Here is a 91,499-nt window from a genome sequence, read left to right on the forward strand (position 1 = left end):
ACCAGTCGCCCACCACAAGCTCGTGCATCAGACGAACGGCTTGCCGACCTTGTATTTTTCCGGCACCAGCCGCTTCAGATAGGCCATGCCGGCCTCGGAAAGCTGGCTGACATCGGGCTTCATGAAATTGTCCGGCATATGGCGCGTCTTGCCAGCGACCGCCTTGAGCGGCACCTTCTTCAGCACGGTCTTTTTGCCATCATATTGCAGCGCCACCGAGCCGCCGCCTTCCTCGGCGACCGCAACCGCAAAAGCACCTGCATCGAAGGCTTCTTGAGCATCCACCGCGCTGATCGCGCCGACATAGCCGCGCGGCATGTAGCCCAGTGCATCGACGCGCGCCCGCTTGCCCGGCAGGCCTTCGGCGAGCGCCCGTTCGAGCGCCGCCGGCAGGTCGCTGCCCGACAATTTGACGTTGCCATGCTGGTCGCGCTCGAGCTTTTCCGGCGGCACCAGACTTTCGACCAGTGCCCTGCCGTCGGCGGTGCTGACGCCCTCCGAGACGGCGACGATGCAGCGCTTATGCCGGTCGAGCGTCTTGCGGACATCGTCGATGAAGCGCTCGGCGGAGAAGGCGCGCTCGGGCACATAGACGAGATGCGGGCCGCTGTCGGGATCGAGCTGCCAGGCGGCGGCGGCAGCGGTGAGGAAACCGGCATGCCGGCCCATGACGATGCCGACATAGATGCCGGGCAGCGCGCGGAAATCGAGATCGACGGAGAGGAAGGCGCCGGCGACGAATTCAGCGGCCGAAATGAAGCCCGGAGTGTGGTCGTTCTCCTCGAGGTCGTTGTCGATGGTCTTCGGCGCATGCACGAAGGCGATGCTGCCGCCCGCGGCATCTGTCAGGATCTGCTGCGTGCCCGAGGTGTCGTTGCCGCCGATATAGATGAAGGCGTCGGCGCCGGCCTTCTTCAGGCCGTTGAGGATGACCTCGCAATAGGCGGCGTCAGGCTTGTCGCGGGTCGAGCCGAGGGCGGCGCTCGGCGTGGCGGCGATCAGCCGCAGCCGATCCTCCGGAATGGCGGAGAGGTCGACATAATTGCCGTCGCGGATGCCGCGCACGCCATGGATCGAACCCAGCACCTTGGCGCCGGGATGCCGTTTGCGGATCTCCAGCGTGGCGCCGACGACCGTCTGGTTGATGACGGCGGTCGGGCCGCCGCCCTGCGCGATGACGAAGGTTCCGGCCATGATCTTTCTCTCCCAAGGCGAAGGTTTTCAGAGCACCTTCGCCTGTCTTGCGGTATCGCGCAACGGAAAGAAACGGGGAGGCATGGTCCCGAAAAATTGCGACCGCTTGTGCCGCTGAAGAAATCAGACCACGACGACCGGGTTTTTCTTCGAGACGCGGTTGTAGAGATCGATGATATCCTGGTTGATCAGCCGCACGCAGCCCGACGACATCGCCTGGCCGATGCTCCACCATTCGGGCGAGCCGTGAATGCGGTAACCGGTATCCTTGCCGTTCTGGTAGATGTAGAGCGCGCGGGCGCCGAGAGGATTGGTGAGGCCGCCGGGCTGGCCGCCTTGCCATTTCACCAGCTCCGGCTTGCGCTGGACCATCTCCGGCGGCGGCGTCCAGACCGGCCATTCGCGGCCATACTGGATGTTGGCGCGGCCCGACCAGCGGAAGCCGTCCTTGCCGATGCCGACGCCGTAGCGGATGGCATCGCCGCCCGGCTGGACCAGATAGAGCATGCGTTCCTGCAGATGGACGACGATGGTGCCGGGCGCCTCGCCGGTCTTGTCAACGACGATCTGGCGGCGGAACTCCGGCTTGACCTTCTGCCAGGGCACAGCGGGCACCTGGAAACCGCCATCGGTGAGCGAGGCGTACATCACGTCCGGGCCGGTGATATTCTTGTCGACGCTGATCGCCGGGCGCATCGGATGCACCGAGCCGGTGGTGGTATCGTCGAGCTGTAGCTGCGGCAGATCGAGCGTGTCGGTGGTGCTGCAGCCGGCGATGCCGAGCAGCGCCATGGCGCCTGCGCCGGCAAGCATGGCGCGGCGGGAAAGCTGAATTTCGGTTTCGATTGTATCGCCGTTCGAAGGCGGCGTCAGACTTTGCGGCAACTCGCGCATACACCAAACCCTACGCTGTCGGCGGGAAGCACGGTCCGGCCGAATGGCAGGCATTTTCATCGTTCATGGTTGATAAAGCATGAAGAGTGCAGACCCGGGCTTAACCCTAACAGCCGGTTACTTCGCTGGAGGACCCGGCAGACAGACGCCGAAGATTTTCTCCAGGCCCTCTTTACAATCGCGAAGACCCCAGGATTTATCCTTTTCTTTGCGCTCAAGGAATAGGGAAATGTCCTTCGAAAACTGGGCTGCCTTTGCCGCCGCCTCCACGATCCTTCTCGTCATTCCAGGCCCGACGATCCTCTTGGTCGTCTCCTATGCGCTGGGCCAGGGCTGGCGCACCGCTTTGCCGATGGCGGTCGGCGTCGCGCTCGGCGACTTCACCGCGATGACGCTGTCGATGCTGGGCATCGGTGCGCTGCTTGCCGCTTCGGCCACGGTGTTCACGGTGCTCAAGGTGATCGGCGCCGGCTATCTGATCTATCTCGGCATAAAGCTATTCCGCGCCGGCGGTGCTCTGAAGGCTGAGCCGCGCACCGACGCGGTGTCGGCGGCAAGGATGATGGCGCATGCCTGGCTGGTCACGGCGCTCAACCCGAAGAGCATCACCTTCTTCGTCGCCTTCCTGCCGCAGTTCCTCGACCGCCACGCCGACTTCTGGACGCAGATGCTGGTCTTCGAGGCGACCTTCCTGGGGCTCGCCTTCAGCAACGCCTTCGGCTATGCGCTGATTGCTTCCAGGGCGCGCGCCATCGTGCGCAACCCGAAGGCGATCCGCGTCTTCAACCGTACGGGCGGCACCCTGCTGGTTGGCGCCGGCATCGCCACTGTGGCGATGCGCTCGGGGAATTGAGGCGGTACCGTAGCAGGGTAGGCAAGAAGCCCGTCGTCCACGGTTGGCGGGTTGGTCGGCGATGCTCTAGGATCAGGCTCCGAACAGCCGATTTGCGAGCATCGAAGGACACTCAATGGCGCTGAAGGACGCATTCGGCCTGGCTTTTTCAGGCGCGACCCAAGCCGGCTTTTCGTCCTACGCCAGAGCCGTCCATGAGCTGCAATGCTTCATCGGCGACCCGGTCGCTGCAATCGACCGCGCGATCGCCGACGACCCCGGCTTCGTGATGGCGCATGTGTTCAAGGGCTATCTGTTCGGCCTCGCCACCGAGCGCGATGCAATGGCAGTTGCGCGATCCTGCCATACAGCGGCGCTGCCGCTTACCGGCACCACGCGCGAGCAGGCGCATGTCGCAGCTCTCGGCCATCTCGCCGAGGGCCGCTGGCACGATGCCGCCCGCGTCCTGGAGGATATCGCAATCGACAATCCGCTCGACGCGCTGGCGCTGCAGATAGGACACCAGATCGACTTCTTCACCGGCAATGCCCGCATGCTGCGCGACCGCATCGGCCGGGCGCTGCCGGCCTGGCAGAAAGGCATGCCGGGCTATCATGCCGTTCTCGGCATGCAAGCCTTCGGACTGGAGGAAATGGGCGATTATGCGCGCGCCGAAAGCTTCGGCAGGCAGGCGATCGACATCGAGCCGCGCGACGGCTGGGCACAGCACGCCGTGGCGCATGTCATGGAAATGCAAAGCCGGCAAAAGGACGGCATCGCCTGGATGCGCGCCAACCCCGATGCCTGGTCCAAGGACAGCTTCCTGAAAATCCACAATTGGTGGCATCTGGCGCTGTTCCACTACGATCTCGGCGAGATCGATGAGGTTCTGGCGCTCTATGATGGGCCGATCTACGGCGACCGCTCGACGCTGGCGCTCAACATGGTCGACGCCTCGGCAATTCTTTGGCGTCTCCATCTCGGCGGCGTCGATGTCGGCGACCGCTGGGCGGCACTGGCCGCGAACTGGGCGCCGAAGGCCGCGGCCGGCAATTATGCCTTCAACGACGTACATGCGATGATGGCCTTTCTCGGCGCCGGGCTGGCGGCGCCCGCGCAAACCTTGCTTGAGGCGCAGCGCGAGGCGATGCGGGGCGATGACGACAATGCCGCCTTCACGCGCGATGTCGGCCATCCCCTGACCTTGGCCATCAAGTCCTTCGGCGAAGGCAATTACGATGAGGCCGTGCGCCTGATCCGGCCGATCCGCTCGATCGCGCACCGCTTCGGCGGCAGCCATGCGCAGCGCGACGTGATCGACCTGACGCTGATCGAGGCGGCGCTGCGCGCCAGCGACGCGGCGCTGGCACGGGCACTTGCCGCCGAGCGCCGGCTGGCGCGGCCGGATAGTCCGCTATCGGCGCTGTTCTTGAGGCGCGCGGCCGATTTGTCGGAGAATTGACCCGAAGCGGATCTTGGCATAAGAACTGGCCCAGCCAGATTTTTTCGAGATCCGAAAAAATTAATGGCAATGGGAGGAAATCATGTATCTCGGCCTCGACCTGGGCACATCAGGCGTCAAGGCGCTGCTGATCGATGATCGCCAGAAGGTCATCGGTTCCGGCCATGGCTCGCTCGATGTCTCGCGGCCGCATCCCGGCTGGTCCGAGCAGGACCCGGCGCACTGGATCGAGACCTGCGAGGCGGCGATCGACGCGCTCAAGGCTTCCCATCCGAAGGAACTCGCGGCGGTGAGGGGCATCGGCCTTTCCGGCCAGATGCATGGCGCGACCCTGCTCGATGCCTCGGACAAGGTGCTGCGCCCGTGCATCCTGTGGAACGACACGCGCAGCCATGCCGAGGCGGCCGCGCTCGACGCCGATCCGCGCTTCCGCAGGCTCACCGGCAACATCGTCTTCCCCGGCTTCACGGCGCCGAAGCTCAGCTGGGTGAAGAACAACGAGCCGGCAATCTTCGCCAAGGTGGCCAAGGTGCTCTTGCCCAAGGATTTCTTACGGCTCTGGCTGACCGGCGAGCATATTTCGGAAATGTCGGACTCGGCCGGCACATCCTGGCTCGATGTCGGCACCCGGCGCTGGTCCTCCGAACTGCTGGCAGTGACATCGCTCGATGAAAGGCACATGCCGTTGCTGGTCGAAGGCACAGCGAAGGCCGGCGGCCTGCGTGGCGAGCTCGCGGCGAGATGGGGTGTTGGCGCCGGCATTCCGGTTGCCGGCGGCGCCGGCGACAACGCGGCCTCGGCCTGCGGCATGGGCAGCGTCCGCGCCGGCCACGCCTTCGTCTCGCTCGGCACCTCCGGTGTGCTGTTTGCCGCCAACGCCTCCTATCTGCCCAATCCGGAAAGCGCGGTGCACACCTTCTGCCATGCGCTGCCCGACACCTGGCACCAGATGGGCGTCATTCTGTCGGCCACCGATTCGCTCAACTGGCTGTCGGAGATCACCGGCAAAGGCGCCGGCGAACTGACCGGCGAGCTCGGCGACAGTCTCAACGCGCCCACGGGCGTCACCTTCCTGCCCTATCTCTCGGGCGAGCGCACGCCGCACAATGATTCCGGCATCCGCGGCTCCTTCACGGGGCTTGCGCATCAATCGAGCCGCGCCGCGCTGACGCAGGCCGTGCTCGAAGGCGTCGCCTTTGCCTTCCGCGACAGTCTCGAAGCGCTTAAGACGGCCGGCACGACGCTGTCCCGGGTGACGGCGATCGGCGGCGGCTCGCGCTCGCGCTACTGGCTGAAGGCGATCGCCACCGCTTTGCAGCTGCCGGTCGACATTCCGGCCGACGGCGATTTCGGCGCCGCTTTCGGCGCGGCGCGCCTCGGCCTGATCGCCGCGACAGGTGCCGATCCGCTTGCCGTCTGCACCGCGCCGGCGACCGATGCCACGATCGAACCCGACGCCCGCCTCGGCGGCGCCTTCGCGGACGCCTATCAGCGCTACCGCGCGCTTTATCCGGCGATCAGGGCTGCAACCGCGTGAGCGGGCGCGAGGCACCCCCCTCTGCCCTGCCGGGCATTTCCCCCTCAAGGGGGGAGATCAGCAGCGTTGATGGCTCTGCCAGTCTTGCATGGCTGGTGATTTGCGAAAGCGAAAAAGCCGGCCAATCTCCCCCCTTGAGGAGGAGATGTCCGGCAGGACAGAGGGGGGTTCCTCGCACCTCCCCTCCCCAGTTGGCCTCACTGCGCCGGCACCTTGTCGAGGAAGCCGGTGACGCTCTTCAGGCGGCCGTTCTCGATGATGCCGATATCGGTGCCTTCGATGACGGACTCTGCGCCTTCGGGTCCGAGATTCCACGAGAAGCGGATGCGATCGGCGAAACCGTCAGGCTCACCCTTCAGCGAGAAGCGGAAGCCGGAAAAGCGCTGCTGGACACCGTCGATCAATGCGGCGATGCCGTCGTGGCCGTCCCCCTGCATGACCGGGTCGCGATAACTGACATCCTTGGTGAAGGCTGCCTCGAGCAGGGCCTTGCGGCGCGTCGCATCGCTCTCGTTCCAGGCGGTGATGTAGTTGCGGGCGATGGTGTTGAGGTCGGTCATTGTCTTCATCCTTCGTTGGATCGTTTCGACATGACCCTTTTCGCCGGACGAAGGAACGAAACCAATTACGCCTGAGGTAATCGGGCGAAAGCATTCGGAGAGGAAGGAAAACATGAGCAGCGGATTTTTCGGCGACATCAAGAAGATCAAATATGAGGGACCGGATTCGACCAATCCGCTGGCCTACCGGTATTACAACCCCGACGAGGTCGTTGCCGGCAAGCGGCTGGAGGACCATCTGCGCTTCGCCGTCGCTTACTGGCATTCCTTCGCCTGGCAGGGCGGCGACCCCTTCGGCGGCCAGACCTTCGACCGGCCGTGGTTCGCCAAGCCCGGCGGCGTCGATACGATGGAACTGGCCAAGCTCAAGGCCGACGTCGCCTTCGAGATGTTCTCGCTGCTCGGCGTGCCCTATTTCTGCTTCCACGACGCCGATGTCCGCCCGGAAGGCAAGGATTTCTCCGAGAGTGCTGCGCGCCTCGACGAGATTGCCGACCATTTTGCCGACAAGATGAAGAAGACCGGCGTCAAGCTGCTCTGGGGCACGGCGAACCTCTTCTCGCACCGCCGCTTCATGGCGGGCGCGGCCACTAATCCCGATCCGGACGTGTTCGCCTATGCAGCGGCGACGGTGAAGAAGTGCATCGACGTGACCAAGAAGCTCAAGGGCGAGAACTATGTGCTGTGGGGCGGACGCGAGGGCTATGAGACGCTGCTCAACACCGACCTTGCCCGCGAGCAGGAGCAGGCCGGCCGTTTCCTCAACCTCGTCGTCGACTACAAGCATAAGATCGGCTTCAAGGGCACGATCCTGATCGAGCCGAAGCCGCAAGAGCCGACCAAGCACCAGTACGACTACGATGTCGCGACCGTCTACGGCTTCCTGAAGCGCTTCGGGCTGGAAAAGGAGGTCAAGCTCAATATCGAGCAGGGCCATGCGATCCTCGCCGGCCATTCCTTTGAGCACGAGCTGGCTTTGGCCAACGCGCTCGGCGTCTTCGGCTCGATCGACATGAACCGCAACGACTATCAGTCGGGCTGGGATACCGACCAGTTTCCCAACAACGTGCCGGAAATGGCGCTGGCCTATTACCAGATCCTGCAGGGCGGCGGCTTCAAGACCGGCGGCACCAATTTCGACGCCAAGCTTCGCCGCCAGTCGCTCGACCCGGAAGACCTGCTGATCGGCCATATCGGCGGCATGGATTCTTGCGCGCGCGGCCTGAAGGCGGCCGCCCAGATGATCGAGGACAAGGCGCTGTCCGCTCCGCTGGCCGAGCGTTATGCCGGCTGGAATACGTCCGAAGGCAAGGCGATGCTTTCCGGCAAGCGCACGCTGGAAGAGATCGCCGAGCGCGTGGTGAAGAAGAAGATCGAGCCGCAGCCGCGCTCCGGCCGGCAGGAGTTGCTGGAGAACATCGTCAACCGCTACGTCTGAAGCGTCCTGCGGCGCCCGATTCGGGCGCCGCAGAGCTGAAATTGCATTCCCCGCGGGGTGAAACTACACGACAAGGTTTTGCCCCGCGCTGCCCCTCAATCGCCCCGCTCTTGCCTTCAAACAGCCGTCACGGATCTCCTATATTGTGGACATGTGGCGGGAAGGAAAGAAGGAGGCGAAACGTATGCAGCACGAACGCGAAATCGACGCCCTGCTCTCTCCGGGCGAGGCTGGCTCGATCATTGATCGGCTGATGGCGCTGCCGCATCCGAAGGATGGCGCCCGCAAGACAAATGAATGGGACCGCGCGGTCGCCGCGCGGCTCGAAACGGCGCTGGCCAAGAGCATGCGCTCGCGCATTGTTCGCGAAGGCCGCGACGCCGCCTGATTTTTCGGGGCCCGATTCCGTGGCCCTGTTTTCCGTGGCCCTGTTTTCCGTGGCCCTGTTTTCCGTGGTTTGACGAACGGAGACTGTTTCTCCATCCTGCACCGATGATACGCGCGGTGCTGCTCGACCTTGCGGGTGTCGTCTATGATGGCGACACCCCGATAGCGGGCGCTGTGGCCGCGGTCGAGCGTTTGCGCAAGGCCGGCCTGCCGCTCCGCTTCGTTAGCAACACGACACGCTCGCCGCGCCACAGAATCATCGCACAGCTTGCCGCCCTGGGCGTCGAGGTTGCGGATGAAGAATTGCTGACGCCGGCGCGCGCCGCGGTGGAATGGCTGCGCAGGCATGTTCGCCGGCCGCATTTGCTCGTCCATCCCAACCTCGAAGCCGAGTTCTCCGGCCTGGAGGGCGGCAAGGGCCGCTCTGTCGTCGTCGGCGATGCCGGCGAAGCCTTCGACTATGCGACTCTAAACCGGGCGTTCCGCGAGTTGGTTGCCGGTGCCGATTTTCTGGCTTTAGCCACCAACCGAACCTTCAAGGATGCCGACGGTGAGCTCAGCCTCGACGCCGGCGCCTTCGTGGCGGCCCTCGAATTCGCCAGCGGCCGAAGCCCTGTCGTGCTTGGCAAGCCGTCGCCGGATTTCTTCCTCTCGGCGCTCGCCGATCTGAACTGCCCGGCTGCCGATGCGGTCATGGTCGGCGACGATGCCGAAAGCGACGTCGCCGGCGCGCTCAGCGCCGGGCTTGGCGCGGCGCTGCTGGTGCGGACTGGCAAATACCGTCCCAACGATGAGACACGATTCGATCCGCCGCCGACGGCATTGGTGGACGATCTCACCGCTGCGGCGGACTGGATCCTCAGCCGCGCCGCAGCCTGACCGGCGCTTCGCCAAAAGCTCTGGAAAACGCCCTGGAAAAGGCGGCAGCGGAGGAAAAGCCTGTGCGCCCGGCAATGTCGGCCATGGCGATGCGCGTGTCGACCACCAGGCGGCGGGCGGCGCTGAGGCGGAGCCGCAGATAATAGGCGCCAGGCGTCTCGCCGATCGACTTGCGGAAAATGCTCTCCAGCGTCCGCGCCGTCACGCCGGCGCGCTTGGCCACCGCATCGATGGTCAGCGGCTGGTCGACATGCGCTTCCATCAGCCGGATCGCCTGCGCCAAGCGCGGATCGTAGCCGTCGAGTCGGCCGAGAGAGACCAGCGGCTGCGCGTCGGTCGCGGCGCGCGCCTGGTCGTAGATGAAGACGCTCGCCACATCGAGCGCGGCCGCCATGCCGAGCCGGGTGCGGACCAGATGCAGCATCAGGTCGAAGGTCGGCGAGGCGCCGCCGGAGGTGAAGACCGGCCCGTCGATGACGTAACGGTCCGGCCGCACGTCGACGCCGGGAAAGGCGGCGGAGAAATCCTCCATGTCTTCCCAATGCGTGGTGGCGCTGCGGCCCTCGAGCAGGCCGGCCCGCGCCACCAGCCAGGTGCCGGCCTCGACGCCGCCGCAGGCGCGGGCCGCCCGCGCCGCCCTCCGCAAACCCGCAAGCAGCTGGGCGGTGGCGTAGTTCTGCGTGCCGAAGCCGGCAACGACGACCAGCATGTCGGTGGGCTCGGCGGCATCGAAGCGCCCGCTGACGGCAACCGGCAGGCCGCATGTCGTCACCGGCGCCTCCCCTGTGACCGAGACCAGCTTGAAGTCGAACAGCGTCTCGCCAGAGATGCGATTGGCGGCGCGCAGCGGGTCGACCGCCGAGGCCACGCACATGATGGACGCGCCCGAGAACACCAGGAATGTCACCTTGAGCGTTTCGCGTTCGGAGCGAAAGATGGTCGGCTTTTCGCTTTTAATCATGAGAGCTTCGTAAAACGCAAAACAGTTTCCGGCAAGTCGGTCATTCTTGATCAGCTTCGGCGCATGTCGTCATAGCATAGCCGGTTTCCGGATTTTTGCTCGACATGGATGGCTGATCGAATTTGGGAGGAAAGACGATGCCACTCGCGATGAACCGTGAGGTCTTCATTACCTGTGCCGTGACCGGTTCCGGCGGCACGCAAGACCGCAGCCCGAATGTGCCGCGCTCGCCCAAGCAGATCGCCGATTCGGCGATCGAGGCCGCCAAGGCGGGTGCCGCCATCGTCCATTGCCACGTGCGCGACCCCGAGACCGGCAAGCCGCGCCGCGACGTGCACCTCTACCGCGAGGTGACCGAGCGCATCCGCGAGGCCAATGTGGACGTGGTGCTGAACCTAACCGCCGGCATGGGCGGCGACATGGTGTTCGGCTCGCCGGAAGCGCCGCTGCCGCTCAACGAGAAAGGCACCGACATGGGCGGCGCCACCAACCGCATGGAGCACGTGCGCCAGTGCCTGCCGGAGATCTGCACACTGGATTGCGGTACGATGAACTTCGCCGAAGCCGACTACGTGATGACCAACACGCCCGGCATGCTGCGCGCCATGGGCGGCATGATGACGGCGCTGGGCGTCAAGCCGGAGATCGAGGCCTTCGACACCGGCCACCTGTGGTTCGCCAAGCAACTGGTCGAGGAAAAGGTGCTCAACCCCGACGCGCTGGTGCAGCTCTGCATGGGCGTGCCGTGGGGGGCGCCGGACGACCTCAACACCTTCATGGCGATGGTCAACAATGTGCCTTCGACCTGGAACTGGTCGGCCTTCTCGATCGGCCGCAACCAGATGGCCTATGTGGCCGCGGCAGTTCTTGCCGGCGGCAATGTCCGCGTCGGCCTGGAAGACAATCTCTGGCTCGATAAGGGCGTATTGGCGACCAATGCGCAGCTCGTCGAGCGCGCGGTGAGCATCGTGACCAATCTCGGCGCGCGCGTGCTGGGCCCGGAGGAAGTACGCAAGAAGCTCAATCTCACCAAGCGGGCACCGATCGCCCCGTGATTTGAGGGAGTCGGAGATGGCTACCGTCAAATTCACTGCGATGAAGGACGGCGACAAGGAAGACTACGAATTCCTGACCGCCCATGAGATCGACTATGCCGCCAAGACCGGCGATCGGCTGCTCACCGCCCTGGTGCAGCTCGATCAGGGTTTATCCGGCTACAAGATCACCCGGCTTGGCCATTCGCTGCAGGCGGCGACGCGTGCCTGGCGCGACGGCGCCGACACCGACTGGATCGTCTCCGCGCTGCTGCACGACATCGGCGACATCTATGCGCCCTACAATCATGACGAATATGCCGCCACGATCCTGAAGCCTTTCGTGCGCGAGCAATGCACCTGGGTGGTGGAAAAGCACGGCGACTTCCAGCGCCTCTATTACGCGCATCACCTGGGTGGCAACCGGCATGCCCGCGACCGCTTCGCCGGTCACCTCTATTTCGACGACTGCGACCGGTTCTGCGAGCGCTGGGACCAGTCGAGCTTCGATCCCGACTACGACGCGCTGCCGATCGAATTCTTCCGCCCACTCGTGCTCGAAGTGTTCGCGCGCAAGGCCTACGACCCCGCGGTGATCCGCGCCGGCGAACGTGAACCGCTTACCGATCCTGAAACAGCCAAGACAAGAACCGGAGCCTGACCATGAGCATCATCAACAAGGCGGCCGCCATCGGCGGCGGCGTCATCGGCGCCGGCTGGGTGGCGCGCCTGCTGCTCAACGGCATCGATGTCTCGATCTTCGATCCCGATCCGGAGGCTTCGCGTAAAGTGGGCGAGGTGATGAAGGGCGCGCGCCGCGCCTACAAGCTGATGCTGCCCGGCGGCCTGCCCAAGGAAGGCAAGCTGACCTTCGCCAAGACGATCGCTGAGGCGGTTGCCGATGCCGACTTCATCCAGGAAAGCGTGCCGGAGCGGCTCGACCTCAAGCACAGGGTGCTGGCCGAGATCGACCTTCATGCGCCAGCCAACGCCATCGTCGGGTCCTCGACCTCCGGCATCAAGCCGACCGACATGCAAGTGGCGATGAAGAAGCATCCAGAGCGGTTAGTCGTCGGCCATCCTTTCAATCCGGTTTACCTTCTGCCACTGGTCGAGATCGTCGGCGGCCAGCAGACCTTCCCGGAGGCGATCGAAGTCGCCAAGGAGCTTTACGCCGCGATCGGCATGAAGCCGGTGGTAGTGCGCAAGGAGATCGAGGCCTTTGTCGGCGACCGCCTCTTGGAAGCGGCCTGGCGCGAGGCGCTGTGGCTGGTCAAGGACGGCATCTGCACCGTCGAGGAACTCGACGACATCATGCGCTATTCCTTCGGCCTGCGCTGGGCGCAGATGGGTATGTTTCAGGTCTATCGCGTCGCCGGCGGCGAAGCCGGCATGCGCCACTTCATGGCGCAGTTCGGGCCGTGCCTGAAATGGCCGTGGACCAAGCTGATGGACGTGCCGGAGTTCAACGACGAGCTGGTCGACCTCATCGCCACGCAATCCGACGAGCAGGCGAACGGGCTGTCGATCCGCGAGCTGGAAAAGATCCGCGATGACAATCTGGTCGCGATCATGGAAGCGCTGTCGAAGCAGAACAAGGGCAAGGGCTGGGGCGCCGGCGCCTTGCACAAGGAGTATACGAACCGGCTCGCCAAGCTGGCAGCGAAGAAGCCGGTCCCCGTAAAGGCCAAGGCGGCCAAGCCGGCGAAGAAGGCTGCGAAGCCGGCAAAAGCTGACAAGCCCGCCAAGGCGAAGAAGAGCAAGAAGAAGGGCTGAGGCGATGCATTTCGGTCTCTCGGAAGAACAGAAGCTCATCGTCGAGACCACGCGCGCCTTCGTCGAGAACGAGCTTTACCCGCATGAACATGAGGTCGAGCGTACCGGCGTGCTGCGCCGCGAGCTGATCGAGGAGCTCAAGGCCAAGGCAATCGCGGCCGGGCTTTACGCGGCCAACATGCCGGCCGATGTCGGCGGCGCCGGCCTCGATACGGTGAGCTGGCTGCTCTACGAGAAGGAGCTAGGCCGCGCCAACTACGCGCTGCACTGGACCTGTGTGGCGCGCCCGTCCAACATCCTGCTCGCCGGCACGCCGGAGCAGCGGGAAAAGTATCTCTTCCCGTGCATCCGCGGCGAGAAGTGGGACTGCCTGGCAATGACCGAGCCCGGAGCCGGCTCGGACCTGCGCGGCATGAAGGCGACCGCCGTGCAGGACGGCTCGGACTGGGTGCTCAACGGCACCAAGCATTTCATCAGCCACGCGGATATCGCCGACTTCGCGATTTGTTTCATGGCCTCGGGCGAAGAGGATTCGCCGCGCGGCAAACGCAAGAAGATCACCGCCTTCTTCGTCGACAAGGGCACCAAAGGCTTCACGGTGCGCGACGGCTACCGCAACGTCTCACATCGCGGCTACACCAACTCGATCCTCGAATTCGACGACTGCCGGCTACCGGCGAGCCAGATCCTTGGCGAAGTGCACAAGGGCTTCGAGGTCGCGAACTCGTGGCTCGGCGCCACGCGCCTGCAGGTCGGCGCCACCTGCCTCGGCCGTGCCGAGCGCGCGCTTTCGCATGCGATCGAATATGCGGCGCAGCGTCAGCAGTTCGGCCAGCAGATCGGCAAGTTCCAGGGCGTGTCGTTCAAGCTCGCCGACATGGCAACGGAGTTGAAGGCCGCCGACCTGATGGTGTTCGAAGCCGGCTGGAAGTACGATCAGGGCACCGTCACCGACCAGGACATGGCGATGGCTAAGCTGAAGGCCACCGAGATGCTGGCTTTCGTTGCCGACGAAGCCATTCAGATCCATGGCGGTATGGGGCTGATGGACGACCTGCCGCTGGAGCGCATCTGGCGCGACGCGCGCGTCGAGCGCATCTGGGAAGGCACTTCGGAGATTCAGCGACATATTATTTCGCGGGCGCTGCTGCGTCCGTTCGGGGCTTAGCGCATGATCGCCCAAACCGGAATCCGGTTTGGGAAAGAACGTGCTCAAACGAAAAGATGACCATGCATAAGCTCGAACGTCTCCTGCGCCCGAAATCGATCGCCGTGTTCGGCGGGGCGCAGGCCGCCGCCGTCGTAGCGCAGTCGATCAAGATGGGCTTTGCCGGCGAGATCTGGCCGGTGCACCCGACAAAAGACGAAGTCGCCGGCCGCAAGGCCTACCGCTCCGTCGCCGACCTGCCGGGCGCTCCGGACGCGGCCTTTGTCGGCGTCAACCGGCACCTCACCATCGAGGTGGTCAAGGCGCTGGCCGAGCGCGGCGCCGGCGGCGCCGTTTGCTTCGCCGCCGGCTTCCTCGAGACCGAAGCCTATGACGAGGATGGCGAGCGGCTGCAGGCCGAGCTCGTCGCCGCCGCTGGCCAGATGCCGATCATCGGCCCGAACTGCTATGGCCTGATCAACTATGCCGATGGCGCGCTTCTGTGGCCCGACCAGCACGGCGGCATCCGGCTACCGGACGGCGGCAAGGGCGTCGCCATCATCACCCAGTCGTCCAACATCGCCATCAACATGACGATGCAGAAGCGCGGCCTGCCGATCGCCTTCCTGATGACGGCCGGCAACCAGGCGCAGACCGGCCTTTCCGAAATGGCACTCGGCCTGATCGAGGACGAGCGCGTCACCTCGCTCGGCCTGCATATCGAGGCCTTCGATTCCGTAGCCGGCTTCGAGCGCTTGGCGGCGAGAGCCCGCGAGCTGAAGAAGCCGATCATCGCCATGAAGGTCGGCCGCTCGGAACAGGCACGGCAGGCGACGGTGTCGCACACCGCGTCGCTGGCCGGCTCGGATGCCGCTTCCGGCGCCTTCCTGAAGCGGCTCGGCATTGCGCGCGTCGATTCCATTCCGGCCTTCATCGAAGCGCTGAAGCTCTTGCACATCACCGGGCCATTGCCCGGCTACAGGCTGTCGTCGATGAGTTGCTCGGGCGGCGAAGCCTCGGTCATGGCCGACAGCGCCGAGGGGCGCTGGGTGCATTTCCCGACGCTGACGGCCGAGCACCGCGCGCATGTCAAATCGACGCTCGGGCCGCTGGTCGCGGTCGCCAATCCGCTCGACTACCACACCTTCATCTGGAACAACGAGCCGGCGATGACGGCCACCTTCACCGCGTTGGTGTCGGGCGGCTTCGACCTCAACATGCTGGTGCTCGACTTCCCGCGTCCCGACCGCTGCTCGGACACCGACTGGTGGGCGACGCTGCGCGCCTTCGAGGCAGCGCTGAAGACCAACAGGGCGCAGGGTGCGATCGTCTCCTCGCTGCCCGAAAACCTGCCGGAGGAATACACCGCCGGGCTGATGGCGCGCGGCATGGTGCCGTTGTTTGGCATTTCCGAAGCCATGGATGCCGCCCAGGCCGCCGCCTTCATCGGCTGGGCCTGGCGCGAGCCGCAGGCACAGCCGGTCGATACGTCTGCCGCCGGTGTGACGGACGGAGATCATGTCACGCCCGACGAGGCCGAGGCCAAAGCGCGTCTGATCGAGGCCAGCCTGCCGGTGCCGAAAGGCGAGCGGGCTTCCAACGCGGTCGAGGCGGTGATCTCGTCGATGGCGCTAGGATTCCCGGTGGCGCTGAAGGCGTTGGGCGTGACGCACAAATCGGAAGTCGGCGCGGTGCGGCTTAATCTCAAGGACGCCGAATCCGTCAGCAATGCCGCGCATGACCTGCTGCCGCTCGGCACCGGGCTCTATGTCGAGCGTATGGTGCGCGACGGCGTCGCCGAGCTGATCGTCGGCTTCACCCGCGACCCGATGTTCGGCGCGGTGATGACGCTCGGCACCGGCGGCGTGCTGGTCGAGCTTTTGCGCGACAGCGTCACCCTGATGCTGCCGGCGACCCGCGACGACATCGAGGCGGCGTTGCGGGGGCTCAAGCTCTATCCCCTGCTCGAAGGTTATCGCGGCCGGCCGAAGGCCGATGTCCAGGCCGCCATCGACGCGATCGCCGGCATTGCCGACTTCGTGCAGAAGAATGAAGTCGAGATCGAAGAACTCGACATCAACCCGCTGATCGTCTGCGCCGAAGGCAAGGGCGCCTGGATCGCCGATGCACTGCTGGTGCTTGGAGAAAAGAAGAATGGCTGACGTCATCACCACCCGCCGCGAAGGCACCATCCTCGAAGTCACGCTCGACCGGCCGAAGGCCAACGCCATCGACTTGAAGACGTCGCGGCTGATGGGCGAGACGTTCAAGGCGTTCCGCGACGATCCCGGCTTGCGCGTCGCCATCGTCAAGACGGCCGGCGACAAGTTCTTCAGCGCCGGCTGGGACCTGAAGGCGGCGGCCGCGGGCGACGCGGTCGACGGCGACTATGGCGTCGGCGGCTTCGCCGGGCTGCAGGAATTGCGCGACTTGAACAAGCCGGTGATCGCCTGCGTCAACGGTATGGCGGTGGGCGGCGGCTTCGAGCTGGCGCTGTCCTGCGACCTCATCTACGCCTCGGACCATTCCTCCTTCGCGCTGCCCGAGATCCGCGCCGGCACGCTGGCCGACGCAGCCACCATCAAGCTGCCGAAGCGCATTCCCTATCATATTGCTATGGACCTCCTGTTCACCGGTCGCTGGATGGATGTTGCCGAGGCGCATCGCTGGGGCCTGGTCAACGAGGTGCTGCCCAAGGAAAAGCTCGAGGACCGCGTCTGGGAGATCGCGCGGCTCTTGGCCGGCGGCCCGCCGCTGGTCTTCGCCGCGATCAAGGAAACGGCGCGCGTGGCCGAGGCGCTGACCTTCCAGGACGCGATGAACAAGGTGACGCGCCGGCAGCTGCCGACGGTCGACATCCTCTACGGCTCGGAGGACAATATGGAAGGTTTTCGCGCGTTTGCGGAAAAGCGCGACCCGGTGTGGAAGGGCAGATAGGCCCGCAGACGATGGCGTTCCGTCACACCCCCCTCTGGCCTGCCGGCCATCTCCCCCGCAAGGGGGGAGATCGGATGTCGCCGTCGCTTTCGCCAATCGTCGACGTTGCAGGAATGGCGCTGTCGCCGAAGCTGCCAATCTCCCCCCTTGCGGGGGAGATGGCCGGCAGGCCAGAGGGGGGTGCCCGGGCTCGACCTTCAAAGTTGGTCCAAATACCATGACCGACTACGCAAAACTCATCGACGCCGAGACCTGGGCCTTCATCGAGAAGACCAACTCCTATTATCCGCCGGATACGATCGACTACACGATTGCCCGGCAGCGTGAAATCTACGACCGCATGTGCCGGGAATTCTTCGCCGGCTACCCACAAGGCGTGACGGCGGAAACGACAGCCATTGCCGCGTCGACGAACAGCATCCCAATCCGCATCTACCGCAATGCGGAACCGAACAGCGCCGCTCTGGTGCTCTATATCCATGGCGGCGGCTTCATCCTGGGCGGGCTGGACAGCCATGACGATGTCTGCGCCGAGCTTTGCGCCCGCACCGGCTATGAGGTGGTCTCGGTCGATTACCGGCTGGCGCCGGAATATCTGCATCCGGCTGCCTTCGACGATGCGCTGAAGGCCTTCGAATGGGCGTCCGAGACCTATGATAGCCCGGTCCTGCTCTGCGGCGACAGCGCCGGCGGCAATCTCTGCGCGGCTATCGCCCACGCGACGCGCGGTCACGTCAAGAAGCCGATCGGCCAGGTGCTGATCTATCCCAACCTCGGCGGCGACCGCTCGCGCGGCTCCTATGTGACGCATGCCGAGGCGCCGATGCTGACCGTGCGCGATACCAAATTCTACCTGAGCATTCGCACCGGCGGCGTCGACCGCACCGGCGACATCACGCTGTCGCCGCTCGCCGATGCCAATTTCGCCTACCTGCCGCCCACGGTGCTGATCACCGCCCAATGCGACCCGCTGTCCTCCGACGGCGAGGCCTATCGCGACCACGTCGTCGCAGCCGGTGGGCATGCCTACTGGTTCGAGGAACCGGGGCTGGTGCACGGCTATCTGAGAGCCCGGCATACAGTCGGCCGGGCGCGAGCCAGCTTCACCCGCATCGTCGAGGCGGTGTCCGTGCTCGGCAAGGGCGAATGGATCTGGTGATCTTCCCAAGCGGCAAAGACAGCTCTTCCGCCCCGGCGCCTACATCGCATTGAACCTTTCCGTCTCGGGCCGCGACTGACGGCCAGGCTGCGCAATCGTGCGAGCCCGGAAAGGAACGCTCCAATGAGCAGAAACCCCGAGGCCCGGCGGTCTCCGGGACCAACAGGAGCCCAGCGCGACCATCGCTTTCGGGAGCAGGTCTATGCGCTGGGCTTCCGGCTGATTCCGTTGACCGTGCCCAGGAGCCGGCGTATCGTGACCAAGCGGAAAACAGACAATTTTATCGGAGACGAACGAGCCGGAACGCCGCGACTTGCCTTGATCCGCGCGGCGAAAACGGGGGGTTCTTCCGACGACTTCGGGGGGAGCTCAATGTCTCGCGACCGCGGCTCGTTCGTGGCTTCTCGCGCCGGCGGTCTGCGCCGCGCCATAATGACAACCAGTGGAATTCTTGCCCTGGCGCTGTCCGCCGGCGTTTGGCTCGGCGGCGTGGCAAAAGCCCAGGAAACGCACATCATCTATCCCGGGTCGATAGCGGTGACCGGCTTTCCCGGCACTATCATCCCTGATTTCGACTCTTCCGATTCGGGAAAAGGGGGCCTGCCGCCCGGCGTCGACCCGGTCGACGAAACCTTCATCGACACCTCGCAGGCCTCGCTGCGCATTTTCAACGTTTCCCATCTCGGCGGTCAGGCCTCCGGACAGCTTGTCTTCACGCCGCCGCCCTTCGAAGTGACGGCCGGCCAGATCGGCGAGGTGTTCGGCCTCACCTATGACGACGGCATGCGCGACGGGGTGCCGTCGGGCATTCCAAACCTCTATGCGGCGGCGACCTCGCTGCACGGCATCGAGATCGTCACGCCGGACGCCGACAATGACGGACGCCCGGAGCGACAGCGTAAAGGCATCGCCGGCGCTGTCTTCATGGATGGCCAGTTCGGCACCGGGAATGGCGGCGGGCCTGGCACGATCTGGAAGATCGACGGCATCACCGGCGCTGTCTCCAAATTCGCCGACATCGAGACCAACAGCGGACCTGGCATCGGCAACCTTGCCTTCGATGCCGCCCACCGCCAGTTCTTCGCCTCCGATCTCGACACCGGCCTGATCCACCGCATCGACGTTGACGGCCACCTGATCGACACGTTCGACCACGGCGTTGCCGGCCGCCCGGCGCACGGGCTTGCCCCGGTCGCCGATGACGGCGCCGCCATGGACATCCAGGGCGCGGCCTTCGATAGCGAAAATCCTGAGACCTGGGGTTATACGCAGGACGAACGCCGTGTGTGGGCGGTCTCCTACCACGGCGGCCGGCTCTACTATTCCGTCGGCGAGAAGGCCGAAATCTGGTCGGTCGGTATTGCCAGCGACGGAAGCTTTGCCGGCGATCCGCGCTGGGAGCTGACGGTCAAGGCCGACCAGGACTACGCCGTCACCGACATCGCCTTCGACAGCAAGGGCTTCATGTATCTCGCCCAGCGCGGCCCGGTCGAGAACCGCTACGACTACAGCCGCTTCGCCGATTCCGGCAAAGGCGAGGTCATCCGCTACCAGCGCGAGGATCCGGACGATCCGGCGACGGAATCGGCCTGGGTGGAGGTGCCGCAGGAATATGCAATCGGTTTCCCGCAGGGCAATCGCCAGTCGGCAGGCGGCGTCGACCTGCAATACCGCTACGATGCCGAGGGCAATCTCGACACCTCGGTCTGCACCGACACGGTCGTCAACACGGGCGACAAATTGCGCGAAAATCCCGAGCTTGCCGAGCGGCTCGCCGCCGGCGGGCCGCTTGCCGTGCATGGCGTGCAGCTGACGCCGAGCGCGCTGGTCAAGCCGGCAAACGTGCCGCCCTTCGGCTCGTGGTTCGTCGACTTCGACGGCTATTTCGAGGACCCGGACGTGGAAGGCCATGTCGGCGACGTCAGGGTCTGGCGCCCCTGCGAGGGCCGCGCCGGCTATTATGAGGAAATCCTGGGCGGCTTCTTGCCTCCCTTCTATCCGCCGGACTTCCCACCGCCCGGCAATTTGCCTCCCTGCCTCGATGTCGAGGACGTGCAGTATTACTGCACGCCGCGCGGGCTCCAGGCCGATCTCTATCTCCATGACCATGCCGGCTTCGGCGGCGACTCGATCAAGGCTCTGTCCAAAACACCTGGCGTCGGGGTGACCTCACCCATGTCGCACGACCCGGGCAAACCTTACACGATCGACATCACTGGCCATAATCCTGGCGAGACCGTCAATGTCGGGCTCTGCTTCTACCGCAAGTCCGACCAGGACAAGGGCGGCTACTACCCTTGCTGCAAGATGACGCTGCCACTCAGGACGCCGGCCGTCGATTGCGAAGCGCCGAGGAGGGACAGATGAACAATCCCGTCTTTTCCCGCTTCGCTCCGCGAAAAACCGTCATGGAGACGATCATGAAACCCCTGTCATGTGCTAGGCGCGGCGCGCGCTGGCTGATGGCGGCCGGTATCGCGGTCGCCATGATGCCGGCGCTGCCGGCGCTTGCCCAGGACAAGGCTCCGGCCGCGGCCGGTCAGGCCGCCAATCCAGAAGCCAGTCCGCGCGGCATCAACCCTGAGCTCGGGCGGATCGTGCCCTTCTTTACCAAGAAGGGCGGCCAGAGAAGCTGCGACACCGTTGAATACGTCCTGAGCTTCGGCATCCACGGCGACCCGCAGGACTTCGACAGGCCAAGCGTGGCCGCATTGCTGAAAGCGACAAGGCTCGACTTCAAGGACCAGCTGCCGCACGGCTTGCAGATCGTCAGCGTCAATGTCGTCGGCGACGGCACGAGCGCTTCCGGCGGACCGCTGCCTGCTGCTTCGATCAGCACGTCGGCCGCCCCGAACGATACAGCCAGCGTTTCCAATTTCCGGATCAGCGCTTCCAACCTCGATGGCGTCGGCGCTGCGGACGAACGCCTGATCACCTTCCGGATCACGGCCAAGATAGACCATGCCGCCTTTCCCACACCGGCCACGGTCGACAACCAGGGCCTGATGGAAGTGGCCTTCAGAGGTGGCCCGGCAACCACGATCCCCTCGCAGGACCCGGACAAGCCCGAAGACGGCGATTTCCTCACCGGCGTGAAGACCTCGATCAAGATCGATCCGAGCAAGTGCAACCCACCGCCTCCGCCACCCGCCAAGGAATGCTTCAAGGTCGAGCGCGGCACGGTCGACTGCGTGCCCGGCGGCGGCGCCTTCATCTACCACATGCCAGTCGGCCCGGAGATGGGCGGCAAATGGGTGCAGGTGTCGACGACGACGCCCGGCATCACCATCCTTCCCGACACGCAACAGGTGCCTGCCGGCGGCGGCGTGCTGAACTGGAAGATCATCGGCGCTTCGCCCGGCGAGGCCATCCACCTCATCGTCACCGGCATCGACACCTATGCCGGGCCGAAGGAAGGCTGGGGGCTCTGCTGCACGCAGACGATCGACATCGTCATTCCACGTGACGTCCGGTGTCCGCCTGAAAAGCAGCCAGACCTCAAGGTCGAGAAGCGGGCCGACGTGCCGCGCTGCTCGATGGCCGGCGGCTGCGACTTCACCATCACGGTCACCAATGTCGGCGACGCACCCTACAACGGCAAGATCGTACTCGACGAGGTGACGCTGCCGGCGGGCTCGGTGCTGTCCTCAGGACCGAACCCGCCCTGGGTCTGTGCGCCCGGGACGACACCGATGACCTGCACGCACCCGGCGACCACGCTCAATCCCGGCGCCTCCGTCGACCTCAAGCTCGGCTTCAAGCCGGCCGGCGGCTGGCAAGGCGGCGTGCTGCGCAACTGCGCCGCCTATGACTACCAGGCGAGCGGCAAACCGCTGTTCGGCAGCCAGCAGAACGACCGCGGCTGCGCCTCGATTCCGATCTGCCGTCGCGGCGATCGCGACCCGCAGTGCCAGCCTCCGGTCGAGAAGAAAGTCGACCTGATCTTGAAGAAGCGCGCCCGCATGCCGGTCTGCACGCCGGACGGGATCTGCACATTCGTGATCGACATCATCAACAACGGCACGGACACCTATCACGGGCCACTGACGGTGATCGACAGCTATCCCGGCGGCGCGCCGACCTCGTCGACCTTCGGGCCGAGCCCGCCCTGGACTTGCGGCCCAGACGGCCCCGGCCAGTTCCGCTGCGACAATGCCGGCATCTCGCTGCCTCCAGGCGCCTCGACGCCGATCGTCGTGAAGGCCGTCATGCCGGCAAACTACCGGCCGGACAGCGTGGAGAACTGCGCCGAGGTGAAGGCCACTGCCGGCGAGGTCGATGTGGCCAACAACAAGGCCTGCGCGACCGAACGCATCCGCCATCTCAATGGCGGCCAGCCCGGCCTGCGCATCACCAAGGCGTGCGAGAGCTCGCTGGCCGGCGCGGCTTTGGTCTCCTGCCGCATCACCGTCAGCAACGCCGGCACGTCCGCCCCCACCGGCCCGGTGCGGGTCAACGATGCCGCGACGCTGGTGTCGGGCGGCGCGCCGGTGGCCATCCAGACCGTGACGCCCGACGGCGCGGACTGGAGCTGCGGGCCGGTGCCTGCCGACACGCTGTCGTGCCAGATTCCCGGCGCCGCGATGACGCCCGGAACGAGCCGACACTTCGACGTGACGGTGAGCGCCAAGGGCGCGTTTGAGAACTGCGCGCGCGGCTCCTACGGGCCGGCACCGGGAGACGACATCGTCTATCCGATCGGCCAGGCCTGCGCGAAGGGCGGCAGCACTTCCACCATCCGCGTCGAGAAGACCGGCGATGCCGAATGCCGGCCAGGCCAACCCTGCTCGTTCGAGATCACCATCGCCAATGATGGCCCGAACGCCTTCTCCGGTCCGGTTCGCATCGGCGATGCGATCGGCATCGATGGTCTCGGCAGGCTGGAAGGTGTTCAGATCACCGCGATCGAGCCGCCCTTCGGCTGCGCGCCCGAGCCGGCGACGCTGCCGGCATCCTGCATCGCCAATCTGACGCTCAGCGCCGGCGAAAGCCATACGCACCATGTCACCGTGATCCTCCCCGACGATGGGCGGCTTGCCGATCTGCAGGGCACGGTCAGCGGACAGAACTGCGTCGGCGTGCTCTCGCCGAACACGCCGGTGCAAGGCGGCGGCGACGTGCTGTCGCGCCCGACCAATGTTCAGGGCGACCGTGGCAAGGCCTATGCATGCCACCCCTTCACCATCAGGCGTGAGGTGAAGATCCAATGCTCGAACGGCATGGTGCTCAACCCGGCCGGACGCTGCGCCTGCCCGGAAGGCACGACCTTCCGCAACGGCCAGTGCAGTTCCGGCGGCACCAAGCTTCTGCCGCTCCCGGTGCCGCAAGGCTGCGTGCTGCTCAAGGGCCAGATCCGGACCGAGGACGGACGCTGCGTCTGTCCGCGCGGCACCGAACTGGAGAACGGCAGGTGCGTGGAAAGCGGGCAGCCGCAGGAGCCGCAATGCACGCTGCGTCCCGGACAGTACCGCGACCAGAACGGCAATTGCGTGTGCCGGCGCGGCGAGCTGGTGAACGGTGTCTGCCAGGTCATCCCGCCGAAATGCACGATGCGCGGCGCGGTGCCGACATCAAACGGCTGCACCTGCCCGGACGGCACGCATCTCGACCGGGTTGCCAAGGCCTGCGTGCCCGACAGGCAGCCGCCAAGCCAGTGCCGCATTCGCGGCCAGATCCGCAATGCCGACGGCGATTGCGTCTGCCCCAAGGGGACGGAGGTGAAGGGCAAGGCCTGCGCGCCGATCAAGAAGCCCCAGACGTGCTCCATCCGCGGCCAGGTCCTCAACAAGCGCGGCGCTTGTGTGTGTCCGCGCGGGACCGAAGTGATCGACGGCGCATGCCGCAGAGTTGAGGCTGAATGCGCGCCTGGCTCGCAGATGATCGATGGCATTTGCCAGCCGATCATCAGGCGGCGCTGCCCGGCCGGAACGACCGGACGGTATCCGGATTGCTTCCCGGTCCGCAGACAGCCAGGCCTGGAGATCAATCCGAACCTGCTGCTCAACCCGAATATCCTGCAGCAGTTGGTCCCGCAGCGCCAGCCGCGGCGAGTGCTGCAGGAGCCGTCGGGCGCCAACATCCAGAACTTCAAGCCGTAACCCATTCGGCTGAGAACGAAGACCCGCTGGAGCGATCCGGCGGGTCTTTCTTGTCCACCGCTTACCCTTTCCCGCATCTTCCGCTTAGTTGGCCGCATTTCTGCGACGCCAAGTGATTCCACTTGGCTGCAAAATGCTCTAAAGCGCGTCGCATCGAAACGGACTCAGGCGACGCGCTTTACGTCTCTGTTTTGATGCATGTCGTTCTCCCAAAACCGCTGCGCACTTTTGGACGACATGCATTAGGCAGTCCTGACATTCGCGTCTGGAACAAAGGGCAAGGCCGGATCATGAGCAAGAAGACCCTGATCGCGCCATCGGTGCTGGCGTCGGATTTCTCGAAGCTCGGCGACGAGGTCGAGGCGGTCGCGGCCGCCGGGGCCGACTGGATCCATCTCGACGTGATGGACGGTCACTTCGTGCCCAACATCACCTTCGGCCCGCCGGTGATCAAGGCGATCCGCAACCGGACAAAAACCTTCTTCGACTGCCATCTGATGATCGCGCCGGCCGATCCCTATCTGGCGGCCTTTGCCGAGGCCGGCTGCGACGGCATGACGGTGCATGCCGAGGCCGGCCCGCATCTCGACCGTTCGCTGCAGACCATCAAGAGCCTCGGCAAGAAGGCCGGCGTCTCGCTCAACCCGGCAACCCCGGAAACGGCGATCGAATATGTGCTCGACCGGCTGGACCTCGTCCTGATCATGACCGTCAATCCCGGCTTCGGCGGCCAGGCGTTCATTCCGGCAATCGTCGACAAGGTGAGACGGGTGAAGGCACTGATCGGCAATCGTCCGATCCGCATCGAGATAGACGGCGGCATCTCGCCGGAAACGGCGCCGCTGGTGACGGCCGCTGGCGCCGACGTGCTGGTGGCGGGCGCCGCTATCTTCAAGGGCGGCAGCGTCGAAGCCTACCGGGAAAACATCGAGGCGATCCGCTCAGCAGTCGACAAGGCCGCCAATTAAAGACGTCTACAGCTTATTCCTAACAAAGCCGCTGCGCCGCCGAACGCCTGTTCAATATACCGAGTTATGTCAAGCCACCCAACAACGTCAGATTTTTTCGAGCGATTTTTACTTTATTCGATACTGGCTCCCGCCTTGTCTTAAAGTCAAATATCGCTACCCTCCGCTTTTAGACGGCAGTGCCCGGTTGTAGGATACGCGTGCGGAGATTGCTTGGACGAGGGACCCTGGCAAAACAGGGGCAAGCAACAGGTGCTAAATTGACATACGGGAACGCCGGTCCGGGCGAAGGCAAGGGTGCCAAGAGCACGCTGGCCAGCGCTGTTTATCACCAGCTTCGCGAGGACCTGCTGCGTGGGGCTTTGGAAACCGACGGCAAGCTGCGCGTCGAATGGGTCGTTTCGCGCTATGGCGCCGGCGCCTCGCCGGTGCGCGAAGCCCTCAACCGCCTTGCCGCCGAAGGGCTGCTCGGCCGCCACGACCAGCGCGGCTTCTTCCTGATGCCTGTGAGCGCGACGGAGCTCGAAGAGTTGACCCGCACGCGCTGCTGGCTGGAGGAACGCGCATTGCGCGAATCGATTGCCCATCGCACAGCAGAATGGGAAGAACAGCTGGTGCTGGCCCTGCACCGCCTGGCGCGTGCCGAGCGGCGCCAGCCCAACGATCCCGCAATCAATAATCCGGAATGGGAGACGCTGCACCGCGCCTTCCATCGCGCGCTGATTTCGGCATGCCGCTCGCACTGGCTGATCGGCTTTTGCGACCAGCTTTCCGACCAGGCCTCCCGCTACCGGCTGATCTCGCAGCGCGGCCCGGGCCCCGAACGCGACGACCTCGGCGAGCACCGGACGATCGCCGAGCGGACGCTGGACGGCGATGCTGACGGCGCGGTCGAAGCCTTGCTCAGTCATTATCGGCTGACGGCACAGAAATGCATGGCGCGATTCAACCAAGGCTACGATCCTAGAGCCGGTTCGGCCAAGGCCTCGCGCGGCCGCAAATAGCTGCCCTAACTCTTTGTTTTTACGCAATTCCGTACGGAGCGCCGCTACGCACTTTTCCAGGAATTGCTCTGGCCGGCAAATCTGTTATTCGCTCTGGCCAGTCCGGTGAATTTGCCCATCGGCCATGAGGCCAGAGGAAGACGATGACCAATCACCTGTTCGACGCCTTTCGCGCCAGCATGCCGGCGCCTGGCCGCGTGCTGATGGAGACGGATGACGGGCGTTCGATCTCCTATGGCGAGATGCTGGCGCGGTCCGCGCAATTTGCGCACGCGCTTGTCGCAGCGGGCGTGCAGCCTGACGACCGCGTCGCCGTGCAGGTGGAGAAGACCCCGGAAGCTATGCTCCTCTATCTCGCCTGTGTGCGCGCCGGCGCTGTCTTCCTGCCGCTCAACACCGCCTATACGCTGCCCGAGCTCGACTATTTCTTCCGCGACGCGGAGCCACGACTGGTCGTCTGCGATCCGGAAAAGGCAGGCGAAGTCGAACCGCTTGCCGCATCGGCGGGGGCCGCGACGCTGACGCTTGGGCGCGACGGGCGGGGGACGCTTACCAACCGCGCCAACGCGCAGCCGAAGGATTTTGCAGACGCGGCGCGCGGACCCGACAATCTTGCCGCGATCCTCTACACCTCCGGCACGACCGGCCGCTCCAAGGGCGCCATGCTCAGCCACGAGAACCTCGCCTCCAACGCGCGCGTGCTGGTCGAGCACTGGCGCTTCGGCGCCGACGACGTGCTGATCCATGCGCTGCCGATCTTCCACACGCACGGCCTGTTCGTCGCCACCAACGTCATCCTGATGGCGGGGGCCAGGATGCTGTTCGAACAGAAGTTCGACCCGGCCCGTGTCATCTCGCTTTTCCCGCGCGCGACCGCGCTGATGGGCGTGCCGACCTTCTATGTGCGGCTGCTGCAGCAGGAGGGTCTGACCAGGGACGCGGCCAGCCACATGCGGCTCTTCGTCTCCGGCTCGGCGCCGCTGCTTGCCGAGACGCACAATGCTTGGTGCGAGCGCACCGGGCACGCCATCCTCGAACGCTACGGCATGACCGAGACCAACATGAACACCTCCAACCCCTATGACGGCGAGCGGCGCGCCGGCACGGTGGGTTTTCCCTTGCCCGGCGTCTCCTTGCGTATCACCGATCCCGAGACAGGCAAGCCGCAGGCCCAGGGCGAGATCGGCATGATCGAGGTGAAGGGGCCGAACGTCTTTGTCGGCTATTGGCGGATGCCGGAGAAGACCAAGGCCGAGTTCCGGGATGACGGCTTCTTCATCACCGGCGATCTCGGGCTGATCGATGCCGACGGTTATGTCCACATCGCCGGCCGCGGCAAGGACCTGATCATCTCGGGCGGCTACAACGTCTATCCGAAGGAGATCGAGAGCGAGATCGACGCGCTCCCAGGCGTCAGCGAAAGCGCCGTGATCGGCGTCGCCCATCCGGATTTCGGCGAAGGCGTCACCGCGGTCGTGGTGCGCAAGCCTGGATCGGCGATCAGCACCGCCGATATCGCCGGCGCCATTGCCGGGCGGCTGGCGAAATACAAGCATCCGAAGCAGGTTATCTTCGTCGACGAACTGCCGCGCAACACAATGGGCAAGGTGCAGAAGAACGTGCTGCGTGAAGCGTATAGGGATATCTATGCGACGGTTAGAGCCGGCTAATATCTAACCCCTGACCGAATTCGACAGGCCCGCTTGCGGGCAGATCGCAACCTCGGAGACTAGCCGAAATGCCCGTCGCTTCGTCATCCTATGGCGGAGCAAGGAGCGAAGCGACGCGGCGCAGACCATAGGATCCATGCCGTAACTTGGAAGCGTCTCTACGGTGCAGAATTCTGCTCTGCTGCATTCTTCGGCTGAGGTCACGGCCTGGATCCTTCGGTCTTCGCTCCGCTTCGCGTCGCTGCGCCGAGGGATGGCGACCAAGAGGCTCAGGCGGCAAACACCTTCTCACCACCGATCCAGACATTCCTGACATCCAGATCCTCCGACAGGCAGACGATGTCGGCGGCGGTGCCGTTGGCGAAACGGCCGAGGCGGTGCGCCTGGCCGATCGCCTCGGCGGGATAGAGCGAGGCCATGCGAAGGGCTTCATCGAGACCAAGCCCGACCGCGCGATGGACGAAGCGCACGGCCGAAATCATGTCGAGATCGGCGCCGGCCAGCGTGCCGTCGGCAAGCCTGAGACTCCCGTCCTTGCGATAGATGGTGCGGCCGTTGAGCGTGAAGGAGGTCATGTCGGTGCCGATCGTCGCCATGGCGTCGGTGACCAGCAGGATCTTGCCCGGCCCCTTTTTGGCGTTGAGCGCGAGCGTCATCGTGCCGGGATGGACGTGGATGCCATCGGCGATGATACCGGCGTAGAGGCTTGCCGTGTCGATGGCCGCTCCGGCCAGTCCCGGCTCGCGATTGCCGATCTGGCTCATGGCGTTGAAGAGGTGCGTGACGACGGTCGCGCCGGCTTCGGCGAAGGCCGTTGCCGTGGCGTAGTCGGTATCCGAGTGGCCGAGGCTGACGATGACGCCGGCCTTCGCCAGCGCCGCGACGCGGGCCGGCTCGACCGATTCCGGCGCGATCGTGGTGAGCAGCACCGGCAGGTCCCGGCGCGCGGCGATCAGCGCCGCCTGGTCGGCATCCGTCATCGGTCGGATGAGGGCCGGGTCATGCGCACCCTTGCGGGCGACCGACAGATGGGGGCCTTCGAGGTGCAGGCCAAGAAAGCCCGGCGCTTTCTTCCGGGCTGCCTCGGCGCCGGCGGCGATGGCCGCGGCGGTGATCGCCGGCGTGTCGGTGATCAGCGTCGGCAGCAGCGCCGTGGTGCCAAAGGGCGCGTGCGCCCGGCAGATGGTCTCGATCGAGGCGACGTCGGGATGGTCGTTGAGCATGACGCCGCCGCCGCCATTGACCTGGATGTCGACGAAGCCGGGAACCAACAGACCACCACCGGTCTCGACCTGGGACACGCCAGACGGAATGGCGCCGTCGGGCAGAATGGCCTCGACCAGGCCGTCCTTGACGACGAGGGCTGCATCTTGATGCCAGTCGGTGCCGTCGAAGATGCGGGCGCCGGTGAGGGCGAAACGGTCGCTCATACGGTTTCCGTGACCTTGCGCAGGTTGCGCGGCGCGTCCGGATCGAGGCCGCGATGGCGGGCGAAGGCTTCGACGAAGCCGTAGAAAGACACGATCAGCGGCAGCGGGTCGGTCAGCGGATGGCCGGTCGCGACATGCGGGAGCATCGTGGCGCTCTTTGCCTTGTCGGAGGTGATAAAAGCAGCCGCGCCCTTGGCCGCCACGCCATCGGCGGCCTCCGCCACCGAGGGCTCGGAGGCGTCGCGGGCGGCGAGCGCCAGGACCGGGAAGCCCGGCCCGACCAGCGCCAGCGGTCCGTGCATGACCTCGGCGGCGCTATAGGCTTCGGCATGCATGGCGCAGGTCTCCTTGAACTTCAGCGCCGCCTCGCTGGCGATCGCGAAGGACGGACCGCGGCCGAGGATGAACAGCGATTGCGGCGTCTCGAGCGCCGCGGCGAGCGCCATCCAGTCGCAAGCGATCGCCTTCTCGAAATGCTCGGGCAGGCGGGCGAGTGCCGAAAGCAGCGCCTCATCGCCGGTGCTGTGCGCCATAAGTGCCAGGGCGGCGACGGCCGAATTGACGAAGGTCTTGGTGGCAGCGACGCTTCGCTCCGGCCCGGCGAGAATGTCGATGGCATAGTCCGAGGCACGCGCCAGCGGCGAGTCGGCGGTGTTGGTGATGGCGACGGTGAGCGCGCCGCCGGCCCTTGCGGTTTCAGCCATCGTGACGATGTCGGGGCTCTTGCCGGACTGCGAGATCGCGAGGCAGGCAGAGCCGCGCAGCCTCAGCTTCGCGCCATAGATGGAAGCGATCGACGGACCGACGGAGGCGACCGCTAGCCCGGCGGTCAGTTCCACGGCATATTTCATGAAGGTGGCGGCGTGGTCCGACGAGCCGCGCGCCACGGTGACGACGAAATTCGGATCGCGCTCACGAAGGCCGCGACCGGCCTCGGCGAACACCTTGGCCGAGCCATCGAGCAGGCGGGCGGTGGCTTGCGGGATCTCATCGATCTCGCGCCGCATATGGGTGGCGGTTGCGCTCATGGCCGGATCTCCTCTCCCGGCCCGGTCAGCCGGAGTTCCGCGACGAAGTCATAGGCGTCGCCTCGATAGATCGAGCGGGTGAACTCGATCACCTTGCCGCTCGCCAGGTAGGAAATACGTTCGATGTGCAGGCCGGCAACCCCCGGCGCCACTTCCAGCAGGCGTGCGTCGGCGTCGCCGAGATTGGCGGCCGAGATGCGCTGCACCGCGCGCACCGGGCGGTTGCCGGTCAATTCCAGCGCCGCGTAGAGCGAGGAGCCGATCGCCTCCGGGTCGGGAAGGACGCTGGCCGACAGCGCGGCGCGCTCGATCGCCAACGGCGTGTCGTTGGCGATGCGCAGGCGCGCCACGCGCGCCACCAGCTCGTTCGCCGACAGGCCGAGCACCATCATCTCGTCCGGCGAGGGCGCATAGAGGCCGCGATCGAGCCAGGCCGAGCGCACGACCATGCCGCGCCGCGCCATGTCCTCGGTGAAGGAGGTGAGCCTCGACAGCGACTGTTCGACGCGCTCCATGCGCGGCGCGACGAAGGTGCCGGAGCCGTGGCGCTGGACAAGGATGCCGCCCTTGACCAGATCCTGCACCGCCTTGCGCACAGTGACGCGCGAGATGTCGGCCTTGCTGGCGATGTCGCGCTCGGACGGCAGCGCGTCGCCCGGGCCGATCAGGCCGCGATTGACCGCCTCCTCGATGCTTTTTCTCAGTTGCAAATAGAGCGGCGCGCCGCTTTGCGAGGATTCCTTCAGCATGGCGAAGATCTGGTCGGCGGCGCTCATCGGCCACCTCGCGATTTGCCGGCGAAGATGCGCACCGCCATCTGCACCGCGCCGCCAAGCGCGTCGTCAAGCGGGGCTTTCAGCAGCGTCTGATAGCGTGCGGACAGGCGCGGCGCGTAGAGCGGCGCCAGGCCGCCAAGCAGGCAGAGCGGAGCATCGTCGGCGAGATCGAGCGCGCCGAGCGAGGCCTCGACATCGGCAACCGCCTTGTCGAGGATCCAGTTGGCGACGGGATCACCCTTTTCGGCATGCTCGAACACCTTGGGCGCGAAACCGCCGAAGTCGCCTGGCTTGGCGTTGGTGGTGAACTCGACCACGTCCTCGGGATTGTTGCGGAAGACGGCAAGCATCGCGTCCGTCAGCGGCGAGCCTGGGCGGATGCCGTCATAAGCGAGCAGCGTCTGCTCGAGCAGGTCGCGGCCGATGCGGGCGCCGCTGCCCTGGTCGCCGACCTGGAAGCCCCAGCCGCCGATGGCGCGCGACTTGCCCTTTTTACGCGCCATATAGGCGGTGCCGGTGCCTAGGATGGCCATCGCGCCATCGCCAGAGCCGACCGCGCCTTCCAGCGCGATCTCGGCATCGGTCTCGACACGGCTTTTGCTAAAGGGCAGGATTGCTTCCAGCTGCTGCCTGTAGGTGCCGACATTGGCGCCGGCAAGGCCGAGGATGGCAGGGGTCTCGGGGATCAGCTCCGGATCCTGGCCGGCGGCAATGAAAGCCTGCCTGGCCGCCTCGACGATGTTGGCGCGCGCGCCGGTGAGGTCGGTGCGGATATTGGCCGCACCGCTTTTGGCACGGCCGACGACAGCGCCGTCGACGGTCGCAAGGGCCGCCCTGCAGCTGGTGCCGCCGCCATCGATGCCAAGCACGAAATTCACGCGATTTCTCCTCGGGCATGATAATACCAATAAAATACCAATAGCCAAGCGTTAATTTCGGTTCAAAAAAGATTAAGGCGTATTTGATTGAAAAAACACGGAAATTTACCGGCAAGCCAATTTCAGAGCGCGAAATCCGTTAATGGATGTGGACAAGTGGTATTTTTTTGGTATTGTTCTCCTCAGTTGGAGGAAAGCGGATGGCCGAGACGCGCACGGAAGCGCTTCATCAGAACGCCGAGGGACTGGATGTCCAGACCCCGGACGCCATCCTGACGTTCCTGGCCAACGCCCAGATCGAGGCCGCAAAGGCCGTGCACGGCGCCATTCCGGCGATCGCCGGGGCCGCCGAAATCATCGCAAGACAATTGAAGGGCGGCGGCAGGCTCGCCTACGCGGCGGCCGGCAGTTCCGGCCTGATGGCCGTTGCCGATGCGCTTGAGCTTCCCGGCACATTCGGCATCGCGCGCGACCGCATCGCCATCCTGATCGCCGGCGGCGACGAGGCGTTCCATACGCTTGCCGGCGGACCGGAAGACGATACGGAGGAAGCCGCGGCAGCGGTGGCAAAGGCCAATATTGGCAAGGGCGATTGCCTGATCGCTATTTCGGCTAGCGGCTCAACGCCCTATGCCGTCCAGGCCATCGGCGATGCGCGACGCCGGGGCGCGGCAACGATCGCGATTGCCAACAACAAGGGCGCGCCGCTGTTCAGCGAGGCGGATGTCGCCATCCTGCTCGAGACGCCGCCGGAGCTGATTGCCGGCTCGACGCGCATGGGCGCCGGCACGGCGCAGAAGATCGCGCTCAACATGCTGTCGACGCTGACCGCCATCCATCTCGGCCATGTGCATGACGGCTACATGGTCAACCTCACCGCCGACAACATCAAGCTGCGCGACCGCGCTATCCGCATGGTCGCCGCCATCAGCGGGCGCAGCCGGGAAGATGCGGCGCGCCTGCTCGAAGAGAGCGGTGGCGTGGTCAAGACTGCCATTCTGCTCGCCGCAGGCGCTGCCAACGCCGATGCGGCCGAGAAGATACTGGAAGGAGCCGGCCAGAAGCTCAGGCCGGCGCTTTCAGCGATCGAGGGGAGCAAGGGGCGCTAGGCCTCTGTTCTCAGAACCGAACCTGAAAAAGGTCAACAGGGAGACTGGAAATGACGACCAAACTACTGACGGCCCTTCTCATCGGCACGAGCATCCTCGGCACCACCGGGATGGCTCTCGCCGAGGACGTGACGCTCAACATCGAGAGCTGGCGCGGCGACGACCTGACCATCTGGAAGGACAAGCTGATCCCGGCCTTCGAGGCCAAGAATCCCGGCATCAAGGTGGTGTTCGCGCCGTCGGCGCCGACCGAGTACGACGCAGCGCTCGGCGCCAAGCTCACCGCCGGCTCGGCGGGCGACCTGATCACTTGCCGGCCGTTCGACAAGTCGCTGGAGCTGTTCAAGAAGGGCAACCTCGCCGACCTCAGCTCGCTGCCCGGCATGGACAACTTCTCGCCCGTCGCCAAGGCCGCCTGGCAGACCGATGACGGCAAGTCGAGCTTCTGCGTGCCGATGGCTTCGGTCATCCACGGCTTCATCTACAACAAGGACGCCTTCGACAAGCTCGGCCTCAAGGTGCCGACCACGGTCGACGAGTTCTACGCCGTGCTCGACAAGATCAAGGCCGACGGCACCTATATTCCGATGGCGATGGGCACGAAGGATCTCTGGGAAGCCGCGACCATGGGCTACCAGAACATCGGCCCGAACTACTGGAAGGGCGAGGAAGGCCGCCAGGCGCTGATCAAGGGCGAGCAGAAGTTGACCGACCCGCAGTGGGTTGCGCCCTACAAGGAACTGGCCAAGTGGAAGCCCTATCTCGGCGACGGCTTCGAGGCGCAGACCTATCCGGACAGCCAGAACCTGTTCACGCTCGGCCGCGCCGCCATCTACCCGGCCGGCTCGTGGGAGATCGGCCTGTTCAACACGCAGGCGCAGTTCAAGATGGGCGCCTTCCCGCCGCCGGTGCAGAAGGCTGGCGACACCTGCTACATCTCCGACCATACCGACATCGGCATGGGCCTGAATGCAGCCTCGAAGCACCCGGAAGAGGCCAAGAAGTTCCTGGCCTGGGTCGCTTCGCCGGACTTCGCCACCATCTACGCCAACGCGCTGCCGGGCTTCTTCAGCCTGAACAGCACGCCGGTGAAGATGGAAGACCCGCTGGCGCAGGAATTCGTCTCCTGGCGCGGCAAGTGCAAGTCGACGATCCGCTCGACCTACCAGATCCTGTCGCGCGGCACGCCGAACCTCGAGAACGAGACCTGGGTTGAATCGGCCAACGTGATCAACGGCACCGACACGCCGGAAGCCGCGGCCAAGAAGCTGCAGGACGGCCTCGACAGCTGGTACAAGCCGGCGAAGTAACCTTTTGCCAATCGAGCCGGCCGGGCGCCAACCCGGCCGGTATTCGGACAGTTTTAGATAGCGATTGTCGGCGCCGCCTCTCGGTCTTACCCTCACCCTTGCGGGGAAGACGAAGCCGCACTGTCGCTGGCCCTGCCCTCCCCGAGGATAATCAGGCCGCGCATCGAGGCATCAGCTAAGCATTCATCGACCTGGAACCGAGAGACGGCAGGGACCGAACTCATGGCCGCACAAACACGACCCAAGAAACCGATCCGCTGGCATATCGGCGTCTTCCTGGCGCCGGCGGTGCTCGTCTACACGGCGGTCATGATCCTGCCGCTGTTCGGCACGCTGCAGCTCTCCCTGTTCCGCAACGTCGAGCAATCCCAGGTCTTTGTCGGGCTCGGCAATTTCCGCACGCTCTTCGGCGACCCCAACTGGTCGGTGAATTTCTGGAATGCGCTGAGGGACAATGTCTGGTTCTTCATCATCCACATGCTGGTGCAGAATCCGATCGGCATCCTTCTGGCGGCGCTTCTCTCCAGCCCGAGGCTGCGCTTCGCCGCGTTCTATCGCACGGCGATCTTCGTGCCGACGATCCTGTCCTTCGTCATCGTCGGCTTCGCCTGGAAGCTTATCCTGTCGCCGATCTGGGGCGTCGCGCCGCACCTGCTCGACTTCGTCGGGCTGAAGAGCCTGTTCACGCCGTGGCTCGGCAAGGAACAGTATGCGCTGACCGCGCTCAGCCTGGTCTCGGTCTGGCAGTTCGTCGGCATCCCGATGATGCTGATCTATGCGGCGCTGCTGTCGATCCCCGACGAGGTGATCGAGGCCGCCGAATGCGACGGCATCACCGGCATGGCGCAGTTCTGGAAGATCAAGCTGCCGCTGATCCTGCCTTCCATCGGCATCATCTCGATCCTGACCTTCGTCGGCAATTTCAACGCCTTCGACCTGATCTACACGGCGCAAGGCGCACTGGCCGGTCCGAACTATTCGACCGACATCCTCGGCACCTTCCTCTACCGGGCCTTCTTCGGCTTCCAGCTGCAGGTCGGCGACCCGAACATGGGTGCTGCGATCGCCACGATGATGTTCCTGATTATCCTGGCCGGCGTCTGCGTCTACCTGTTCCTCGTCCAGACGCGCCTGCGTCGCTACCAGTTCTGAGGGCGCGCCATGAGCACCGCAACACATTCGCTTCCCCGCACCATCGGCGCCCACGCCGTCCTTTTGACCTATACGGTGATCGCACTGTTCCCAGTGATCCTGGTCATTGTGAACTCGTTCAAGTCGCGCGCCGCCATCTTTGGCGCGCCGCTGACGCCGCCGACGCCGAAGACCTTCGACCTGATCGGCTACGCAACCGTGTTCGGACAGGGCGACTTCCTGCACTATTTCCAGAACAGCCTCGTCGTCACCGTCGCCTCGTTGTTCTTCGTGCTTTTGTTCGGCGCCATGGCCGGCTTCGCGCTTTCGGAATACCGCTTCCGCGGCAACACGATGATGGGGCTCTATCTGGCGCTCGGCATCATGATCCCGATCCGGCTCGGCACCGTCGCCATCCTGCAATTGATGGTGGCGACCGGGCTGGTCAACACGCTGACGGCGCTGATCCTGGTCTACACCGCTCAAGGCCTGCCGCTCGCGATCTTCATCCTGTCGGAATTCATGAAGCAGGTCTCGGACGACCTTAAGAATGCAGGCAGGATCGACGGGCTGTCGGAATACACGATCTTCTTCCGCCTGGTGCTGCCGCTGGTGCGCCCGTCCATGGCGACCGTCGCCGTCTTCACCATGATCCCGATCTGGAACGACCTGTGGTTTCCGCTGATCCTGGCGCCGTCGGAAGAGACCAAGACGGTGACGCTCGGCGCGCAGCTCTTCCTCGGCCAGTTCGTCACCAACTGGAACGCGATCCTGGCGGCGCTGTCGCTGGCGATCCTGCCCGTGCTGATCCTCTACGTCATCTTCTCGCGGCAGCTGATCCGCGGCATCACCTCCGGAGCCGTCAAGTGAGTTCTGAAAAACCTCTTTGCGTCGTCGTCGCCGGCCTCGGCAATATGGGCCGCAGCCATGCGCTCGCCTACCACACCAATCCGGGCTTCGAGATCGCGGCCTTGGTCAATCGTTCCGATGTGCCGCTACCGGAGGGGCTCGCCGGCTATGCTATCCGCCGCTCCTTCGAGGACGCGCTGCGCGACGAGAAGCCGGACGTGGCTGCGATCGCCACCTATTCGGACAGCCACGCCGACTATGCGGTGCGGGCGTTCGAGGCGGGCTGCCATGTCTTCGTCGAGAAGCCGCTGGCGACCACGGTGGCAGACGCAAGGCGCGTCGTCGATGCCGCCAAGGCCAACGGCAGGAAACTGGTGATCGGCTATATCCTGCGCCACCATCCGTCCTGGATGCGGCTGATCGCCGAGGCACGCAAGCTCGGCGGTCCCTACGTTTTCCGTATGAACCTCAACCAGCAGTCCTCCGGCCATAGCTGGGAGACGCACAAGCAGCTGATGCAGACGACCTCGCCGATCGTCGACTGCGGCGTGCACTATCTCGACGTGATGCTGCAGATCACCGACGCCAGGCCGGTCGAGGTGCGCGGCATGGGGGTGCGGCTCTCCGATGAGGTCGCGCCGTCGATGTACAATTACGGCCACCTGCAGGTGCTGTTCGACGACGGCTCGGTCGGCTGGTACGAAGCCGGCTGGGGTCCGATGATCTCGGAGACCGCCTTCTTCGTGAAGGACGTGATGTCGCCCAGGGGCTGCGTGTCGATCGTCATGAAGGAGGGCGTGAAGTCCGACGACATCGACACCCACACCAAGACCTCGACCATCCGCCTGCACAGCGCTGCGACCGGACCGGACGGCAGGTTCGCCAGGGAGGACGAATTGCTGTCGATGGAGGGCGAACCGGGACACCAGGAGCTCTGCGACCGCGAACAGGCCTTCCTGCTCAAGGCCATCCGCGAGGACATCGACCTCACCCGCCACATGGACGACGCTGTGAAGTCGCTCGCCGTCTGCCTCGCCGCGGACGAGAGCGTGCGCACCGGCGCCCCAATCAAACTCTAGAACAAGGACGAAGCCGTGGGCTCGCTGAACATCGAGAATGTGAAGAAGGCGTTTGGGCCGGTCGAGGTGCTGAAGGGCATCGACCTCGCGGTCAATGACGGCGAGTTCGTCGTCTTCGTCGGCCCGTCCGGCTGCGGAAAGTCGACGCTGCTGCGTGTGATCGCCGGGCTGGAGGATTCGACCTCCGGCCGCGTGCTGATCGACGGCGACGACGTCTCGGTCACGCCACCGGCCAAGCGCGGCATCGCCATGGTGTTCCAGACCTATGCGCTCTATCCGCATCTGACGGTGAAGAACAATATGGGCCTCGGCCTGAAGCAGGCCGGCACGCCTTCGGCCGAGATCGACCGCCGCATCAAGATCGCTTCGGCCATGCTGTCGCTCGAGCCCTATCTGGAGCGGCGGCCGGCGGAACTGTCGGGCGGGCAGCGCCAGCGCGTCGCCATCGGCCGCGCCGTCGTGCGCGAGCCGAAGCTCTTCCTCTTCGACGAGCCGCTGTCGAACCTCGATGCGGCACTTCGCGTTAACACAAGGCTGGAGATCGCGCAGCTGCACCGGCGGCTGAAAGCGACGATGATCTATGTCACTCACGACCAGGTCGAAGCGATGACGCTGGCCGACAAGATCGTAGTGCTCAATGCGGGGCGAATCGAGCAGATCGGCAGCCCGATGGAGCTCTACAATTCGCCGGCCAACGAGTTCGTCGCCGGCTTCATCGGCTCGCCGAAGATGAACTTCATCGACGGCGCCAAGCTAGGCGAGACGGCGAAAACCGTCGGCGTACGCCCCGAGCATCTGACCGTCGACGCGAAAGCCGGTGCCTGGAAAGGCACGGTGGTGCATGCCGAGCATCTCGGCGCCGACACCAACCTCTATCTCGACTGCGAGAAGGCCGGGCTGCTCACGGTGCGCATCTTCGGCGTCTACAATGCCGAGCCGGGCGCGACGCTTTATGCGACGCCGGATCCGGCGAAGACGTATCGCTTCGGAGCGGATGGGAAGGTGCTGAAATAAGCGCCGGCGCCCCCTTCTCCCCTTGTTGGAGAAGGTGTGTCGCCGAAGGCGGCGGATGAGGGGTGTTGGAAGGATCGCCGCCTTACAATCCTTCGATATTCGACGCCTCACTCCGTCCAGCACCCCTCATCCGTCTCGGCGCTGCGCGCCGATCCACCTTCTCCCACAAGGGGAGAAGGAGAGGGCAGCGCCTTACTCGTCCGCCCTGAACGTCTGCATCTGCTGGCCCATGCCTTCGATGCCGAGCTCGACGACGTCGCCGGGCTTCAGGAACACCGGCGGCTTCATGCCCAGGCCGACGCCGGGCGGGGTGCCGGTGGAGATGATGTCACCGGGATGCAGCGACATGAACTGGCTGAGATAGGCAACCAGATATTTGACGCCGTAGATCATGGTCCTGGTCGAGCCGTTCTGCATAGTCTTGCCGTTGACGGTCAGCCACATCTTGAGGTTCTGCGGGTCGGCGATCTCGTCCTTGGTCACCAGCCACGGGCCGATCGGACCGAAGGTGTCGCAGGACTTGCCCTTGGTCCACTGGCCCTGGCGCTCGGCCTGGAAAGCACGCTCCGACACGTCGTGCGCGACGCAATAGCCGGCAACATAGTCCAGCGCATTGTCTTCGCTGACATACTTCGCGGTCTTGCCGATGACGACGCCGAGCTCGACCTCCCAGTCGGTCTTGACCGAGCCGCGCGGGATGAGCACGTCGTCGTCCGGCCCGACGATGGCCGAGCTTGCCTTCATGAAGATGATCGGCTCCGGCGGCACGGTGGCGCCGGTCTCGGCGGCATGGTCGGAATAGTTGAGGCCGATGCAGATGAATTTTCCCGTGCCGGCGACGCAGGCGCCGATGCGCGGGCTACCGGAAACCGCCGGCAGCGATTTCAGATCGAGTTTCGAGAGCATGTCCAGCGAAGCCGGATGGAGCGCCGTGCCGGCGATGTCGGCGACATAGGCCGAAAGGTCGCGGATCGTGCCATCCTGATCGAGCAGGCCGGGACGTTCGCTCCCCACCTCGCCATAGCGCAGCAACTTCATCTTTGTTCTCCTTCCTGCGGCCAAAGGCCATTCTGCAAACTCGTTCGCCGGGGCGATTGTCCGTTGCGAAGCCGGGCGGACCGTACCTATCGGCCTGATACCCGGCAAGCGCGCATGCCACTCAAAGATCCGGAGGGGGCGGGATTTTCAGACTCTCCGATCTCCTGGCAACGCTGCCCAGCTTCCTGTCGTCAGATCGACCAGCCGCCGTCGATATTGTAGGCCTGACCCGACGTATAGCTCGCTCCCGCCAGATAGACGGCGAGATCGGCGATTTCTTCCGGCGTGCCGAGCCTTCCCATCGGCTGGCGGGCGATAAAGGCGGCGCGCGCCGCCTCATAGTCGCCCTGCGCATGCATACGGTCCTGCAGCGAGGGGCTCTCGACCGTGCCGGGGCAGATGGCGTTGCAGCGGATTCCTCGAGCGACATAGTCGGCGGCGACCGCCTTGGTGAGGCCGACGACCGCCGCCTTGGTCAGGCCGTAGACGAAGCGGTTCGGCACGCCCTTCTGCGAGCTTGCCAGCGACGCCATGTTGATGATCGACCCGTCGCCGCGCTCCAGCATGCCGGGCAGCACCGCGCGGATGGTGCGGATCATGGAGCGGACGTTGAGGTTCAGCGCGAATTCGAGGTCTTCATCCTTCATTTCGAGGATGGAGCCCGAATGGACGAAGCCGGCACAGTTGAACAGCACATCAACCCGGCCGATCTCGGCGAAGGCAGCCGCGACGGCTGCGTCATCGAGCACGTCGAGCTTGCGGGTTTTGATGCCAGATGTCTTGGCGAGCTCGGCTAGCAGTGGCTCGTTAATGTCGGTGGCATGAACCGTGGCGCCTGCCTTGGCGAAAGCCAGCGCGCTCGCCCGCCCTATGCCTTGCGCCGCCGCGGTGACGACGACCACCTTGCCTGTCAGATCCGCCATTCTTCCCTCCAGGTCACGCAAGCTGTTCTTACCGGCGGCCAGACGGGACGCAATGTGCCAGCCGAACCTGCTGCCTGACCGGTTGCTTGCCGCAGGCTAATTGTTTTTTCTGGTTAAAGAACACATGACGGCGCGTCAAGCCGGGAGATCTGCGGCAAACGCGCCCGAATTTGCAAGGCGCGCCGCCTGTTTTGGAAACGCGCTTCAGTCGCCGTAAGGCACCCAGACGTTCTTGACCTCAATGCCTCGGCGCAGGAAGGCCTCGCCGGCGGCGTCGGCCGAAGCCCAGTCGAGGTTGCGGCCATTGCCGGTCCAGACGCGCTTAAGATTGCCGATGGAATCGGCTTCCGCCTTGGCGCAGGTGTCGGCATCGGCAAACACCCAGAGCCCGTCGACATCGTCATGCTTGGCCAGCACGCCGGCAAGTTCGGCGCTGCGGCCGGTGACGATATTGATGGCGCCGGCCGGAATGTCGGAATATTCGATCACCTGGTAAAGGTCGGTGGCAAGTAGAGGATGCCGCTCGGACGGCACGGCCACCACGGTGTTGCCCATGGCGAGCGCCGGCGCCACCAGCGAGATGAAGTTGAGCAGCGGCTGGTTGTCCGGCGCGACGATGCCGACCACGCCCACCGGCTCATGCAGCGCCAAAGTGACGACGCGGGCCGGCGGCTGGTGCACGCGCGCCTCGAACTTGTCGGCGAGGCCGGCATAGAGGAACAGCCGTTCGATGGAAAGGTCGACTTCCTCCCGCGCGGCCTTTGCCGTGACGCCGGTAAGCTGGACAAGGCGTGCAGCGAACTCCTCGGCGCGGCCGGAAAGGTTTTCGGCGAAATAGTAGAGCACCTGGCTGCGGTTGAAGGCCGTGGCATCCGGCCAGGCCCTGCAGGCGCGCGCGGCAGCGACAGCGTCGCGGATGTCCTTGCGGTTGCCGAGGCCAACCTCGCCGGCAAGCTCGCCCTTGGCGGTGGCAACGGCCAGCGAATAATTGCCGTCCGGCCGCACCTGCTTGCCGCCGATGAACAGCTTTGCCGTGCGGTCGATGGCCGAACCGTCGGCCTGCTCGACGGGCTGGGCCGAGCCGGCTGTGGCGGGCTTGATGACGGGGCCAATGGGCAGCTTCACTGCCAGATATTCGAACATGCCTTCGCGCCCGCCTTCGCGGCCGAAACCGCTTTCGCGGTAGCCGCCGAAGCCACAGGCGGCGTCGAACATGTTGGTGCCGTTGACCCAGACGACGCCGGCCTTCAATTGCGGCGCGACGTGCAATGCGAGGTTGACGTTCTCGCTCCATACCGAGGCGGCAAGGCCGTAGCGGGTGTTGTTGGCAAGCTCGATGGCTTCCTCGGTGTTGCGGAAGCTCATCGTCGCGAGCACCGGTCCGAACACCTCCTCCTGCGCCAAGATATTAGTCGGCGAAACAGACGTCGCCAGCGTCGGCAGATGATAGTAGCCTGTGGCCGGCAGAGCGGCGTCCGGCTGCCAGCACACGGCGCCTTGCTTCGCGCCTTCGGCGATCAGGCCCTTGACGCGGTCGAGCTGCGTGCGGTCGACCAGTGGGCCGATATCGGTGTTCTTGTCGAGCGGGCTGCCGACGCGCAGCCGGCTCATCCTCACCTTGACCTTGGCGACGAAGGCTTCGGCGATGCCTTCCTGCACCAGCAGGCGCGACCCGGCGCAGCAGACCTGGCCCTGGTTGAACCAGATGCCGTCGACCAGACCCTCGACGGCACTGTCGAGGTCAGCATCCTCGAAGACGATGAAGGCCGACTTGCCGCCAAGCTCCAGCGAAAGCTTCTTGCCCGATCCGGCCGTCGCCTTGCGGATGATCTTGCCTACTTCCGAAGAGCCGGTGAAGGCGATCTTCTGGACGCCGGGATGATTGACGATCGCAGCCCCCGCTTCGGGCCCGCCTTGAACGATGTTGACGACGCCTTTCGGCACGCCGGCGCGCTCGCAGATCTCGGCGAAAAGGATGGCGGTGAGCGGCGTGAATTCGGCCGGCTTCAGCACCACGGTGCAGCCGGCGGCAAGCGCGGGCGCGATCTTCCAGGCGAGCATCAGCAGCGGGAAATTCCATGGGATGACCTGGCCGACGACGCCAACCGCCTTGTGGTCGGGAAAATCCTTTTCCAGCGTCTGCGCCCAGCCGGCATGGTGGATGAAATGGCGGATCGCCAGCGGCACGTCGATGTCGCGGCTCTCGCGGATCGGCTTGCCGTTGTCGATCGATTCCAGCACCGCGAACAGGCGCTGGTGGCGCTGCATGGCGCGGCCGATGGCGTAAAGCACCTTGGCTCTGGCGTAGCCCGAACTGGCGCTCCACTTCGGCAGCGCCTTGGCGGCCGCCGCGACCGCGGCGTCGATGTCCGCGGCGCCCGCATCCGAGACCTTGGCGAGCAGCTTGCCGGAGGACGGCTCGCTGGTGTCGAAAGTTTTGCCACTTGCCGCCGCCTTCCAGGCGCCGTCGATGAACAGTGCCTTGGAGAAGTCGCGGCCCGCGAGCCAGGCATCGGCCTCGTTGCGGGCTTCCGGCGCCGGGCCGTATTCCATGGCGTGATAGCGTTCGAGAATATTCATGGGGCGCTCCTTTAAGAGGAGATTCTTGGCGAGGTTGGCGATCCTTCGAACTCGACGTTCAAGGTTATGGCCTGCTCACGCCATCGCGTGGCGATGGTTGGCCGAATAATGGCCGGTCAGGTGATGCTCGAGCTGGCGTTCGATGTCGGTGAGCAGGCTGGAGGCGCCGAAGCGGAACAGGTCCGGCTCGAGCCAGGGCCGGCCGAGCTCCTCCTTCATCAGGACCAGCCAGTCCAGCGAGGCTTTGGCGGTGGAAATGCCGCCGGCCGGCTTGAAGCCGATGAGGTAGCCGGTCTCCTCGAAATAGGCGCGGATGGCGCGCACCATGGCAAGGCCGACGGGAAGCGTGGCGTTGACGCTTTCCTTGCCGGTCGAGGTCTTGATGAAATCGGCGCCCGCCATCATCGCCACCATTGAGGCGAGCATGACATTGCGCAGCGTGGAGAGATCGCCGGTGCCGAGGATGACCTTCAAGTGCGCATCGCCGCAGGCGGCGCGCATGGCGACGATCTCGTTGAACAGCTCGCGCCATTTGGCGCCGTAGACCAGGCCGCGCGGAATGACGACATCGATCTCGTCGGCGCCGTCGCGCACCGAGGCCTCGATCTCCTGCAGCCTGGTCGAGAGCGGCGCAAGGCCATGCGGAAAGGCGGTGGAGACGGCGGCGACATGGATGCCGGTGCCGCGCAGCGCCTCGACCGCGGTGGCGACGAAGGGATGATAGACGCAGACCGCCGCCGGACGGATGGTTTCGCCGGCGATGCCCAGACCTTCGACGATATCCTTGCGAAGCGGATTGATCGCCTTGGCGCAGAGCCGGCGCACGCGCTCGTCGGTGTCGTTGGAATTCAGCGTCGTGAGGTCCATGCAGGCAATCGCCCGCAGCAGCCAGGCGGCCTGGTTGTCGGCCTTGATCGAGCGCCGCTTGGTCAGCGTGGCGACACGCCGCTCCAGCGCCGAGCGGTTGACGCTGCGCACGGATTCGAGGAAGCCTAGATCGAGCTTCATGCCGGGATTGCGGGCGATGCCGTGTTCCAGCGGCATCGGCGTGTTGGCGGCGGCGCGCGCAGGTAGCGGCATAACCTTGGATGCGCCGGCGCCTGCGCCGGCCTCGCGGATCGTGCTGCTCATCTCCTGCCCTTTCATCAGCGGCCTCAGCCGAAGATAGCCCGTGAAGCGATGCTTCACGAGTCCTTGAAAGCGTCATAACGGAAAAAGGCCGCGAAAGCAGCTCAATTTTGACCGCATGGTCAAAAGAGAAAATCGAAGAGAGGCGGCGCGCCGTCAGCCGACGAAGGCGCGCTCGACGACGAAGCTTGCCGGGTGGCTCAGCGAGCCTTCCTGGAAGCCGAGGCTCTCGGCGAGTTCCTTGACGTCCTTGAGCATATGCATCGAGCCGCAGATCATGATGCGGTCGGTCTCGGGGTTGAGCTTCTCGATGCCAAGGTCGGAATAGAACTTGCCCGAGCCGATCAGCGCGGTGATGCGGCCCATCCGCGGCGACTCCTCGCGGGTCGTCGAATTGTAGAGCGTGACGCGACCCTCGGTCAGCTCGCCGATCAGCGGATCGTTCTCCAGTGCCGCCACCAGCTCCTGGCCGTAGGTGAGTTCGGCCTTGTCGCGGCAGGTGTGGGTGAGGATGACCTGGTCGAACTTCTCATAGGTCTCGGGATCGCGCAGCAGGCTGGCGAAGGGCGCGATGCCGGTGCCAGTCGAGATCATGAACAGACGCTTTGCCGGGGTCAGCGCGTCGAGCACCAGCGTGCCGGTCGCCTTCTGGCGCATGATGACGGTGTCGCCGACCTCGATTTTCTGCAGCTCGGAGGTCAGCGGACCGTCCGGCACCTTGATCGAGAAGAACTCAAGCTCGTCGTCCCAGGACGGGCTGGCGACCGAATAAGCGCGGAAGATCGGCTTCTCGGCATTGGGCAGGCCGATCATGACGAACTCGCCGGAGCGGAAGCGCAGCGACTGCGGGCGGGTGATGCGGAACGAAAACAGCCGGTCCGTGTAATGCTTCACCGAAACCACCGTTTCGGCGTAGACATTGGCCGGGATCGGAAACTGAAGTGGCCTGGCGCCGGCGATGTTGACCGCGGATGTCGTGTTCATCAAACCCAACTTTCCGGCGCGGACGCGAGGCGCTGGCGCCAAACCTTATCCCTGCGCGTCCGAACGGTCGGGTTCCGACGCGCCTCTCACACACTGCCAGCAGTAGGCCCTTGTGTTGGAAACTTATTAGTATACAAACGATCTTGAGGTCAAGATCGAGGCGTAAAACACCTTTCCAAACTGGGACATATCCGTAGTCTTAGCATTTCGGGTTTCGATAATGGATGAGAAATTTTCGGCATCGGCGGGAAATGTTGTCGCAGGCATCGATGTCGGGGGAACCTTCACCGACCTGCTGCTGATCGACGGCAAGGCAGGCGGCAAGGTGCATATCGCCAAGACGCCGACCACGGTGGAAAACCAGGCGTTCGGCGTAGTCGCCGCCCTTGCCGCGACTGGCTTTCCGGTCGACGGCATCGACCTCATCGTGCATGGCACGACGACAACGACCAATGCCGTGCTGGAGCGCCGGCTGGCACGGACCGGCATGATCACCACGCGCGGCTTTCGCGACGTGATCGAGCTCGGACGGCGCACCAGGCCCCAGGCCTATGGCATGACGGGCACCTTCGTGCCGGTCATTCCGCGCGATCTGCGGCTCGAAGTGTCGGAGCGGGTCGAAGCGTCCGGCGCCGTTCGCATCCCGCTCGACGAAAACGAGATGCGCGACGCGGTGAAGCGGCTGCTGGATAGGGGCTGCGAGTCGCTCGTCATCCATTTCCTGCATTCCTACGCCAACCCCTCGCACGAGCGTCGCGCCGCCGAGATTGCCGCGGAGCTCTGGCCGAACGGCCACATCACCACCGGCCATGCGCTGCTTTCGGAAGCGCGCGAGTTCGAACGCGGCGTGACGGCCGCAGTCAACGCCTCGGTGCAGCCGATCCTGGAGCGCTATGTCGAGCGGTTGCGCAAGGAACTCGCGGCAAAAGGCTATGCGCGCGACTTCCTGATCATGAACGGCAATGGCGGCATGATCTCGGCCCGCTTCGTCACGCAGGAATCGGCCAAGACGGTGATGTCCGGCCCCGCCTCCGGCGTGATTGCCGCCGCCTACACCGGAAAGCGCGCCGGCTTCGGCAACCTCGTCACCTACGATATGGGCGGCACCTCGACCGACGTGGCGCTGATCCGCAACGCCGAACCCGCCGTGTCGAACGAGATCGAGATCGAATATGCGATGCCGATCCATGTGCCCATGGTGGCGGTGCACACCGTCGGCGCCGGGGGCGGCTCGATCGCGCGCGTCGATGCGGCCGGGCTGATCCAGATCGGCCCGGAAAGCGCCGGCGCCAATCCCGGCCCGATCTGCTACGGGCGCGGCGGCACAGAACCGACCATAACCGACGCCAATCTGGTGCTCGGTCGGCTGGCGCCGAAGAAGCTGCTGGCGGTGGACAATCCGGTCACCATCGAGCGCGTCACCGGCATATTCGAAGACAGGATCGGCAAGCACACCGGGCTCTCCGGCGTAGAGGCGGCCGGCGCGGTGCTCAGACTCGGCAACATGAAGATGGCGGGCGCCATCCGCATGGTTTCGGTGTCGCGCGGCCACGACCCGCGCGACTTCGCGCTGTTTGCCTTCGGCGGCGCCGGGCCGCTGCATGCGACGGCACTCGCCCGCGAGCTCGGCCTGCCCAGGGTACTGGTGCCGGCGCGGCCCGGCATCACCAATGCGCTCGGATGCGTCGTCGCAGATCTCAGGCACGATTTTGTCAACACAATCAACCTGCCGGTGGCTGGCCTCGATGAAAGCCTTATGCGCTCGGTGTTGAAACGGCACCGGAACGAAGGTGAGGCGCTGATCGCCAAGGAAGCGGTGAGGCCGAACGCGATCCGCGTCACCCATTCCGCCGACATGCAGTTCGTCGGCCAGACGCACATCATCAATGTGCCGTTGCCATCATCGTCGGTCACGCGGGAAACCTTGCAGCAACTGTTCGAAAAGGCCTATTTCGCACGTTTCAAGGTCGAGCTGCCGGAGATCCGCGCCAACCTCGTCAACCTCAACACGTCGGTGACCGGCGTGCGGCCGCAAATCGACCTGTCGCGACTGATCGACCCGGCCGGGCGCGCGGCGACGCTTGACGAAGCGCGGCGCGAGATCCGGCCGGTCTGGTACCACGGGACCTGGCACGACACGCCGGTCTATGCCCGCGAAAAGCTGCCGCTCGACGCAACAATCGAGGGTCCGGCGATCCTGGAACAGATGGATGCCACCACAGTGCTGGAACCCGGCGACCATGCGCGCTCGGACGCCGACGGCAACATCATCATCGACATCAGCGAGGCTTGATATGGCAAAGCTCGACACGATCACGCTCTCGGTGCTGCAGGCGGCCCTGCAGCAGGTCTGCGACGAGATGGATCTGACGTTCTCCCGCGCGGCCTTCTCGCCGGTCATCGCCGAGGCCAACGACCGCTCGGATGGCATCTATTCGGCGGTCGACGGCTCGCTGATCGCGCAAGGCAGCCAGGGCCTGCCGGTGTTCGTCGGCGTCATGCAATATTCGACGAAGACGGTGATCGAGATGATCGCCGACGGTCGCTGCCTGGCGCCGGAACCCGGCGACATCTACATCGTCAACGACCCCTATCTCGGCGGCACGCATCTGATGGATGTGCGCTTCGTCATGCCGGTCTACCGCGGCGGAAAGATCTTCTGCTGGCTCTCCAACACTGGCCATTGGCCGGACATCGGCGGTTCGGTGCCGGGCGGCTTCTCGGCCTCGGCCACCGCCGTCGAGCAGGAAGGCCTGCGCCTGCCGCCGGTGAAGCTGTTCAAGAAGGGCGCGCTCGATCCCGAGATCTACGCCATCATCTGCTCGAACATCCGCGTCGCCGACCAGCGCATCGGCGACATCCGCGCGCAGGCCGCGGCGCTGCTGATCGGCCAGGACAGGCTCAATGAAATCCTCGATCGTTACGGAGATGAAACTGTTGTCGAGGCCATCGCCGAGCTGCGGCGCCGCGCCGCCGACCAGATGCGCGCCTCGATCGCCGTCATACCGGACGGCGTCTACCGCTCGCAGGCCTTCGTCGATTCCGATGGCGTGGTGAACGAGCCGCTGACCATCAACCTCGCCGTCGAGAAGAAGGGCGACACGCTGACCTTCGATTTCGCCGGCTCGTCGAAGCCTTGCGCCGGGCCGATGAACAGCGTGCTGGCGACGACGCTATCGTCGGTCTATCTCGCCATGCGCCATATCTTCCCGGAAGTGCCAATCAGCGCCGGCGCCTTCCAGCCGCTGAATGTCAAGCGGCCGGAAGGTACTTTCCTCGACGCGAAATATCCGCGCCCGGTCTCCGGCTGCGCGGCGGAGGTTTCGCAGCGCATCGCGGAAGCCGTGTTCGCAGCCATGGTGCAGGCGCTGCCGGAGAAGGTGACGGCCGCACCCGCCGGCTCCAGCGGCAATTTCGCGCTCGGCGGCAACGACCCGGCGCGCGGGCGCGACTATGTGATGTACCAGATTTCGGGCGGCGGCTATGGCGGCAATGCCGGCCATGACGGCTTGAGCAATGGCTGCTCGACCATCGGCATTTCGAAATCGCCGCCGGTCGAGATTATGGAGCAGGCGTTCCCAGTGCTCTACCGGCATTATGCGCTGCGCGAAGGCTCGGGCGGCGCGGGCAAGCATCGCGGCGGCTTCGGGCTTGCCTATGAGGTCGAGATATTGCGGGGTGAAGCCCGCGCGTCCTTCGTCATGGATCACGGCCGCTTCGGGCCGCAGGGCGCGCTCGGCGGCAGGGACGGTGCGCCGAACAGCGTGACCGTGTTCCGGGGCGGCGAAGCGCATGTGCCGCCGCATCTTTCCAAGGAGCAGGACATCGCGCTCAAGGCCGGCGATCGCGTGCGGGTCGGCACGCCCGGCGGAGGCGGCTATGGCGACCCGCGCGAGCGCGATCCGAAGCTCGTCGCCGAGGATGTGCGGCTGGGCTACTATACGGCCGAACAGGCGCGGGAGATGTTCGGTGGGTCTTTCGGCTGACGGCTTCGCGTCGCGCCGCCCAGGCGCCCGATTATGCGCCGCCCAGGCGCCTGCGGCAGTGGCGCGCTCATCCAACACTACCCCACATATTATCATCGCCCGCGCCGTCGAAACCGCCTACACCGTCACTCAAACCGGGCGGATGTTCTGGTTGTGGTGGAAGACGTTGTCGGGGTCGTACGTGGTCTTCACGTCCACCAGCCGGTCGTAGACAGAGTCGCCGTACGCCTCGCGGACCCGGTCCGGATCTTCGTCGCCGCCGAGGAAGTTGACGTAAACGCCATCGCGGAAGTGTCCGAGGGCGGCGAAAAACCTCTTCGTCCAGGCGGTATCCCGGTCGCCATAGTCCTCGCCGGGCCGCCACACCGCATCAAGGGTGATCGCGTGCGACGCCTGGCGGTTCCCGAATGCCGTCTCACCCTCGGCCACCCGGCTCACCGCCCCCTTCAGATGGAACATCGCCACGTAGGACCGTGGCGACGAAGAGGAGAACGCATGCCCTGCGATCACGTCGATGAGGTCGTCGCGAAGCTCGGATAGGTGGGTGGACTTCCAGTAGTAGTTCCAGCCATGGACGACGGTCGAGTCGAGCGCGCTCTGGAATGCCGCGTACGGCTTAGGCCCGACAAGGTCGAGGAGGGGAGTCCGGAATGCGCGGAGCGGCCGGAGCGTCTTCTCACCGTCCTCTATCGGCCCGACGTAGCAACTACCCACGATCATCACGGGGCGCCAGTGCAGATACTCAGGGATGACGGGTAGCGGCGGGGCGGTACCGAACCTCACGACCGTGCCGAGCTCGTCGGGAGCATCGCGGACGAAGTCGCGGTAGAAGCGGAGGACGTCCGCGGCGTGGTTCGCGTCCCAGAGGATGGGCCCGGCCAGAACGGTCGGCCCGACGGCGTGGAGACGGAACTCGAACGAGGTGACCACGCCGAAATTGCCGCCGCCGCCTCTGAGCGCCCAGAACAGGTCGGGGTGCTCGTCCTCGGATGCCCGCAGCAGCTCGCCGTCGGCCGTCACGAGTTCGGCGGCGACGAGGTTGTCGACCGTGAGGCCATGCTTGCGCATCAGCCAGCCGACGCCACCGCCGAGGGTGAGTCCGGCAACTCCAGTGTGGCTAACGATTCCGCCAGTGGTGGCGAGACCCTGCGCCTGCGTCTCGTGGTCGACATCGCCCCACAGCGCGCCACCCTGTACCCAGGCCCTGCGGTTTACGGGATCGACCCGCACGCCCCGCATCGCCGAGAGGTCGACGACGATGCCGTCGTCGCAAACGGCGGTGCCCGCCACATTGTGGCCTCCACCTCGTATGGCGATCTCCAGATCGTGGCCGCGGGCGAAACGCACGGCCGTGATCACGTCGGACGTCCCGATGCATCGGGCGATCAGGCGCGGGCGCCGGTCGATGGCGCCGTTCCACACCGCGCGGGTGGTGTCGTAGTCGGCTTGGTCGGCACTGATCAGCCTGCCCCGGAAATCTCCGATCTCCGCGACGCCTGTATCCTGGCTCCGGTGGCCGACGTCTGCGATCATAGTTGTCATTATCGTGTCCTCCTCTCTCGAAGGAAGGCAGCATCGGACCACCGTGTAGCGCTGCCGTATAGTCAAGAATCTGGACTTCACAGCCGACGGCGGGCGTGGAACACTGGTGGTGTGAGAACGTACGGCCAGTACTGCCCCATCGCCCGTGGCGCCGAGATTTTCGCCGAGCGCTGGACACCGCTGATCGTCCGCAACCTGTATCTTGGCTGCGGAAGCTTCAGCGAGATCCTGGAGGGCGCGCCCGGACTCTCCCGTACGCTGCTCTCGGAGCGGCTCAAGCAGCTCGAATCGGTCGGTGTCGTCGAGTCGGCACCCAAGCCCGACGGGCGCGGGCGCCACTACGAGCTCACATTCGCCGGCCACGACCTCTTCGCGGTTTGCCAATCGCTCGGCGAATGGGGAGCGCGTTGGCTCGAAATAGCCCCCCAACATCTCGACCCCTTTGTGGCCCTGTGGTCGATGTGCAATGCGCTACGCCGGGACCGGCTGCCGGATCGACGCGTCGTCATCCGTTTCGACTTCACCGGCCGCCCACGCCGTGAGCGCTATTGGCTACTTATCGAGCTTGGAGACACCGAGATCTGCAAGACGAATCCCGGCCTCGACGAGGACCTCTACGTCACGGCGGAAGCCGAAGCCTTCGTCAAATGGCACGCCGGACAGCTTACTTGGGCCCAGGCCACCCGCGAGGACCGCATCCAACTCGACGGCGACCTGTCGCTCGCAAAAGCTTTCCCGACCTGGAACGCCCGCAGCACGTTCGCCCACATCAGGCCGGTCTCGCGCATCGTCACGAATCCTGCGGGCTGACATCCTCGTCTAGATGCCGCGTCCGCGTTGCGGCAACGCCGCCGCCAGGAGGGGGCGCGACGTATCGCCGGCACCCATTCACGCCAGCTTCGCCAGCAGCCGCAGGAAGGTGGCGGCTTCCTTGGCGGTGAGCGGCGCCAGCGTCTCCTCGGTGATGGTGCGGGCGAGCGGGATCAGCCGTTCGATCGCCTCGCGGCCTTCAGCCGTCAGATTGACCAGCAGCCGCCGCTTGTCGACTTCGTGCTTGGAAAGCTCGACCAGGCCGCGCGCCTTCAGCCGGTCGATGACGCCTTTCACGGTGGCGGCGTCCATCGCAATCAGGGCACCCAGTTGGTTCTGCGACGTCTCGCCGATGTCGTAGAGCTTGGCCAAAGCGGCGAACTGCGGCGGCGTCAGATCGGCGATGTGCGAGGCGAAGATTGCGACATGGCGCTGATGCGCCTTGCGTAGGATGAAGCCGACCTGATCCTGCAGATGGTAGCCGTTTTCGTCCGGCTCTTCGCCTTCGACCAGCCGCAGCAGATTGTCCTCGCCGCTCATCGCAGGCCGTCCCATGCCTTGATGTCCTCGGCCGCGAGGCCGCCCATGCGGTTGTGGATACGCGGGCCACAGGTCATGGCAAGGCAGAACAGGATCTCGTCGGGCCGCGGCCCGTCGCTGAGGCCGACCTCCATGGCGTCGAAATGGCTGCGCACATAGGCGGCGTTGATGTGGCCGAGCGGCACGTCGAGCCGCGCGCCGAAGGCGCCGACCTTCTTTGCCGACGGTACGATCGCCTTGGCGTCGCCCAGCCGCTCGCGCATGGCATAGCCGCCCGGCACATGCCACAGCGCGCCGTGCTCCAGCTCGCCGGCCGTGCCGACGATAGCGCCCTTGCCGTAGCCGTCGATCTTCTTCACGTCGCCGCCGAGTGCTGCGATCAGCTTGTCGGCCAGCAAAAGCCCCAGCGGCTTCAAGTCCTCCATCGCGCCCTGCAGCTCTTCGATATAGCGGCCGGCGAACGGGTTCTTGACCACGGCGAGAGCGGCCGCGCGGCGACGCGGCTCTTTCGCCACGGGGCCACCATCGTGGAAGATTTCCTCGGTCAGAACCGCGACCTTGCGGATCGGAAAGTCAGGCATGGGCAGTTTCCTTCGCTTTATGCTTGTTGGGCGCGGCCAGCGCCACGGAACCACTGATGCGGGTTTGGCCCGCCAGGAACAGCGCCGAGGCGGCAATCAGGCCACGCCGGCGAAAATCTTCGGCGACGGCAAGGCCGTTGTCCAGCGCCCGGGCCGCCTCTCCGGGTGCAAGCGCGCCGACGCCCTGCGTCACCAGCCGATCCCCGAGATCGCTGTCGGGCGCGAGATCGCGCGCGCGAATGCGACGGATCGCCGGATGTCCGGGCAGGTCGACCGCGTTGGCAATCAGCGTCGCCGCGGCATCGGCCTCGGCGCCTGTCCGCGCCAGCACGGTGACGGCATCGGAAATGCCAAGCGAAAAGGAGCGGCCGCGCCAGCCGCTGGTGGCAACGCCGCGGACACCGTCTTCGGCGCGGATGGTGATGCGGTCGGCGAGGCCGTGCCCGGTGCCGGCGATGGCCAAGGTTATCGACTGCCCCCTCCCGAGATGAAGGGCGCTATCGCCGCCATTGTTGACATAGGCGCGATCGAGTTGCCGCCCCTTGAGTAGCGCCGCCAGAATTTCGTCGGCTACCGAACCGGCGACGGCAGCCATCGGGGTGATGAAGCTTTCCGCCAATGGCGCAACGGCAGCCTCCATGCGCCGCGCCGTTGGGCCGGCGAAAGCGCGCGGCTTCAAGGATGCCGGACGGCGCAATTCGGGAAGTTCATCGACCAGCTCGTTCAAAATCGTCTGGAAGCGCGCGACCGCCTGAGCGTAGGCGGCGCGACATTCATCCGGGTCTCCGAAGGCCTCGACAATGAGGTCGATCGGTCCGTGGTTGAGATGAAGCCGCCGGCCGTCGGCGAGCCAATGCGCCTGCGGGCCGTTCATCATCCGGCTCCGTTGGCCCAGCCACGGCGCAATTGGGCCAGCGGCGGCCAGGGATTGCCGGAGGGCGCACCTGTGCCACGGCGCGGATTGAGGTACTCGCCGCCTTTGGCAAGAATGTCCTCGACGCTGCGGATCTCGCTCTCATAGCCGCCCAAACGGATATAGTCGTCGCGGCGCATGGTGAACTCGATCGGCGCCACCAGCGCCGGGGTCGGCACGTAGCCGAAGGCGCCTTCCGGCACGCGCGTGACGTCGACCATCAGCGTGATGCCGCCGCCCGGCCAGACATAGACCGGCGCGCCGCCCACCGTCACATAAGTCTTCAGGCCCTGCACCGAGCGCGTGAGGTTGACCGGGTTCTCGGTGACGCCGGCGCGCAGCGAGCCGCCGGCGCCGCCGACGAAGAGAACGGTGCAAAGCGCCGGCTCGCAATTGTCCTCGATCAGGCCGACGGATTTCTGCAGCCGATCCGGGAACGGCTTCTCGACCGGCATCAGCTGGTCGTCGAGCTCGTAATAGGCGAACTGCTCGCCGGTGGTCGATACCATGAGCAGCGACAGGCCGGGCCGCGCGCCCTTCTTGGCATTCCACTCACCGAGGATCGACAACGGATCGGAGATCGTCGTGCCGCCCCAGCCAAGGCCGGGCTCAGACACCTTGAAGTAGCGGCCCGGCGTCGAGCGGCGGCCGATGATCTTTATCCCGGTATCCTGCCAGCCCAGCACCTTGCCGGCCTGATGCTCCGAGACGACGCCGGTGATGTGGTCGTCGACCACCACCACCTCGTCGACCAGCCCGCGCCATTGCGTGGCAAACATGCCGATGGTGGCCGAGCCGCAGCCGACGCGCATGCGGTGCTCGACCTTGCCGTCGATGACCGGCGCCTTGCCGGCCTCGACGATGACCGTCGCGCCGCCGTCGATGGTGAGCTCGACGGGCTTCCTGTTGCAGAGCTTGAGCAGCGCATCGCAGGTGGCGCGTCCCTCGGCCTTCGAGCCCCCGGTCAGGTGATGGACGCCGCCGAGCGACAGCATCTGCGAGCCGTACTCGCCGGTCGTGACATGGCCGATCGCCTCGCCTTCGGACCGCACGGTCGCCGTCTCATCGCCGATATGGCGGTCGGTATCGATCTTCACCTTGACGCCGCAGTAGGAGAAGATGCCTTCGGTGACGACGGTGACGAGATCGACGCCCTCGACTTCCTGGCTGACAATGAAGGGCGCCGGCTTGTAGTCGGGATAGGTAGTGCCGGCGCCGATCGCGGTGACGAAGCGGCGCCCGGTGTTGGCCAGCTCGCCGTTCCAGGCTTCGCCCTCGGCGACGAACGGCACGACGGCGCCGCCGGTCTCGGCCGCGTGGTCGAGGATGGCCAGCGGGTCCATGCGCACGATGCGGCCGCCGACATTGCCGTAGCGGTCGCAGGCGCCGGTGCGGCCGTCGGCGATGTAGCACATGACCGGGCAGGCATCGCAGCGGATCTTCTCCGCCACCTGCTTCTCGCCGGGATCGTGGGTTTCGAAACGTTCGGCAAGCTCGCTCATCGGCGCGCCTCCTTCTCACGGATCGCCGCCAGGATGCGGCTCGGCGTTGCCGGCACCTTGGTGACCAGGACGCCTGTGGCATGGCGGATGGCATTGAGGATCGCCGGGGCGGTCGGGATCAGCACATGCTCGCCCAAACCCTTGGCGCCGAAGGGTCCTTCCGGATCCGGAACCTCGATCAGTATGTGCTCGACCGGCGGCACGTCGCCGATGGTCGGGATGAGATAGTCGTGCAGGTTCTCGGTGCGGCCGGGGATATATTCCTCCATCAGCGCCATGCCGATGCCTTGCGCGATGCCGCCCTCGATCTGACCTTCGACCAGCACAGGGTTGATCGCCTTGCCGACATCATGCGCGGCGGTGATCTTGATCAGTTTCACGGTGCCGAGCTTGAGATCGACCTCGAGCTCGGCGATCTGCGCGCCATAGCCATAGACGGCATAGGGCTTGCCCTGGCCCTTGGCGTCGAGCGGCTGCGTCGGCGGGTCGTAGGTCTCTTCCGTGACGAACACCAGCCCATCGGCATCGGCTTTCAGCGCCGTGAGATCGATGCGCCGCGTCGCGTCGCCTTCGCGGATGAAGATGCTTGGGCCATCGAGCGTGATCGTCGCGTGCTCCGAAACGTTGGCGAAGCGCAGGATTTTTTCGCGCAGCGCGCGGCCGGCCTTCTCTGCTGCCTTGCCGGTCACAAAAGTCTGGCGCGAGGCGGATGTCTTGCCGGCGTCCGGCGTGATGGCGGTGTCGGCGCTCCTCAGCTGGAATTTCTCCAGCGGCAGGCCGAGCGCGTCGGCGCAGATCTGGGCGATGACCGTGTTCGAGCCCTGGCCGATATCGACGGCGCCCTGATGCAGCATGACATCGCCGGAGGCCGAGATGCCGACCTTGATGGTCGAAGGATTGGGCAGCGAAGTGTTGCCGCAGCCATACCAGCAGGAGGCGACGCCGACGCCGCGCTTCGTTGCCACGCTGGTGGCGTTGAAAGCTTTCGCATCCGCGAGCGCGCGCGCCCAATGAGGCTTAAGCGACTCCAGACATTCGCCGATGCCGACGCCGGACTCCAGGCGCTGGCCGGTGACCGTTTCGCAGCCGTTCCGAAGGCAGTTTTTCACGCGGAAATCGAGCCGGTCCCTGCCGAGCTTGCCGGCGAGCTCGTCATAGAGCGTTTCCTGCATGATTGTGGCCTGCGGCACACCGAAGCCGCGGAAGGCGCCGGCGATCGGGCCGTTGGTGTGGATCGCGCGGCCCTCGGCGCGGTAGTTCGGCGTGGCGTAGGGACCGGAAGCATGGACCGGCACGCGGTTGGCGACCGTCGGACCCCAGCTTGCATAGGCGCCGGTGTTGAAGTCACCCTCAAAGACCATGCCGATGATGCGGCCTTCAGCATCCGCCCCGATGGTCGCCTGCATCTCGGCGGGATGGCGCTTGGTGGTCGACATCATCGATTCGTTGCGCGTGTAGACAAGCGCCGCCGGCCGCCCGGTCTTCATCGCCACAAGGCCGATGAGCGGTTGCAGCGAGACATCGAGCTTCGAGCCGAAGCCGCCGCCGGTAGCGGTCGGCACGATGCGGACCTTGTCGACGGCAAGGCCAAGCACCTTGGCCGTGTCGTCGCGGTCCATATAGGGCGCCTGCGTGCAAGCTACGACGACCAGCGTGCCGCCATCCATGTAAGCGAAACCCGCTTCCGGCTCGATATAGGCATGCTCGACGAAGGACGTCTCGATGGCGCCGGATACGGTGACCGCAGCGCTGCCTAGCGCCGCATCGGGGTCGCCGCGCTCGACAAAGCCTGACGTGAGGACATTCGCGGGCCGATGCTGGTGGATCAGCGAGGCGCCGTCGGCGCGGGCCTCGCGGGGCTGCAGAACATGCGGCAGTTCCGTCCAGGCGATCGGAAAATCGGTCAGGTCGAGATCGAGGATTGCTTCGCGCTCGCCCGCCACCAGCGCCACGGCCTCGCCGCGGAAGCGCGCGAAACCGTCGGCCAGCGCCGGCTGATCGGCAAAGGGACCGATGACGCCGAAGCAATTGTGGCCAGGAATGTCGGCGGCAGTGAAGACACCGGCGATGCCGGGATAGCCTTTTGCCCAAGCATCGAGATCGCCGACGCTGAAACGGGCATGGTAGTGCGGCGAGCGCACCACAAGCACGGCCAGTGCATCGGCCGGGAAGGAATCGCCGCCGAATTTTTCGTCGCCGGTGACCTTCGGCACGCCGTCGAGGCGGATAGGCGAGGCGCCGACGGCGTGGCCGACCTCGGGCAGGCGATGGTCGACACCATACATGTGGCGCGAGGCGTCCATCACCGCGGCGATGATCTTGCGATAGCCCGTGCAGCGGCAGAGCACACCGCCCAGCGCATCCTGCGTCTCGGCCTCGCTCGGCGTCGGGTTGCGCTCCAGCAGCGCGGTGGCCGCTACCAGCAGGCCCGGCGTGCAGATGCCGCATTGCGCGGCGCCATGATCGAGGAACGACGCCTGCAAGGCGGACAGCCGGCCATTGGCGAGGCCCTCGACCGTGGTGACGGAAGCACCGGACACGGAGGCCGCCGGCACCAGGCAGGCGCAGACGGGATTGCCGTCGACAAGCACGGTGCAGGCGCCGCAATCGCCGGCGTCGCAGCCGACCTTGGTGCCGGTCAGCCGCAACTCGTCGCGCAAAACCTGCGACAGGCGCCGAACCGGCGGCACCGAGACGCTGACGGCAGCGCCATTGAGCTCGAAGGCAATGTCGGCGCGTTCCATGCCGGGCTGGATCATGCTCATGCCGCCACCTTGGTTTCGCCCAGGCCGACGGCGGCGCACACCGCGCGGGCGACGATCTCGCGCGCGGCATCCTGCCTGTATTCGGCGCTGCCGCGCACATCGGCGATCGGCGAGAGTTCATCAATCGGCGCGGACAGCGCCACCTCGGCAAGTGCCGGTGTGACGGGTTGGCCACGCAGGGCCGCCTCGACCCCGGCAAGACGGCGGGCGACCGCCGAGCAGGCGCCGACGGCGATTGCCGCTTCGGCGATTACGCCATCCTCGACCACGAGCCGGGCCGCCGCCATGGCGATGGAGATGACGAGATAGCGCCGCGCGCCGAGCTTGACGAAGGCCGACATGCCGGCGGCAGAACGCTTCGGCACACGGATGGCGGTGACCATCTCGCCCGGCTGCAGCGCCGTGCGGCGATTGCCGAGGATGAATTCGCGAAGCGGCAGGTGGCGGGTCGCCATCGCCGACCGCAATTCGACGTCGGCATCGAGCACCAGCAGCGCCGGAACGCCATCGGCGGCGGGCGAGGCGTTGCAGAGATTGCCGGCGACGGTAGCAACGTTCTGGATCTGGATGGAACCGACTTCGCGCGCGGCCGCCTTCAACGCATCGAACGCCGACGGCAACGGATGTCGAACGACGTCGCTCCAGGTGGTGCGGGCGCCGATCCGCCAATGCTCGTCCGTCTCGGCGATGCCCCGCAGTTCAGCCAGCCCGTTGATGTCCAGGATATTGTCGCGGAAAGGCTTTGCACCCTGCGCCGGATAGAAATCCGTGCCGCCGGCAAGGACGCGCCAGCGGTCCTCGCCAAGCACAGCGAGCGCCTCGACGACTGTGGTGGGTTTCGCGTAACGGGTCACGCTTTGCCTTCCCAGAAAGGGGCCTTTCCGAGGGAACCTGCCAGCGCCACGCGTAGGCAAATTCATTCGTATGCAAATGATATCAACTTCGCCGCAATTGTCAAAGCGGAGTGGCCGGACCTGCCCGTCACAAAGGCCGGAACGGCTTTCGTCTTTTCTCGGAGGTTGACGCCGCCGGCCATCTGGTCAAGGGTCTGCCTCCGGTCGCGTCAGCGGCATTGACTGGAGCCCGCGCCGAACGAAAGGGAGCCCATGGCCGAGGAAGCGCTCATCGTCATCGACCTGCAGAACGACTTCTGCCCCGGCGGCGCGCTGGCGGTTGCCGGCGGCGACGAGATCGTGCCCCTGGTCAACGATCTGATCCGGCGGACCGAGCATGTCGTGCTGACGCAGGACTGGCATCCCGCAGGCCATTCGAGCTTCGCTTCCAGCCATCCCGGCAAGCAGCCATTCGAGACCGTCGAGATGCCTTACGGGCCGCAGACGCTGTGGCCGGATCATTGCATCCAGGGCAGCCTCGGCTCAGACTTCCATTCGGGGCTCGCCTGGACCAAGGCCGAGCTGGTGATCCGCAAAGGCTTCCGCACGGCGATCGATAGCTATTCGGCCTTTTTCGAGAACGACCATACGACGCCGACCGGTCTCGCCGGCTATCTCAAGGAACGCGGCATCGACACCGTCACCCTGGTCGGGCTCGCCACCGACTACTGTGTCGCCTATTCGGCGCTCGATGCTGTGAAGCAGGGCTTCAAGGCGACTGTGCGGCTCGACGCCTGCCGCGGCATCGATCTCAGCGGTTCGCTCGACGCGATGATCGCCCTCATGCGCGAGTCCGGTGTAACGCTCGAAGACCATTCGGCGGACTGATCGGACTGTGAGGCGTCGAGGGGGCTTCACCAGAATGGCGCGTGTCTTGGCGGCGGGCGTCGTCACCACAGCCCTCATGGCTTTTCCGCAATCGGCTTTAGCGGCCGAGGCTCACGAATTGCCCGGCGCGGCGATGTCGCTCTGGTGGGCGCTCCCCTTTGCCGGGCTGCTGCTTTCCATCGCGACCGGGCCGCTGCTTTTTTCGCATGTGTGGGAACATCACTACGGCAAGATCGCCGCCGCCTGGGCGGCACTGGTCGTGGTTCCGCTGGCGATCGCCTTCGGCATGTCGGCGGCAAGCGAAGCCGTGCTGCATACGCTGCTCACCGAATATCTCTCCTTCATCATCTTGCTGTTCGCGCTGTTCACCATTTCCGGCGGCATCCTGGTTGCCGGCAACATCCACGGCACGCCACTGGTCAATGCCGGCCTGCTGCTCATCGGCGCGATCCTTGCCTCGGTGATCGGCACGACCGGCGCCTCGATGATCCTGATCCGGCCGGTCCTGCGCGCCAACGACAACCGGCCGTTCAACGCCCATGTGGTGATCTTCTTCATCTTCCTGGTGTCCAACATCGGCGGCTCGCTGACGCCGCTCGGCGACCCGCCGCTGTTCGTCGGCTTCCTGCGCGGCGTCGACTTCTTCTGGACGACGGTGCACATCCTGCCCGACACGCTTTTCGTCGGCAGCCTGGTGCTGCTCGTCTTCCTCGTGCTCGACATCGTCCTGCATCGCCGCGAGGCCGGCATGCCGAAGATCAAGGACCCGACACCGGACACGAAGGTGCGCCTGCGCGGGCTGGCCAACCTGCCGCTGCTTGCCGGCGTGATCGGCGCAATCCTGCTTTCGGCAAGCTGGAAGCCCGGCGTGAGCTTTTCCGTCCTCGGCGTCGGCCTGGAGCTGCAGAACCTGGTGCGCGACGCGATCATCCTGGCGCTGGCTTTTCTGTCGCTTAAAGTCTCGTACAAGAGCCACCGCGAAGCGAATGGCTTCAACTGGGGGCCGATCGCCGAGGTGGCGAAACTCTTTGCCGGCATCTTCATCTGCATCGTGCCGGTGGTCGCGATCCTCAGGGCAGGGCACGACGGCGCGCTGGCGCCGCTGGTCGCGCTGGTCACCTCGGCCGACGGCCAGCCGAACAACCTCGCCTATTTCTGGCTGACCGGGGCGCTGTCGTCCTTCCTCGACAACGCGCCGACCTATCTGGTGTTCTTCGAGCTTGCCGGCGGCGACGCGAAGCACCTGATGACGGAGGCGGCATCGACACTTGCCGCGATCTCGGCGGGTGCGGTGTTCATGGGCGCCAACACCTATATCGGCAATGCACCGAACTTCATGGTCTTTGCCATCGCCAGGCATCGCGGCTTCAAGATGCCGGGCTTCTTCGGCTACATGGCCTGGTCGGGAGCGGTGCTGATCCCGACGTTTTTGATTGCGGGATTTTTGTTCTTTGGGTGATCAGCCTACACCCACGTACCGCCGCACCGCCGACGGATCGCCGCGCAAGGCCTCGACATCGACCGTCTCGCGGTTGCGGCCGTTCTCGATGAATGAGACGCGGTCGGCGACCGAAAGCACGGCCTCGACGCGCTGCTCGACCAGGATCGTCGAGACGCCGAGATCCCGCAGCTTCGCCACCGTCTCGCGGATCTTGGCGATCATCGACGGCATCAGCCCTTCGGTCGGCTCGTCGAGCAGAAGCACCTGCGGTTCGAGGCAGAGCGCGCGCGCCATGGCCAGCATCTGCTGCTCGCCGCCGGAGAGCGTGCCCGAGCGCTGCTTCAGCCGCTCCCTGAGCAGCGGGAAGAGGTCGAGAACACGTTCCCGTGTAGCTTTCCCCTTGCCGCGCGCCATCAGGCCGATCTCGATATTCTCCGCCACCGTCATGTCGGCGAACAATCGCCTGCCCTGCGGCACATAGGCGACGCCGGCCTTCGGCACGTCATGCGCGGCGAGCCCGGTCAATTCCTTGCCGTCGAGCCTGATCGAGCCGGCCGCCGCCGGCACCAGCCCCATGATCGCCTTCAGCGTCGTCGTCTTGCCGGCGCCGTTGCGCCCGAACAGGCAAAGCACCTCGCCCTTGTTCAGCACGAGATCGAGGCCGTAAAGCACCTGGACCTCGCCGTAGAAGCACTTGAGCCCGGAGATGGTGAGCGCTCGCGGTGTCTCAGCCATGGGTCGCTCCGAGATAGGCATCCTGCACCTGGACATTGGCGCGGATCTGCTCCGGCGTGCCTTCGGCGAGGATCTTTCCCGAATTGAAGACGGTGATGCGGTCGGCAAGCTGCATGACCACCGGCATGTTGTGCTCGATGAGCAGCACCGTGGCGCTCTTGGCGATCTCGCGCACCAGGGTGATGAAATTGTCGATCTCGCTATCGGCCAAGCCTTGCGTCGGCTCATCGAGGATGAGCAAGCGCGGCTTCAGCGCCAGACCCATCGCGACTTCAAGCAGGCGCTGATGGCCGTAGGAAAGGTGTGCGGCCAGCGTGCCTGCCCGGTCGGCGAGGCCGGTGCGCTCCAGCGCCGCCATGACGCCGGCCCTCACCTGCCCTTTCGAGCGGCTGTCGGTCAGCGTGCGCTGCACCGGCAGCGCGACATTGTCGAAGGCCGTGAGATTGGCGAAGACGCTGGTGATCTGGAAGGTGTAGGCGACACCGAGGCGAACCCTTCGGTAAGCCGGCATGTCGGTGATGTCGGTGCCGTCGAAGACGATCGCGCCCGCGGACGGCCGGATGCGGCCGCTGAGCAGGCTGACAAAAGTGGTCTTGCCGGCACCATTGGGACCGATGATGGCGCGAATCTCGCCCGGCATCAGCGTGAAGTCGACGCCGTCGACTGCCCGCAGGCCGCCGAAATGGCGCGACAGGCCCTTGGTGGTGAGCAGCGGCATCATGGCAGCCAGCCCAGCCAGCGCTGGCGGATGCTGCCCAGGATGCCCTTCGGGAAGAAGAGCACCAGCAGGATCAGCGCGACGCCGACGATCAGCAGATAGGCGGAGGTGAAGCCGCTGGTGATGTCGGTGACATAGTACATGAACAGCGTGCCGATCAGCGGCCCGAGCGTCGTCGCGGCGCCGCCGAGCAGCACCCAGAGCAAGGGCAGGATCGAATACTGCACCGAAGCGAAGCTCGAGCCGATATAGCCGAACAGCAGCGCATAGGCCGCACCTGAGGCAGCGCAGATGGTGCCGGAGAGAACCACTGCAGCGAGCTTGTTGGCGACCGTGTCGTAGCCCAGCATCTTGGTACGCTCCTCGTTCTCGCGGATGGCGACAAGAACGCGGCCGAAGCGGGAGCGGACGGTGGCAAGCGTGGCAATCAGCACGATCGAGAACAGCGCCAGCGCGCTCATATAGCGCACGGTTGGGTTGGTCAGGTCGAGCGAGGCGCCGCCGAGATTGAAGGTTCGCGCCGCCTGCTGGATGACCAGGCCCTGGTCGCCGCCGGTCCAGCCGGCAAAATAGAGGATAAGCAGATAGAAAACCTGCGCGAACATCATGGTGACGATCATAAACGCCACACCCGACGTGCGCAGCGCCAGCAGGCCGATGACCAGAGCAAGCAGCGCGCCACAGGCGATCCCGGCAGCGAAGGCTTCCGGCACGCCCCAGCCGAGATGGTAGACCGTCAGCCCGGCGCCGTAGAGGCCGGCCGAGAAAAACATGGCGTGGCCTAGGCTGAGCAGACCGACGTAGCCGAAGAGCAGATTGTAGCCCATGGCGAAGACCGCGAGCGCCATGATGCGGGCAAAGAGGCCTTGGTGGTAGTCCGGCAGGACGAAGTTCAGCACGAACAGCAGCGCGACGACGCCGATATGCAGCGCATAGATTTTTGCCGGCGAAGCATCCCTCATCGCGCGGTCGTCCCGAACAGCCCTTGAGGCCTGAACACCAGCACCATGGCGACGACCAGCGTAGCGATGATCTTGGCCAGTGTCGGCGAGAAGAACACCGAGATGATGCCGTCGGAGAGGCCGATCAGGATGGCGGCGACCACGGTGCCGCGCAGCGATCCCAGCCCGCCGATGATGACGACGATGAAGGAGAGCAGCAGCGGGTCCTGCCCCATCAGGTAATGCGCCTGGCTGATCGGCACGATCAGCACCGCCGCGATCGCCGCCAGCATGGCACCGATGGCGAAGACGCCGGCATAGACGCGCTCGACCGGAATGCCGAAGGCCTGCGCCGTCTCCCGGTCATACTGGGTGGCGCGCATGATCAGCCCGACCTTGGTGCGGGTCAGCACCAGCCAGGTCAGCACGAGCAGGATGGCCGACGCAGCGACCACCGACAGCTTGTAGCCGGAATAGCCGAACCACGGCAGGAGGATGCGATAGCTGAAGGGCGGCTCCACGGGGCGCGCCTCCGGACCATAGAATGTCAGCGCCAGCTGTTGGATGATGTAGAGCATGCCGATGGTGGCGACGATGGTGCTTTCGGGATTGTAGTTCAGCCGGCGCAGCACCAGCCATTCAGCAAGAAACGCGACCAGCCCGACCAGCAAGGGCGCGATCACCAGCGCCGCCACGAAGCCGATCGCCGGATGGCCGGAGATCGCCGTCGAGACCGCCCAGGCAAGAACCGCGCCCAGCATGAAGAACTCGCCATGGGCGACATTGACGATACGCATGACGCCGAACACCAGCGACAGGCCAAGCGCTGTCAGCGCCAGCACGGCGGACGTGACCAGGCCTTCGAGGGCGGCGAGGAGGAGGTGGGGTCCGAAGTGCATCGATTACACGCAGGTTGACGCCAAGCGCACCCCCCTCTGCCCTGCCGGACATCTCCCCCTCAAGGGGGGAGATTGGAAGTTGTCGCGGGTTTCGCCAATCGCCAACGTCGGTGAATAGGTGCCGTCGCAAAAGCTGCCGATCTCCTCCCTTGAGGGGGAGATGTCCGGCAGGACAGAGGGGGGTGGCTTGGCGCCCACGCTTGATTGAGCAGCTAAGCTCACAGCGCCTGCTTCGTATAATCCCCTTCCGGCTCGTAGAGGCCGTCCTCGATCTTGGTCTTGTGGACGACCTTGAGCTTGCCGCCCTCGACCTTGGAGATGTTCTGGATACCGAAACACTGGTGGATATTGCCGTTGAAGATCTTGGGGCCCTGCGGATGCTCCGGGCCCTCGGCGAATTCTTTCAGCGCCTCGGTCGCCTCGACCAGCTTGGCGCGATCCTCCGGACCTTTATAGCCGGCATCCTCCATCGCCTTCTTGACGACATAGAGCGTCTCCCAGCAGCCGAACATGTGCGAGGCGGTGGAGACGTCCTTGGGATCGCCGACGGCGGCGCCGTTGTCATCGATGCCGACGGCGGCGCGATAGGCTTTCTGCGCGGCGGAATCATCCGGCTGCGCGTAGCGCGGCGAGCCTTCCCAGAAATGGCTGCCGTCGAGGAATTCGAGACCGGGGCTGTTGATGTCGACGGCCTCGAGCGAATCCATGAAGCCGAAGAGCTGCGGCCTTTGCGAGCCGTAGAACTCGCCGAGTTCCTTGACGAAGGTCAGCACGGCCGGCCCGACCATGACGTGGTAGATGACGTCTGTCTCGGCCGGAATCTGCGGGAAGTATTTGGTGAAGGAGCTCTCGGTCGGCGGAATGGCGATCTGCGCGATGACATCAGCGCCCTGCGCCTTCAGAGCCGGCGGCAGGTAGTCGCGATGGTCGTAGCCGAAGGCGAAGTCGGGGAAGATCTGCGTCACCTTCTTGCCGGCATTGGCCGCGATCCACGGCGCCATCGACTGGATCTGGCTCTTCACGTCGGTGATGCCGGGCTGGAAGACGTAGCGGTTGAGCTTGGTCGATGCGACGTGATGGCCTTCGCTGACCACGAAATAGGGGATCTTGTTCTCGCCGGCGGCGGGCACCGAGCCGATCACCACATGCGAGAACAGCGTGCCGAAGACGATATCGGTCTTGTGCTGCGTCGCGAACTTATTGACCACCTCGGCGCCGCGCGCCGGATCGGTGCCGTCATCCTCGATTACCAGCTCGACCTTGCGGCCATTGATGCCGCCGGCGTCGTTGATCGCCTTGACAGCGGCAGCACTTGTCCTGTCATACCAGCGTCCATAGGCGGCGCCGATGCCGGTGCGGTGCAATTGGAAGCCGATCTTGATCGGCGCCGAACTCTGCGCCTGGCTGTAGCGGACGAAGCCTGGGGCCAGCGCGAGGCCTGCGCCGGCAGCGAGGCCCTTCAGCGCGGTGCGGCGAGAAAGCGTCGTCTTGGAGAGGTCGAAAAATCCGTTCTTGTCAGCCATGTCCGTTCCCCTGTTTTTTCAGTTCTGACCAGCGATAAGGCGGCTCGATCCTCCTTGCTCGGAGGATCGGAAAAATTGCATGTGTACAAACTAAATCACCAAAGCCATGACCTGGCAAGCGAGGTTCCCCAGGACACTCTCACCCAGCGGTCGGCGTAGCGAGCAGCCACAGGCCGAACATCGTGTAGGCGATCATCAAAAGCGTCAGCGGAAGCTGGCTGAGCGCCGCGCGAGAGGCTTGCGGATGCAGCCGCCAGGCGAGGCCATGCGCCACAAGCACGGCCAGCACGTGTCCGGCGATGATGACACCGGCCTGCAGGTTCCATAGCCATCGCGCCGACCCGGCGCCGGCGACGATGCCTGCCTCGACCATCCTGTCGGCGGTGCCGAACAGATTCCAGCCGAGCGCGAAGGGGTCGGAAAGGGCGACCAGCGCGTATTGGCCGTCGACAAGCAACACCGTCAGATAGTGCGCGATATGATAGGCGAGCGCGATCGGCACGATCGACCAGACCAGCAGGCCGGCGGCTTGCCTGAATGAATGCCCGCCGCCGGCAAGGCGCTGGCCGACGAAGACAGTAAGACCAAACACCGCCGCGAACAGCACGAAAGTGAGCACGAGACCGAAGCTGCCGATGCCGATCAGCGCGCTGCGGCCGGGAAATTCCAGTGGATTGACGCCGAAAAGGCCGAGCCAGAAGAACGTCTTCGACAGGCCGTCGAAGGATACGGACGACAGCGTCAGCAAGAGGAAAGCCGTTCCGCTTACCGGCAAGGGCTCTGCCGCCAGCAGCTTCGCCCCCGGCCAGCAGAGGCTGAGCCGGCCCTGCTCGCGCTGAACGGGCGCGAAGCGGGCGACCATGGAAAAGAAGACGCTCAGGAATTCGCCATGCCGGCTCCAGCCGCAGTAGCCGAAGGCAAGCATGGCGACGACGCTGACCAGCCAGTAGGCACCGGCGGCGAGGGCCAGCCGGGACGGATCATCGGGCGCCGGATCGATCAGTTCGAACCAGGCGAAGGCGGAGAACAGGATGAAGGCCGGCCAGAAGCCGAGCCATTTAGGCAGGCGCGATGGCTGCGCCTCGTTGCTGCGAAGCCGGAAGATACGCGCAGCGACGCGACACGGCCCATACCAAGGGTTGAGCCACGACCAGAGATCGCCGAACACGCCCTGCAACAGCGTGAAGCCGGCCCAGAGCAATGTCCAGATGACCAGCGGCAGCGGGTTGGAGAGCGGATCGCGGCTGCCGAAAAGGCCCGCAGCAATAAGCAGAGCAAAGCCGGCAAAGGAAAACAGGCTGACGATGGTGCGTAGGCCGTCGCCGAAGGCGAAGAGCGGCAGGCGCCGGCGCCAGAAATTATCGAGGGCGGCAGGCGGCAGAAGCGCCAGCACGAGGAAACTGACGGCAACGGCAAAAGCGCCGCCGGCGATGTAATAGCCCGTCGGCAGAAGTAGCACGTGGCCGCGGTCGGAGGCATGCGCGAAGGCGGGGGTGGGGAGGAGTGGCGTCAGCGCCAAGGCGACTGCGAGGGATCGAGGCCCGAGGGGATTATCTGCAGCGTCGCGATCCTTCGCACCCCCCTCTGTCCTGCCGGACATCTCCCCCGCAAGGGGGGAGATTGGCCGTCGTCGCCGCTTTCGCCAATCGCCAGCGTCGCAGGAGAAGCGCCCCCCGGATGAACTGCCGATCTCCCCCCTTGCTGGGGAGATGTCCGACAGGACAGAGGGGGGTTGGCGGGAACTCAAGTTATCCGATTATCCGAAATTCCATTTGAGCAACCCTCACACCTTGACCAGCTGCTTCACCCGCCCCTTCTCGCCAAAAATCCTCAAATACCGCTTGATCTCCTTCTCGTCCCCCGTCGACTTGGCGGGATTGTCGGAGAGCTTCACCGCCGGGCGGCCGTTGGCTTCGCTGACCTTGCAGACCAGCGAGATGGCGTCGAGGCTTCTGGTTTCGGTCGGCGCGCAGCCCTCGAAATCGTTGGTGAGGTTGGTGCCCCAGCCGAAGGACATGCGCACCTTGCCCTTGAAGTGACGATAGGTCTCCTCGATGGTCTCGACCTCGAGCCCGTCGGAGAAGATGAGCAGCTTCTGCTTCGGATCCTTGCCCTTCTCGCGCCACCAGGAGAGGATCTTCTCGCCGCCTTCGATCGGCGGTGCGCTGTCGGGGCGGAAGCCGGTCCAGTCGGCGATCCAGTCCGGCGCATCGCGCAGGAAGGCGGCTGTGCCGAAGGTGTCGGGCAGCACGATCAGGAGGTTGCCGCCATAGTAGCGCTGCCAGTCCTGCAGCACCTTGTAGGGCGCCTGCCGCAACTCCTGCTCCGAATTGGCAAGTGCCGCGAACACCATCGGCAATTCATGCGCGTTGGTGCCGAGCGCCTCGAGGTCGTTATCCATGGCCAAAAGCACGTTGGAGGTGCCGGTGAAGGCATCGCCGATGCCTTCCTTCAGCGCCTCGACACACCAGCGCTGCCACAGGAACGAGTGGCGGCGGCGCGTGCCGAAATCGGAAATACGGATGCCGGGCAGGGCCTTCAGCCGCTCGGTCTTGTCCCACATCTTGGCCTTGGCGCGGGCGTAGAGCACGTCGAGCGCGAACGGGCCGAAGGAGCGCAAGGCGGCGCGCGAGCGCAATTCGTTGATGATGGCGAGCGCCGGGATTTCCCACAGCGTCGTGTACATCCAGGGACCGGCAAAGGAGAGCTCGAACTGGCCGTCGCGCCTGGAAAGCTCGTATTCGGGCAGCTGGAAATCCTCCAGCCAGGCCAAGAATTCGGGCTCGAATATCTGCTTGCGGCCGTAGAAGGTGTTGCCGCCCAGCCAGATCATCTCCTTCTTCGAGAAGCGAAGCGTGCGCGCGTGATCGAGCTGTTCGCGCAGCTCGCCTTCGTCGATCTCGTCGGCAAGGCGCACCGGCGTGGTGCGGTTGATCAAGGTGAAGGTGGCGTCGACCTTGGGATACATGCCCCAGATCATCTGCAGCATCAGAAGCTTGTAGAAATCGGTGTCCAGAAGGCTGCGGACGATCGGGTCGAGCTTCCAGGTGTGGTTGTAGACGCGCCGCGCTATATCGGTCTTTGCCATGCTTGCTGCCGCCTTCGCTGCTTGCTCCGAAAAAGCGGCGCCGAAACCGATTCAGGCGACATTCTTCCGGCCTTTGTTTTAAGCCGACTGCCTCATAGCATTGAATTTTTGCAAGCGCTGCCCGCTTTGCAAGCTGGCCCGACAAAAAGAAGCCGCCTGCGGCAAGTGCCGGAGCCCGAACGCGATTGATTTTTCGCATGGGCTACCGGAAACTCCGGCGGACGATAGACAGGAGAATCCGCACATGGGCTACGATCGCGGCAAGCTGGAAGCGTTGCGCCGCAAATATGGCGAGAGCCATGGCGGCGAGATGTTTGACCCCAAATTCCGCAAGGTCGCCGACAAGATCTTTTCGAAGAGCGGCACGCGCCTCGCCCCCTATTCCGGCGTCCCGACCTTCCTTGCCGCGCCCTACCGGCAAGTCGCCGCCGACAATCCCGATTTCGGCGACCTGCAGGTGGCGATGATCGGCGTGCCGATGGACCTCGGCGTCACCAACCGGCCGGGCGCGCGCTTCGGGCCGCGAGCGCTGCGCGCCATCGAGCGCATCGGCCCCTACAACCATGTGCTGGAATGCGCGCCGACGCATGAACTGCGGGTTGCCGATATCGGCGACACGCCGTTCCGCAGCCGCTATCGGCTGGAAATCAGCCATGAAGACATCGAGCGCCGCACCAACCAGATCGTCGACGCCGGAGTGCTGCCGCTCTCGGTTGGCGGCGACCATTCGATCAGCCATCCGATCCTGAAGGCTGTCGGCAAGAAGGCCCCGGTGGGCATGATCCATATCGACGCCCACTGCGACACCAGTGGGCTTTTCGACATGACCAAGTTCCACCACGGCGGACCGTTCCGCAACGCGGTGCTGGACGGCGTGCTCGATCCGACCCGCACGATCCAGATCGGCATTCGCGGCTCGGCGGAGTATCTGTGGGAATTCACCTATGAGTCCGGCATGACCGTGGTCCATGCCGAAGAGGTGACCGGCCTCGGCATCCCCGCCATCATCGAGAAGGCGCGCAAAATCGTCGGCGACGGGGAGACCTACATCTCCTTCGACGTCGACAGCATCGATCCGGCCTTCGCGCCCGGCACCGGCACGCCGGAGGTCGGCGGGCTGACGACGCGCGAGGTGCTGGAATTGCTGCGCGGCCTGAAAGGCCTCAACATCGTCGGCGGCGACGTCGTGGAAGTCGCGCCGCAATATGACGCGACCACCAACACCGCCCATGTCGGCGCGCAGGTGCTGTTCGAGATCCTCAGCCTGATGGTGTTCAGCCCTGCGCTCAAGAAGGGCTGACGCGGCTAATACGGCCGCAGGGGCACCCGGCGGCCGTATTCTCAGTGACTGAACGACAGCGCCGGCGCGATGCGGTCGCGCCTGAGCCAGCGCACGAGCAGCAGCCCCGCCACCACGGCCAGCCCCGACGCCAGGCCGATCCAGATGCCGACGCCGTTGAAGCCGAAATGGAAGGCGAGCAGCACGCCGAGCGGCAGGCCGACGCCCCAATAGCCGATCGCGGCATAGATCATCGGCACCTTGGTGTCGTGCAGGCCGCGCAGCATGCCGGCGGCCACCGCCTGCGCGCCATCGAAGATCTGGAACAGCGCGGCAAAGGCCAGGAACGACACGGCGAGCCCGATCACTCGGGCATTGGCAGGATCGGCGAGATCGATGAAGGCGCTGATCAGGAGATGCGGCCAGAGGATCATCACCAGCCCCATCAGCGCCATGAAGGACACGCCGATGACATAGGCCGTCCAGCCGGCGCGCGACACACCTTCGGGATTGCCGGCGCCGTGGGCAAGGCCGACACGCACGGTGGCCGCCTGGTTGAGGCCGAGCGGCACCATGAAGGTGATCGAGGCGATCTGGATGGCGATCGCGTGAGCTGCCAGCGAATCCGCGTCGATCAGGCCCATCAGCAGTGCCGCCGCATTGAAGATCGTCACCTCGAAGGCGAGGATGCCGGCGATCGGCAGGCCGAGCCTCAGCAGGCCGCGAAAGCGCGGCCAGTCGGAGCGCCAGAAGCGCCCGAACAGGCGGTAGCGGCGGAACTTCTTCTCCAGCATCACCACCGCTATCAGGCCGGCGAACATCAGCGTGCTGGAAAGCGACGTGGCAAGGCCCGAGCCGGCGATGCCCATGGCCGACACGCCGAGATTGCCAAACATGAACACCCAGTTGAAGAAGGCGTTGCAGGCCACGGCGACGAAGACGATGACCAGCGCCCAGCCCGGCCGCTCCAGCGCCGAGATGAAGGAGCGCAGCACGATATAGCCGTAAAAGGGCAGCACCGCCCATTGCAGCCAGTGCAGGTAGATGCCGGCCTGGTGCGCGAGCTCCGGCTTCTGCCCCATGGCCGAGAGCACCTCTTCGCCGTGCCAGAGGAAGAGCCAGATCGGGATCGAGACGAGCACCGCCAGCCACAGGCCCTGGCGCACGGTGCGGCGCAGGTCGCGCACCGAATGGCGGCGGCGGCCGAGCTCGGTCGCCATCATCGGCGAGGTTGCCAGCATCAGGCCGAGGCCGAAGATCAGCGGCATGAAATAGAGGTTGGAGCCGAGCGCGCCGGCGGCGAGCGTGTCGGGCCCCAGCCTTCCCATCATCATGACGTCGGTCGCGGTCATGGCGGTCTGGCCGAGATTGGTGAGCACCATCGGCCAGGCAAGCGCCAAAGTCGCCCTGATTTCCTGACGCCAAAGACTTTCCGGCGCGCGAGCGCAGGCTTCGATCGCAGACATTTTCCGCTCTTTCAGATCGCGGCGCGTCGGGACCAATCCCGGAAGCCGCACGGCAAACGGCGCAACCATCGGTTTCGCGCCGTTTGCGTCGTCTTGTGAACGAAATGCGACATATTGGCAAGGGAGGAGGAGCGGCCAGTCATTGATCCAGCAGGGGGCCTGACCGGCGGCCGCGTTCACTTGTCCGCCAGGGGCTGCTAGGGATTTCCCGGACGTAAGCAGCCGGCGAAACGCCCGGAGGAATGGATGCCGTTCAGGCGCAGAAAGAACACGGCCGCGATCCCGCGAACGGTGCCGGCCTTCGAGCACATCGTCACCGAGGCGAGCGAGAGCTTCCTGTGGCGGCTGGACGACTATCCGTGGGAGCGCAACGTCTGGAATTTTCACCCCGAATACGAGATCCATCTGCTTAGGAAATCGTCAGGCGTGGTGCTGGTCGGCGACCATATCGGCGAGTTCGGGCCTGGCTATCTGACGATCGTCGGCGGCGGCCTGCCGCACGACTGGGTGACGGCGGTGCAGCCTGGCGAGCTGATCGAAGGCCGCGATATCGTGCTGCAATTCGATCCGGAGCGGTTGCGGGGATCGGCGGGGCTGCTGCCGGAACTGCGCGAGCTGGAGCCGTTCCTGGAGCGCTCGCTGCGCGGCATGGTCTTCCATGGCCGCACCGCGATCGACGGAGCAGAGCTGATTGAGCGGATGGGCACCGTGCAAGGGTTCACCCGCTTCCGGCTGTTCCTCGAACTGGTCGATATGCTGGCCAAGACCGATGAGTACGAGCTCTTGTCGTCGCCGGATTTCTCGCCGGTGCTCGACGCCGCCTCGCTGGACATCATCCAGCGCACGTTGACCTATCTCTTCCAGCACTTCGCCGAAGATTTGAAGCTGCCGGAAGTGGCAGCACTTGCCGGGATGAGCGAAAGCACGTTTTCGCGGTTCTTCCAGAAGAACACCGGCAACAGCTTCAGCGACCACGTTGCCAAGCTGCGACTCTGGCAAGCCTGCAAGCTGCTCGCCGATACCGATATCCCGATCACCGACATCTGTTTCCAGGTCGGCTACATGAACATCTCCAACTTCAACCGCGCCTTCCTGCGTAAGCACAAGATGACGCCGTCGTCCTACCGCAAGCTGTCGCGGCAGCGGCTGACGCTGCGGGCCTGATCAGGTCGAAATCGGCTCTCCTGACGATACCGATACTTGTGTGACATGCAGACTCTATACGCGTCGTTTTTTGCGTCGCACAATGCATAAAAGTACAGGTTTGCCGCAACAAGGCTTCTAGCCTCGCTCTGTCCGACTCCTCATTTTGGCGACGGGTGGCAGGTCGCCCGGGCGACGGTGAGGGTCGCTTAGCCCGAGGACTGCCGCTCCCGCGAGTGTTCCTGGAGGAGAAAAATCAATGAAATCAAATCGGCTCGCTGCCAGCCTCAGCGCAGCGTTCGTGCTTACCGCATCCGTATCAACCGCAGCACTGGCACAGGCGCCAGTCTGCTCGGCGCCGGTCAAGGTGCTGGCGCAGCCGCGCGACGGGCTGACGCTTCTGGAGGACTCCAAGGACGAGTTCAAGAAGCTCTCCGGCGCCGGCTTCCAGATCGACTATCTCAACGAGAACGACCGGCGGGCAAAGTCGCGCGCCGACGCCTCCACCGTCGGTAACTACAACGTCTATTATGTCGACGAGGCCAATGTCGCGCTGTTCGCCTCCTCGGGCTGGATCGCGCCGCTGACGGACTATTACCCGGCTGAGTACGACTTCGCCGACTTCGATCCAGGCCGCCAGAAGGTCGCCACCTATGACGGCAAGATCTGGTTCGCGCCGCTGACCGGCGGCGGTGACCTGATGGTCTACCGTAAGGACGTTCTGGAGGCCGCCGGCATCCAGCCGCCGAAGACGCTCGATGAACTCATCGCCGATGTGGCGAAGCTGAACGATCCCGACAAGGGCATGTACGGCATAGCGCTGCGCGGCGCGCGCGGCTCGGGCGCCAATGTCTGGCGCTGGATGCCGTTCTTCAAAGCCTATGGCGGTAAATGGTTCGACAGCGACAAGCCGGCTTTCAATTCGGATGCCGCCGTGAAGGCGACCGAAACCTATCTCAAGCTGTTCAAGGATTCGGCGCCCGGCACGCAGACCGGCAGCTGGGATGAATCGACCGGCGCCTTCCTCTCCGGCCAGGTCGCCATCCTCGTCGAATCGACGCCGCTGTCGGGCATGGCGGTCGATCCAAAGACCTCGCAGGTGGTCGGCAAGGTCGGCTTCCTGCCGCCGCCCTCGCCGCTGCCTGGCGGCGGCTACGGCCATGGGCTCGCCATCGGCACCAAAGCCAATGCGGACGACGCCTCGAAGAAGTGCGCCGGTCTGTTCATCGCCTGGGCGACGTCGAAGGAGAACGAGAAGCACAGGCTCGACGCGCACCAGTTCGGCGAGCTCAACCGCACCAGCATCCTCTCCAGCAAGGAATTCGCCGACATCTACGGCGCCGATCTCGGACAGGCGCTGGCCGACACCGGCAAGGTCACGGCGGTGAACTTCTGGCAGGATCCGCGCTGGCCAGATCTCGGCGACCGCTGGGGCATCATCCTCGAGGAACTGGTCACCGGCACCCGCACCGATATCAAGGGCGGCCTCAACGAGCTCGAGGCCTACGCCAACGAGCTGGTGAAGAAGAAGTAATCCTCCCGCCCGCGGCGCGCGGTGGCCGGCATTCGTCGGAATGCCGGGACCCGTGCGCCGCGGGTTCACGCCAGCGATTCCAATGCATCCGCGATATTCCCGAGGATAGGCAATGCGCCGACGCTCTTCCCTGCCCGTGACCTTTCTCGTTCCCACGCTCGGCATCCTGCTCGTGCTGTCGATGGTGCCTACGCTTTATGCCATCGTGATCGCCCTGCAGAACCGGGAATTGAGCGCTCCGGGCTATTCCTGGATCTGGTTCTCGAACTTCGCCGACCTCTTCCTCGACCGCCGCTTTCTCAATGCCGTCTTGGTTTCGGTGAAATGGGAAATCGTCACCGTCGTGGCGACGATGGCGGTGGCGATTGGGCTCGGCGTCCTGATGTTCGAGGTCGCCTCGCCGCGCATGCGCAATGTCTATTGTCTTCTATTCATCATTCCGGTGCTGTTGCCGCGCGTCTCGGCGGCTTTCGTGTGGAAGTTCGCCTACCACCCGCTCTACGGCATCGCCACCTATCCCTACCGGCTGATTACCGGCGGGCTGATCTTCGACCCGCTGTCCAAGGCCTCGACAGCGCTGTTCGCCGTCGCCTCCGTCGACGTCTGGCAATGGGGCCTGTTCTTCGCCGTCATCGTGCTGAAGCTCCTGGAGACGTTGCCGCCGCAGCCGATCGAGGCGGCCAGGCTCGACCATGCGAAGCGCTGGCAGATCCATGCCTATGTCACCTTGCCGATGCTCAAGGCGCCGCTAATCAGCCTGATGTTCGTCAAGATGATCGAGTCGCTGCGCTCCTTCGACCTCATCTATGTGATGACGCGCGGCGGGCCGGGCGTCGCGACCGAGACCCTCGACATGTATGCCTTCTCGCAGGGCTTTATCGAGTCCGGCAAGGTCTCCTACGCCTCGGCGATGGCTGTGCTGATGATGATCGCGACCGTCATCACCTTCACCTTCCTGTGGAAGCGGGTGCAGGCATGAGACCGGGCCGCCTGATCGCCAAGGCCATCCTGGCGCTGGCCGGATTCCTGGCCGTGTTCCCGCTTGTCTGGACGGCGCTCAATGCGCTGAAGAACAATGTCGACATCATCACGCGCGTTCCGCGCCTGGTGTTCACGCCGACGCTTGCCAACATCTCCTACATCCTCGGTCGCGACAGCGTGCTGACCGGACTCTACAACTCGGTCGTCGCCAGCGGCTCGGCCGTGCTGATCGGCGTCGCGCTCGGCCTGCCGGCGGCCTACGCGGTGGCACGCTATCCCAACCGCTTCGCCGGCGACATCCAGTTCTTTGTCCTGTCGCTGCGCTTCCTGCCGCCGGTGGCGGTGGCCATTCCGCTGATGGTGATCTGGCTGCAGGTCGGCCTCTACGACACCTTGCCGGCGCTCGTCGTCACCTATTCGCTGCTCACCATCTCGGTGATCATGTGGCTGGCGATTCCCGCCTTCCAGGGCGTGCCGAAGGAGGTCGAGGAGGCGGCCTTCGTCGACGGCTACGGCGCCTATTCGGTGTTCTGGCGGATTGCGCTTCCCGTCGCGGCGCGTTCGCTCGCAGGCGCCATCGCCTTCAGCTTCGTGTTGGTCTGGAACGAGTTCCTGATCGCGCTGATGCTGTCGAGCTCCAACGCGAAGACCCTGCCGATCGTCGCCTCCGAGCTGTCGCAACAAGGTATGAACGTGCCGTGGGGCATTCTCAACGCCTCGGTCGTGCTTCTGTCGCTGCCGCCGCTGCTGTTCCTCGGCGTGCTGAGCGGCTTTCTGAATTCCGTTTTCCGGCAAGAAAAGACTTGATGCGAGGATTGGCCGATGCAGGCACTGGTACTTGAGAAAAAAGGCGAACTGTCGCTGCGCGAGATCGCGTTGCCGCTCAATGTGGGTCCGGACGACGTCAAGATCGCCATCCATACAGTCGGCGTCTGCGGCAGCGACGTGCACTATTACACGCATGGCGCCATCGGCAGCTATATCGTGCGCCAGCCGATGGTGCTCGGCCATGAGGCCTCGGGCACGATCGTCGAGGTTGGCGCCAACGTTACGAGCCCGAAGGTCGGCGACCGCGTCTGCATGGAGCCTGGCGTGCCGAACTTGTCGTCTCGCGCGACGAAGCTCGGCATCTATAATGTCGACCCGGATGTCCGCTTCTGGGCGACGCCGCCTGTGCATGGCGTGCTTGCCCCTTACGCCGTGCATCCGGCGGCCTTCACTTACAGGCTGCCGGACAATGTGTCCTTCGCCGAGGGCGCGATGGTCGAACCCTTCGCCATCGGCATGCAGGCGGCGGCGCGCGCCCGGATCGTGCCGGGCGACATCGCCGTCGTGGTCGGCTGTGGCCCGATCGGCATCATGATCGCGCTTGCCGCCCTGGCAGGCGGCTGCTCGAAAGTGCTGATCTCCGACTTCTCCGCGCCCAAGCTGAAGATCGCTGCGCAGTATCCGGGCATCGTGCCGGTCAATGTCGGTGAGGAATCGCTGGCCGATGCGGTGCGGGCCGCGACCGACAATTGGGGCGCCGATATCGTCTTCGAGGCGAGCGGCAGCCCGAAGGCCTTCGCCGACCTGTTCGGTGTCGTGCGCCCGGGCGGTGCGGTGGTGCTGGTCGGACTGCCGGTCGAACCGGTCAGCCTCGACGTGCCGGCGGCGATCTCGAAGGAAGTGCGCATCGAGACGGTGTTCCGCTACGCCAACATCTTCGATCGCGCGCTGCAGCTGATCGCCTCGGGCAAGGTCGACCTCAAGCCGCTGATCACCGGCACCTATGATTTTTCCGAAAGCATCAAGGCGTTCGAGCGGGCCGCTCAGGGCAGCCCGCAGGACGTCAAGCTGCAAATCCTGCTCACCGGCGATAAGGGTTGACCCATGTCCGCGATCGTTTGCTCCCATGTCGACAAGGCCTACGGCGCCACCACGGTCATCCGCGACCTCAACCTCGCGATCGAGGAGCACGAATTCGTCGTGTTCCTTGGCCCGTCAGGGTGCGGCAAGTCCACTCTGCTGCGGATGCTGGCCGGCCTGGAAGACATCAGCGGCGGCGAAGTATCGATCGGCGGCAAGGTGGTGAACGACCTCGAACCCGGCGACCGCGGCATCGCCATGGTGTTCCAGAACTACGCGCTCTATCCGCATATGACGATCTTCGACAACATCGCCTTCGGGCTCAAGCGCCAGAAGGTGCCGGCGGCCGAGATCAAGAAGCGGGTCGAGGCTGTCTCAAGGACGCTCGGACTGGAACCCTATCTCGGCCGCAGGCCGACCGAGCTCTCCGGCGGCCAGCAGCAGCGCGTGGCGATCGCGCGCGCCATGATCAAGACGCCGAAAGTATTCCTGTTCGACGAGCCGCTGTCCAACCTCGACGCCAAGCTGCGCAACCATATGCGCGTCGAGATCGCGCGGCTGCACCAGTCGCTGAAGACCACGACCGTCTATGTGACACATGACCAGCTCGAAGCGATGACGCTCGCCGACCGCATCGTTCTGCTGAAAGACGGCGTGATCGAACAGATCGGGTCCCCGGCGGAAATCTATCGTCGGCCGGGCAACATGTTCGTGGCGGGTTTCATCGGCACGCCGAACATGAATTTCGTCGAGGTGACGGTCGGCCACTCAGGGAACGGCTGGACGCTGACCGGCGAGGGAGCGGTTCTTTCGATCACGAGGCAAGGCTACCATCTGCAGCATGGCGATCGCGCCGTGCTCGGTATCCGGCCTCCGGACCTCAAGACGGCGGGCGCCGATCGTGGTTGCAACCTGCTGCAAGGCACCGCCGATCTCATCGAATTCCACGGTAATGACGCGCTGGTGACGTTCGGCTCCGGCGGCAAGGAGATCAGCGCGCTGGTGCCAGCCCGCGAATGCCCGGAGCTGCGGGCGCCGGTCCGCTACACGTTCGACGAGGAAAGCATCCATCTGTTCGACGCAGCGACAGGCCTGTCGCTGCGCAAGCGGTAACCCCTACCCGCCTTAGGCTTCCCCTATCGCATCCAGCGCCTGCCGTTGCCGGTGCATTTCGAGGAAGATGCGGTAGTCGCGGTCGAAGCGGGCGCCAGCGGCCGGGTTCGAGGGACGCTTCCTGCCGCCCTGCTGCATGGCGACGCAGGCGGCATTGAGGTCGGGGTAGAGGCCGGCCGCCGTCGCCGCAACCATGCCGGTGCCGAGCAGCACCGCCTCATCGGCAAGCGGCTCGATCACCTTGCAGCCGGTGGCGTCGGCATAGAGCTCCATCAAAAGCGGGTTCTTGGTGTGGCCGCCGGTGACGTGCAGCGTGTCGATCAGGTAGCCGTTCTCGTTCAGCGCCTCCAGCACATGGCGCACGCCGAGCGCGATGCCGACGGCGGTGCGCCAGTAGAGCTTGCACAGGCTGTCGAAGGAGGAGTCCAGCGTCAGCCCACTTACGACGCCGACCGCGTGCGGATCGGCGAGCGGCGAGCGGTTGCCGTGGAAATCCGGCAGGACGTGCAGCCTTGATGCCAACGCATCGCCTTCCACGGCGCGCAGTTCGGCCACGCGCCTGGCGATCCTGGCATGCATGGCCGCATCGGGCTCGCCGCCGGCGCCGTGCCAGCGGATGATGTGGTCGAGCAGCGCGCCGGTCGCCGACTGGCCGCCTTCCGACAGCCATAGCCTCGGCAGTGCCGCGCCATAATACGGGCCCCAGACGCCGGCGAAAGGCTGCGGGTCCTGCGACATCGCCATGACGCAGGACGAGGTACCGGCGATCAGGGCAAGGTGCCGGCTGATGTCCTTCTCGTCACCGGCGAAGCCGCCCAGAACGCCGAGCGCGCCGGCATAGGCGTCGATGACCCCGGCGCCAACGCGGCATTTTTCGGTCAGGCCAAGATCTGCCGCTGCATCAGCTGTCAGCGGGCCGATATCGGCGCCGACGGAGCTGGCCTTCTCCGGAAGGTTGCCGTGCTCGAAGAGATCGCCGAGGCCGACGAGCTCGAAGAAGTCGCGTCGCCAGCACGTCTCCTCGTGCGCGAGATAAGTCCATTTGGCCGTCAGCGTGCATTGCGATCGGGCGAGAGAGCCCGTCGCTTTCCAGGTCAGGAAATCGGCGAGGTCGAACAGATAGCCGGCTTCGTTCCATGTCCCGGGCAGGTTGCGCTTCAGCCACATCAGCTTCGGCGTTTGCATTTCCGGCGACATCACCCCGCCGATATAGTCGAGCACGGCATGACCGCTTCGCGTGCATTCGTCAGCCTCGGCGATGGCGCGGTGATCGAGCCAGACGACGGTATCCCAGCGTTTCTCGCCGGTGACCGAGACGCTCAGCTGGCCGCCCCGCCTGTCGCGCACCACGAGCGAGCAGGTGGCGTCGAAGGAGATGCCGACGATATCGGTGGCAGCGACGCCGGCCTTCTCGCGCGCGGCGCGCACGGCGGCACAGACGGCCATCCAGATATTTTCCGAATCATGCTCGGCGTGATCCGGCCGGGGCTGGTGCATGGCGATCGGCCGCTCGGCACGACCCAGCAAATTGCCTCTAGAGTCGAGAATGCCCGCGCGAGCGCTCCCGGTGCCGACATCGACCGCGCAAACGAAACTCGTCGTCAAGATGCTTTTACTCTCGCTCCCAGGCCTGCAATCAGATCGGGCAATTGCAGCATGTCAGCGAATATAAAGTCCGGTTCACTCGACGCAAGCCGCACCTGCAGGGCGGGATTGCCGGCATGCGAGCCGCCGGTGAAGGCAAAGACGCGCATGCCCGCCGCCCGCGCCGCCGCGACGCCGGCGGGGCTGTCCTCGATGACCAGGCAGTTGCCCGGATCAGCGCGCATGCTGGCGGCGGCATGAATGAACAGGTCCGGCGCCGGCTTGCCGCGCTTCACCATGGCGGCGCTGAACAGATGCGGCTCCAGCAAACCCAACAGGCCGGTGACGTCGAGCGCGTAGCGGATGCGTTCCAGCGTGCCGGAAGAGGCGACGCAATAGGGCAGGCTGAGCCCAGAAAGGACTTCCTTGATCCCGGGGATGGGCTGCAATTCCTCGCGGAATTTGCGCATCAAGTCGACGCGCATGGCGGTAAGGTGCTCGTCGCTGATCTCGAGCCCGAAATCGCGGCCGAGGATCTCGCGCACGCTCTTCATGCTCTTGCCGAGGAAATGTTCGTAGGCGGCATCCTCGCTGACCGCGCCGCCGGCAAGCTCGATCATGCTGAGCAACGCCGAGACCGAGAGCGCCTCGCTGTCGACCAGGACGCCATCACAGTCGAAGATGACCAGGTCGGGCGTCATTCCAGCCGGTTCCGGTGGCCTCAGAGCTGGCCGGCGAGATAGCGCGTCAGGGTTTCGCGCGCGCCGTTCGCCCACAGCACGTTCAGCGCATGGGCAAAGGCTTGCGCGAAAACGGGCGAGCGGCCGACATCGCCATAGATATCATCCATCGCAAGCCAGGCGCCGGGCGCATCCTTCGCCGCCTTGGCGGTCGCCTGCATCCGGTCCCAGTTCGGGTCGTTCGGCTCGATGACGGCGCCACTGTCGGTGGTGCCGAAGCAGTAGCGGCACCAGAGCGCTGACTCCAGCGCGAGACCGGCGACGCCCTTGCCCGCCTTCAGCCGGTCGGCAATGGTCGGGATGATGAATTTCGGCTGCCGGTTGGAGCCGTCGAGGCAAAGCCGGCGGATGGTGTCGCCGATCTTCGGGTTGGAGAAACGGCGCTCGATGAGCTGGTAGTAGTCCTCCAGCACCGTGTCGGGCACCGGCGGCACGGTCGGGATGATCTCGTCCCGCTCCAGCTTGGCGAGGAAGCCGCGCACCAGCGGCTCCTGCATCGCCTCATGGACGAAATGGATGTCCATCAGCCCGGCCGGATAGGCAATCGTGGCGTGGCCGCCGTTCAGGATGCGTATCTTCATCAGTTCGTAAGGCGAGACATCCTTGACGAACTGCACGCCGGCCTTTTCCAGCGGCGGCCGACCGGCAGTGAAGTGATCTTCCAGCACCCATTGCTTGAACGGCTCGCAGAAGACCGGCCAGTTGTCCTCCAGCCCGAAGTCGTTCGCGAGGATGCCGCGCTCGCGATCGGTGGTGGCCGGGGTGATGCGGTCGACCATGCCGTTCGGGAAGGCGACATTGTCCCTCACCCAGTTGGCCAGATCCTCGTCGATCAGGCGGGCAAGACCGATGACGCCGTCGGAAGTGACGTGGCCATTGTGGGGGATGTTGTCGCAGGACATGACGGTGAAGGGCACAATGCCGTCGGCGCGCCGGCGCACCAGCCCGGCAAGGATGATGCCGAAGACGGTCTTGGGGACAGCGCCCGGCTGGGCGTCGGCGACGATATCCGGATGCGCCGGATTGAACTTTCCCGAGGCCGGATCGATGAAATAGCCGCCTTCGGTGATGGTCAGCGACACGATCTTGATCGCCGGGTCGGCAAGCTGCTCGATGATCGCGGCCGCATCGCCGGGCGTCAGGAAATCGACCATGGCGCCGGTGACGCGAGCGCTCATATGGCCCTCATCCTGCTCGACCACGGTGGTCAGCCAATCCTGCGCCTCGAGCCTGGCGCGGCCGGCCTTCTCGCCCTCGAACACGCCGGCGCCGATCAGCGCCCAGTCATGGCCGAGCCCGGTGTTGAACAGGTCGTCGAGATAGACGGCCTGGTGCGAGCGGTGGAAATTGCCGACGCCGAAATGCACGATGCCGGCTTTCAGAGAGGAGCGGTCGTATTTCGGGCCGGAAACCTTCGAAGGAAGCTTTGCGAGGTTCGAGGAAGAGAGTCTCACGGTCATCTTGCCTACCCTTTGGCCGAAATGCAGCCCAACAATTCCGCCTCCGTTGGGAGAGCGGTGAGGGACGGCACCTGCTTTGCAGTGTGCTGCCCCTCACCTGCCCCTCGGCGCGTTCTCCCCGGAGGAAGGGAGATGCGCCTTCCCCCTCAACTCATCCATTGGCCGCCATCGACGTTGTAGGTCTGGGCGACAATGTATTCGGCCTCGTCGCTGGCGAGGAAAACCGCCATGCCGGTCAGGTCCTCTGCTCGGCCCATGCGGCCATAAGGCACGCTTTCGCCGACCAGGCGCTTCTTCTCGCCCTTCGGCCGGTTCTCATATTTGGCGAATAGCGCATCGACATGGTCCCAATGCTCGCCGTCGACGACGCCCGGGGCGATGGCATTGACGTTGATGCGATGCTTGATCAGGTCGAGCCCCGCCGACTGAGTGAGCGAGATGACGGCGGCCTTGGTGGCGCAGTAGACCGCGACCAGCGGCTCGCCGCGGCGCCCGGCCTGGCTCGCCATGTTGATGATCCTGCCGCCCCGGCCAGCAGCGATCATCGAGCGGGCGGCCGCCTGAAGCGTGAACAGGGTGCCGGCGACATTGACGGAGAAAAGCTTGTCATAGCTCGCCCGGCTGATCTCGACGATGGGCGCGAGGTCGAAGAGGGCGGCGTTGTTGATCAGAATGTCGAGGCCGCCGGCCTTTGCCTCGACCGCTTTCACTGCGGCCTCGATCGAGGACTGGTCGGTTACGTCGAGTTGGACCGCATAGGCGGCCGAACCAATCGCCCTGGCGGTCGCTTGCGCCGCTTCGAGGTTGATGTCGGCAATCGCCACCATCGCGCCTTCGCGCGCATAGGCCTCGGCGAAGGCCCTGCCGATGCCGCGCGCCGACCCGGTGATCAGCGCCGATTTGCCTTTCAGTCTCACCGCGCCAGCGCCTTTCCGTCGGCGCCGAAGCGATGGAGCTTGGTTTTGTCCGGCGTCAGATAAACGGTGTCGCCATGCTTCACCGCCACCTCGCCGTCAGCGCGCACATTGATCGTGCCGATGCCGTCCGTCTGGACATGCAGGAAAGTATCGGAGCCGAGATGCTCGGCAACGCCGACGGTCGCCTTCCAGTCGCCGGCCGTGGTCGAAATGCTGATGTGCTCGGGCCGAATGCCGATGGTCTTGGCGCCGTATTTATCGGCCGGCGCGCCTTCGATGAGGTTCATCTTGGGCGAGCCGATGAAGCCGGCGACGAAGAGGTTGCGCGGCGTGCGGTAGAGCTCCATCGGCGAGCCGACCTGCTCGATGTTGCCGGCATTGAGCACGACGATCTTGTCGGCCATGGTCATGGCCTCGACCTGGTCGTGGGTGACGTAGATCATCGTCGTCTGCAACTGATGGTGCAGCTCGCTGATCTCCAGCCGCATGGTGCCGCGAAGCGCGGCGTCAAGGTTGGACAGCGGTTCGTCGAACAGGAAGGCCGATGGCTGGCGCACGATGGCGCGGCCGATGGCGACGCGCTGGCGCTGGCCGCCGGAGAGCTGGCCGGGACGGCGCTCGAGGTAGTTGGTGAGGTTGAGCACTCTAGCTGCATCCTTCACCTTCTTGTCGATGGTCGCCTGATCCTCACCCGCCATCTTCAGCGGGAAGGCGATGTTCTTGGCGACCGTCATATGCGGATAGAGCGCGTAGGATTGGAAGACCATGGCAAGCTTGCGCTTGGCCGGCGCCTCGCGGGTGACGTCGCGGCCATCGATAGTGATGGTGCCGCCGCTCACATCCTCCAGCCCGGCGATCAGCCTGAGCAGCGTGGACTTGCCGCACCCCGACGGACCGACGAACACGACGAACTCGCCGTCCTCGATATTGAGGTCGATGTTCGGAATGATCGTCGTCGACCCGAAGGACTTTGAGACGTTCTTGAGCGTGATGTTTCCCATGGTTTCCTCCCGGGGATTTCGTCGTCCGCCGCTTGCCGCGCGCGGCTACTTCACGGCGCCAAAGGTCAGGCCGCGCACCAGCTGCTTTTGACTGAACCAGCCCATGATCAGGATCGGCGCGATCGCCAGTGTCGAGGCCGCCGAAAGCTTGGCCCAGAACAGGCCTTGCGGGCTGGAGAAGGAGCTGATGAAGGCCGTCAGCGGCGCTGCATCTGTGGTGGTCAGCCGGATCGTCCAGAACGCCTCGTTCCAGGCCAGGATGATGTTGAGCAGCATTGTCGAGGCGATGCCCGGAATCGCCATCGGCGTCAGCACGTAGATGATCTCGTTCCATAGCGAGGCGCCGTCCATGCGCGCCGCTTCAAGGATCTCGCCCGGGATCTCGCGGAAGTAGGTGTAGAGCATCCAGATCACGATCGGCAGGTTGATCAGCATCAGCATCACGGTGAGGCCGATGCGGCTGTCGAGCAGGCCGGTGTCGCGGAAGATCAGGTAGATCGGGAACAGCACCGCGACGGCCGGCATCATCTTGGTGGAGAGCATCCACATCAGGATGTCCTTGGTCCGCTTGGTCGGCGAAAACGCCATCGACCATGCCGCCGGGATCGCGATCAGCAGAGCCACAACGGTCGAGCCGACCGACAGGATCACCGAGTTCATGAAGAACTTGAAATAGCCCCGCTGCGCCTCGACCTCGGTATAGCTTTCCATGGTGCCGGACGGCAGCAGACTGAAGCCCTGGATCGCCTCCTGTTCCGACTTGAACGAGGTGATGATCGTATAAAGGATCGGGAAGAAGATCAGCAGGGCGACGATCCAGGCCGCGGTGGTGGCGATCGTCTTGTGCTGGGTGGTGACTGCGCGTGCCATCTTGTCCTCCCTTACTTGTCTAGGTTCTTGCCGACGGCGCGCATGACGAAGAAGGCGACGATGTTGGCGAGAATAACCGCGATGATGCCGCCTGCGGACGCCTGGCCGATTTTGAACTCCAGCAGCGCCTTCTGGTAGACGAGGAAGGGCAGGTTGGTGGAGGCGTAGCCTGGACCGCCATTGGTGGTGACCAGGATCTCGGCATAGATCGAGAGCAGGAAGATCGTCTGGATCAGGATGACGACGGTGATGGCGCGCGACATGTGCGGCAGCGTCAGATACCAGAAGCGGCTGAGGAAGCCGGCGCCGTCCATCTCGGCGGCCTCCTTCTGCTCGGTGTCAAGCGATTGCAGTGACGTGAGCAGGATCAGCGTGGCGAAGGGCAGCCATTGCCAGGCGACGATGAGGATGACGGCCGTCAGCGGGTGCTGGCCGAACCAGTCGATGGGGTCGGCGCCGAAGAAGCGGGCGATATCGGCGAAGACGCCGTATTGCGGATGCATGATCATGTTCTTCCAGACGAGTGCCGCGACCGGCGGCATGACGAAGAACGGCGAGATGACGAGGATGCGCACGAAGCCTTGGCCCCAGATCGGCTGGTCGAGCAGCAGCGCCAGAAGGATGCCGCCGATCACGGTGATAACCAGCACGCTGACGACGATGGCGAGCGTGTTGAGGATCGACTGCAGGAAGGCCGGGTTGGAATAGAACAGCGCGTAGTTGGAGAAGCCAACGAAGCCGTCGCGGATCGGGTTGAGCGGATTGTACTGCTGGAACGAGAACCACAGGGTGAAGGCCAGCGGCACGATCATCCAGACAAACAGCAGGATCACCGACGGCGCCATCATGAAACGGGCAATCGAACGGGTTTGCTGAGTAGCCATGACGGTCACCCTCCAAAGGTCAGCCGGATTTCAGAGTCGTGCCACAATTTTCCTGATCGTGAAGATGGCCGCCCGAACTGGGTTTCGGGCGGCCCTTGCCGGTCATGATGCGCTACCGGCGTTCGGCACCGGGAGGAGCCTTACTTGATGTAGCCACCTTCGGTCATCGCCGCGGTGGCCGCGTCCTGGGCCTGCTTCAGCGCATCGTCGACGCTCGATTGGCCGGCAAGGGCGGCCGAGAAGAGCTGGCCGACGGTGGTGCCTAGGCCCTGGAATTCAGGGATGGCGACGAACTGAACGCCGACATAGGGCACCGGCTTGACGGTCGGATGCGTCGGGTCAGCGGCATTGATGGAGTCCAGCGTCATCTTGGCGAAGGGCGCGGCCTTCTGGTACTCCGGATTGCTGTAGAGCGAGGTGCGCGTTCCGGGCGGAACGTTGGCCCAGCCTTCCTTCGAAGCCACCAGTTCGAGATAGTGCTTCGAGGTCGCCCAGGAGACGAACTTCTCGGCAGCATCCGCCTTCTTGGTGCCGGCGGGAACGGCCAGCGACCAGGCCCACAGCCAGTTGCCGCGCTTGCCGAGGCCGGTGTCGGGCGCCAGCGCATAACCGACCTTGTCGGCGACCTTGGAGGCCTTCGGATCGGAGACGAAAGAAGCGGCGACGGTGGCATCGATCCACATGCCGCACTTGCCCTGCTGGAAGAGCGCGAGGTTCTCGTTGAAGCCGTTGGACGAAGCGCCCTCGGGACCATCAGCCTTCATCAGGTCGACATAGAACTGCAGGGTCTTCTTCCATTCCGGCTGGTCGAACTGCGGCTTCCAGTTCTCGTCGAACCAGCGGGCGCCGAAGGAGTTCGACATGGCGGTGAGGAAAGCCATGTTCTCGCCCCAGCCGGCCTTGCCGCGCAGGCACACGCCATTCACGCCATTGGCGCGGTCGGTCATCTTGTCGGCGGCCTGCTTGATGAAGTCCCAGGTCGGCGCGTCGGGCATCTTGAGGCCGGCCTTGTCCATCAGGTCCTTGCGATACATGACGAAGGAGCTCTCGCCGTAGAAGGGTGCGGCATAAAGCTTGCCATCGACCGAGAGGCCGCCGGCGATGGCCGGGATGATGTCCTTGGCGTCATAGTCGTCGCCGAGCTTGTCGAGCGGCAAGAGCCAGCTCTGCTTCGCCCAGATCGGAACCTCGTACGTGCCGATGGTCATCACGTCGTACTGGCCGCCCTTGGTGGCGATGTCGGTGGTGACGCGCTCGCGCAGCACGTTCTCTTCAAGCGTGACCCAGTTGAGCTGGATATCGGGGTTAGTCTTCGTGAAGTCGTCCGTCAGCTTCTGCATGCGGACCATGTCGCCATTGTTGACGGTGGCGATGGTGATGGATTCGGCATGCGCGGCGAAAGCAAGGGCGCTGGCCGACAACAGGCCCAGGGTGAGCGTGCGAAGTTTCATCAATTCCTCCCATAAACCAAAGTGAGCATTTGCCTTGGCTCTGGGCAATTACTCACCAAAGTGTGAGTTATGTCAAGCCGAAATCGATGCTGCGGTGCAGCACAAAATGCCTCCTTGCATGGCTGGCAGGAAGCTTCGAGACGGGCGCGAAGGGATTAACGGTGGAGAGGGCGCCGGGTTCCGTCCTGGACGTCGGCCTACTGGCAGGCGATCTCCGACAGGATCCAATCGCGGAATGCGCGGATCTTCGGGACGTTGCGCCGGGCCGTGGGATAGACCAGCCAATAGGCATGGCCGTCGTCGCCGACCAGATCGAAGGGCTGCATGAGCCGGCCATCGGCGAGCTCGTTCTTGAACAGGGCCTTGGTGACGATCGCGACACCCTGCCCGGCGATCGCGGCATTGGCCTCATAGGCCTGCGCGCCCATGCTGGTACCGGGGCGGCTGGCGAGCTCGTCCGCCTGGATGCCCGCGAGCGCGAACCATTCCTTCCACCAGATATCGCCGGGATCGAGGATGGGGAGCTTAAGCAGATCGGCGGGCACCTTGACGCCGCCGATGCTCGCGGCAAGCCTGGGACTGAGCACCGGGGTGAAGTCGGCCTTGAACAGCATATGCGTCTCCACACCAGGCCATTTTCCGCCGCCGGAACGGATGGCAATGTCGATGTCCTCGCGGGCGAAATCGACGACCCGGTTCGAAGTGTCGACGCGCACGGCAAGCGAGGGATGTGCAACCTGGAAGGAGCCCAGGTGCAACGCCAGCCAGTTGGAAGCGAAGGTGAGAAGCGTGGAAACGCAGAGCACGCCGTCGGCGCCGGCGCGGGCTGCCGCATAGGCGCCGCTCAGCAGGGAAAACGCCTCGCTGACGGCGGGCGCCAGCCGCTGGCCGGGCTCGGTCAGCTCGATCTGCCGCGGACGGCGCAGGAACAAAGGCGCGCCGATGCGCTCTTCCAGAAGCTTGATCTGATAGCTCGCGGCGGCTTGCGTCATGCCGAGTTCTTCGGCGGCCTTGGTGAAGGAGAGGTGCCTGGCCACGGCCTCGAACACCCGAATAGCCTGCAGCGGCGGGAGTTGGATATTCTGCCGGGAGCTCAGATCGGGCATAAGGCCTCCTTATGGGTCATGATCGACGTTTGATTGGAAGCATGAGCCCACCAGCCCGATATTTGGGGTCGACGATCAATCCAGTTCAAGCATGGCGAAGGCTGTCGATCATGACCCCTATGCAGGAAAAGCTCGTTTCGAACCCCGTACGCGGCTGGATTTCGCTGCTGGCGCGGGAATTTTCATGGTTAGCCAGCCGCAGGCGCGGGTATGTCGATGTCCGGGAACTGTCGGAGCATCTGCAGCGGGACATGGGCTTCCTCGATGGCAACGATCCGCACGGACGCTACAAATAGCCGGGTTTCTTTTTATCGGCTATCGGCTTTTGCCGCGGCTCCTGATCCGATCCGAGCTCGCCACCATGTTCATGCGCTGGCCAGCAAGGCTGCGGCCGTCCGTTCATCGGTGATCAGGCCATTGACCAGCCGCCGGTTCACGGCGGCGAGGATGCCGGGTAGCTTGCGCTCGCCCATGGCGAGCGCGATGACCAGAGACTTCTCGCGCGAGGGCAAGGCGGCGGACGACACGCGATCGTTGGTGATGCCTTCGATCATGCGGCCTTGGCGGTCGAACACCCAGCCGACGATCTCGGCGATGCCGCCGGCCTTCTGCAGCGCCTTCAATTCGCCTTCCGAAATGAAGCCGTCCTCATAGAGCGGCGCCTTCGGGCCAAGGTCGCCGATGCCGACGAAGGTGACGTCGGCTTCCGCGGCAAGCGCCAGCGTCGGCTGGATCATCGGCTGGCTGAGCAGCATGTCGCGCTCCTCCGGCGAGGAGGCGATGACCGGCAGCGGCATCGGGAAAGAGCGCGCCTTGACCCGGTCGGCCATGGTGAAGATGACGTTGTAGAAGGCGGCCGAGCCGTCGGGCGAGATGTTGCCGGTCAAGGACACTACTTTGTGCTGCGGGCACTCCATCGGCGGCAGCTGCTCGATCGCCGCCTTTAGCGTGCGCCCGGTGCCGATCGCCATGACGATGGGCGTGGCCGAGCGCAGCCGGCGCTCGATCTCGGCCGCCGCCGCCTCGGCAATGCCGATCGTCGTAGAGGACGAGGTCGGATCGCTCGGCACCACCTCGACCAGATCGAGCGCGAAGCGCGATTTCAGCCGCGCCGCGAGGTCGAGGCAATTGGCGATCGGATGATCGACGCGCACCTTTATCAGGCCTTCCGACATCGCCAGCGACACAAGCCGCTGCGCCGTCTGCCTGGAAATTCCGAGCTTGGCGGCGATCTGGTCCTGCGTGTTGCCGGCAACATAGTAGAGCCAGCCGGCGCGTGCGGCGTCGTCCAACCTGGTGTTGCCGGTCTCCTGTCGCGCGTTCACATCCTGCCTCCCCAACCCCGACATTAGCGGGCGCTATAGATTACAGCGAAAGCGGATATGCGCAATTGTCAAATGAAAGAGCAATTGCTTGCGCCGGAGGCGACCAAGGATGGACCAATTCGACCTTGGCTCAACCATTTGCCGGGAGAGCGGTTTATCTCGGAGGGGAAACCCATTAAGGGGATCGGCAAAAGGAGCCTTGCATGACGCCGAAAGCGGTTTTCTGGGACATGGACGGCACGCTGGTCGACAGCGAGCCGCTGCATGAGGCAGCGCTTGTGGCCGCGCTGCGCAGCGTCGGCATCGCGCCGCCGACCGACCTGCACGAGCGCGTGCTCGGCATTGCCGCATGGCCGGTCTACGAGATGCTGCGCAACGAGTTCGGCCTCTCCCTGCCCTTCGACGAGTGGATCGTGCGCAAATACGACCACTACCTGCCGATGGCCGAAACGCTGAAGCCGCGCCCAGGCGCGATCGAGGTGTTCAACCAGTTGCGGGCGCTGGGCGTCGAGCAGGCGGTGGTGTCCAACTCCGACCGGCTGATCGTCGACGCCAATCTGAGCGCTGTGGGCCTCGTCTACCCCGGCATGCACACGGTGAGCCGCAACGACGTGCGCCAAGGCAAACCGCATGCGGAACCTTTCCTGCGCGCCGCCTATCTCGCCGGTGTCGATCCGGCGGAGGCGGTGGCGGTCGACGACAGCCGCACCGGAGCCATGGCCGGACTGGCGGCCGGAATGAGGACGATCTTCTGGCCGGAGGCGCCGATGGAAGGACCGCCCGGCGCGATCGTCATCAACAGCGCCGAAGAGCTGCGGGCGCAGTTGGGAGTCTGAACAAAGGTCCGGACGTCGGCGCTGCCCTCATCCGCCTGCCTGTCCTCCGCAGCAGCTGCGCTGCAGCGCCAAGCTCGGAAAATCAAATCGACACGCCTGCGGCGGGGCCGCAAAAAAGCAGCAGGGCCTCAATTCCTATAAACCGGCTCTTCCTCGTCGAGGATCGCCTTCAGCTCGGCAAGATGGCGCTCGGCCTGGCCGGGATAATCGTCCATCTCGCGCGCCGTCTTTTCCGCGATCTCATCGGAGAGCGTGCGCAGCGGCCGGCCGGTCCACAGCGCCTTGATGTAGGTCTCGGCGGCGCGCTCGAAATAGAACATGCGGTTGAAGGTGTCGGCGACGGTGTCGCCGATCACCATCACGCCGTGATTGCCCATGACCATGACCTTGACCTTGGGATCGGTCAGAAGCTTGGAGCAGCGCTCGCCTTCCTCCTCGAAGGCCAGACCGCCGTAATTGGCGTCGACGACATGCCGATTGAAGAACATCGCCGAGTTCTGGTCGATCGGCGGCAAGGTCGAGTCGGCCAGCGAGGCAAGCACCGTGGCGTGGATCGAATGCACATGCATGGCGCAGCGCGCATGCGGCACGTTGCGATGGATGGCGCCGTGCAGGCCCCAGGCCGTTGGATCGGGCGCGTTGGGGCCGGACAGCGTGTCGGGATCGTTGGCGTCGATCAGAAGCAGGTCACTCGCCTTGATGCGCGAGAAATGCACCTGGTTCGGGTTCATCAGGAATCTCGTGCCATCCTCGTTGACCGACAGCGAGAAATGATTGGCGACCGCCTCGTGCATGTTGAGCCGCGCCGTCCAGCGGAAGGCGGCGGCGAGATCGACGCGCTCCTCGTAGTAGGGCAGGTTGGTCAGCGGTTCCTTCTGCAGACGGGCAAGGCTCATCGACAATCCTCCGGTTTGGCCAAGAATGCCGTGCCTGCTGTTTGCCAGCAACCGCTAACTCTTATGACCGTGGTCAAGAATGAGGGATGACGTTTTTTCGCCCTATGTCTTTTGCCACAGGTTTTGTTCGTCATTGATGAGGGGGCAGCACGGAGACGGGATGGGC

78 protein-coding genes (1 of these 78 running past the window's edge) are annotated in these 91,499 nt (G+C 64.9%); 38 read left to right on the top strand and 40 right to left on the bottom strand.

The annotated features are described in order from the left end of the window. The 3 genes from RFN28_RS08375 to RFN28_RS08385 all read right to left on the bottom strand — a co-directional run. Positions 1–28, bottom strand: the 5' portion of a protein-coding gene (locus RFN28_RS08375) for an MBL fold metallo-hydrolase (RefSeq protein ID WP_320286902.1). 719 nt of this gene lie to the left of the window's left edge; 28 of the gene's 747 nt are visible here — the first part of the coding sequence; it begins with the start codon at positions 26–28; the stop codon falls past the left edge of the window. Next, positions 28–1,194, bottom strand: coding sequence for a diphosphate--fructose-6-phosphate 1-phosphotransferase (locus RFN28_RS08380; RefSeq protein ID WP_320286903.1), 1,167 nt, complete (start codon positions 1,192–1,194; stop codon positions 28–30). The genes RFN28_RS08375 and RFN28_RS08380 overlap by 1 nt, the downstream gene beginning before the upstream one ends. A gap of 123 nt (positions 1,195–1,317) precedes the next feature. Next, a complete protein-coding gene (locus RFN28_RS08385; RefSeq protein WP_320286981.1) occupies positions 1,318–2,007 on the bottom strand; it encodes a L,D-transpeptidase in 690 nt (229 codons plus the stop codon). A gap of 310 nt (positions 2,008–2,317) precedes the next feature. On the opposite strand from RFN28_RS08385, the gene RFN28_RS08390 reads away from it, so the two are divergent. The 3 genes from RFN28_RS08390 (at position 2,318) to xylB (ending at position 5,919) form a co-directional block, all read left to right on the top strand. Then, positions 2,318–2,941, top strand: coding sequence for a LysE family translocator (locus RFN28_RS08390; protein WP_320286904.1), 624 nt, complete (start codon positions 2,318–2,320; stop codon positions 2,939–2,941). 115 nt (positions 2,942–3,056) lie between these two features. Continuing rightward, positions 3,057–4,382, top strand: coding sequence for a tetratricopeptide repeat protein (locus tag RFN28_RS08395; protein WP_320286905.1), 1,326 nt, complete (start codon positions 3,057–3,059; stop codon positions 4,380–4,382). Positions 4,383–4,464: 82 nt separating this feature from the next. Next, positions 4,465–5,919: a xylulokinase gene (gene xylB, locus RFN28_RS08400; RefSeq protein ID WP_320286906.1), complete on the top strand. Its 1,455-nt coding sequence runs from the start codon at positions 4,465–4,467 to the stop codon at positions 5,917–5,919. A gap of 197 nt (positions 5,920–6,116) precedes the next feature. Here xylB and RFN28_RS08405 read toward each other — a convergent pair whose 3' ends face one another. Beyond that, positions 6,117–6,479 (bottom strand): nuclear transport factor 2 family protein, encoded by a 363-nt coding sequence (locus tag RFN28_RS08405; RefSeq protein WP_320286907.1) that lies wholly within the window; start codon positions 6,477–6,479, stop codon positions 6,117–6,119. Between the two features lie 112 nt (positions 6,480–6,591). On the opposite strand from RFN28_RS08405, the gene xylA reads away from it, so the two are divergent. The 3 genes from xylA to RFN28_RS08420 all read left to right on the top strand — a co-directional run bounded on the left by xylA (position 6,592) and on the right by RFN28_RS08420 (position 9,183). Then, on the top strand, positions 6,592–7,917 hold the full coding sequence (xylA, locus tag RFN28_RS08410; RefSeq protein ID WP_320286908.1) for a xylose isomerase: 1,326 nt from the start codon (positions 6,592–6,594) through the stop codon (positions 7,915–7,917). A 184-nt stretch (positions 7,918–8,101) separates the two neighbouring features. After that, entirely contained in the window at positions 8,102–8,305 is a 204-nt protein-coding gene (locus RFN28_RS08415) for a hypothetical protein (protein ID WP_292302810.1), read from the top strand. Positions 8,306–8,421: 116 nt separating this feature from the next. Next, positions 8,422–9,183: a TIGR01458 family HAD-type hydrolase gene (locus tag RFN28_RS08420; protein WP_430677527.1), complete on the top strand. Its 762-nt coding sequence runs from the start codon at positions 8,422–8,424 to the stop codon at positions 9,181–9,183. On the opposite strand, the gene RFN28_RS08425 is transcribed toward RFN28_RS08420, so the two are convergent. Next, positions 9,164–10,144, bottom strand: coding sequence for a GlxA family transcriptional regulator (locus RFN28_RS08425; protein ID WP_320286910.1), 981 nt, complete (start codon positions 10,142–10,144; stop codon positions 9,164–9,166). The two genes, RFN28_RS08420 and RFN28_RS08425, sit on opposite strands and share 20 nt — an antisense overlap. Before the next feature lie 137 nt (positions 10,145–10,281). On the opposite strand from RFN28_RS08425, the gene bcoG reads away from it, so the two are divergent. The 12 genes from bcoG to RFN28_RS08485 all read left to right on the top strand — a co-directional run bounded on the left by bcoG (position 10,282) and on the right by RFN28_RS08485 (position 27,937). Then, positions 10,282–11,199 (top strand): 3-dehydrocarnitine:acetyl-CoA trimethylamine transferase BcoG, encoded by a 918-nt coding sequence (bcoG, locus tag RFN28_RS08430; RefSeq protein ID WP_320286911.1) that lies wholly within the window; start codon positions 10,282–10,284, stop codon positions 11,197–11,199. 16 nt (positions 11,200–11,215) lie between these two features. Beyond that, positions 11,216–11,839 carry an HD domain-containing protein gene (locus RFN28_RS08435; RefSeq protein ID WP_320286912.1) on the top strand — a complete coding sequence of 208 codons (624 nt, stop codon included), beginning with the start codon at positions 11,216–11,218 and terminating at the stop codon, positions 11,837–11,839. Positions 11,840–11,841: 2 nt separating this feature from the next. Then, a complete protein-coding gene (locus tag RFN28_RS08440) occupies positions 11,842–12,954 on the top strand; it encodes a carnitine 3-dehydrogenase (RefSeq protein WP_320286913.1) in 1,113 nt (370 codons plus the stop codon). A 4-nt stretch (positions 12,955–12,958) separates the two neighbouring features. After that, positions 12,959–14,122, top strand: coding sequence for an acyl-CoA dehydrogenase family protein (locus RFN28_RS08445; protein WP_320286914.1), 1,164 nt, complete (start codon positions 12,959–12,961; stop codon positions 14,120–14,122). 62 nt (positions 14,123–14,184) lie between these two features. Beyond that, the gene (locus RFN28_RS08450) at positions 14,185–16,263 is read left to right on the top strand and encodes an acetate--CoA ligase family protein (protein WP_320286915.1); all 2,079 of its coding nucleotides are present in this window, start codon (positions 14,185–14,187) and stop codon (positions 16,261–16,263) included. After that, complete coding sequence (locus RFN28_RS08455) at positions 16,256–17,038, top strand: carnitinyl-CoA dehydratase (protein ID WP_320286916.1); 783 nt, start codon at positions 16,256–16,258, stop codon at positions 17,036–17,038. Before RFN28_RS08450 ends, RFN28_RS08455 begins: the two co-directional genes overlap by 8 nt. 217 nt (positions 17,039–17,255) lie before the next feature. Continuing rightward, complete coding sequence (locus tag RFN28_RS08460) at positions 17,256–18,197, top strand: alpha/beta hydrolase (RefSeq protein ID WP_320286917.1); 942 nt, start codon at positions 17,256–17,258, stop codon at positions 18,195–18,197. 372 nt (positions 18,198–18,569) lie between these two features. Further along, a complete protein-coding gene (locus RFN28_RS08465; RefSeq protein ID WP_320286918.1) occupies positions 18,570–20,564 on the top strand; it encodes a hypothetical protein in 1,995 nt (664 codons plus the stop codon). Beyond that, complete coding sequence (locus RFN28_RS08470) at positions 20,561–24,295, top strand: DUF7929 domain-containing protein (protein WP_320286919.1); 3,735 nt, start codon at positions 20,561–20,563, stop codon at positions 24,293–24,295. Before RFN28_RS08465 ends, RFN28_RS08470 begins: the two co-directional genes overlap by 4 nt. A 290-nt stretch (positions 24,296–24,585) precedes the next feature. Then, a complete protein-coding gene (gene rpe, locus RFN28_RS08475) occupies positions 24,586–25,263 on the top strand; it encodes a ribulose-phosphate 3-epimerase (RefSeq protein WP_320286920.1) in 678 nt (225 codons plus the stop codon). 260 nt (positions 25,264–25,523) lie between these two features. Further along, positions 25,524–26,267, top strand: coding sequence for a GntR family transcriptional regulator (locus RFN28_RS08480; RefSeq protein WP_320286921.1), 744 nt, complete (start codon positions 25,524–25,526; stop codon positions 26,265–26,267). 143 nt (positions 26,268–26,410) lie between these two features. Next, positions 26,411–27,937: a malonate--CoA ligase gene (locus RFN28_RS08485; RefSeq protein WP_320286922.1), complete on the top strand. Its 1,527-nt coding sequence runs from the start codon at positions 26,411–26,413 to the stop codon at positions 27,935–27,937. Between the two features lie 269 nt (positions 27,938–28,206). Here the strand turns inward: RFN28_RS08485 and nagA are convergent, their stop codons facing one another. From nagA to RFN28_RS08505, 4 genes are read right to left on the bottom strand one after another with little or no spacing between them, the layout of a single operon-like run. Next, on the bottom strand, positions 28,207–29,367 hold the full coding sequence (gene nagA, locus RFN28_RS08490; RefSeq protein WP_320286923.1) for an N-acetylglucosamine-6-phosphate deacetylase: 1,161 nt from the start codon (positions 29,365–29,367) through the stop codon (positions 28,207–28,209). Then, the gene (locus RFN28_RS08495) at positions 29,364–30,395 is read right to left on the bottom strand and encodes an SIS domain-containing protein (RefSeq protein WP_320286924.1); all 1,032 of its coding nucleotides are present in this window, start codon (positions 30,393–30,395) and stop codon (positions 29,364–29,366) included. The genes nagA and RFN28_RS08495 overlap by 4 nt, the downstream gene beginning before the upstream one ends. Then, positions 30,392–31,171: a GntR family transcriptional regulator gene (locus tag RFN28_RS08500; RefSeq protein WP_320286925.1), complete on the bottom strand. Its 780-nt coding sequence runs from the start codon at positions 31,169–31,171 to the stop codon at positions 30,392–30,394. Before RFN28_RS08500 ends, RFN28_RS08495 begins: the two co-directional genes overlap by 4 nt. After that, complete coding sequence (locus RFN28_RS08505) at positions 31,168–32,049, bottom strand: glucosamine kinase nucleotide-binding domain-containing protein (protein ID WP_320286926.1); 882 nt, start codon at positions 32,047–32,049, stop codon at positions 31,168–31,170. Before RFN28_RS08505 ends, RFN28_RS08500 begins: the two co-directional genes overlap by 4 nt. Positions 32,050–32,249: 200 nt before the next feature. On the opposite strand from RFN28_RS08505, the gene RFN28_RS08510 reads away from it, so the two are divergent. The 6 genes from RFN28_RS08510 (at position 32,250) to RFN28_RS08535 (ending at position 38,541) form a co-directional block, all read left to right on the top strand. After that, on the top strand, positions 32,250–33,158 hold the full coding sequence (locus RFN28_RS08510; protein WP_320286927.1) for an N-acetylmuramic acid 6-phosphate etherase: 909 nt from the start codon (positions 32,250–32,252) through the stop codon (positions 33,156–33,158). Positions 33,159–33,208: 50 nt separating this feature from the next. Then, positions 33,209–34,468, top strand: coding sequence for an ABC transporter substrate-binding protein (locus tag RFN28_RS08515; protein ID WP_320286928.1), 1,260 nt, complete (start codon positions 33,209–33,211; stop codon positions 34,466–34,468). 222 nt (positions 34,469–34,690) lie between these two features. Further along, positions 34,691–35,620: a carbohydrate ABC transporter permease gene (locus RFN28_RS08520; RefSeq protein ID WP_320286929.1), complete on the top strand. Its 930-nt coding sequence runs from the start codon at positions 34,691–34,693 to the stop codon at positions 35,618–35,620. Between the two features lie 9 nt (positions 35,621–35,629). After that, positions 35,630–36,469, top strand: coding sequence for a carbohydrate ABC transporter permease (locus RFN28_RS08525; RefSeq protein ID WP_320286930.1), 840 nt, complete (start codon positions 35,630–35,632; stop codon positions 36,467–36,469). Continuing rightward, the gene (locus RFN28_RS08530; protein WP_320286931.1) at positions 36,466–37,527 is read left to right on the top strand and encodes a Gfo/Idh/MocA family protein; all 1,062 of its coding nucleotides are present in this window, start codon (positions 36,466–36,468) and stop codon (positions 37,525–37,527) included. The genes RFN28_RS08525 and RFN28_RS08530 overlap by 4 nt, the downstream gene beginning before the upstream one ends. A 15-nt stretch (positions 37,528–37,542) precedes the next feature. After that, positions 37,543–38,541: an ABC transporter ATP-binding protein gene (locus RFN28_RS08535; protein WP_320286932.1), complete on the top strand. Its 999-nt coding sequence runs from the start codon at positions 37,543–37,545 to the stop codon at positions 38,539–38,541. Between the two features lie 192 nt (positions 38,542–38,733). Here the strand turns inward: RFN28_RS08535 and RFN28_RS08540 are convergent, their stop codons facing one another. From RFN28_RS08540 to RFN28_RS08560, 5 genes are all read right to left on the bottom strand, one after another. Then, positions 38,734–39,579: a fumarylacetoacetate hydrolase family protein gene (locus tag RFN28_RS08540; protein WP_320286933.1), complete on the bottom strand. Its 846-nt coding sequence runs from the start codon at positions 39,577–39,579 to the stop codon at positions 38,734–38,736. 191 nt (positions 39,580–39,770) lie between these two features. Continuing rightward, complete coding sequence (locus RFN28_RS08545; protein WP_320286934.1) at positions 39,771–40,502, bottom strand: SDR family oxidoreductase; 732 nt, start codon at positions 40,500–40,502, stop codon at positions 39,771–39,773. Positions 40,503–40,706: 204 nt separating this feature from the next. After that, the gene (locus tag RFN28_RS08550) at positions 40,707–43,082 is read right to left on the bottom strand and encodes an aldehyde dehydrogenase family protein (RefSeq protein ID WP_320286935.1); all 2,376 of its coding nucleotides are present in this window, start codon (positions 43,080–43,082) and stop codon (positions 40,707–40,709) included. A 75-nt stretch (positions 43,083–43,157) separates the two neighbouring features. Then, positions 43,158–44,213: a deoxyribose-phosphate aldolase gene (gene deoC / locus RFN28_RS08555; RefSeq protein ID WP_320286936.1), complete on the bottom strand. Its 1,056-nt coding sequence runs from the start codon at positions 44,211–44,213 to the stop codon at positions 43,158–43,160. A 153-nt stretch (positions 44,214–44,366) separates the two neighbouring features. Continuing rightward, positions 44,367–45,194, bottom strand: a complete 828-nt coding sequence (locus RFN28_RS08560; RefSeq protein ID WP_320286937.1) for a ferredoxin--NADP reductase — start codon at positions 45,192–45,194, stop codon at positions 44,367–44,369. Between the two features lie 220 nt (positions 45,195–45,414). Here RFN28_RS08560 and RFN28_RS08565 point away from each other — a divergent pair, with 220 nt between their 5' ends. Next, positions 45,415–47,487 carry a hydantoinase/oxoprolinase family protein gene (locus tag RFN28_RS08565; protein ID WP_320286938.1) on the top strand — a complete coding sequence of 691 codons (2,073 nt, stop codon included), beginning with the start codon at positions 45,415–45,417 and terminating at the stop codon, positions 47,485–47,487. 1 nt (position 47,488) lies between these two features. Then, positions 47,489–49,180 carry a hydantoinase B/oxoprolinase family protein gene (locus tag RFN28_RS08570; RefSeq protein WP_320286939.1) on the top strand — a complete coding sequence of 564 codons (1,692 nt, stop codon included), beginning with the start codon at positions 47,489–47,491 and terminating at the stop codon, positions 49,178–49,180. 129 nt (positions 49,181–49,309) lie between these two features. On the opposite strand, the gene RFN28_RS08575 is transcribed toward RFN28_RS08570, so the two are convergent. Continuing rightward, positions 49,310–50,722 (bottom strand): FAD-binding oxidoreductase, encoded by a 1,413-nt coding sequence (locus tag RFN28_RS08575; RefSeq protein ID WP_320286940.1) that lies wholly within the window; start codon positions 50,720–50,722, stop codon positions 49,310–49,312. Positions 50,723–50,833: 111 nt separating this feature from the next. Here RFN28_RS08575 and RFN28_RS08580 point away from each other — a divergent pair, with 111 nt between their 5' ends. Next, a complete protein-coding gene (locus RFN28_RS08580) occupies positions 50,834–51,532 on the top strand; it encodes a winged helix-turn-helix transcriptional regulator (protein ID WP_320286941.1) in 699 nt (232 codons plus the stop codon). Positions 51,533–51,610: 78 nt separating this feature from the next. On the opposite strand, the gene RFN28_RS08585 is transcribed toward RFN28_RS08580, so the two are convergent. The 6 genes from RFN28_RS08585 to RFN28_RS08610 are packed head-to-tail and all read right to left on the bottom strand — an operon-like array spanning position 51,611 to position 58,687. After that, entirely contained in the window at positions 51,611–52,072 is a 462-nt protein-coding gene (locus RFN28_RS08585) for a MarR family winged helix-turn-helix transcriptional regulator (protein ID WP_320286982.1), read from the bottom strand. Then, positions 52,069–52,653: an amino acid synthesis family protein gene (locus RFN28_RS08590; protein ID WP_320286942.1), complete on the bottom strand. Its 585-nt coding sequence runs from the start codon at positions 52,651–52,653 to the stop codon at positions 52,069–52,071. Before RFN28_RS08590 ends, RFN28_RS08585 begins: the two co-directional genes overlap by 4 nt. Continuing rightward, positions 52,646–53,527, bottom strand: coding sequence for a UPF0280 family protein (locus RFN28_RS08595; protein ID WP_320286943.1), 882 nt, complete (start codon positions 53,525–53,527; stop codon positions 52,646–52,648). The genes RFN28_RS08590 and RFN28_RS08595 overlap by 8 nt, the downstream gene beginning before the upstream one ends. Then, a complete protein-coding gene (locus tag RFN28_RS08600) occupies positions 53,527–55,068 on the bottom strand; it encodes a 6-hydroxynicotinate reductase (RefSeq protein WP_320286944.1) in 1,542 nt (513 codons plus the stop codon). The genes RFN28_RS08595 and RFN28_RS08600 overlap by 1 nt, the downstream gene beginning before the upstream one ends. Then, positions 55,065–57,833, bottom strand: a complete 2,769-nt coding sequence (locus RFN28_RS08605) for a molybdopterin-dependent oxidoreductase (RefSeq protein WP_320286945.1) — start codon at positions 57,831–57,833, stop codon at positions 55,065–55,067. The genes RFN28_RS08600 and RFN28_RS08605 overlap by 4 nt, the downstream gene beginning before the upstream one ends. Continuing rightward, positions 57,830–58,687: an FAD binding domain-containing protein gene (locus RFN28_RS08610; RefSeq protein ID WP_320286946.1), complete on the bottom strand. Its 858-nt coding sequence runs from the start codon at positions 58,685–58,687 to the stop codon at positions 57,830–57,832. Before RFN28_RS08610 ends, RFN28_RS08605 begins: the two co-directional genes overlap by 4 nt. A gap of 252 nt (positions 58,688–58,939) precedes the next feature. On the opposite strand from RFN28_RS08610, the gene pncA reads away from it, so the two are divergent. Together pncA and RFN28_RS08620 are read left to right on the top strand one after the other, a co-directional pair. Beyond that, the gene (pncA, locus tag RFN28_RS08615) at positions 58,940–59,554 is read left to right on the top strand and encodes a bifunctional nicotinamidase/pyrazinamidase (protein WP_320286947.1); all 615 of its coding nucleotides are present in this window, start codon (positions 58,940–58,942) and stop codon (positions 59,552–59,554) included. Between the two features lie 34 nt (positions 59,555–59,588). Beyond that, complete coding sequence (locus RFN28_RS08620) at positions 59,589–61,013, top strand: sodium:proton antiporter (protein ID WP_320286948.1); 1,425 nt, start codon at positions 59,589–59,591, stop codon at positions 61,011–61,013. Here RFN28_RS08620 and RFN28_RS08625 read toward each other — a convergent pair whose 3' ends face one another. The 7 genes from RFN28_RS08625 to pncB all read right to left on the bottom strand — a co-directional run bounded on the left by RFN28_RS08625 (position 61,014) and on the right by pncB (position 68,899). After that, complete coding sequence (locus tag RFN28_RS08625) at positions 61,014–61,730, bottom strand: ABC transporter ATP-binding protein (protein WP_320286949.1); 717 nt, start codon at positions 61,728–61,730, stop codon at positions 61,014–61,016. Next, positions 61,723–62,451: an ABC transporter ATP-binding protein gene (locus RFN28_RS08630; protein WP_320286950.1), complete on the bottom strand. Its 729-nt coding sequence runs from the start codon at positions 62,449–62,451 to the stop codon at positions 61,723–61,725. The genes RFN28_RS08625 and RFN28_RS08630 overlap by 8 nt, the downstream gene beginning before the upstream one ends. Then, a complete protein-coding gene (locus RFN28_RS08635; RefSeq protein ID WP_320286951.1) occupies positions 62,448–63,410 on the bottom strand; it encodes a branched-chain amino acid ABC transporter permease in 963 nt (320 codons plus the stop codon). The genes RFN28_RS08630 and RFN28_RS08635 overlap by 4 nt, the downstream gene beginning before the upstream one ends. Then, the gene (locus RFN28_RS08640; protein ID WP_320286952.1) at positions 63,407–64,288 is read right to left on the bottom strand and encodes a branched-chain amino acid ABC transporter permease; all 882 of its coding nucleotides are present in this window, start codon (positions 64,286–64,288) and stop codon (positions 63,407–63,409) included. The genes RFN28_RS08635 and RFN28_RS08640 overlap by 4 nt, the downstream gene beginning before the upstream one ends. Before the next feature lie 218 nt (positions 64,289–64,506). After that, entirely contained in the window at positions 64,507–65,811 is a 1,305-nt protein-coding gene (locus RFN28_RS08645) for an ABC transporter substrate-binding protein (RefSeq protein ID WP_320286953.1), read from the bottom strand. Positions 65,812–65,950: 139 nt separating this feature from the next. Continuing rightward, positions 65,951–67,411 carry a hypothetical protein gene (locus tag RFN28_RS08650; protein WP_430677545.1) on the bottom strand — a complete coding sequence of 487 codons (1,461 nt, stop codon included), beginning with the start codon at positions 67,409–67,411 and terminating at the stop codon, positions 65,951–65,953. A gap of 183 nt (positions 67,412–67,594) precedes the next feature. Further along, positions 67,595–68,899, bottom strand: a complete 1,305-nt coding sequence (pncB, locus tag RFN28_RS08655; protein WP_320286955.1) for a nicotinate phosphoribosyltransferase — start codon at positions 68,897–68,899, stop codon at positions 67,595–67,597. 244 nt (positions 68,900–69,143) lie between these two features. Here pncB and speB point away from each other — a divergent pair, with 244 nt between their 5' ends. Next, complete coding sequence (gene speB / locus RFN28_RS08660; protein WP_320286956.1) at positions 69,144–70,199, top strand: agmatinase; 1,056 nt, start codon at positions 69,144–69,146, stop codon at positions 70,197–70,199. Between the two features lie 41 nt (positions 70,200–70,240). On the opposite strand, the gene RFN28_RS08665 is transcribed toward speB, so the two are convergent. Further along, positions 70,241–71,644, bottom strand: coding sequence for an MATE family efflux transporter (locus RFN28_RS08665; protein ID WP_320286957.1), 1,404 nt, complete (start codon positions 71,642–71,644; stop codon positions 70,241–70,243). Between the two features lie 246 nt (positions 71,645–71,890). Here RFN28_RS08665 and RFN28_RS08670 point away from each other — a divergent pair, with 246 nt between their 5' ends. From RFN28_RS08670 to RFN28_RS08695, 6 genes are all read left to right on the top strand, one after another. Beyond that, positions 71,891–72,808: an AraC family transcriptional regulator gene (locus RFN28_RS08670; protein ID WP_320286958.1), complete on the top strand. Its 918-nt coding sequence runs from the start codon at positions 71,891–71,893 to the stop codon at positions 72,806–72,808. A gap of 238 nt (positions 72,809–73,046) precedes the next feature. Further along, entirely contained in the window at positions 73,047–74,321 is a 1,275-nt protein-coding gene (locus RFN28_RS08675) for an ABC transporter substrate-binding protein (RefSeq protein WP_320286959.1), read from the top strand. A gap of 112 nt (positions 74,322–74,433) precedes the next feature. After that, on the top strand, positions 74,434–75,300 hold the full coding sequence (locus tag RFN28_RS08680; protein WP_320286960.1) for a carbohydrate ABC transporter permease: 867 nt from the start codon (positions 74,434–74,436) through the stop codon (positions 75,298–75,300). Next, entirely contained in the window at positions 75,297–76,109 is an 813-nt protein-coding gene (locus RFN28_RS08685; protein WP_320286961.1) for a carbohydrate ABC transporter permease, read from the top strand. The genes RFN28_RS08680 and RFN28_RS08685 overlap by 4 nt, the downstream gene beginning before the upstream one ends. Before the next feature lie 15 nt (positions 76,110–76,124). Further along, complete coding sequence (locus tag RFN28_RS08690; protein ID WP_320286962.1) at positions 76,125–77,171, top strand: NAD(P)-dependent alcohol dehydrogenase; 1,047 nt, start codon at positions 76,125–76,127, stop codon at positions 77,169–77,171. A 3-nt stretch (positions 77,172–77,174) separates the two neighbouring features. Next, on the top strand, positions 77,175–78,263 hold the full coding sequence (locus tag RFN28_RS08695) for an ABC transporter ATP-binding protein (protein WP_320286963.1): 1,089 nt from the start codon (positions 77,175–77,177) through the stop codon (positions 78,261–78,263). A gap of 12 nt (positions 78,264–78,275) precedes the next feature. Here the strand turns inward: RFN28_RS08695 and RFN28_RS08700 are convergent, their stop codons facing one another. The 9 genes from RFN28_RS08700 to gcvA all read right to left on the bottom strand — a co-directional run bounded on the left by RFN28_RS08700 (position 78,276) and on the right by gcvA (position 88,276). After that, the gene (locus RFN28_RS08700; RefSeq protein WP_320286964.1) at positions 78,276–79,868 is read right to left on the bottom strand and encodes an FGGY-family carbohydrate kinase; all 1,593 of its coding nucleotides are present in this window, start codon (positions 79,866–79,868) and stop codon (positions 78,276–78,278) included. Beyond that, positions 79,865–80,548, bottom strand: coding sequence for an HAD-IA family hydrolase (locus tag RFN28_RS08705; RefSeq protein WP_320286965.1), 684 nt, complete (start codon positions 80,546–80,548; stop codon positions 79,865–79,867). Before RFN28_RS08705 ends, RFN28_RS08700 begins: the two co-directional genes overlap by 4 nt. Before the next feature lie 20 nt (positions 80,549–80,568). Beyond that, positions 80,569–82,047 carry a mannitol dehydrogenase family protein gene (locus tag RFN28_RS08710; RefSeq protein ID WP_320286966.1) on the bottom strand — a complete coding sequence of 493 codons (1,479 nt, stop codon included), beginning with the start codon at positions 82,045–82,047 and terminating at the stop codon, positions 80,569–80,571. 146 nt (positions 82,048–82,193) lie between these two features. Continuing rightward, positions 82,194–82,964 carry an L-iditol 2-dehydrogenase gene (locus RFN28_RS08715; protein WP_320286967.1) on the bottom strand — a complete coding sequence of 257 codons (771 nt, stop codon included), beginning with the start codon at positions 82,962–82,964 and terminating at the stop codon, positions 82,194–82,196. Next, a complete protein-coding gene (locus RFN28_RS08720) occupies positions 82,961–83,965 on the bottom strand; it encodes an ABC transporter ATP-binding protein (RefSeq protein WP_320286968.1) in 1,005 nt (334 codons plus the stop codon). The genes RFN28_RS08715 and RFN28_RS08720 overlap by 4 nt, the downstream gene beginning before the upstream one ends. A 45-nt stretch (positions 83,966–84,010) precedes the next feature. After that, complete coding sequence (locus RFN28_RS08725) at positions 84,011–84,835, bottom strand: carbohydrate ABC transporter permease (protein ID WP_320286969.1); 825 nt, start codon at positions 84,833–84,835, stop codon at positions 84,011–84,013. 11 nt (positions 84,836–84,846) lie between these two features. Continuing rightward, positions 84,847–85,719 carry a carbohydrate ABC transporter permease gene (locus tag RFN28_RS08730; RefSeq protein ID WP_320286970.1) on the bottom strand — a complete coding sequence of 291 codons (873 nt, stop codon included), beginning with the start codon at positions 85,717–85,719 and terminating at the stop codon, positions 84,847–84,849. A gap of 140 nt (positions 85,720–85,859) precedes the next feature. Continuing rightward, positions 85,860–87,170: an ABC transporter substrate-binding protein gene (locus RFN28_RS08735; protein ID WP_320286971.1), complete on the bottom strand. Its 1,311-nt coding sequence runs from the start codon at positions 87,168–87,170 to the stop codon at positions 85,860–85,862. Between the two features lie 197 nt (positions 87,171–87,367). Beyond that, a complete protein-coding gene (gcvA, locus tag RFN28_RS08740; protein ID WP_320286972.1) occupies positions 87,368–88,276 on the bottom strand; it encodes a transcriptional regulator GcvA in 909 nt (302 codons plus the stop codon). A 110-nt stretch (positions 88,277–88,386) separates the two neighbouring features. Between gcvA and RFN28_RS08745 the strand changes: the two genes are divergently transcribed. After that, the gene (locus RFN28_RS08745; RefSeq protein WP_320286973.1) at positions 88,387–88,572 is read left to right on the top strand and encodes a hypothetical protein; all 186 of its coding nucleotides are present in this window, start codon (positions 88,387–88,389) and stop codon (positions 88,570–88,572) included. A 69-nt stretch (positions 88,573–88,641) separates the two neighbouring features. Here RFN28_RS08745 and RFN28_RS08750 read toward each other — a convergent pair whose 3' ends face one another. Continuing rightward, positions 88,642–89,601 carry a sugar-binding transcriptional regulator gene (locus RFN28_RS08750; RefSeq protein WP_320286974.1) on the bottom strand — a complete coding sequence of 320 codons (960 nt, stop codon included), beginning with the start codon at positions 89,599–89,601 and terminating at the stop codon, positions 88,642–88,644. A gap of 203 nt (positions 89,602–89,804) precedes the next feature. On the opposite strand from RFN28_RS08750, the gene RFN28_RS08755 reads away from it, so the two are divergent. Then, entirely contained in the window at positions 89,805–90,437 is a 633-nt protein-coding gene (locus RFN28_RS08755) for an HAD family hydrolase (protein ID WP_320286975.1), read from the top strand. A 128-nt stretch (positions 90,438–90,565) separates the two neighbouring features. Here RFN28_RS08755 and RFN28_RS08760 read toward each other — a convergent pair whose 3' ends face one another. Then, positions 90,566–91,333, bottom strand: a complete 768-nt coding sequence (locus RFN28_RS08760; protein ID WP_320286976.1) for a class II aldolase and adducin N-terminal domain-containing protein — start codon at positions 91,331–91,333, stop codon at positions 90,566–90,568. Positions 91,334–91,499: the final 166 nt, after the last annotated feature.

The organism is Mesorhizobium album, assembly GCF_033977205.1.
Lineage (GTDB): Bacteria > Pseudomonadota > Alphaproteobacteria > Rhizobiales > Rhizobiaceae > Mesorhizobium > Mesorhizobium album.

Bases quoted from the DNA above. Each gene is read 5' to 3' on its own strand.
- RFN28_RS08380 (WP_320286903.1), bottom strand. From the start codon at position 1,194: ATGGCCGGAACCTTCGTCATCGCGCAGGGCGGCGGCCCGACCGCCGTC.
- RFN28_RS08385 (WP_320286981.1), bottom strand. From the start codon at position 2,007: ATGCTTGCCGGCGCAGGCGCCATGGCGCTGCTCGGCATCGCCGGCTGC.
- RFN28_RS08390 (WP_320286904.1), top strand. From the start codon at position 2,318: ATGTCCTTCGAAAACTGGGCTGCCTTTGCCGCCGCCTCCACGATCCTT.
- RFN28_RS08395 (WP_320286905.1), top strand. From the start codon at position 3,057: ATGGCGCTGAAGGACGCATTCGGCCTGGCTTTTTCAGGCGCGACCCAA.
- xylB (WP_320286906.1), top strand. From the start codon at position 4,465: ATGTATCTCGGCCTCGACCTGGGCACATCAGGCGTCAAGGCGCTGCTG.
- RFN28_RS08405 (WP_320286907.1), bottom strand. From the start codon at position 6,479: ATGACCGACCTCAACACCATCGCCCGCAACTACATCACCGCCTGGAAC.
- xylA (WP_320286908.1), top strand. From the start codon at position 6,592: ATGAGCAGCGGATTTTTCGGCGACATCAAGAAGATCAAATATGAGGGA.
- RFN28_RS08415 (WP_292302810.1), top strand. From the start codon at position 8,102: ATGCAGCACGAACGCGAAATCGACGCCCTGCTCTCTCCGGGCGAGGCT.
- RFN28_RS08425 (WP_320286910.1), bottom strand. From the start codon at position 10,144: ATGATTAAAAGCGAAAAGCCGACCATCTTTCGCTCCGAACGCGAAACG.
- bcoG (WP_320286911.1), top strand. From the start codon at position 10,282: ATGCCACTCGCGATGAACCGTGAGGTCTTCATTACCTGTGCCGTGACC.
- RFN28_RS08435 (WP_320286912.1), top strand. From the start codon at position 11,216: ATGGCTACCGTCAAATTCACTGCGATGAAGGACGGCGACAAGGAAGAC.
- RFN28_RS08440 (WP_320286913.1), top strand. From the start codon at position 11,842: ATGAGCATCATCAACAAGGCGGCCGCCATCGGCGGCGGCGTCATCGGC.
- RFN28_RS08445 (WP_320286914.1), top strand. From the start codon at position 12,959: ATGCATTTCGGTCTCTCGGAAGAACAGAAGCTCATCGTCGAGACCACG.
- RFN28_RS08450 (WP_320286915.1), top strand. From the start codon at position 14,185: ATGCATAAGCTCGAACGTCTCCTGCGCCCGAAATCGATCGCCGTGTTC.
- RFN28_RS08455 (WP_320286916.1), top strand. From the start codon at position 16,256: ATGGCTGACGTCATCACCACCCGCCGCGAAGGCACCATCCTCGAAGTC.
- RFN28_RS08460 (WP_320286917.1), top strand. From the start codon at position 17,256: ATGACCGACTACGCAAAACTCATCGACGCCGAGACCTGGGCCTTCATC.
- RFN28_RS08465 (WP_320286918.1), top strand. From the start codon at position 18,570: ATGTCTCGCGACCGCGGCTCGTTCGTGGCTTCTCGCGCCGGCGGTCTG.
- RFN28_RS08470 (WP_320286919.1), top strand. From the start codon at position 20,561: ATGAACAATCCCGTCTTTTCCCGCTTCGCTCCGCGAAAAACCGTCATG.
- rpe (WP_320286920.1), top strand. From the start codon at position 24,586: ATGAGCAAGAAGACCCTGATCGCGCCATCGGTGCTGGCGTCGGATTTC.
- RFN28_RS08485 (WP_320286922.1), top strand. From the start codon at position 26,411: ATGACCAATCACCTGTTCGACGCCTTTCGCGCCAGCATGCCGGCGCCT.
- nagA (WP_320286923.1), bottom strand. From the start codon at position 29,367: ATGAGCGACCGTTTCGCCCTCACCGGCGCCCGCATCTTCGACGGCACC.
- RFN28_RS08495 (WP_320286924.1), bottom strand. From the start codon at position 30,395: ATGAGCGCAACCGCCACCCATATGCGGCGCGAGATCGATGAGATCCCG.
- RFN28_RS08500 (WP_320286925.1), bottom strand. From the start codon at position 31,171: ATGAGCGCCGCCGACCAGATCTTCGCCATGCTGAAGGAATCCTCGCAA.
- RFN28_RS08510 (WP_320286927.1), top strand. From the start codon at position 32,250: ATGGCCGAGACGCGCACGGAAGCGCTTCATCAGAACGCCGAGGGACTG.
- RFN28_RS08515 (WP_320286928.1), top strand. From the start codon at position 33,209: ATGACGACCAAACTACTGACGGCCCTTCTCATCGGCACGAGCATCCTC.
- RFN28_RS08520 (WP_320286929.1), top strand. From the start codon at position 34,691: ATGGCCGCACAAACACGACCCAAGAAACCGATCCGCTGGCATATCGGC.
- RFN28_RS08525 (WP_320286930.1), top strand. From the start codon at position 35,630: ATGAGCACCGCAACACATTCGCTTCCCCGCACCATCGGCGCCCACGCC.
- RFN28_RS08540 (WP_320286933.1), bottom strand. From the start codon at position 39,579: ATGAAGTTGCTGCGCTATGGCGAGGTGGGGAGCGAACGTCCCGGCCTG.
- RFN28_RS08545 (WP_320286934.1), bottom strand. From the start codon at position 40,502: ATGGCGGATCTGACAGGCAAGGTGGTCGTCGTCACCGCGGCGGCGCAA.
- RFN28_RS08550 (WP_320286935.1), bottom strand. From the start codon at position 43,082: ATGAATATTCTCGAACGCTATCACGCCATGGAATACGGCCCGGCGCCG.
- deoC (WP_320286936.1), bottom strand. From the start codon at position 44,213: ATGAGCAGCACGATCCGCGAGGCCGGCGCAGGCGCCGGCGCATCCAAG.
- RFN28_RS08560 (WP_320286937.1), bottom strand. From the start codon at position 45,194: ATGAACACGACATCCGCGGTCAACATCGCCGGCGCCAGGCCACTTCAG.
- RFN28_RS08565 (WP_320286938.1), top strand. From the start codon at position 45,415: ATGGATGAGAAATTTTCGGCATCGGCGGGAAATGTTGTCGCAGGCATC.
- RFN28_RS08570 (WP_320286939.1), top strand. From the start codon at position 47,489: ATGGCAAAGCTCGACACGATCACGCTCTCGGTGCTGCAGGCGGCCCTG.
- RFN28_RS08575 (WP_320286940.1), bottom strand. From the start codon at position 50,722: ATGACAACTATGATCGCAGACGTCGGCCACCGGAGCCAGGATACAGGC.
- RFN28_RS08585 (WP_320286982.1), bottom strand. From the start codon at position 52,072: ATGAGCGGCGAGGACAATCTGCTGCGGCTGGTCGAAGGCGAAGAGCCG.
- RFN28_RS08590 (WP_320286942.1), bottom strand. From the start codon at position 52,653: ATGCCTGACTTTCCGATCCGCAAGGTCGCGGTTCTGACCGAGGAAATC.
- RFN28_RS08595 (WP_320286943.1), bottom strand. From the start codon at position 53,527: ATGAACGGCCCGCAGGCGCATTGGCTCGCCGACGGCCGGCGGCTTCAT.
- RFN28_RS08600 (WP_320286944.1), bottom strand. From the start codon at position 55,068: ATGAGCGAGCTTGCCGAACGTTTCGAAACCCACGATCCCGGCGAGAAG.
- RFN28_RS08605 (WP_320286945.1), bottom strand. From the start codon at position 57,833: ATGAGCATGATCCAGCCCGGCATGGAACGCGCCGACATTGCCTTCGAG.
- pncA (WP_320286947.1), top strand. From the start codon at position 58,940: ATGGCCGAGGAAGCGCTCATCGTCATCGACCTGCAGAACGACTTCTGC.
- RFN28_RS08620 (WP_320286948.1), top strand. From the start codon at position 59,589: ATGGCGCGTGTCTTGGCGGCGGGCGTCGTCACCACAGCCCTCATGGCT.
- RFN28_RS08625 (WP_320286949.1), bottom strand. From the start codon at position 61,730: ATGGCTGAGACACCGCGAGCGCTCACCATCTCCGGGCTCAAGTGCTTC.
- RFN28_RS08630 (WP_320286950.1), bottom strand. From the start codon at position 62,451: ATGATGCCGCTGCTCACCACCAAGGGCCTGTCGCGCCATTTCGGCGGC.
- RFN28_RS08635 (WP_320286951.1), bottom strand. From the start codon at position 63,410: ATGAGGGATGCTTCGCCGGCAAAAATCTATGCGCTGCATATCGGCGTC.
- RFN28_RS08640 (WP_320286952.1), bottom strand. From the start codon at position 64,288: ATGCACTTCGGACCCCACCTCCTCCTCGCCGCCCTCGAAGGCCTGGTC.
- RFN28_RS08645 (WP_320286953.1), bottom strand. From the start codon at position 65,811: ATGGCTGACAAGAACGGATTTTTCGACCTCTCCAAGACGACGCTTTCT.
- RFN28_RS08650 (WP_430677545.1), bottom strand. From the start codon at position 67,411: ATGTCCGGCAGGACAGAGGGGGGTGCGAAGGATCGCGACGCTGCAGAT.
- pncB (WP_320286955.1), bottom strand. From the start codon at position 68,899: ATGGCAAAGACCGATATAGCGCGGCGCGTCTACAACCACACCTGGAAG.
- speB (WP_320286956.1), top strand. From the start codon at position 69,144: ATGGGCTACGATCGCGGCAAGCTGGAAGCGTTGCGCCGCAAATATGGC.
- RFN28_RS08665 (WP_320286957.1), bottom strand. From the start codon at position 71,644: ATGTCTGCGATCGAAGCCTGCGCTCGCGCGCCGGAAAGTCTTTGGCGT.
- RFN28_RS08670 (WP_320286958.1), top strand. From the start codon at position 71,891: ATGCCGTTCAGGCGCAGAAAGAACACGGCCGCGATCCCGCGAACGGTG.
- RFN28_RS08675 (WP_320286959.1), top strand. From the start codon at position 73,047: ATGAAATCAAATCGGCTCGCTGCCAGCCTCAGCGCAGCGTTCGTGCTT.
- RFN28_RS08680 (WP_320286960.1), top strand. From the start codon at position 74,434: ATGCGCCGACGCTCTTCCCTGCCCGTGACCTTTCTCGTTCCCACGCTC.
- RFN28_RS08685 (WP_320286961.1), top strand. From the start codon at position 75,297: ATGAGACCGGGCCGCCTGATCGCCAAGGCCATCCTGGCGCTGGCCGGA.
- RFN28_RS08690 (WP_320286962.1), top strand. From the start codon at position 76,125: ATGCAGGCACTGGTACTTGAGAAAAAAGGCGAACTGTCGCTGCGCGAG.
- RFN28_RS08695 (WP_320286963.1), top strand. From the start codon at position 77,175: ATGTCCGCGATCGTTTGCTCCCATGTCGACAAGGCCTACGGCGCCACC.
- RFN28_RS08705 (WP_320286965.1), bottom strand. From the start codon at position 80,548: ATGACGCCCGACCTGGTCATCTTCGACTGTGATGGCGTCCTGGTCGAC.
- RFN28_RS08710 (WP_320286966.1), bottom strand. From the start codon at position 82,047: ATGACCGTGAGACTCTCTTCCTCGAACCTCGCAAAGCTTCCTTCGAAG.
- RFN28_RS08720 (WP_320286968.1), bottom strand. From the start codon at position 83,965: ATGGGAAACATCACGCTCAAGAACGTCTCAAAGTCCTTCGGGTCGACG.
- RFN28_RS08725 (WP_320286969.1), bottom strand. From the start codon at position 84,835: ATGGCACGCGCAGTCACCACCCAGCACAAGACGATCGCCACCACCGCG.
- RFN28_RS08730 (WP_320286970.1), bottom strand. From the start codon at position 85,719: ATGGCTACTCAGCAAACCCGTTCGATTGCCCGTTTCATGATGGCGCCG.
- RFN28_RS08735 (WP_320286971.1), bottom strand. From the start codon at position 87,170: ATGAAACTTCGCACGCTCACCCTGGGCCTGTTGTCGGCCAGCGCCCTT.
- gcvA (WP_320286972.1), bottom strand. From the start codon at position 88,276: ATGCCCGATCTGAGCTCCCGGCAGAATATCCAACTCCCGCCGCTGCAG.
- RFN28_RS08745 (WP_320286973.1), top strand. From the start codon at position 88,387: ATGACCCCTATGCAGGAAAAGCTCGTTTCGAACCCCGTACGCGGCTGG.
- RFN28_RS08755 (WP_320286975.1), top strand. From the start codon at position 89,805: ATGACGCCGAAAGCGGTTTTCTGGGACATGGACGGCACGCTGGTCGAC.
- RFN28_RS08760 (WP_320286976.1), bottom strand. From the start codon at position 91,333: ATGAGCCTTGCCCGTCTGCAGAAGGAACCGCTGACCAACCTGCCCTAC.